94 protein-coding genes and 2 pseudogenes (2 of these 96 cut by a window edge) are annotated in these 115,343 nt (G+C 34.1%); 41 read left to right on the top strand and 55 right to left on the bottom strand.

Annotated elements, in window-relative coordinates:
* The 6 genes from GAPWK_RS14100 to GAPWK_RS04940 form a co-directional block, all read left to right on the top strand.
* Nucleotides 1-441: the 3' end of a T6SS immunity protein Tli3 family protein gene (locus GAPWK_RS14100; protein WP_025315167.1), read on the top strand. 471 nt of this gene lie to the left of the window's left edge; only the last 441 of its 912 coding nucleotides appear in the window; its start codon lies off the left edge, out of view; it ends in the stop codon at nt 439-441.
* A 127-nt stretch (nt 442-568) separates the two neighbouring features.
* Nucleotides 569-1,372, top strand: coding sequence for a T6SS immunity protein Tli3 family protein (locus GAPWK_RS04960; protein WP_025315166.1), 804 nt, complete (start codon nt 569-571; stop codon nt 1,370-1,372).
* A complete protein-coding gene (locus GAPWK_RS04955; protein ID WP_025315165.1) occupies nt 1,353-2,261 on the top strand; it encodes a T6SS immunity protein Tli3 family protein in 909 nt (302 codons plus the stop codon). Before GAPWK_RS04960 ends, GAPWK_RS04955 begins: the two co-directional genes overlap by 20 nt.
* Nucleotides 2,239-2,568: a hypothetical protein gene (locus tag GAPWK_RS04950; RefSeq protein ID WP_025315164.1), complete on the top strand. Its 330-nt coding sequence runs from the start codon at nt 2,239-2,241 to the stop codon at nt 2,566-2,568. The genes GAPWK_RS04955 and GAPWK_RS04950 overlap by 23 nt, the downstream gene beginning before the upstream one ends.
* Before the next feature lie 26 nt (nt 2,569-2,594).
* The gene (locus tag GAPWK_RS04945; protein WP_025315163.1) at nt 2,595-2,855 is read left to right on the top strand and encodes a PAAR domain-containing protein; all 261 of its coding nucleotides are present in this window, start codon (nt 2,595-2,597) and stop codon (nt 2,853-2,855) included.
* Nucleotides 2,855-4,291 carry a hypothetical protein gene (locus tag GAPWK_RS04940; RefSeq protein WP_025315162.1) on the top strand — a complete coding sequence of 479 codons (1,437 nt, stop codon included), beginning with the start codon at nt 2,855-2,857 and terminating at the stop codon, nt 4,289-4,291. The genes GAPWK_RS04945 and GAPWK_RS04940 overlap by 1 nt, the downstream gene beginning before the upstream one ends.
* Before the next feature lie 127 nt (nt 4,292-4,418).
* On the opposite strand, the gene GAPWK_RS04935 is transcribed toward GAPWK_RS04940, so the two are convergent.
* Nucleotides 4,419-4,799 carry a VOC family protein gene (locus tag GAPWK_RS04935; protein ID WP_025315161.1) on the bottom strand — a complete coding sequence of 127 codons (381 nt, stop codon included), beginning with the start codon at nt 4,797-4,799 and terminating at the stop codon, nt 4,419-4,421.
* A gap of 126 nt (nt 4,800-4,925) precedes the next feature.
* Here GAPWK_RS04935 and GAPWK_RS04930 point away from each other — a divergent pair, with 126 nt between their 5' ends.
* Entirely contained in the window at nt 4,926-5,870 is a 945-nt protein-coding gene (locus GAPWK_RS04930) for a helix-turn-helix transcriptional regulator (RefSeq protein WP_025315160.1), read from the top strand.
* A 103-nt stretch (nt 5,871-5,973) separates the two neighbouring features.
* Here the strand turns inward: GAPWK_RS04930 and rdrB are convergent, their stop codons facing one another.
* The 6 genes from rdrB to rnm form a co-directional block, all read right to left on the bottom strand.
* Nucleotides 5,974-8,565 (bottom strand): antiviral RADAR system adenosine deaminase RdrB, encoded by a 2,592-nt coding sequence (gene rdrB, locus GAPWK_RS04925; RefSeq protein WP_025315159.1) that lies wholly within the window; start codon nt 8,563-8,565, stop codon nt 5,974-5,976.
* Between the two features lie 3 nt (nt 8,566-8,568).
* Nucleotides 8,569-11,247 (bottom strand): antiviral RADAR system adenosine triphosphatase RdrA, encoded by a 2,679-nt coding sequence (gene rdrA / locus GAPWK_RS04920; protein WP_025315158.1) that lies wholly within the window; start codon nt 11,245-11,247, stop codon nt 8,569-8,571.
* 667 nt (nt 11,248-11,914) lie between these two features.
* Complete coding sequence (locus GAPWK_RS04915; protein ID WP_025315157.1) at nt 11,915-13,306, bottom strand: hypothetical protein; 1,392 nt, start codon at nt 13,304-13,306, stop codon at nt 11,915-11,917.
* A gap of 259 nt (nt 13,307-13,565) precedes the next feature.
* Nucleotides 13,566-14,456, bottom strand: a complete 891-nt coding sequence (rluB, locus tag GAPWK_RS04910; protein ID WP_025315156.1) for a 23S rRNA pseudouridine(2605) synthase RluB — start codon at nt 14,454-14,456, stop codon at nt 13,566-13,568.
* A gap of 691 nt (nt 14,457-15,147) precedes the next feature.
* The gene (locus GAPWK_RS04905) at nt 15,148-15,768 is read right to left on the bottom strand and encodes an L-threonylcarbamoyladenylate synthase (RefSeq protein WP_025315155.1); all 621 of its coding nucleotides are present in this window, start codon (nt 15,766-15,768) and stop codon (nt 15,148-15,150) included.
* A 45-nt stretch (nt 15,769-15,813) separates the two neighbouring features.
* Nucleotides 15,814-16,647, bottom strand: a complete 834-nt coding sequence (gene rnm / locus GAPWK_RS04900; protein WP_025315154.1) for an RNase RNM — start codon at nt 16,645-16,647, stop codon at nt 15,814-15,816.
* 71 nt (nt 16,648-16,718) lie between these two features.
* On the opposite strand from rnm, the gene rraB reads away from it, so the two are divergent.
* Nucleotides 16,719-17,111, top strand: a complete 393-nt coding sequence (gene rraB / locus GAPWK_RS04895) for a ribonuclease E inhibitor RraB (RefSeq protein ID WP_025315153.1) — start codon at nt 16,719-16,721, stop codon at nt 17,109-17,111.
* Between the two features lie 105 nt (nt 17,112-17,216).
* Here the strand turns inward: rraB and GAPWK_RS04890 are convergent, their stop codons facing one another.
* The 5 genes from GAPWK_RS04890 to prfA form a co-directional block, all read right to left on the bottom strand.
* Nucleotides 17,217-19,895, bottom strand: coding sequence for a beta-N-acetylhexosaminidase (locus GAPWK_RS04890; RefSeq protein WP_025315152.1), 2,679 nt, complete (start codon nt 19,893-19,895; stop codon nt 17,217-17,219).
* 9 nt (nt 19,896-19,904) lie between these two features.
* Nucleotides 19,905-21,320, bottom strand: coding sequence for an OprD family outer membrane porin (locus GAPWK_RS04885; protein ID WP_051516235.1), 1,416 nt, complete (start codon nt 21,318-21,320; stop codon nt 19,905-19,907).
* Nucleotides 21,321-21,773: 453 nt separating this feature from the next.
* On the bottom strand, nt 21,774-22,628 hold the full coding sequence (gene kdsA, locus GAPWK_RS04880) for a 3-deoxy-8-phosphooctulonate synthase (protein ID WP_025315150.1): 855 nt from the start codon (nt 22,626-22,628) through the stop codon (nt 21,774-21,776).
* A gap of 18 nt (nt 22,629-22,646) precedes the next feature.
* Nucleotides 22,647-23,483: a peptide chain release factor N(5)-glutamine methyltransferase gene (gene prmC, locus GAPWK_RS04875; protein ID WP_025315149.1), complete on the bottom strand. Its 837-nt coding sequence runs from the start codon at nt 23,481-23,483 to the stop codon at nt 22,647-22,649.
* A complete protein-coding gene (gene prfA, locus GAPWK_RS04870) occupies nt 23,480-24,565 on the bottom strand; it encodes a peptide chain release factor 1 (protein ID WP_025315148.1) in 1,086 nt (361 codons plus the stop codon). The genes prmC and prfA overlap by 4 nt, the downstream gene beginning before the upstream one ends.
* Nucleotides 24,566-24,910: 345 nt before the next feature.
* Here prfA and GAPWK_RS04865 point away from each other — a divergent pair, with 345 nt between their 5' ends.
* The 3 genes from GAPWK_RS04865 (at nt 24,911) to GAPWK_RS04855 (ending at nt 28,810) form a co-directional block, all read left to right on the top strand.
* Entirely contained in the window at nt 24,911-26,095 is a 1,185-nt protein-coding gene (locus GAPWK_RS04865; protein ID WP_025315147.1) for a carbohydrate porin, read from the top strand.
* 171 nt (nt 26,096-26,266) lie between these two features.
* The gene (gene manA / locus GAPWK_RS04860) at nt 26,267-27,454 is read left to right on the top strand and encodes a mannose-6-phosphate isomerase, class I (protein ID WP_025315146.1); all 1,188 of its coding nucleotides are present in this window, start codon (nt 26,267-26,269) and stop codon (nt 27,452-27,454) included.
* Nucleotides 27,455-28,081: 627 nt separating this feature from the next.
* Entirely contained in the window at nt 28,082-28,810 is a 729-nt protein-coding gene (locus tag GAPWK_RS04855) for a GntR family transcriptional regulator (RefSeq protein ID WP_038517221.1), read from the top strand.
* A 100-nt stretch (nt 28,811-28,910) separates the two neighbouring features.
* Here GAPWK_RS04855 and deoC read toward each other — a convergent pair whose 3' ends face one another.
* Nucleotides 28,911-29,621 carry a deoxyribose-phosphate aldolase gene (gene deoC / locus GAPWK_RS04850; RefSeq protein WP_025315144.1) on the bottom strand — a complete coding sequence of 237 codons (711 nt, stop codon included), beginning with the start codon at nt 29,619-29,621 and terminating at the stop codon, nt 28,911-28,913.
* Nucleotides 29,622-29,812: 191 nt separating this feature from the next.
* Between deoC and GAPWK_RS04845 the strand changes: the two genes are divergently transcribed.
* The 4 genes from GAPWK_RS04845 to GAPWK_RS04830 are packed head-to-tail and all read left to right on the top strand — an operon-like array spanning nt 29,813 to nt 32,456.
* The gene (locus GAPWK_RS04845) at nt 29,813-30,238 is read left to right on the top strand and encodes a PTS sugar transporter subunit IIA (protein WP_025315143.1); all 426 of its coding nucleotides are present in this window, start codon (nt 29,813-29,815) and stop codon (nt 30,236-30,238) included.
* Nucleotides 30,239-30,264: 26 nt separating this feature from the next.
* On the top strand, nt 30,265-30,756 hold the full coding sequence (locus GAPWK_RS04840) for a PTS system mannose/fructose/N-acetylgalactosamine-transporter subunit IIB (protein WP_025315142.1): 492 nt from the start codon (nt 30,265-30,267) through the stop codon (nt 30,754-30,756).
* A 24-nt stretch (nt 30,757-30,780) separates the two neighbouring features.
* Nucleotides 30,781-31,614, top strand: coding sequence for a PTS mannose/fructose/sorbose/N-acetylgalactosamine transporter subunit IIC (locus tag GAPWK_RS04835; RefSeq protein ID WP_025315141.1), 834 nt, complete (start codon nt 30,781-30,783; stop codon nt 31,612-31,614).
* Nucleotides 31,615-31,628: 14 nt separating this feature from the next.
* Complete coding sequence (locus GAPWK_RS04830) at nt 31,629-32,456, top strand: PTS system mannose/fructose/sorbose family transporter subunit IID (protein WP_025315140.1); 828 nt, start codon at nt 31,629-31,631, stop codon at nt 32,454-32,456.
* 379 nt (nt 32,457-32,835) lie between these two features.
* On the opposite strand, the gene GAPWK_RS04825 is transcribed toward GAPWK_RS04830, so the two are convergent.
* The 8 genes from GAPWK_RS04825 to aceE form a co-directional block, all read right to left on the bottom strand.
* Nucleotides 32,836-34,089 carry a type VI immunity family protein gene (locus GAPWK_RS04825; protein ID WP_025315139.1) on the bottom strand — a complete coding sequence of 418 codons (1,254 nt, stop codon included), beginning with the start codon at nt 34,087-34,089 and terminating at the stop codon, nt 32,836-32,838.
* Between the two features lie 18 nt (nt 34,090-34,107).
* A complete protein-coding gene (locus tag GAPWK_RS04820) occupies nt 34,108-35,361 on the bottom strand; it encodes a type VI immunity family protein (RefSeq protein WP_025315138.1) in 1,254 nt (417 codons plus the stop codon).
* Nucleotides 35,362-35,379: 18 nt separating this feature from the next.
* The gene (locus GAPWK_RS04815; protein WP_025315137.1) at nt 35,380-36,633 is read right to left on the bottom strand and encodes a type VI immunity family protein; all 1,254 of its coding nucleotides are present in this window, start codon (nt 36,631-36,633) and stop codon (nt 35,380-35,382) included.
* 34 nt (nt 36,634-36,667) lie between these two features.
* Complete coding sequence (locus GAPWK_RS04810; protein WP_025315136.1) at nt 36,668-38,245, bottom strand: hypothetical protein; 1,578 nt, start codon at nt 38,243-38,245, stop codon at nt 36,668-36,670.
* An 11-nt stretch (nt 38,246-38,256) separates the two neighbouring features.
* Entirely contained in the window at nt 38,257-41,292 is a 3,036-nt protein-coding gene (locus GAPWK_RS14095) for a DUF2345 domain-containing protein (RefSeq protein ID WP_080692429.1), read from the bottom strand.
* A 761-nt stretch (nt 41,293-42,053) separates the two neighbouring features.
* On the bottom strand, nt 42,054-43,478 hold the full coding sequence (gene lpdA, locus GAPWK_RS04800) for a dihydrolipoyl dehydrogenase (RefSeq protein WP_025315134.1): 1,425 nt from the start codon (nt 43,476-43,478) through the stop codon (nt 42,054-42,056).
* Nucleotides 43,479-43,494: 16 nt separating this feature from the next.
* Entirely contained in the window at nt 43,495-45,111 is a 1,617-nt protein-coding gene (aceF, locus tag GAPWK_RS04795; protein ID WP_025315133.1) for a pyruvate dehydrogenase complex dihydrolipoyllysine-residue acetyltransferase, read from the bottom strand.
* Nucleotides 45,112-45,123: 12 nt separating this feature from the next.
* Nucleotides 45,124-47,790 (bottom strand): pyruvate dehydrogenase (acetyl-transferring), homodimeric type, encoded by a 2,667-nt coding sequence (gene aceE / locus GAPWK_RS04790; protein WP_025315132.1) that lies wholly within the window; start codon nt 47,788-47,790, stop codon nt 45,124-45,126.
* 377 nt (nt 47,791-48,167) lie between these two features.
* Between aceE and lipB the strand changes: the two genes are divergently transcribed.
* Both lipB and lipA read left to right on the top strand, forming a co-directional pair.
* Complete coding sequence (gene lipB, locus GAPWK_RS04785; RefSeq protein ID WP_038517217.1) at nt 48,168-48,785, top strand: lipoyl(octanoyl) transferase LipB; 618 nt, start codon at nt 48,168-48,170, stop codon at nt 48,783-48,785.
* Between the two features lie 18 nt (nt 48,786-48,803).
* Nucleotides 48,804-49,763: a lipoyl synthase gene (gene lipA / locus GAPWK_RS04780; protein WP_025316844.1), complete on the top strand. Its 960-nt coding sequence runs from the start codon at nt 48,804-48,806 to the stop codon at nt 49,761-49,763.
* A gap of 522 nt (nt 49,764-50,285) precedes the next feature.
* Here the strand turns inward: lipA and GAPWK_RS04775 are convergent.
* Nucleotides 50,286-52,112: a DUF3413 domain-containing protein gene (locus GAPWK_RS04775; RefSeq protein ID WP_051516234.1), complete on the bottom strand. Its 1,827-nt coding sequence runs from the start codon at nt 52,110-52,112 to the stop codon at nt 50,286-50,288.
* Between the two features lie 135 nt (nt 52,113-52,247).
* Here GAPWK_RS04775 and GAPWK_RS04770 point away from each other — a divergent pair, with 135 nt between their 5' ends.
* From GAPWK_RS04770 to GAPWK_RS04760, 3 genes are all read left to right on the top strand, one after another.
* A complete protein-coding gene (locus tag GAPWK_RS04770; protein WP_025315130.1) occupies nt 52,248-54,017 on the top strand; it encodes an AAA family ATPase in 1,770 nt (589 codons plus the stop codon).
* A gap of 148 nt (nt 54,018-54,165) precedes the next feature.
* Nucleotides 54,166-54,687, top strand: a complete 522-nt coding sequence (gene fabA, locus GAPWK_RS04765; protein ID WP_025315129.1) for a bifunctional 3-hydroxydecanoyl-ACP dehydratase/trans-2-decenoyl-ACP isomerase — start codon at nt 54,166-54,168, stop codon at nt 54,685-54,687.
* Between the two features lie 287 nt (nt 54,688-54,974).
* Nucleotides 54,975-55,460, top strand: coding sequence for a thermonuclease family protein (locus GAPWK_RS04760; protein ID WP_025315128.1), 486 nt, complete (start codon nt 54,975-54,977; stop codon nt 55,458-55,460).
* Nucleotides 55,461-55,477: 17 nt separating this feature from the next.
* Here GAPWK_RS04760 and GAPWK_RS04755 read toward each other — a convergent pair whose 3' ends face one another.
* The 4 genes from GAPWK_RS04755 to GAPWK_RS04740 form a co-directional block, all read right to left on the bottom strand.
* A complete protein-coding gene (locus tag GAPWK_RS04755) occupies nt 55,478-55,741 on the bottom strand; it encodes a DUF5339 domain-containing protein (protein WP_025315127.1) in 264 nt (87 codons plus the stop codon).
* Between the two features lie 157 nt (nt 55,742-55,898).
* Nucleotides 55,899-56,108 (bottom strand): transcription antiterminator/RNA stability regulator CspE, encoded by a 210-nt coding sequence (gene cspE / locus GAPWK_RS04750; protein WP_025315126.1) that lies wholly within the window; start codon nt 56,106-56,108, stop codon nt 55,899-55,901.
* A 316-nt stretch (nt 56,109-56,424) separates the two neighbouring features.
* Entirely contained in the window at nt 56,425-57,234 is an 810-nt protein-coding gene (gene proC / locus GAPWK_RS04745; RefSeq protein WP_025315125.1) for a pyrroline-5-carboxylate reductase, read from the bottom strand.
* A 125-nt stretch (nt 57,235-57,359) separates the two neighbouring features.
* Nucleotides 57,360-58,304 (bottom strand): type IV pilus twitching motility protein PilT, encoded by a 945-nt coding sequence (locus GAPWK_RS04740; protein WP_051516233.1) that lies wholly within the window; start codon nt 58,302-58,304, stop codon nt 57,360-57,362.
* A gap of 36 nt (nt 58,305-58,340) precedes the next feature.
* Between GAPWK_RS04740 and GAPWK_RS04735 the strand changes: the two genes are divergently transcribed.
* Together GAPWK_RS04735 and GAPWK_RS04730 are read left to right on the top strand one after the other, a co-directional pair.
* Entirely contained in the window at nt 58,341-59,042 is a 702-nt protein-coding gene (locus GAPWK_RS04735) for a YggS family pyridoxal phosphate-dependent enzyme (RefSeq protein WP_025315124.1), read from the top strand.
* 37 nt (nt 59,043-59,079) lie between these two features.
* Nucleotides 59,080-59,637: a YggT family protein gene (locus GAPWK_RS04730; protein ID WP_025315123.1), complete on the top strand. Its 558-nt coding sequence runs from the start codon at nt 59,080-59,082 to the stop codon at nt 59,635-59,637.
* A gap of 40 nt (nt 59,638-59,677) precedes the next feature.
* Here GAPWK_RS04730 and GAPWK_RS04725 read toward each other — a convergent pair whose 3' ends face one another.
* From GAPWK_RS04725 to corA, 4 genes are all read right to left on the bottom strand, one after another.
* On the bottom strand, nt 59,678-60,100 hold the full coding sequence (locus GAPWK_RS04725) for a YcgN family cysteine cluster protein (RefSeq protein WP_038517215.1): 423 nt from the start codon (nt 60,098-60,100) through the stop codon (nt 59,678-59,680).
* The gene (locus GAPWK_RS04720; protein ID WP_080692428.1) at nt 60,097-60,345 is read right to left on the bottom strand and encodes a YcgL domain-containing protein; all 249 of its coding nucleotides are present in this window, start codon (nt 60,343-60,345) and stop codon (nt 60,097-60,099) included. The genes GAPWK_RS04725 and GAPWK_RS04720 overlap by 4 nt, the downstream gene beginning before the upstream one ends.
* A 19-nt stretch (nt 60,346-60,364) precedes the next feature.
* On the bottom strand, nt 60,365-61,324 hold the full coding sequence (locus GAPWK_RS04715; RefSeq protein WP_038517213.1) for a glucokinase: 960 nt from the start codon (nt 61,322-61,324) through the stop codon (nt 60,365-60,367).
* Between the two features lie 193 nt (nt 61,325-61,517).
* Complete coding sequence (gene corA / locus GAPWK_RS04710) at nt 61,518-62,459, bottom strand: magnesium/cobalt transporter CorA (RefSeq protein ID WP_025315121.1); 942 nt, start codon at nt 62,457-62,459, stop codon at nt 61,518-61,520.
* A gap of 218 nt (nt 62,460-62,677) precedes the next feature.
* Between corA and GAPWK_RS04705 the strand changes: the two genes are divergently transcribed.
* Both GAPWK_RS04705 and GAPWK_RS04700 read left to right on the top strand, forming a co-directional pair.
* On the top strand, nt 62,678-63,199 hold the full coding sequence (locus tag GAPWK_RS04705) for a single-stranded DNA-binding protein (RefSeq protein ID WP_025315120.1): 522 nt from the start codon (nt 62,678-62,680) through the stop codon (nt 63,197-63,199).
* Nucleotides 63,200-63,304: 105 nt separating this feature from the next.
* Complete coding sequence (locus GAPWK_RS04700; RefSeq protein ID WP_038517210.1) at nt 63,305-63,967, top strand: MarC family NAAT transporter; 663 nt, start codon at nt 63,305-63,307, stop codon at nt 63,965-63,967.
* An 18-nt stretch (nt 63,968-63,985) separates the two neighbouring features.
* Here the strand turns inward: GAPWK_RS04700 and GAPWK_RS04695 are convergent, their stop codons facing one another.
* The 11 genes from GAPWK_RS04695 to ptrA all read right to left on the bottom strand — a co-directional run bounded on the left by GAPWK_RS04695 (nt 63,986) and on the right by ptrA (nt 77,419).
* The gene (locus GAPWK_RS04695; protein WP_025315118.1) at nt 63,986-64,678 is read right to left on the bottom strand and encodes a DUF2461 domain-containing protein; all 693 of its coding nucleotides are present in this window, start codon (nt 64,676-64,678) and stop codon (nt 63,986-63,988) included.
* 3 nt (nt 64,679-64,681) lie between these two features.
* Nucleotides 64,682-65,446: a 3-deoxy-manno-octulosonate cytidylyltransferase gene (kdsB, locus tag GAPWK_RS04690; protein WP_025315117.1), complete on the bottom strand. Its 765-nt coding sequence runs from the start codon at nt 65,444-65,446 to the stop codon at nt 64,682-64,684.
* A 20-nt stretch (nt 65,447-65,466) separates the two neighbouring features.
* A complete protein-coding gene (locus tag GAPWK_RS04685; protein WP_025315116.1) occupies nt 65,467-65,652 on the bottom strand; it encodes a Trm112 family protein in 186 nt (61 codons plus the stop codon).
* Between the two features lie 3 nt (nt 65,653-65,655).
* Entirely contained in the window at nt 65,656-66,663 is a 1,008-nt protein-coding gene (lpxK, locus tag GAPWK_RS04680) for a tetraacyldisaccharide 4'-kinase (protein WP_025315115.1), read from the bottom strand.
* A gap of 96 nt (nt 66,664-66,759) precedes the next feature.
* Nucleotides 66,760-69,069 (bottom strand): DNA internalization-related competence protein ComEC/Rec2, encoded by a 2,310-nt coding sequence (locus GAPWK_RS04675; RefSeq protein WP_025315114.1) that lies wholly within the window; start codon nt 69,067-69,069, stop codon nt 66,760-66,762.
* 313 nt (nt 69,070-69,382) lie between these two features.
* Entirely contained in the window at nt 69,383-69,673 is a 291-nt protein-coding gene (ihfB, locus tag GAPWK_RS04670) for an integration host factor subunit beta (RefSeq protein ID WP_025315113.1), read from the bottom strand.
* 99 nt (nt 69,674-69,772) lie between these two features.
* A complete protein-coding gene (gene rpsA, locus GAPWK_RS04665; protein ID WP_025315112.1) occupies nt 69,773-71,455 on the bottom strand; it encodes a 30S ribosomal protein S1 in 1,683 nt (560 codons plus the stop codon).
* Between the two features lie 112 nt (nt 71,456-71,567).
* On the bottom strand, nt 71,568-72,248 hold the full coding sequence (gene cmk, locus GAPWK_RS04660; RefSeq protein ID WP_025315111.1) for a (d)CMP kinase: 681 nt from the start codon (nt 72,246-72,248) through the stop codon (nt 71,568-71,570).
* Nucleotide 72,249: 1 nt separating this feature from the next.
* On the bottom strand, nt 72,250-73,530 hold the full coding sequence (gene aroA, locus GAPWK_RS04655; RefSeq protein WP_025315110.1) for a 3-phosphoshikimate 1-carboxyvinyltransferase: 1,281 nt from the start codon (nt 73,528-73,530) through the stop codon (nt 72,250-72,252).
* A 28-nt stretch (nt 73,531-73,558) separates the two neighbouring features.
* Nucleotides 73,559-74,431, bottom strand: coding sequence for a helix-turn-helix domain-containing protein (locus tag GAPWK_RS04650; RefSeq protein ID WP_025315109.1), 873 nt, complete (start codon nt 74,429-74,431; stop codon nt 73,559-73,561).
* A gap of 114 nt (nt 74,432-74,545) precedes the next feature.
* Nucleotides 74,546-77,419, bottom strand: a complete 2,874-nt coding sequence (ptrA, locus tag GAPWK_RS04645) for a pitrilysin (protein ID WP_038517933.1) — start codon at nt 77,417-77,419, stop codon at nt 74,546-74,548.
* Nucleotides 77,420-77,909: 490 nt separating this feature from the next.
* Between ptrA and GAPWK_RS04640 the strand changes: the two genes are divergently transcribed.
* The 4 genes from GAPWK_RS04640 to GAPWK_RS04625 are packed head-to-tail and all read left to right on the top strand — an operon-like array spanning nt 77,910 to nt 82,744.
* Nucleotides 77,910-79,100: a YaiO family outer membrane beta-barrel protein gene (locus GAPWK_RS04640; protein ID WP_025315107.1), complete on the top strand. Its 1,191-nt coding sequence runs from the start codon at nt 77,910-77,912 to the stop codon at nt 79,098-79,100.
* Nucleotides 79,088-80,029: a hypothetical protein gene (locus GAPWK_RS04635; RefSeq protein ID WP_025315106.1), complete on the top strand. Its 942-nt coding sequence runs from the start codon at nt 79,088-79,090 to the stop codon at nt 80,027-80,029. The genes GAPWK_RS04640 and GAPWK_RS04635 overlap by 13 nt, the downstream gene beginning before the upstream one ends.
* The gene (locus GAPWK_RS04630; protein WP_025315105.1) at nt 80,026-81,453 is read left to right on the top strand and encodes a glycosyltransferase family 2 protein; all 1,428 of its coding nucleotides are present in this window, start codon (nt 80,026-80,028) and stop codon (nt 81,451-81,453) included. The genes GAPWK_RS04635 and GAPWK_RS04630 overlap by 4 nt, the downstream gene beginning before the upstream one ends.
* Before the next feature lie 40 nt (nt 81,454-81,493).
* Nucleotides 81,494-82,744: a hypothetical protein gene (locus GAPWK_RS04625; RefSeq protein ID WP_238551145.1), complete on the top strand. Its 1,251-nt coding sequence runs from the start codon at nt 81,494-81,496 to the stop codon at nt 82,742-82,744.
* A 78-nt stretch (nt 82,745-82,822) separates the two neighbouring features.
* Here GAPWK_RS04625 and prfC read toward each other — a convergent pair whose 3' ends face one another.
* Nucleotides 82,823-84,415, bottom strand: coding sequence for a peptide chain release factor 3 (gene prfC / locus GAPWK_RS04620; protein WP_025315103.1), 1,593 nt, complete (start codon nt 84,413-84,415; stop codon nt 82,823-82,825).
* Nucleotides 84,416-84,621: 206 nt separating this feature from the next.
* Here prfC and ilvY point away from each other — a divergent pair, with 206 nt between their 5' ends.
* Nucleotides 84,622-85,557, top strand: a complete 936-nt coding sequence (ilvY, locus tag GAPWK_RS04615; protein ID WP_025315102.1) for an HTH-type transcriptional activator IlvY — start codon at nt 84,622-84,624, stop codon at nt 85,555-85,557.
* A gap of 84 nt (nt 85,558-85,641) precedes the next feature.
* Complete coding sequence (locus GAPWK_RS04610) at nt 85,642-87,729, top strand: 3-hydroxybutyrate oligomer hydrolase family protein (RefSeq protein ID WP_025315101.1); 2,088 nt, start codon at nt 85,642-85,644, stop codon at nt 87,727-87,729.
* 69 nt (nt 87,730-87,798) lie between these two features.
* On the opposite strand, the gene GAPWK_RS04605 is transcribed toward GAPWK_RS04610, so the two are convergent.
* The 3 genes from GAPWK_RS04605 to fsa form a co-directional block, all read right to left on the bottom strand.
* Entirely contained in the window at nt 87,799-88,386 is a 588-nt protein-coding gene (locus GAPWK_RS04605; protein WP_025315100.1) for an acyl carrier protein phosphodiesterase, read from the bottom strand.
* Nucleotides 88,387-88,404: 18 nt separating this feature from the next.
* Nucleotides 88,405-89,202: a siderophore-interacting protein gene (locus GAPWK_RS04600; RefSeq protein ID WP_025315099.1), complete on the bottom strand. Its 798-nt coding sequence runs from the start codon at nt 89,200-89,202 to the stop codon at nt 88,405-88,407.
* A gap of 190 nt (nt 89,203-89,392) precedes the next feature.
* Complete coding sequence (gene fsa, locus GAPWK_RS04595; protein WP_025315098.1) at nt 89,393-90,055, bottom strand: fructose-6-phosphate aldolase; 663 nt, start codon at nt 90,053-90,055, stop codon at nt 89,393-89,395.
* Between the two features lie 514 nt (nt 90,056-90,569).
* Between fsa and GAPWK_RS04590 the strand changes: the two genes are divergently transcribed.
* Together GAPWK_RS04590 and GAPWK_RS15490 are read left to right on the top strand one after the other, a co-directional pair.
* Complete coding sequence (locus GAPWK_RS04590; protein WP_025315097.1) at nt 90,570-91,436, top strand: helix-turn-helix domain-containing protein; 867 nt, start codon at nt 90,570-90,572, stop codon at nt 91,434-91,436.
* 520 nt (nt 91,437-91,956) lie between these two features.
* Nucleotides 91,957-92,172: pseudogene (locus tag GAPWK_RS15490) on the top strand (DUF4865 family protein); the annotation flags it as partial.
* A gap of 284 nt (nt 92,173-92,456) precedes the next feature.
* Here the strand turns inward: GAPWK_RS15490 and GAPWK_RS04580 are convergent.
* The 6 genes from GAPWK_RS04580 to GAPWK_RS14090 all read right to left on the bottom strand — a co-directional run bounded on the left by GAPWK_RS04580 (nt 92,457) and on the right by GAPWK_RS14090 (nt 101,964).
* Entirely contained in the window at nt 92,457-93,989 is a 1,533-nt protein-coding gene (locus tag GAPWK_RS04580) for a tannase/feruloyl esterase family alpha/beta hydrolase (protein WP_025315095.1), read from the bottom strand.
* A gap of 413 nt (nt 93,990-94,402) precedes the next feature.
* Nucleotides 94,403-95,545, bottom strand: coding sequence for a hypothetical protein (locus tag GAPWK_RS04575; protein ID WP_038517205.1), 1,143 nt, complete (start codon nt 95,543-95,545; stop codon nt 94,403-94,405).
* A gap of 87 nt (nt 95,546-95,632) precedes the next feature.
* On the bottom strand, nt 95,633-96,763 hold the full coding sequence (locus tag GAPWK_RS04570; RefSeq protein WP_238551144.1) for a hypothetical protein: 1,131 nt from the start codon (nt 96,761-96,763) through the stop codon (nt 95,633-95,635).
* Nucleotides 96,764-96,862: 99 nt separating this feature from the next.
* Nucleotides 96,863-97,861, bottom strand: a complete 999-nt coding sequence (locus GAPWK_RS04565) for a hypothetical protein (protein WP_148296397.1) — start codon at nt 97,859-97,861, stop codon at nt 96,863-96,865.
* Nucleotides 97,862-98,004: 143 nt separating this feature from the next.
* The gene (locus tag GAPWK_RS04560; RefSeq protein WP_025315091.1) at nt 98,005-98,979 is read right to left on the bottom strand and encodes a hypothetical protein; all 975 of its coding nucleotides are present in this window, start codon (nt 98,977-98,979) and stop codon (nt 98,005-98,007) included.
* 15 nt (nt 98,980-98,994) lie between these two features.
* Nucleotides 98,995-101,964 (bottom strand): type VI secretion system Vgr family protein, encoded by a 2,970-nt coding sequence (locus GAPWK_RS14090; protein ID WP_080692426.1) that lies wholly within the window; start codon nt 101,962-101,964, stop codon nt 98,995-98,997.
* Between the two features lie 458 nt (nt 101,965-102,422).
* On the opposite strand from GAPWK_RS14090, the gene proP reads away from it, so the two are divergent.
* Nucleotides 102,423-103,928 carry a glycine betaine/L-proline transporter ProP gene (gene proP / locus GAPWK_RS04550; protein WP_025315089.1) on the top strand — a complete coding sequence of 502 codons (1,506 nt, stop codon included), beginning with the start codon at nt 102,423-102,425 and terminating at the stop codon, nt 103,926-103,928.
* Between the two features lie 430 nt (nt 103,929-104,358).
* Here proP and pgeF read toward each other — a convergent pair whose 3' ends face one another.
* Both pgeF and rluD read right to left on the bottom strand, forming a co-directional pair.
* The gene (gene pgeF / locus GAPWK_RS04545) at nt 104,359-105,126 is read right to left on the bottom strand and encodes a peptidoglycan editing factor PgeF (protein ID WP_025315088.1); all 768 of its coding nucleotides are present in this window, start codon (nt 105,124-105,126) and stop codon (nt 104,359-104,361) included.
* 8 nt (nt 105,127-105,134) lie between these two features.
* Nucleotides 105,135-106,109: a 23S rRNA pseudouridine(1911/1915/1917) synthase RluD gene (gene rluD / locus GAPWK_RS04540; RefSeq protein WP_038517198.1), complete on the bottom strand. Its 975-nt coding sequence runs from the start codon at nt 106,107-106,109 to the stop codon at nt 105,135-105,137.
* A 92-nt stretch (nt 106,110-106,201) separates the two neighbouring features.
* Between rluD and bamD the strand changes: the two are divergent.
* The 6 genes and pseudogenes from bamD to infA all read left to right on the top strand — a co-directional run.
* A pseudogene (gene bamD, locus GAPWK_RS04535) lies at nt 106,202-106,924 on the top strand (outer membrane protein assembly factor BamD); the annotation flags it as partial.
* Nucleotides 106,925-107,226: 302 nt separating this feature from the next.
* The gene (gene leuS, locus GAPWK_RS04530; protein ID WP_025315085.1) at nt 107,227-109,809 is read left to right on the top strand and encodes a leucine--tRNA ligase; all 2,583 of its coding nucleotides are present in this window, start codon (nt 107,227-107,229) and stop codon (nt 109,807-109,809) included.
* Between the two features lie 34 nt (nt 109,810-109,843).
* Nucleotides 109,844-110,338, top strand: a complete 495-nt coding sequence (lptE, locus tag GAPWK_RS04525; protein WP_025315084.1) for an LPS assembly lipoprotein LptE — start codon at nt 109,844-109,846, stop codon at nt 110,336-110,338.
* Nucleotides 110,339-110,346: 8 nt separating this feature from the next.
* Nucleotides 110,347-111,345, top strand: a complete 999-nt coding sequence (holA, locus tag GAPWK_RS04520; protein WP_038517195.1) for a DNA polymerase III subunit delta — start codon at nt 110,347-110,349, stop codon at nt 111,343-111,345.
* Nucleotides 111,346-112,002 carry a nicotinate-nucleotide adenylyltransferase gene (nadD, locus tag GAPWK_RS04515; protein ID WP_038517193.1) on the top strand — a complete coding sequence of 219 codons (657 nt, stop codon included), beginning with the start codon at nt 111,346-111,348 and terminating at the stop codon, nt 112,000-112,002.
* 226 nt (nt 112,003-112,228) lie between these two features.
* Nucleotides 112,229-112,447 (top strand): translation initiation factor IF-1, encoded by a 219-nt coding sequence (gene infA / locus GAPWK_RS04510; protein ID WP_025315083.1) that lies wholly within the window; start codon nt 112,229-112,231, stop codon nt 112,445-112,447.
* Between the two features lie 106 nt (nt 112,448-112,553).
* Here infA and GAPWK_RS04505 read toward each other — a convergent pair whose 3' ends face one another.
* Nucleotides 112,554-114,020 (bottom strand): amino acid permease, encoded by a 1,467-nt coding sequence (locus GAPWK_RS04505; RefSeq protein WP_025315082.1) that lies wholly within the window; start codon nt 114,018-114,020, stop codon nt 112,554-112,556.
* Between the two features lie 186 nt (nt 114,021-114,206).
* Entirely contained in the window at nt 114,207-114,473 is a 267-nt protein-coding gene (locus GAPWK_RS14730) for a YkgJ family cysteine cluster protein (protein WP_025315081.1), read from the bottom strand.
* Nucleotides 114,474-114,602: 129 nt separating this feature from the next.
* Here GAPWK_RS14730 and yeiP point away from each other — a divergent pair, with 129 nt between their 5' ends.
* Complete coding sequence (gene yeiP, locus GAPWK_RS04495; protein ID WP_025315080.1) at nt 114,603-115,175, top strand: elongation factor P-like protein YeiP; 573 nt, start codon at nt 114,603-114,605, stop codon at nt 115,173-115,175.
* Between the two features lie 14 nt (nt 115,176-115,189).
* Nucleotides 115,190-115,343, top strand: partial view of a tRNA 2-thiocytidine(32) synthetase TtcA gene (ttcA, locus tag GAPWK_RS04490; RefSeq protein ID WP_025315079.1) — the start only. 743 nt of this gene lie beyond the right edge of the window; 154 of the gene's 897 nt are visible here — the first part of the coding sequence; the start codon lies at nt 115,190-115,192; the stop codon falls past the right edge of the window.

Genomic DNA, 115,343 nt, shown 5'->3' with positions numbered 1-115,343 from the left:
GTTGGCGATGTAACCGATTTTGCAGCTAACCCAAGTGAGCAAGTCGAGCGTTTTATAGGTGTTGATGATAACCCATTAACCCTACAATTTACCGATGTTAAAAAATCGACAATGGAAGGCTTTATTAATACCATTACCGTTTCTGGCAATACAGGCTATTTTATTCTAAAAAATGATGTACTGTTTGGCGATACTGTCTTTTGGCAAATGTTTAAATACCCTCAACAGACTTTTCATTCATTAAATGGTATAAACACCAAAGCAGATATTAATTTATATCATAAAGGTAAAAACAGAGAAGAGATTCAAAGATTTGGGCGATATTGGGAAATTTATTATAAACCTGCTTATATAGAGCGCATTACTGGCGCGCGTAATATTAAACTTGAACCCTATCAAGGTTGGGACAAAATTCGCTGTGAAATTGGGGCAGAAAAATAATTCTAATATTGACACACAAGCCGATAAAAGTGTCAGGTTAACTATTGTTGATGTATTAGCAAGATAAACCATATTGGAATGCAACAAAATGACAATATTGCGTCATTTGCTATAGAAGGAATATTAGTTGTTGATTATAAATTATTTACTACTGAGTTTAGCATTATTTCTATTTTGTTTTTTTAAACGTTGGCATCTTTTTTGTTGGTTAAGTTACAGCGTTTTTTTGGTCTGTTTTTTGGCAATCATCCCTTTACCGGGTGAAGATAAAGTTAAATATAGAGCCCCTACTCAAGTTGTGTTTCGGTTTGATGAGCACCGGTTTATTCAACTTACTGGCTATGGTTGCCAAGGGCGAATGTACTATGTTGATGATCAAAAGCAGATCTATTACGAATTAGCTCGGCACTTGGCAAAGGTTTTAACCGAGCCTTTTGCCCATATGCCTGAAGATTATATTTTCATTCCAAGTACCGACTATTCTGACATAGATTTTTCCCAAGACGGCGGGCGTTCTTTCAGTTCCTTTCATATTGAAACGATTGAGAATATGGGAAGTTATCATCCTAATTATAATACGGTAGAAAACATTGTGGTTATGAACAATCAATTTTTCTTAAAAGATAAAAATAGAGACATTTACCGTTCACCTAAACCTTACGGTACACGTCCAGCCATAATTTCAGCTACTAGTGAAAAATTTTTTGAAGACAGCATACAATATATGGGACTTCGCTGGGCGGATCGACCTCAAACCATGCCTACCATACCAGCCAATTATACTGGTTGGCGGCGATGGCAGTGTGATCCTAGCTTAAAAATACCAATTACCGTCTATAACCGTTATGCGCCGCTCATTAAATTACAAACTCAATTACGCCATCTATTAGGCGTCGCAGAGGAGGTAACGCATGAAAAAGAGACTGATTAAACTGTTAATCTGTTGCATTGTCATTCCTGGTGGTTTATGGGTTTTTATCATTAACTTTGGTTCAAATTTACCGCAAAGATATGAAGAAACAACGGGACTCGATATTCCAATGCCTGAGCCAAGAGAAGGTTACGAAATTATTTACCCTGATGTGATTCGGACTAATGACCGCCACGATACAGCCTCGTTTTACTATTTAAGTGAAAAACGTCAGGTTATTTACCGTTATGATGCAGATCGTTATTTAGAGCTGCAAGGTGAAAACTGTGAAGGATTAATTTGGTACCACGATCAGGCCAAAAATATTCATACGCGCATCAATAAAGTCTTTTTTACTCATGATAGATTACCAAAATTTAACTATTATAACCCGGGCAAGGACTATATTGGCATTCCAACCGATGATATGTCAGCAATACCGTTTTCAATTGATGGCGGTAAGACTTTTTTTGTTGGCGATGTAACCGATTTTGCAGCTAACCCAAGTGAGCAAGTCGAGCGTTTTATTGGGGTAGATGATAGCCCATTAACCCTGCAATTTAGGGATGTCGATGAATATATGAGAGGGTTTATTAATACTATTACCGTTTCTGGTAATACAGGCTATTTTATTCTAAAAAATGATGTACTGTTTGGCGATACTGTCTTTTTGCGAATGTTTAAATACCCTCAACAGACTTTTCATTCATTAAATGGTATCAACACCAAAGCAGATATTAATTTATATCTTAAAGGTAAAAACAGGACAGAAGTCCAACAATTTGGTTCATATTGGGAAATTTATTATAAACCTGCTTATATAGAGCGCATAACTGGCGCGCGTAATATTAAACTTGAGCCGTATCAAGGTTGGGACAAAATTCGCTGTGAAATTGGGGCAGAAAAATAATTCTAATATTGACACACAAGCCGATGAAAGTGTCAAGTTAACTATTGTCGATGTGATGACAAGAATAGAGCGAATAATTGACGCACGTAATCCAAACTTGAACCATAGCAAGGTTGGGACAAAATTCGATGTGAAGTTGGGGCAGAAAAATAATTCTAATATTGACACTCAAGCCGATAAAAGTGTCAGGTTAACCATTGTTGATGTGATGACAAGAATAGAGCGAATAATTGACGCACGTAATCCAAACTTGAACCATAGCAAGGTTGGGACAAAATTCATTGTGAAATTAGGGCAGAAAAAGTAAATAAACTATAAGTAAGGAATTTATTTATGAAAGGTGTAATACGGTTAGGTGATCCACATTCGCACGGCGGAAATGTTATTAGTGCTTCTGGCGCTGATTTTGATGGTAAACCTGTTGCTTTAGTGGGAGATAGTGTATCTTGCCCGAAAAAAGGACATGGTATAAATCCCATTATTGAAGGGCATCCGACTTGGGTAATGCATGAACGCCAAGTTGCAATTGAAGGATGTCATGCCGCATGTGGCTGTGTATTAATATCAACATTAACACAAGTAGGGTGTGACTAATGAAATGGCAATTACCAAATATTAAAGAAAAAACCATACCAAAGAATTTTTCGAAATGGATTTATTTATTGATTTTTGTGATTAGCTTTTTATCTTATGTCTTTTTTATTTTTATTGTTCATAATGATAACGATGCCGTATTTTCACAATTTAATCTAATCATCATTTTTTTTATTATTACGCCAATATTATTTGGTTTGTCTGTAATGGGCTTTTTATACAGCTTCTTTTTTTATGACAAAGTTGATGCGTTAATATTTAATTATTATTTAAAAAATATGCGTATAAATTGGCAAATTTGGGGCCAAAATTCAATTAATTTGATTGATTACCATTATATTACTGGTATTGATAATGTTTCTTTAAAAATAATGAGAATTGAAGGACACTCTCCAACAAATCCCGATAAAGTAATACCCATTTCAGCTATAAGAGAAACTGACAGTTCAGCTTTGTTTTATTTGTTTGATAAGATTTTATTACCAATGAAATCCAAATTAAACATGCTTCCAAGTATGACAATTCTTTTAAACACTAATCAAGAACAAGAAGTTATAAACAATGCATTAATGAGTTATAGTCATCTCAATGAATTAAACATTCATCAATCTAATATTACCTTTTCCAACATAATACCTTCAATCGATAAGATTAATGATTGGATTGATGATAACTCAATTCAAAATATACTATTAATTAATCTATTATTTGATACTGAAAATCAATTACAGGTGACTGAATATTGTTGTGCACTTTTGTTTTCAAATGATGAAGAAATATTAAATCAATCCCCTTTGAAAATAAATTTATTCCGCTCTATCAATACAAATTTACATAATTTAAATAAAGATCTAGAGTATTTTTTGGATGCAGAACAAGTACAAAGAGAAAAGATCAACCAAGCATGGACTCTATATTTACCGTCTCCTGCTTTGCACAATTTTAAAGCTACATTATTTGACCCAAATAGCAGAATAAAACTTGAACCAAATAAATTTTACCAATTGGAGATAAATTTAGGGAAGTTAGATTATAGTCATGCATGGCTTGCATTATCACTCGCAGCAGAAGGTATAGTCAAAGAGCAAAAAGGACAAATCATTGCTACACAAAATAATGATTCAATTAATATCATGCAATTATCCGATGAAACTGCTTATGCACCAACAAAAGAAGATAACTTAAAAGGTTACTATCCAATTATAACTTGTTTAAGCAGTCTATTACTCTTGTTTTGTATTTGTTTAACAATGATATTTTCACTTGAAGAAACAGATTCTGAATTTTTGATGCAAATAGGCGTTTTTTCTTTTATTGCAGGACTTTTTATTATCGGGGCAATTATTGTCGGTACCCTTTATCAAAGGTCTTCAAAAGAAGATGATTTCATTGAAATGTGGTTTGAAGAACAAGATAAAATATCAAATAGCATTTAATTAAGGATATCATAGTTATATAGGAGCGAGTTTCGCGCTCCTATTTATCTTTATCGAAAATTAGGTTAAATGTAAATCCTTCATAAAAAAAGATAATCATTGCTTTTATAATTTTATTTAATCACTTCTATTCAAACTTTGAAGTATCAGTTGCACAAACTCTAAGGCGATGGCCATCTGGATCATTGCCAACACATGTATATCCAAAATCAAGCATTTGAGGTTCAAGTTCTATTTTTACGTTCAACTTTTTCCATAATGAATAAATTTCGTCTACCTTATCTTTTGTTACATCACTAAAAGAGAGCTCAAAACCGCCATAATAATTCGGTGCTCTAGGTGTGATTTGATCGGCTTGTTGTAATCCTAAAATAAAATCGTCTTTCAATAAAAAGACTGTAAATCCTGGATAGGTTTCAATAGGATTTTGTTTAAGTATTTTTGTGTAAAAATCGGTACTAATATCGATGTTTTTAACATAGATAATAACGCTATTTGGTTTAAACATTTTGGTTACCTTTTTGTAGTATATATAAAAAAATTAATATATTTAAATTATGTTATCTATATTATGATGAGGTAACCCTGACAACCGTATGTCATATTTAAAATCAATTATTTCAAAACTTAAAATATGAAAATTAACCGTATAATTACTATCATTATGATACTACTTCAGAAAGATAGAATAAGCGCTAAAGTATTATCGGAAAGATTAGATGTATCATTGCGAACCATTTATCGAGATATACAAGTTATTGAGCGTGCTGGAATTCCGATCATCACATATGCAGGAAGTCAGGGCGGTATCAGTATTTTAAAAGATTATAAAATCAGTAAAGGTTTATTTACTAAAGACGATGTGACTGTTCTTTTAAAAGGTCTGAATTTATTATCCTCTCCAATTTTAAGTGATAATGAAAAATATCTTACTCAAGAAAAAATTAAAAGCTTTTTAACTCAGCAAGAACTTAATGATTTAGGCAATGAGCTGAACCAACTTGCTGTGGATTTATCTCCATGGTTTTTAAAACAAAACAATAATAATAAAATAGCGATTATTAAAGTGGCGTTGAGTCAGCAATTACTTTTATCATTTGATTATGTAAAAATTAAACATGATGCGATTTCTCGATTAATTGAACCTTACCAACTACTATTTAAAGAAAAAGAGTGGTACTTACAAGGTTATTGTTTAAATAGAAATGATTTTCGCATATTCAAATTATCTAAAATGTCTAATGTCCATAAAACAGACATTAATTTTATTAAAAGATCGAATCCTGACATGGTTTCTTTATTTAAACGAAATATGAAAAAAAAGGTCTTTAAAATAAAATTATTAATTGATAGCTCTATCTTAGAACGTATTTTAGATTATTGTGATGAGAAAGATATAAATCCATTCGATGATAATAAATATCTAGTCGATTTTGATTTTATTGAGGATGATTATAGTTACGGTATATTAATGAGTTTTGGACATCAGTGTATCTGCTTAGAGCCCGAACACGTCCGTCACCAACTAATCCAACGAACCGAACAACTTAGGCGATTATATGACGAAAAAGAAATTTGAAATAATTCCAACTTCGTTTAACCGATCTGTCAATTAATTTAGAAACTTTTGTTGCCATATCAACTTTATTGAAAATTAACGTTATTCGCTATATTAACGATACTTAATATGGCTCAAATATATTATTCCAATCAATATGATTTGAATCAAAAATATCTACACCCTTTTGACGAATCCGTTCAATCCACTCTTCTGCTTGGCAATGACCAATATCGAAATGTTTGATTGCCGTTTTCATCATCACATCGTGTTCATTAGCAATGGTTGTAGGCATTAATGCACAATCATCGGTATTGATACATACCGAGATAGGTCCCGTTCTGATACCGAAAAGATTATATCTTTCACCTTTTTTCAACCATTTACCACTTGGTGGGTGCCAACGAAATAAAGGATGTTCATGATAGTGACTGATTCGACCAATATAAAGATTGGATGTCGGACAAGCTTCAAGGATAATTCCTTGCTTACTGTACCGTTCAATCAATAAATCTTGAATTGCTGTATAGAGTTTTAGCTCTTCTTTCGAGATTGAATCTGTTAGCGGTTCATTAATAAATTGAGGAATGCTATTGCTGTCTATTTGTAAATCAACTGAAATAGTTTTAAACCGTCTTTTGTTGTCTGATGGATAGTTTGAATAAAGGTAGTTCAACCATAATTTTTTAGGTTTACTTTCAGGATGATTCATTAAAAATTCATAATCAGGTAAACGTACTTTTCGCTTAATTTCACTTATACCTTGATTGTTATTTAATCGACGCGGGCAATTGCGTCGAAGTAGCCAAGCTTGGTATAAATCATTAATTGAATAGTGTTCATCATTATATAGATAATTAGACCAATGCTTAATTTTGTATTCCAAAATTGGTAAAATTGGTTGAATTTCAGGTAAGATTCCACAAAGTTTTAGTGCTTGATGATAACACCATACTAAATTATCTAGATGGTCACCAACCGTCAGATAGGCCCGTTTTTGTTGTTTTGCCCATTGCTCAATATCTATTCCTAAGGCTAAAGCATGTCCAATACGATCCCCTTCATCAAACTGACAAAATTTAACCGCTTCATCAATAGCTCTTAAACCTGAAAGAACATGACTAAAGTCTTCGCCAGCATGAACCGTTAAAAATGGCTTTTTGAAAGGTAGATATAAATTACTATTTACTTGATAACATGCTGATCGAAGTACTCGAAGAGTTGGCGCGAATATTTCAATTGGTAATTGATTTTCATTACCTGCAATATCATATCCACGTATTAACTTTCTAAGATCAACTTTAGCATTTTTTGGGGAAAGTTCAGTTCCAGTCTTAATTTCTGATTTTTGATATTCAACTGAATTCATTAGATCATGTAGTTTATTTACCTGTAAATTCAATTTATCACGAAAATCTTTTAATAACCTATCGTTTCTATTTTTTTTGTTAGGAAAACCACGCGTAAAATGAACCACAAAATGATGGTTTTCAGGTTTGCTCCATTGGAAGAAATAACTTGAAAATCTTTTTAAGTAGTCAAGCGATAAACTGCGCTTATCATTTTCCTCTATTAAAGCATTAGGAGATATTCTATACTCTCTTTTAATATTACTTGCCGCGTCATGCCTTACCGCAAAATCATCAAATTTATAACCACTTTTATAGATTTTTTCAGGTTTTCTTAGCGAAAATCCAAAAAAACTAACAAACTGACTAAGTCCAACCCCTGATACTGTCATATAGTTTCTTAAAATATGACTACTTTTGATAAAGATCGATAAGATTTTTCTATAATCGCAGTTTTGGTTATTATTTGCATGAATTAAAAAGCCTAAACATAATAATAACCAACCATTTTTCGGGCATTGTTTAGGATCATTCGCTATCTTAAAAATTTCTTGTGTATTGGATATGTTGGCACTATTGTAAAATTCAATAATTGAAGCTTTTTTAAATATAATAGTTTTTAAATTTATTATGTTAAAATTGACGAATTCATTTTCACTCTTGGAATTATTTGTCCCAGTATTAAAAAATATTTGTTGTAACAATAGGATACTACATACTCTCACTAACATTGGTATATGCTGTTTATCTAATTTATTACTTTCATATAGTGTAAACTCAGTGCGATTAGGCCACTTAATATTTTCAGGCTCTTTTTCTAAATAAAGCGCAATACTTTGCATTGAAAGTGATGAGGTTCCATGCCCGTTTAAATGGACATGATTATCCGCATAAATTTTATTGCCAAGTGGTTTTACCAATGCAATCGGACATTGATCTGATAAAATATTGGCAATGGCATGGTTAGGTTGCAAAATTCTGTTTTCTATACGCTTTTTATAAGCTGAAGCAATTATCCAATTAGGATCAATTAAGGACACTAATGCTAACCACAAATTCAATAGCGGTTTTTTTACTTCAAAACTCACACCAGTCCACTCTAAAAAATAGTCTGCCAATTTATCCAAACAACTTATAGGATCTATAGCTTTATCATGGTTAAGCCACTCTTCAATAGCATAATCAATATCATCAGAACGCAAGCGATGACGATAATAAGGCTGATAATCATGTATTGCCTGTTTTAAAATTGTAAGAAGTTTTTCGTTTAATTTTTTACCTTGCTGTAACTCTATCTCTGAATTTAATAACCGATCCGACGTTAAAATTACAGCAGGTACAATCCATTTTAAATCAAATGTGAACATTAGTTATTTCTTTTTATTTACATCTTGAATATGGTAATAAATTATTTGGTATAGTCGTGGAAACTCTTTTTTCCTATCATTCGCTAATACATCTTTTTCATTTTTATATAATTTAAATTTTTCATCTAATTTTAAATTGTCAATAATTTGTTGTAATTCATCAATTTCTCGTTCAGCTACCCATAAAGATATGCTGTAAATACTAAAATCTTCATAATCGTTCAAAATCATCTCTTTGATGCGCTTAAACTCATCAATCTTTTGACCTGATTTGTTTTTGTTGATTTGTTGGTTATTTGCTTTACCTATTTTGAATATTGTTCCAAACTCGTCATTTTTTGTAAATAAAGGATGTTTCCATATGGCTGATAATAGTTTTGATGTAATTTTAATATCATCATTATTATTATCTTCCTCCTTTTTATGGTCATCATTATTCACCTTATCTTTATCATTATCCTTCTTTTTTATTTCATCAAAATCTACTAAACCGCTTATATTTTTCGTTAATACACGGTCACGTTTTTTAAAATTGTCTTCATTTCTAATTGTACTTACATCTGCGGTTAATGCAGGGTTTGCATGACTGATTATTCCATCTTTTATAAAACTAGCAAAAGCGTTAATTACTAAGTATTCAAAACGTTTTGCAATATCGGAAAGATGTTCATCTTCATTCAATTTGAAGCTTTTTTTGCGTATGATATGTAACTGAGTAAAAACCTTATTAAATACTGCATGCAATAAGGGAATCAGATTCTTTGTTTGTAATTCTGTTAACCTTTCTTTATTGTTTTCACACCAAACAACTATCTCATTTGCAAACTTACTAATGCTGTCATTACGTTCATTACTTTCATTACTGTCTTTACTGTCTTTACTGTCTTTACTGTCTTTACTTTCATTACTATCTTTACTTTCATTACTTTCATTACTATCTTTACTATCTTTACTTTCCTCGTCATTGGTTCTAAAGTCTTCTCCATCAGACATATCCTCATCATCTACGAATTTAGTTGGGTTCATGGCATGAATTGAATAAAATGGAGGTCGATTTAGAATAAATCGCAATTGCTCATCCCAATTGATTTTTTTCTCTTTAGAAGTGACATCTAATATAGATAAAATCAATATTTCAAAAGCACGGCTAAAATAAATATTATGAATTTGCTGACTCGATTTTCCATAATAATCACAATGTGTATAAATTCGTTTTAAAATATTATTTTGGTCAGTTTCTATAGTTCTGTTGTTTAAAAAAAGATTTCCAACCAAAAACTCTAAAGGTGGCATACTCCGCATAACTAAACTATCTTCGTTAAATACACTGTTCAAAATTTTCTTATTTTCTTCTCCTTTGCCTGATAGTTCTTTAATCGCCTCTAGCTGTTCTTTAAAAAAGTTCTTTTTACTGCCTGAAAACTTTATGTCTATCTGTTGCTTTGGGCTAAAAGCTAATAATTGTTCAATTCTAAATACGCCTTCTACATTATGATTTATTACGTGTTGATAACTAACAGCATTACTATAAGCAACACCATCTTGTTTTTGTTCTGCCCAAGATTGAAAAGTAGACCATAAGTACTCTTCTAATTTCTCTTGATAAAATATGGATGGTGGTAATGATCTTATAAGTTGAGTGACTTCTCGAGCATTTTTCGGCTTGGGCCATTTAGTACTACTAGCTTCCCCATTACATAAATAGTAGAAATAGTTTTGAAGATTTTTCTCGTATTTAAAAAATGTTATGCCATCATCCTTTTCTTTTTCAATAATTTTTAATTTAGGTAAAAGATCATCAATAGGTAATAAAGGTAACCGTTGGTGATTTGGGAACACTTTAGTTAGATAAGCCTCAGCTAATGATTGAGCGGTTTCACGTCCGTGTTTTAATGTATCATCATCAATAAATCCTATGGGCGCAGCTAGTTTTTGAAAATGGACATGCATCATATGAGAATATAAGTGAAGAGAACCACTGATAATGGTGATAATATAAGGGCAGCTAAGTAATCGACGTACATCATCCAACACTTCAAAGGCTTTGTCCAAAGCCATATCGACATCATCAATTGGAATAGCAATCGCTTTACAATGTAAAATTTCAATACATTTTTCCACAAAATCATGAAAGCGATGTTGAATTTGTACACCAGAACTATATTTGAGTATTTTATCTATTCCGGTGTAATCATTAAATTCTTTTGTTTTTCCTAGAGCATTGGCAAGTTCTTGTAGAGAAGAATAAAAATCATTACGTTGACATTGATCAGTACAAGATGATTGTAATCTTTTTTCGACCGCATTATATAATTGAGCGACAATAACATTGGCAAACTCATCATGATTGCAAAGTAAGGTGGGATCGATAATTTCTAAAAAGAAAATATCGTCTATTTCCTTATTATCTAAACTTTTTTTCCAAAAATTTTCTACATTACGTAAAAATACGGTTTTACCTGCCCCACGTTCACCACTGATGCAGATTGCGTTATGTGCAGCATAAATTGTGTTTTTACATTTATTATCAAAACGATTTCGTTCATAAGCTTTAGCTTCATCACTGGTTTTTTTTAACATTTCTACCAGTTTTTTTTGGGCTGCTTGTTGCCAAAGTTCTTCGTTCGTAAAAGAATCTAGATATTCATTGGTTGTTAGATTTAGAATTATATCATTTGCCATAAGTTGCTCTATCCATATTTTTATTTTACTTAACGTGATGTAAGGGAAGCTATTTTAGCTTAAATTGATAGTTTTTTAATCAAATATTTTCTTTCTTTACAAAAATATTTTTAACAGCGATTAACAATTTATTGTATTAACTTTAAATAAGAAACAATATTGAAGTTAAATTTAACTGATATTTTTCCAAACATTTTTTCCATTATTTAGCTTTTTTATTGGCATAAGACTCTAGATATTTTTGTAAAGGATGTTGTTTATTATTGGCTACAATAATATTTGCAGATCAGAGCTTAATTTGGAATTTTTCCTTTAAGCTGTCATTAGATTATTTTTAATAAATTTCATTAAATCAGAAGAGTTGAAACAGTAAATTGAAGGGATTTTATTTTTAACTATTTGTTTAATTTTTTTATATGCTTAACTGGTTTTAGAAATAGCAAATCCATTCTCCTTCCATATCTTTGTAACCTTATAGTAATACGATTATATATCAGTCAATTTAAATTTTTTACTTTCACGGCGAGATGTTCTTTATTTTATGATAGTTACTAGTTGGGTTGATATCTTGAGGTTTTGTGTAGTAGTACAATTTATTAAGAAAACTAGATATAAATTGTCTATTACATACCTCAAGATATTTTTTATCTATTTTTAAATCTTTCTACTAAAGGTAAGAGAGATCTTTAGCAATATCCTTAAGTCTAGACCTTAATTCGGTTAGTTGTTCTTTTTGGGCTTGCTTATAGAGTTCATCTCGTGATTTTAAACTACCTTCACTATAATTACGGTATTTTGATGGTACATCACCACTATAAATATATTTATATTTAGCGGAAGTTTCTTTAACTTTGAATGATTTAATATAGCTATACATACCGTTAACCATGATGTTGGTCGTTAATGTTAGTTGATTGCTATGAGTTTCTGTTTCTATATTGTAGCGCTGATCTTTATAGCTTTTGAGTTTAGTCATTTTTCCTTTTTTATTTGGTACTTCAACATATTTATCAAATACTTTTTCCGTTTTTGTTTCATGATTAACTGATTTGCCAAGATCATTAAAATCAATATCGTAGTCAATTCGTATATCAATATCTGCATCACTTAAGTAATTGGTAAACTCAATATAATATGAGCCTATATATTCTCTAATTTCATTCGTAAATTGAGATGGGGATGAATTATAATAGACTTTAACAATTCCCTTTTTTTGGTAGGTGTCAGCTAATGCTTTTGCATCTCGATATTGTCCATATGGTTGGTAAACTTTTACTGCTTTGTTAAAGTAATCAGCCACTTCTCGAAACTCGTGGCGCTTACTGGCATTTTGTGAAAGTTGTTGGGCTTGTTGATAAGCAGCCTCGGCTTCTTGTGTACAATATTTTTTGTCGTTTTCAATTGCTAGTTTATCACTATCTCTATATTTACCAAGTGGTTGATAAACTTGTGAAGCATTGCTAAAAGCCGTTGCAGCCTCTTTGTAGTTTCTTTCCTGTGCAAATTTTTTACCTAAATCATAGTATTCTTTGGCTGCAACCTGCATATATTTCGTTTGAGCGTTTTTATATCGTTTTTCAATATCCTTATAATTATATCGTTCTAAACCAAGTTGATATAAATTGGCTTTGTTCTTATAGCTTATACTGTCGGTGCCCGTAATTGAATTTGCATAATCGTAATATTGTTTAGCAATGGTTTGCTCCAATTGTTCCAAATCATATTTATTATTAAAAAAATCGACAGTTGAACTATAAAAACGATCCCTAAGCATCATTTTCATTTTAAGTAAGTTTTGGTAGATATCAATACGTTTTTTATAATCGGTGTCTGGAGTATTGGCTAAATTTGTTTCATAATGCTCCATAACATTAGTGACTAAAGTGCGTAACTTTTCGGCTTTATCTTTGTCATACTTTTTGAGGCCTTTTTCTTCAATATTGTTAGTTAATAAACTGATACTTTCTAGATATTTTCCCTCTTTATATGCCTCCTCACTTGTACGTGTATGGCAAGCGGTAAGAAAGAAGATGACAAAAATTGTTATTAATATTCGCATAATATTTCCTTTCAATAATTATCCATCCTTTATCAAACTAGTTAGAATATAACAAGTTTGATAAGTTACTAATTAAAATAGCCTTTAATTATTTTTGCCGATTTTATGAAAAAAAAAAGCTTAGCATTTTTCATTTAATGCTATATTTCTATACTACAATAGTGATTAAATTGGATAAAAAATAACATTTTCCACATTAATCAATTTTTTGATGGGTGTACACCTCAATACAAATTATGTATTGAGGTGATGAATAACTCTACTTTCGAGTAGGCTTTTTAGCCGTGGCACGGCGAGGTGATTTAGACGGATTATTCAACTTGATACGTTTTGGTCTAACAATTTTTTTGTCCGATGATGAAGTTGTTTTAGTAAAACTTTTAACTTCTGGTGGTAAGCCAACAAGTTCACGTAAATAGTTGACAGAATCAATTCCTAGTTCCATCCATGTACCACGTGATAATCCTTTTGGTAAGTTAATATTACCATAACGAATACGTAATAAACGGCTAACTTGTACATCAATCGCTTCCCACATTCTACGCACTTCGCGATTACGGCCTTCGGTTATAACAACATTAAACCATTGGTTAATACCATCACCACCTTGAGCTTTAATTGAATTAAATGAAGCAGGACCGTCTTCGAGTTGTACACCTTTGCGTAATTGATTAATTTGCTGATCAGTAATATTACCAAATACTCGCACAGCATATTCACGTTCAATTTCATGTCTTGGGTGCATTAAACGGTTAGCCAATTCACCATCGGTAGTAAATAATAAAAGTCCCGACGTATTGATGTCTAAACGACCAATATTGATCCAACGTGCATTTTTTAAACGTGGTAATCGTTCAAATACCGTTGCCCGACCTTGCGGATCATTACGTGAACAAATTTCACCTTCGGGTTTATAATAAGCCAGTACTCGGCAGACCTCTTTTTCTTTACTTCTTAGTTGAATTAAATGTCCATTGATGCGAATTTTTGGGTTAGCACTGACATCAACACGATCGCCTAAATTGGCAATTTTACCATCAACGCTGATCTTTCCTGCTGCAATCATAGCTTCAATCTCACGCCGTGAACCATTGCCTAAATTAGCTAGTACTTTTTGTAATTTTTCAGTATTGTCTTTTATGTTTTTCATAACCAGTTCTCGCTACCTTCACAGGTATCATATTTGTTTAACTTTAAGTGAAAACTTATATCAAAATCGATTTTATCATTCTGATATAGCTAGTAAATATTATTTGTTGAATATTGAATTACTCAATTTTCTATCAAAAAATAGGTATAAATTTGTAATGTTATTAAATAGATCATTTATAGACATTTATTCTTTCGAAATATCTTATGTTTATGTTTGTGCCGTTTATTGTTAAACGTTTAATTTTAGTTTTTTGTATATTTTTCATGTTAGTAAGAAAAACAAAATCCAATTAGCCCAAATAAAATCTACAAAAAACGTTAAAAACTATAGAAGCTCAAAGCACCATAAATTCAGATATTTTAGCATACTTGTATTATAAAGAATTCTCACTTGTTGAACTAAATAATAAACTTTAAGACTATATCCAAATGTTGAAGTAAAAACTCTCTTTTTACCTTCTATATCGGTAAAAGTAACAATAGGATAATAAATACGACACATCTAAAGTTATGTAGAGCAATGTGAAAATTCAATTTTATATTTCGTAATATAAACTATTGTAGAATCCGTTTGGTAAGTAAAATGAACTTATTTGGAAACTACAAGAACAGTTAACCAATAAAAGATCCACCAACCAAAGTCAACGAACTAATAGGTTTATATGTCATTATCTGTACTGATCTTTACTTTAAACAAATGGGCTTATATCACCACTACCTTGACGAACAATATCTGGATAGTCATTAGTTAAATCAATTACTGTTGTAGGTTGCGGACCAATGTATCCACCATGCACAATAGCATCAAGCTGATGACCAATTTTATCTTCTATCTCTTCCGGATCAGATTGGGCTTCATCCTCATTAGGTAAAATTAATGTGGTTGTCATTAATGGTTGCCCTAACAATTCAAGTAATGTTAAATCAATTTTATTATCAGGAATACGTAAACCAATGGTTTTACGTTTTTCATTCATTAATCGACGTGGAACTTCTTTGCTGGCTTGCAAAATAAAGACATATTTACCAGGTGTATTATTTTTTAATAGTCGGAAAGTTGTGTTGTCAACAAAAGCATAAGATGAAAGTTCCGAAAGATCGCGACACATTAAGGTAAAGTTGTGATATTTATCAAGCTGGCGAATTTGGCAAATACGATCAACCCCATACTTGTTATCAAGCAAGCAACCTAGTGAATAACCTGAATCTGTCGGAAAGGCGATAACGCCACCATCATTTAAAATTTTGACAACTTGATCTAATAATCTCGTTTGTGGATTATCTGGGTGAATATAAAAAGTTTGGCTCATAGTTTTCTTCTATATTAGTGTTATCGTTAAGTTCTGTTTTTAAATTTACTCATTCCAATCATGCCAGATAGGTGTCACACTGGCTGGTAAAGGTGTGGTTTTACCTAAATCAAGGTAATTAACCAAATCATGAAAATCGGAACCTTGAGATGCCAATAATCCAAATTCATTAGCTAATTTCGCCAATCGCTGTAAATCATCTTGCGTTTGTCGGCTTTGAGATACTTCTATCGCATCACCGCCATATTCTTTAAATTCACCAATTAATGTTTTTAATTTAGTTAAAGTTAAATCATAACGGCTAGGATGAGCAAGTACTGCTTGCCCGCCTGCTGCGTGAATGGCATTGACCGCATTACCAATACTACAACACTTTGCAGGCACATAAGCATAACCACTTTTGCCTAAATATTTTTTAAATGCTTGTTTAACATCTTTAACATAACCATTGGCTACTAAAAAACGTGCAAAATGGGAGCGTGATACAATATCACCTTTTGAAAATTGTTGTGCTTGTTGATACGCATTATCAATACTAACTTTCGCCAATTTTTGATCAATGCTAATTGCTCTATCTATTCGACCTTGTTCTTGGGCTGATAATAATTCAAGTAATAGTGAATTTTCAATATCGATATTTAATCCAACAATATGAATTTCATTATTCTTCCAAATTGTTGACACTTCAACGCCATAAATTAATTTAACGGGTAAATTATCACGTTCTATTGTGTTTTTGGCCTCTGGTAGACCTTTGATAGTATCGTGATCGGTAATTGCTAACATACTGATTTGATTATCAGCTGCTCTTTTGACCAGTTCACTAGGTGTCAGAATGCCATCTGACGCAGTTGTATGCGAATGTAAATCAACGATCACTTTTTTTCTCGAAAATTATTTTTAAACGTGTAATATACCACACAAATTGCATGACCACTAAAAGGTAAATTATGAAAGATCAAATTAAGCTTGCTCAACAAGATACTAACGTTATTATTGAAGAACTATTGGAAGATGGTAGTGATCCTCATGCGCTTTATATTATTGAACATCATATCTCATCACAAAACTTTGATCAGCTAGAAAAAGTAGCCGTTGAAGCTTATAAATTAGGTTATGAGGCTACCGATCCTGACGAAGATGTAGATGATAATGGAAATGTTGTTATCGGTTTTGATATTGTGGTTGAGAGTCCACTTAATGCAGAATTAATTAATGCCCAAATAGCGGAAATAATCACATTAACTAACCAATTCGGTGTCAACTATGATGGTTGGGGAACCTATTTTGAAGATGGTAGTGATGATTTTAATGAAGTTGATAATATAGAAACGCTTCATTAATAGATGTAATTACATTATTTAAGCTATTTTATTTTATAAACTACTTATTTTTTAGTTTTATTCTTATCCGTTAAATAACGGATAAGAATAGTGATTAAGATTAATTTATTTCACAATTTCAATGCGACTAGTCCTTTGTTTATTTGGCGAAACACTACGAATAAAGACATTTTCTCCTTTCTTAATGGCAGTAGGTCCTTGGTAACGTTGCCACTGATTACCTTTATCAATTGAATATTCAATACTTAAACCAGGAAAAACAATATTCGCTATCAATTTACCATTTTCAATCTTCGCACCTGGAACTGGTAGACGATAGTTAATTGAGGCAGCATCTAATTTAGCTAATTCACGTTGACCGATCAAATTGGCAAATTGATTCCAATCGTTGAAAAGTTTTTGCTGATCAACATAATGGGTTTCACCTTGTTGGAATTGGCGATCTTTTTGATAATTTGTCTCCCAATCAGCTTTATGCCATGCACGCTCTGCAACACTGAGTAATCGAGGGTAAGCCATGTAGGCCATTTTATTGTCTGTACGTATATTTTCAGTCCAGATTTGAGCGGATAATCCGTATGCACCTGGCCAATCCATTGTACCTTTAGCAGTAAAGACATCACCGTTACGATCAAACGATGTTTCTGCATTTTGTGGTAAGTTATCAGGTGCAAAACTGAATATTTTGCGTTCATCATTGAAACGAGCAGCCCAATAGTAACCACTTTCTTTTGGATTAACTTCGTAAGGCATATCTAAATAGACATAATCAGGGTTAGACACTATAACTTTATAGCCTTTATTGGCAAATTCATTTACTGAATCATACCCACCCCAATACAAATTATCCCAGAAGTTGACAATCACTTCATCGGTGGCGAAGGATTTGGCATTGGTTGCGAATTTTACGCCATCTTGCCAGACTTGCATGCGATTAATTCCATTGTTTTTAATGATTTTACTTACTTCTACAGCAAAATAACTTGGTAAATGTTCAATGTTTTTAACAACGCCTTTTTGAACAAAGGTTTGGCACGCTTGTGATTTTGCCCATGGATGATCTTCAATACTTTGATCGATTAAACCTTTACCCGCCTCTTTCTGAGCCACATTGATATCTTGGTAGCCATTACCAAAATGAATATTTTTCGCTTCATCACCACCAAAATGCCAAGTTGAAATTGGTTGTTTAGCTTCAGCATGCATTTTGGCTATTTCACTAATGACTTTATTTACAAATTTTTTCGAAGAATCTAAACATGGGTTAAGATAACTTTGTCGATTGTAAAATTGTACAGTTGTAGTATTTGATGTATCGGTTGGATCGACTAGTCGATATTCATTAGCTTGTTGTTCTTGACCGCTATTCATTAGACGTTGATATCTAACTTCCATTGACATAATAGCCGCTCTGGCGTGTGCAGGCATATCTATTTCTGGAATGACCTCAATAAATCGAGCATTTGCATACTTCACTATTTCAATATAGTCATTGCGAGTAAAGTATCCACTGCCACTATTGTTGCTATATGGACCGGATCCAAGTTGTGGTAATAAGCATTTTGTCTCACTCAAATCATGACAGCGTTTACTACCAAAATCGGTCAGTTCAGGTAAATCTGGAATTTCAATTCGCCAACCTTCATCGTCACTTAAATGGAAATGAAATTTATTCATTTTATATTTTGACATCATATCAAGTAACTGTAGTACCGCTTCTTTACTTTTAAAGTTTCGACCAGTATCTAACATCATTCCACGATATTCAAATCGAGGCGCATCCTCGGCTGAAAGTGTAGGTATAACTTGAGGTTTTTTAGCATCTATGACTGATAAAATTGATTCTACACCATAAAAAATCCCACTTTCATCAAAGGCTACAATGGTTGCCCCTTGAGGTGTTATATCTAATTTATAACTACCTTTTACACCTTTTTCAAATGCATTTTTATCAATTGAAGCGTTAATGTTAAAGCCCTTACTACTCACAGCAATCTTTAATTCTGTAAAATGCTTTTCTAATACAGATTTGCTCTCAAGTGATAAGTTATTAAGCACTAAATTAACACCATTTTCATTTAGAGTAATCGTCTCTTTACCAACAGTAAGTTTGGATGGAGTGGGTAAAATCTGTCCTTTTAACAACTCGCCATTAATCTCTTGTATATCTTTATTACGTTGATAACGATTTTCAGGCGTCATTAAAATATTATGATCATTAGGAGATATTTTCCATTGTTCGCCTAATGGTTTAACAAATGCAGAGAGATTATCAGAATCGGTATCAGTATTAGCAATCACTTTTGGTTCAGCTTTTGACGAGGTGACATACCATCTAGGCATAACATCACTTTCACTGATTTGCCAATATTCACCAATGATCGGAATGGTAACAACGGCATTGGCAGGAATATTTTTAAATTTTTCAGTAGGTTCAAGTTTGTGTAGATCACCAGTGACATGGGTAATTTTAAATTGATCATTATTGACTGCTAAAATCATTCGAATATTATGGAAATAGATTGCCCAATCATTGCTAGTAATCGCAGGTCCAGTATTTTTAAGAGTTAAGGTTACTTTATTACATGACGCCCAATCTGCACCTAATGCTGCACAATCTACCCCATGATTAGCAGCATCATTATCCACAATTTGATAATTTAGGTGTAATTGTGAACTCATGGTATCAACAACTTTTTGTGAAGCGCTAACAGATTGTACGGTTCCCATACTTAATAATGTTGCTATTGATGTAGCAATAATAGCTGATTTAAACTTTTTCATGACGATTACCTATTTTTGTTTAGCATTGAAAACGGTGAAAGGGACAATAACAATAAATTTGATATCACGTTCATCTTGGAAAATATTGCCGTATCCACCTCCCCAGCTTGGGATATTGGTATGATTGTTATATTTGGTAAAATGAAGTTGTAAAGAGGTATCTTTTATCCAACCATTTTGTACGGTATAGCCTAAATCAAAGTTATAAGCTGACTCAACTAAACGTTTTTTCTGATTAAATTGTTTGTTTGTGCTTGGTTTTGCATCCCAACCATAAGCATAAGAAGCACCTGTTCTCCACCCTGTTAAGTAATTGGATAAATCTCCTAAATCATAAGTAATTTCTGCAAATAGCGCTTTTTCACCATTGGCATTAAAGTCAGAACGAGAATTCCACCAGATATCTAATCGACCATTTGAAGAAGCATAATCAGGCGTCATACGCTGTAAAAAGAAACCTTGTTCTCCTTCTGCTTTAACAACGACCCCTTCAAGTCGTAAACCAACAGGTCCCATTTGATAACCTAAGGTAGCGGCCTGCAACCATGCTAAGCCATCATAAACATTTTTACCTTTGTGAGACTGATCTTTAGCACCATAAAATTGATAACTCATAGTAAGTGGATTATTAAATACATCCGTTTTATACGATGCTTTACCAAAAAATTGGTTCATATAATTTTGTGCTTGGCCAAAAGCACTTTCAATTACCAAATTATTTTTAAAATCATATTTCAAACCAGCAGAATGGAGGTAATCAATCTTTTTCCCTTTTCCCCATTGTTTAAATTCATAAAGTCGTTTATACCATGGAGCTTTGTATTTATCTGTCCACATATAAGACATGGATAACGCACCTGCATCATCGAAATCAAGCAAAGTGCCAAACTCCACGCCTCGATAAGTACCTGGTAATAAACTCCAATGTGGAGCTAGTAATGTTTGACCTGAAGGTTGGATATAACCTGCTCTGAGCCAAAATTTATCATCAAGTTTAAAATTAACTAGCGCTTTATAAAAACTTAGTCCACTGACATCTTTTTTCCAATCTTCTTCCCATCGGGTATTGGTACCGCTAAAGCCGATTTCATTAGGATGTCCATTGCCACCGTTACTCACTTCCCAAGCGCCATAACCACCTAATTCAATCGCAAAACGATCTGCAATATAACCAGATTTGAAATCTAAATTTGTGTTAAATGATGAGTGCCTAAGGTTCTTTTCATATTTATGTTCATCGATATTTTTTCTTTCACGATCACGATTCCAGAAAAACACATTGCCAGTGAGTGACGAATCATCTACAAAATTACTTTCATAAGCAGCATAAACGGGTGTAACACTGGTTAACACTGTCAATGAAAGGATGAGTTTTGTCAAACAACTCAAAGAACGAGGAATGTTTAGTGTATTGTAATAGTTCATAATTTATTTCCTTAAAACGATTCCGTTTGGTTTAAATAGTAATTCTTCGTTAGAAGTCCTCGTTATTTAGCTCAAAATTGAATCCATTTTCATTTTAAAAATTTCCATTAACATTTTTAAAAAGCTTAGATAAAGTAAAAAGTAAGCTAAATGTCTATTTTTATAATGCATAAACATATTTTAGTTAGCAAATTAAATAATCTAAATTCGTGATCCTAGTCACTAAAAAGATCTAATTTTCAATGATTTTAGCTGAAAAAAAGCTTACTTTTTTTATTTTGAAAAATAATAATATTTTGAAATAAAATAAGTTAAGTGAAAAATTTATACTATTATGATGGGATAAATTAGCAACACAATTTTTGTTAAGGGTTTGTTAGAATTAAAGTCAAAAAAAAAGAAATGCCTAGCATTTCTCTTATCATTAAGGTTGAATTTGATTATAGAATTAGATTAATTTTCAGTATTAATTTCTTCGAAACTTTTTACTAATTCATCAATCGCTTTCATCTGTTTTAAGAAAGGTTCAAGTTTAGCTAATGGCAATGCTGATGGACCATCACATTTTGCGTGACTTGGATCAGGGTGAGATTCTAAAAATAATCCTGCTATGCCTACCGCCATACCTGAACGAGCCAGTTCGGTTACTTGACCACGTCGACCACCCGATGCTGCGCCCATAGGGTCACGACATTGAAGAGCGTGCGTAACATCAAAAATTACAGGTGATCCTTTACTGGCTTTTTTCATAATATTAAAACCAAGCATATCAACAACCAAATTGTCATAACCAAAGCAACTACCGCGATCACAAAGAATAATTTTATTGTTACCTGCTTCTTCGAATTTTTCCACAATGTTACCCATTTGACTAGGACTGATAAATTGTGGTTTTTTAACATTAATCACTGCACCTGTTTTTGCCATAGCAACAACTAGATCCGTTTGTCTGGCTAAAAAGGCGGGTAATTGAATTACATCAACAACATCAGCGACTGGTTGACATTGCTCTTCAGTGTGAACATCAGTAATGATTTTTATACCAAACTGCTGTTTAAGTTCTTGAAAAATTTTTAGTCCTTCTTCTAAACCAAGTCCTCGAAACGAGTGGATGGATGAGCGATTGGCTTTGTCAAAAGATGCTTTGAAAATATAAGGGATATTTAGTTTATCAGTTACAGTAATGTAATGTTCGCAAATTTTCATTGCCAAATCACGCGATTCAAGAACGTTCATACCACCAAATAACACAAATGGCAGATCATTGGCTACGGTAATATCACCAACGTTTACTCTTTTTTGATTCATCATAAAAAATTATCCTTATTAAGGTTTAAACCAGCGACCAAGTGTAACCCTATCATTGCCACTGTAGTCGGTAAAAGTTTCAACTAATTGAAATCCGTGTTGTTTAAAAATAGTCTGTACCGCTTCCCCTTGTTTCCAGCCATGTTCAATGAGTAGCCAGCCATATTGAATTAGATGTTTCGTTGCACCTTGAACAATCAATTTAATATCAGCTAAACCTTCATCTTCAGAAACCAAGGCGCTTTTTGGTTCAAATCGAACATCGCCTTGCGATAAATGAATATCAGTGGGTTCAATATAAGGAGGATTACTGGTTATCATTGAAAATTTACGGTTTTTTATTGGCTTATACCAATCGCCACTTAAAAAATAGACATTGTTAACGCCAATCTGGTTAGCATTTTTCTGAGCTAAATTCAAAGCGTCATTATTTTTTTCAACGCCAGTAAATAAGCAATCTGGGCGTTCGGTTGCCATAGCAATGGCTATGGCGCCAGTACCAGTACCAAGATCTAAAACTTCACACGGAACTTTAGGTAAATAGTCTAAACCAAGCTCAACTAATTTTTCAGTATCTGGTCTTGGAATTAATGTCGCATTTGACACATTAAACTTCAAAGACCAGAATTCTTTTTCACCAGTAATATAAGCGATAGGTTCACCCGCTTGACGACGTTTCAAATGTTTGTCTAAGGCAATTAGCTCATCATCGGTTAATTTGGTTTCACTAAATGCCATTAAAAATGTGCGTGTTTTATGTGTGACAAAACTTAATAAAATTTCGGCATCACGCTTAGGGCTTTCACTATCAGTAAGTGTTTGTGAAGCGCCCTTAAGCCATTCTAAATATGTCATTCATCTTGTTCCGATAAAGCTGCAAGTTGGTCTGCTTGATATTCTTGTACAATTGGATCGATTAACATGTCTAGCTTACCTTCCATTACTTCGTCTAAGCGATAGATTGTTAGGTTAATTCGATGATCGGTCACTCGCCCTTGTGGGTAATTATAGGTTCTGATTCTATCGGAGCGATCACCTGAGCCTAAAAGATTACGCCGAGTTGATGCTTCTTCTTGTTGACGTTTACGTGTTTCAGCATCCTGAATACGAGCAGCCAATACAGACATTGCTTTAGCTTTATTTTTATGTTGTGAGCGTTCATCTTGGCACTCAACAACAATTCCTGTTGGCAAGTGAGTAATACGAATAGCAGAATCGGTAGTATTAACGTGCTGACCACCCGCACCTGATGATCGATAGGTATCGATTTTTAAATCTGCAGGATTGATTTCAGGCATTTCCGCTTCAGGGATTTCTGGTAGAACAGCAACAGTACACGCAGAAGTATGAATACGACCTTGAGACTCAGTTTCGGGTACGCGTTGAACGCGATGACCACCCGATTCAAATTTTAAGTTACCATAAACGCCATCGCCACTAATTAGCATGATCACTTCTTTATAACCACCATGCTCACCCTCATTTGAGCTCATTATTTCAACTCGCCAACGGCGTGATTCAGCATAACGGGTATACATTCTAGCTAAGTCACCAGCAAAAATTGCTGCTTCATCACCACCAGTTCCTGCACGAACTTCGACAAAACAGTTATAGTCGTCATTTGGATCTTTTGGTAATAATAATACCTGTAACTGCCTTTCTTGTTCTTCAACTTGTCCTAATGCTTCATTAAGCTCTTCTTGAGCCATTTCACTCATTTCTGGATCGGAAAGCATCATTTTAGCCGTTTCAATATTTTCTTGAGTTTGTTTCCAGCTAGCAAAACACTTCACTACTCCACCTAATTGTGCATATTCTTTAGAAAGTGTGCGAAAACGATTTTGATCGGCGATTACCGAAGGGTCAGATAACAATGCTTGAACTTCTTCATAGCGTTCTTGCAATGTTTCTAACTTACTGATAATTGAAGATTTCATAAATATATAACTTTAACTTAAATTAATTGGATATGGTCAACATTATATACTTAATCACTAGTAAAATATAGCTTCGGCTCATCTGCATATTGCTTGAACATTTTTGTTAACCACAAAATTAAGAATTCACGATAAATTAAAATTAAAAATGTTACACATGTCACATAAATAGATTTTTGAAGTTTAAAAAAAATCAATCAACCTATAACATCATAAATGTAAACGATATCATTTATTATTTTTTAAATATTTATGCAAAAAACATCTAGCTTTATTTTCAAATAAAATGTTATCGAATACATCAAAAAATACAGTAAATAATATAAATGGATGAGGGCTAGTTTTATGAAAAAAATAGTTATATTCAGTTTATTAGGGTTAAGTTCAATGGCTAATGCTGCAATTGAGTGGGATACTCCACAAGGAAAACTTAAACTCTATGGTGATGTTGAAATAAATGTTGATGCCGCGAGCAGTAAGCAACAACTGAGTTCATTAAAAGAGAGTGCAGAGAAAAAAAATAAACCTGCTGATAAAGATCGTTGGGATATTAACGGTCGAATTTTGATAGGTTTAGATGGTTATCGCGAAATAAATGATCACAATTTTGCTGGTTTTGTGGTACAACCACTGGCTGATTTAGGTGGTGATATGAATTTAGATGATGCTGCATTTTATTTTGGACAAAAACAAGAATGGAGCATTAAAGTTGGGCGTTACGAAGCCTATGATATGTTTCCTCTTGGTCAAGATACTTTTATTGAATATTCAGGCAATACGGCTAATGATATCTATGAAGATGGTTTTGGCTATATTTATATGATGAAAGAAGGTCGTGGACGCAGTAAGAATGGTGGTAGTATCCAATTAAATAAACCTTTTTTAAATAATTTCAATTTTGAAATCAATGCGTTAGTCAATAACGGCGAAAAAATGTTTAATAAATCGACCTATCACGGTTATGACATAGAGAAAAAGAAAAACGTCGTTTATGTTCGTCCAGTATTATCTTGGAAAAATGATAGTTTCTCAACTGCTATCGCGGCTGAAACCAATGTGGTAAAAAACGCTTATGGTTATTACGACAATAATGGTAAATTCCGCGATCAATCACAGCGAACTGGTTATGGTGCAACTTTTTCTTGGAACAGTGAAGGTGATTGGAGTGCTGAAAACAAAGGACTTAAAATTAATACCAGTTTTGCTTATATGAGTGCTAAAGATGAAAATGACATGACCATCGGTACAGATATCATCTGGGAAAAAGTCGGACTAGGCTACTACTATGCAAACAATAATATTAAAAAGTTTAATCCAGAGAATAAAATCAAAGATGGGCATATTAATAGCAAAGGTAAATATAAAATTCATACAGTTAATGCCTCTTATTTGATTGATAATGTATTGGATATGGATAATTTTAACATCTATTTAGGTGCTTATTGGTCATTATTAGATAGAAATAAATCTCATGGTGATAATAGTGATGATAGATATGGTGCACGTATAAGATTTAAATATTTTTATTAATTGCCAGTAATGAAAAGCAGCAGTGACATAACTTCTAAAACAGACCAATTTATTGTAATATATTGGTTTGTTTATAGGTTATTCATTTGTGATTGCCAGGAGTATGGTAGCCTATAACTTATCAAGGATAAAATAGCATGCACAGAACTGAAAAATTAGAGGATTAAATTTATGCACCAAACCATATGGAAACTTGAAAATACGGTCAAAAACTACGATTGGGGAAGCATTGATGATATTCCTAAATTGTTTGCTATCAAAAATCCAACCCAAAAACCCATTGCAGAAATCTGGATGGGTGCTCATCCAATGGGCTGTTCATTAGCTATTGATAACAACCATAAAAAAATCAGACTTGATGATCTTATTAAAAAACATCCTTTAGAAACGTTAGGTGCTAAAATTTATCGACAATATTCTGCGCTTCCCTATTTATTTAAAGTGTTATCAGCGAACAAAGCATTATCGATACAAGTACACCCAACCAAGTTTAATGCCGAACAAGGGTTTGCAAAAGAAAATCAATTAGGTATTGCTTTAGATGATCCTAAGCGCAATTATAAAGATCCTAACCACAAACCTGAATTGATTTATGCTCTAACGCCATTCAAAGCCATGCGCTCTTTTCGCCCTATTATTGAAATTTTGGAGCTGTTTAAAAAAATAAATGTTACGGCATTAAACAATGAACTTGATCAATTGCAAATTAATGCTAATGAACAACAATTAAAACTGTTTTTTCAGGCATTGTTAACTCTAGCTCCAGAAAGAAAAGAGCAAGCGATTAACCAATTGTTAACTAATATTGAACCGTTTTCTAACGAACCCTATTTAACGATTAAAACACTTGCTAAGGATTACCCAAATGATATTGGGGTATTTATGCCATTAATCTTAAATGTTATTGAACTGCAACCAACTCAAGCCATGTTTTTATCAGCTCAAACACCGCATGCTTATTTAAGTGGTACTGGACTTGAAGTAATGGCAAGTTCGGATAACGTATTACGTGCAGGTTTAACTAATAAGCATTTAGATGTCGATGAATTATTGAAAAACACCAAGTTTAATAGTCTTAATTTAAATGAGTTATTAACTTCGCCTATTATTCATCAAAATAAAATTGATTTTCCTGTTCCAGTTGATGATTTTAAATTTGAAATTATTGAAAGTGATAATCAAGCAAGAGATGAAAAGGTAACCAGTCCGCAGATACTATTTTGCATTGAGGGCAATATCACTTTAACATCAAAATCTGCAACACTGACACTCATTAAAGGTGAATCAGCTTTTGTCGCCTATAATGCAAAAAGTTATTGTTATCAAGGTCAAGGCGTATTAGCAAAAGTTTCAAATTAAAAGATATATTTCTTTTTTATACTCAAACGTATAGTTAATCTGAAACTTTTTGACAAATTTAGCGACTTAATTATCATTAAATCGTGTCATAAATTATCATGATTCAAAAAGTTTCAGATTTTGTTGCTTATGATATTTAACGCATTAGCTATCCAATCTTGAGTGTGTTAACTAACGTGTCTAATCAATAAATCGATTCTCTTTTTATACTTAAACGTATAGTTAATCTGAAACTTTTTGACAGATTTAGCGATTTTATTATCGTTAAATAGTGTCACGAATTATCATTATTCAAAAAGTTTCAGATTTTGTTGCTTATGACATTTAATGCTTTAGCCATCCAATCTTGAGTGTGTTAACTAACGTGTCTAATCAATAAATCGATTCTCTTTTTATACTTAAACGTATAGTTAATCTGAAACTTTTTGACAGAATTATCGACTTTATAATCGTTAATTAGTGTCACGGACTTTTCGTATTAGCCAAGAATAATGCTCCATTAGCATCATCAAACAATCTTTTATTACTCTTTTTCAACAATAAACGGAAGATAATTATGATAATAATTTTACATAATAAAATCTTTCGACTAATATGTAGCAACATAACAAATAATTGACTATCATCATGAATCATATTAATAAAATGCCACGTCATTTGACTATTCAACAAGATCTATTAAAAAAAATACAGTCAGGTGTTTATCCACAAGGGCAGTTAATACCGAAAGAATGTGAACTTACTGAAATCTATCAAGTCAGTAGACCAACAGTACGTCAAGCAATTCAGCAATTAGTTAATGATGGTTACCTTGAACGTCGAAAACGTCGAGGCACGATTGTTAAACAACAGAAGATCAGTCAAGAATTCACCCACATTATTGAAAGTTATGATTCCGAGATGAATCGGAAAGGACTTCATCCTAAAACTAAAGTACTTACATTTAAGCTGGATAAAGCTAATGCTGATATTGCCAATAATTTACAGATAAATGAGTATGAAGATGTCTACAAGCTCGTTCGTCTGCGCTATGCAGAAAGTAAGCCCGTGGTATTGGTTACAACTTATTTGCCCGCCAAACTTTTACCTAATTTCATCAATAATGATTTTACTCAGGAAAAACTGTATTCAGTATTACAAAAGATGGACTTTCCTATTTTACAGATTCGTCGCAAACTTGAAGTATTAAAAGCCGACGAAACCACAAGTGATCTATTGGATATAGAAGCAGGCGATCCGATTTTTTATTTCCATTCCATTGCTTTTACTAACGACCGGCTCCCCATTGAGTACTCAATTTCCAAATACCGTGGTGATATTAACTCTTTTGTATTTGAACTAAATCATGCAAGTTAAATTACATTTAAAAAATTAATGCGAAAAAAATTATCCTCGCAATTTAGTTGTTCGCGAGGATAATAGACATCTAAAAGATAGTATTTAAATAAATTGATGATTAAAGTTCGATAGTATCTTTATTACTTGCGGCTAACTCTTGTTTTAGCTCATCAATAATAGCTATTCCTGAACTAGTACCAATTCGTTGTGCACCTGCTGCAACCATTTTTTTGAAAGTATCGGCGCTACGTATTCCGCCAGCAGCTTTAACTTTAACTGCATCACCTACCTGATTTTTCATTAATTTAACATCCTCGACAGTAGCGCCTGAAGTGCCAAATCCAGTAGAAGTTTTTATAAAATCAGGTTTAACCTTAACCGCAATTTTGCACAGTGAGATCTTTTCTTCATCGGTTAAATAACAGTTTTCAAAAATAACTTTCGATACCACATTATGTTGTCGACAAATTTTAACTATTTGCGCCATTTCATCTTCAATATATTGTAAATTACCAGCTTTTAACTCGGAAATATTAATTACATAATCAATTTCGGTTGCACCATTTTCAATAGCATTTTGAGTTTCAAAACATTTCGAAGCAATGGTGGTTTGCCCTAAAGGAAAAGCGATGGCTGCTCCAATATCTACACCCGTTCCTTTCAATAACTGTGCACAAAGATGTGACTGAACCTGGTTGATTGCCACCATTTTAAAATGATAGTTTTTTGCTTCCTGACATAATTTTTCCATCATGGCTGTGGTCGCATCAGGTTTTAAGTTTGTGTGATCAATAAGTTGGCTTAACTGTATCAAAGAATATTTATTCATAATTCCACCTTGTTATTTATATATGTAAATACATATATTAAAAATAATGATAATAATGTCAATAACAATAACCCTTAAAATGTGATAAACATCTCATATCACAAAAAATAACACATAATTTATTTGTTATAAAAAATTCAATATGTAAATATATATTTAATAAAAGTAGTTTTAAGGGAGGGTAAAGAATAATGAAAATAGTGATCACTTCACATGGAGACTTATGTGAAGGCATTTTAATAAGCTATGCAATGATTGCTGGGGATACATCACATTTTACGGTAGTAAAACTTGATGAAAAAGGGATTAGTGACTTTTCAGTAAGACTAAATAACGTTCTAGATAGTTTACTAACATCAAATGAGTTTGTCATTGTGTTAAGTGACATTATGGGGGGAACGCCCTATAACGAAACATTTCGTTACCTGCTCGCTAACCCTGATAAAAAAGTATTTTTAATCTCAGGATTAAATTTACCGATGTTGATTCAAGCAGGTACCGCATCTGAAGATGAATCAGATATACACGCATTACTTGATTCAATTTTGCAAGCAGGTCAAGACGCTATTTCACTTGCACCAACAGCTACAATCAATAATGACGATTTGGATTTTTAAAAGTTAAATGATAGGAGTAAATAGTTATGGCAATCACATTAACCAGAGTGGATGATCGGGTGATTCATGGTCAAATAATGACACGTTGGACAAAAGTAAGGCCTGTCGATGGCATCTTAGTTGTTGGCGATAATATTGCCGCTGATGACTTACGAAAACGAGTACTAAAAGCAGCTGCTGGCAACTTAAAAATAGGCATTTATACCGTTGCTCAAGGAGTAGAAAAAATCCAGCAAGGCATGGAATCAGCTAAAAATTTCTTTTTAATAAGTGATTCACCTCAAACGTTTGAAAAACTTCTTAAAGCTGGAGCAAAACTTAATCCAGTACTTAATATCGGTTGTATGAATACCAGACCAGATACCAAAGTTTTAGGGCGAACGGTTGCCATTGATGATAAAGACTATCAAGCTTTTGATTATATCGAAAGTCAAGGTATCACCATTGAATTTCAGTTGCTACCCGATGATGAACCGAAAAGCTGGTCAGTTATGAAGAAAAAATATGACACCTTATAGTTTTCAATAATTGAGGAAAACATCATGGAAACACTATTTATCCCAGCCTTGCTTACAGGTATATTCTGTTACTTAGGCGCGATTGAATCACCTTGGTTATTTGGTATGTCAGGAGGATTTTATGTTGTCGGCCGTCCTTTGGTTGCAGGTCTTTTAGTTGGTTTAGCCTTTAACGACATTCAAGCGGGTGTTGCTTGTGGTTTAGCCGTTCAAGCTGTTTTTATTGCCAACTTATCAACAGGTGGCGCAACCAATAGTGAAATTACTTATGCGGCTTATGGCGGTATTGGTCTAGCATTAGCAACGACTAAAGAGCCTGCGGTAGCTGTGACCTTGTCAGTATTTTTAGGGCAAACATTTGGTTTAATCTTCTATAATACGCGAATGGCGGTCTATTCATTTTGGAATAATAGAGCACAACAAGCCGCTGAGCACAATGATACACGGGGTATCGTTCTTAATCATCTATTCTTTCCACAAATCACTACATTTTTATTAAGAGCAGTGCCAATATTTTTGGCGATCTTTTACGGTTCAGGTTTAGTTGATTGGTTATTAAATCATGTACCAGAAGTAATAACAAAAATCATCTCAGTATTAGGCGGTGTATTACCTGCATTAGGTATTGCAATGCTAATGAATATTGTCATTAAATCAAAAATTCAGCTTATCTTTTTCTTTGCAGGTTTTGTTCTGTTAGCGTTCGCTGGATTAAGTATGGTTGCGTTAGTGTTTATTTCCGCTTTAGTTGCCTATTTATACTATATGGCAATCAATAAACCCGCTACATTAGCAATCAAAGAATCGAATAATTCGACCTCAAATTCTGATGTATTTGAAGATGATGATCTATTTTGATAGGAGAATTAACAATGGATAAAGCAATTAATAACCAATCAAAATTGACTAAAAAAGAGTTACGTCAAATTTGGTATCGATGGGGTTTTACACATCTATCTTCAATGAGCTATGAAAAATTACAAGCTCACGCTTGGGCGTTTTCTTATATTCCGTTTGCCGAAAAATATTACAAACATGATCCCGAAGCAAAACGCCGTTTATTAACCAGACATTCAATGTTTTATAATACCGAACCGCAAACGGGACAAATCATCAATGGTATTGTCGCCTCAATGGAAGAAGAGATAGCTTTAGGACACAACGTTCCTGAAGAATTACCGGTTAATATCAAAGCAACATTAATGGGGCCATTAGCGGGAATTGGTGATTCATTAATTCAAGGCATCATTGTTCCTATTTTGTTATCCATCGCGATGGGTATGGCAGCAGGAGGAAATGCTATAGGTCCAATCTTCTATATTTTATCGTATGGTATTTTAGGACCATTGATTTCTTACATTAGTTTCCATTACGGTTATAAACTTGGTGTAAATGCCATTGATAATATTATTGGTGATAATGTAAAACGAATTACAGATGCCTTTAATGTTCTTGGTATTATGGTGGTAGGAGGACTTGCCGCAGGGAATATTGTGCTTAATTCAGAGCTTGAAATTCCGATGGGTGAAAGTATGCGTTCATTACAAAGTGTACTGGATGGTATATTCCCTAAAATTCTACCATTAACTATGGTATTACTGGCTTGGTGGCTAGTGTCAGCCAAACAAATGAGCGCGACCAAAGTCATTTTGATCCTAACAGCCATTACTTCAGTGGGTGTCGTGATTGGTATATTTTAGTTCAATTAATTTCAAATTGAGAGATTAATAACCGCTTTAATTACAACATCTTTTATAAATTAAGGGAATTACGACTGATTCCCTTAACTATTTCTGATTATATAAAAAATGTGTGAAAAAACGTTAGTAATCATTTTGATCGTTCATAATTGAATCGCTCAAAGCATTATAGGGATATTTAAGAAAGAATGAACTATTGGATAACTGTTTCTCAACCTTAGGGATATACTAAGGAAAGAAACTAACGCTTTAAACAACAAGGGTTAGTTAATGACACCAAGATCTATCTTCAATTTCTTTCTAGATTTTATAAAAGTCTTTTATACTCATAGGTTGTATCTCTTTTAATTTAGTATCTCCTTAACTGCTCTGTTTTGGGTTAATTACGATAGACATTTCCACCATCTTCCCGACGTAATAGTTGCCAAGTTACATCGTTATAGACTTGTTGCGTTTCACTATCAATAAATGGCTCAACTTTATGGCCTTGGATTAACTCACGATATTCAATCTTGCCATTGATCTGGGCAGAATAAACACCCGTATGTGGGCATAATTGACCGGTTTGAATGCTAATCCGAACCTTTGAATCCATATTAATAACTTTCGCTGATTGCGGCTCATGGCTTACGGTTATATCCGTTGCTTCTACATCATCAAACCGACATTGCCACTCTTTTGAGGTTCGATTATTAAAACGAATTTCACCGTTTATTGAACCAAAACCTAGTGAGGCAATTTCTGGCGCTCGTGCGGGTTTTAATAATGCATTAACATTGACATAGTGCTTAGGATAAGGGTTGCTTGCTACATCACCGAGCTCAGGCACTTCTCCTGCCCGAACAACCACACCGCCTGCGTATGGATAAAAACGGATCTGGTTATCACTATTACGCTCTTTTAACGCCTCAAGACTGCCTAATTTATCGGTTATAAGTTGGTCACTTAGTATGGTTAACCAGTTGATACATTTAAAACCCTCTCTAAAGTTCTTATCGGCTTCAACATTAGAAATATCTAAACCCAAAAACTGATGCGCCAGTTCATATTCTAAATATTGATAATCATAATACTCATGACTATGCTGAATGCCTAATCCAAAAAATCCATTCATTGGCTGTAATATTTCGCAGATTTGTTGATTTAACGCTATTAATTGCTCTACACCAAACTCTTTAAGTTCGGATATAGGTAAATAGAGTTGAACATAACTTATATACTGATGTAATTTTTCATGCCACTCTGGTTCTGAAAAGGTTTCGATAAAATATTCTGGAACAAATTCCATATTATCAACGTTACTCCAATAAAAATTCAACACATCTAATGCATAATTATTAATTAGATCTTGCTTTTTATCTATACTGAATTTTTGATAAGGATGCAGTTGATTGGGGTTTCCATCAAAAAAACCAAACTTTAGTTTATCACCCCAATATTTATCATATAGTGCCAAAACCTGACCGATTGCTTGGCGCTTTTCGGGTAGATAACCTTGGTCTAAATAATAACACCCTACCAAACCTGTTTTTATTGCATCTTCAATATTATTGGGATCTAAATAATGACCATAGGTAAATCTGTTATAGTTTTCTTGATATTCATCTAATAACTTTTGTAATTTATTTTTCATTCACTGCTCTATTTTGGGTTAATTACGATAGACATTTCCACCATCTTCCCGGCGTAACAGTTGCCAAGTTACATCGTTATAGACTTGATGCGTTTCACTATCAATAAATGGCTCAACTTTATGACCTTGAGTTAACTCCCGATACTCAATCTTGCCATTGATCTGGGCAGAATAAACTCCCGTATGTGGGCATAATTGACCAGTTTGTATGCTAATTCGAACCTTTGAATCCATATTAATAATCTGCGCTGATTGTGGCTCATGACTTACTGTAATATCCGTTGCTTCGACATCATCAAACCGACATTGCCACTCTTTTGAAGTTCGTTTGTTAAATCGAATTTCACCGTTTATTGAACCCAAACCTAGTGAAAGAATTTCTGGTGCTCGTGCGGGTTTTAATAATGCATTTACATTAACATAGTGCTTAGGATAGGGGTTGCTTGCTACATCACCCAGCTCAGGCACTTCACCTGCCCGAACAACCACACCGCCAGCGTAAGGATAAAAACGGATCTCGTTATCACTATTACGCTCTTTTAACGCCTCAAGACTGCCTAATTTATCGGCTATAAGTTGGTCACTTAGTATGGTTAACCAGTTAATACATTTAAAACCTTCTCTAAGGTGCTCATCACCTTCAACATTAGAAATATCTAAACCCAAAAACTGATGTGCCAGTTCATACTCTAGATATTGATAATCGTAATACTCATGACTATGCTGGATACCTAATCCAAAAAATCCATGCATTGGTTGTAATATTTCGCTTATCTGTTGATTTAACGCTATTAATTGCTCTACACCAAACTCTTTAAGTTCGGATATAGGTAAATAGAGTTGAACATAAGTTACGTCTGGATATAATTTTTCATACCATTCTGGTTCTGAAAAAGTTTTAATTAGATATTCTGGAACAAATTCTAAATTATCAACATTACTCCAATAAAAATTCAATACATCTAATGCATAATTATTAATAAGATCTTGTTTTTTATCTATACTGAATTTTTGATAAGGATGCAGTTGGTTAGAATTTCCATCAAAAAAACCAAACTTTAGCTTATCACCCCAATATTTATCATATAGTGCCAAAACCTGACCGATTGCTTGGCGCTTTTCGGGTAGATAACCTTGGTCTAAATAATAACACCCTACCAAGCCTGTTTTTATTGCATCTTCAATATTATTGGGATCTAAATAATGACCATAGGTAAATCTGTTATAGTTTTCCTGATATTCATCTAATAACTTTTGTAATTTATTTTTCATTCACTGCTCTGTATTGGGTTAATTTCGATAGACATTTCCACCATCTTCCCGACGTAACAGTTGCCAAGTTACATCGTTATAGACTTGTTGCGTTTCACTATCAATAAATGGCTCAACTTTATGACCTTGAGTTAACTCCCGATACTCAATCTTGCCATTGATCTGGGCAGAATAAACGCCCGTATGTGGGCATAATTGACCGGTTTGTATGCTAATTCGAACCTTTGAATCCATATTAATAACTTTCGCTGATTGTGGCTCATGACTTACTGTATTATCCGTTGCTTCTACATCATCAAACCGACATTGCCACTCTTTTGATGTTCGATTATTAAAACGAATTTCACCGTTTATTGAACCAAAACCTAATGAGCCAAGCTTTGGTGCTCGTGCGGGTTTTAATAAAGCATTAACATTAACATAGTGCTTAGGATAGGGGTTGCTTGCTACATCACCGAGTTCAGGAACCTCACCTGCCCGAACAACCACGCCTCCTGAGTAAGGATAAAACCGGATCTCGTTATCATTATTATGCTCTTTTAACGCCTCAAGACTGCCTAATTTATCGGTTATAAGTTGGTCACTTAGTATGGTTAACCAGTTGATACATTTAAAACCTTCCCTAAAGTCCTTATCGGCTTCAACATTAGAAATATCCAATCCCAAAAACTGATGAGCCAGTTCATACTCTAAATATTGATAATCGTAATACTCATGACTATGCTGGATACCTAATCCAAAAAATCCATGCATTGGCTGTAATATTTCGCTGATTTGTTGATTTAACGCTATTAATTGCTCTACGCCAAACTCTTTAAGTTCGGATATAGGTAAATAGAGTTGAACATAACTTATATACTGATGTAATTTTTCATGCCACTCTGGTTCCGAAAAAGTTTTAATTAGGTATTCGGGAACAAATTCTAAATTATCAACATTACTCCAATAAAAATTCAATACATCTAATGCATAATTATTAATAAGATCTTGCTTTTTATCTATACTGAATTGTTGATAAGGATGCAGTTGGTTAGAATCTCCATCAAAAAAACCAAACTTTAGTTTATTGCCCCAATATTTATCATATAGTGCCAAAACCTGACCTATTGCTTGGCGCTTTTCAGGTAGATACCCCTGGTCTAAGTAATAACACCCTACCAAACCTGTTTTTATGGCATCTTCAATATTATTGGGATCTAAATAATGACCATAGGTAAATCTGTTATAGTTTTCTTGATATTCATCTAATAACTTTTGTAATTTATCTTGCATGGTATATCCTATAATTAATTGTGCCTAGTGGTTATCAATTGCTTTCAAAATCTGTTGGTTCATCGCCGGGAGTAAAATAGTAATAAAACTGTTGTCGATATGGATAGTAATGAATTTTATAATTGTTTTTATCCAACCGAAATCTGTCTTTATTTTGCTTAGCTTCGGCAGAATCATCGATATATCCTATTGTTGTGTTTATTTTATCAAACTTTAAATTCTGCTGATAACGATAATCAATTTCAATAAGGCGATCATCTTCATATTTAAGCTTTTCTTGCTCATTAAATTCTGGATAATAGGTAAGCTGCCCATTGCGCTCTAATACATAATTATTAGTCATTCCCTGCTCGGCTGCTAATGGCAAAGATGCTGCTCCAACGGTTGCTACTGTGGCTTTTGTTATTGGGGTAAATTCTATGACTTTAGCGCCACTACGAACCACTGTTGTTGTAGTTGCTATTTCGGTAACGGAGGTTCCAGTGACTAAAGCACCAACCATTGCGGACATGCTTGCAATGCCAACTGAAGCTAATGGATAGTGAACAATCATCTCATGCCGTTGTTCATAACGTTGCCAAGCTTCTGCATATCTTTTTTGGTTGGAATCATCAATTGCTACTAATTGTGGGCGGCTGTACTCAATCTCTTGTTGTTTAACCCATTTAATAATATGCTTGTATATAGCATCATATTCAAGCTGCATGCGCTGTTCAATGGTAAGTACTGATCTGGGATTGGCCATAGCGGTTTCGCCAATAGTTTGATAAAGTGGATCGTCTTTAGCATTGGCAAGCATCTCTTCTTCTTTATCTTTGCGGTTACGAAATTGACATTGCTTTAATGTCATTAAACGCAATTTATTACGATTGCCTCCTGCTATTATTAAATAATCCATATACTGCTTCTCCTTAAGGCTATCTCCTGGAAATTTTATTTCAATAACAGTATTAATATTATCAGGATGATAACCTTTTTCACCGGTTAAAGTATGATCCTTTTTTTTAATTACGTCAGGAATTCTAATCATACCTCGCCCATTTGGAAACCGCTCATTTGCTTTCTCAGGATTGAGTGTTCGATATCCTTCTTCAATGTCATTATCACTACTTCTTTTTAGCGATAACTCGTTTTCAAGTGTTGTTTTATTAACCATAGAATCAACCACGTTAACGCCACCAAAATCAAATCGATAACCTCCTGTTGGGTCACCATATATATTTGCTTCGCGGTATTCACGATAGATCATTTGATATTTTGATACTGGCCAATAACTTGGTCGAGACGGTTCACTTTTACTCATTAATGGTGTAGGTGGTTCAGTGGTCATGTTGTATCCTACCTCACCGCAATAAGGGAATTGATACCCAAAACTTGCAGCATCTTGCCTAATCCACATGGTTACTTGTCGTTGATATCGTGGCGTATTATTTGTTTTACAAATATAGGGGGAATTTTTTGCTGCTTGCATTTTATTACATAAATAAAAAATATCGACAGGATTATCTACTAATAAAACTGTACCTAATGCGGATGCATCATCAAGAGTTGTGGCAGTAACACTCCCTGCGGATGTTGGTTTTGCTGATTTTTTATTACTCTTTCCATTCATTATTCTTTATCCTAACTATCATTAAAATTTAGTTTTACTCGCTTACCTGTTGCTATATGTCTTGCTTCGAACGTATTTTGTGATTTATTTTCAAGAGCCTCACCGACAATTGTTTCTGGATTCTCAGTAAATATTCGTCGGGTATGCCCTTTTGCATCTGTGATACCACTAACAATTTGTCCATTAATTTCAATTTGATAAGAATGGAAAGGTAAAGGCTTGCCAGTTTCATGATCCGTTAGAATAAAAAATTCGCTATATCCATTGACATAAGGTAAGCTAAGATAAGGAGTCGGTATTGAAGCCGGCCCCATTTTTTGCATGGCATTACTTTTTATATAAACATTATCAGCCGTGCCCAGTTCAATCCCTGCACTGCTAATTTTGATGTATGAACCTCCGCACATTAACGTCAGCTCTTCATTTGCGGTAACCGTCAGTTCACCATCTACACTGTCTATTTTAATATCTTGTTTAGCGGTCATATTCAGGTTGGCATTTTGTGCCTGCATCTCAACATCACCTTGGTTGGCAAAGACTTTCATTCCTGATTTATGGGCAAATAGACCGATGGATTCACCGGATGAGACGGTTATATTTTTTAACGCATTGATGTCAGTTTGGTTTTCACTGGTCACCGATACACTATTTGACGTTGATAGTTGGATATTTTCCGGACTGGTTAAAGCAATGCCCTCTTGTGCATAAGCAAGAATACCACTTTGGGCTAACTGGGTTAATGTTGTTTTAAGTTGTTCTTGACTGTCGGTATCCGCACCATGAGCTTCAGAGGCAGTTGCTGCATTTTGTAAGGCTTTGGCAATTGATAACGCATTTTCAAGCTGAGTAATGGCAGCTTGCATATCAAGCTGTTTACCCTGCGCTTTAGGTTCGGTCTGACTGGTCAGATATAAGCCTTTATTGGCAGCAATCGCTCCCCACTCATCGGTGCGCAGTTCAAACCCTTCACCTCGCTGGGTTTTGTTTTGGTCAACTAAATGCCCAATGTTAAGCTGGGTTTTACCATATTCGGTCGCTAACTTGATGTGCTCTTGTCCGCGTTTATCATCCATCCGTAACTTATTATTCGCCGGTGTGCGAATTACATTACGATGTTTGTTTATGGTGGTCACATGGTCAGGGTGTTGACTGTCATGCATCGCATGTGCGATATAAGGTCGGTCCGGATTACCGTTAGTAAACGCAACTGCAACTTCTGTGCCGTCAATCAGTGGAAAGTGAAAACCATAGGTACTGCCGGCATACGGTTTAGCCAGTCTTAACCATAAGCTCTCTTCACCGTTTCGCCACTCTTTTAAGTCAAAGTTAAATTTAACCCGATAGCGCCCTTGTGTATCAATATAACCATAGGTGTCATTATCCGGACTGGTTACCCGTGCCGGTAAGGTGCCATCAATGGTTGGGAAAGGGATAGGCTCCGGGCGGTAAGGTTTTAATGGCTGGTAAGGAATAGCGGTAAAAGTCAGTTCATAAGCATCACTGCGGTTTCCCTGACCTTGCACCGTTAATATCATTATGCCTTCATCTATTCCGGCAATCATGCTACCTTTGATGCGGATATGTTGACCCGGAGCTAAATTGGCCTGATTACTTTTACCTCGGATAAGGATTTGACGGCTAATTGCTCGCTCATGGCGAATGCGTGCATACCATTCACCACTTTCAACACCATTACTCGTGTTAGCTTGATTACGGTCAATATCACTGCTGTTGTTATTGCTATTGCTATTGCTACCGTTAGTGTTATCGCTATCATTGTCGATGTCATTACTATTGCCGTTACTGTCTTGACTATCGTCGGTATCGATACCACCACTGTTTTCATCATCATCGTCATCATGATTATTTGTGTCACTATCAATATCGTCATCATTATTACTGTTGTGATTATTTATATCATTGTTATTGGCATTACTACCATTACTATTTAATCCTTTATAGTGCTCATCATAACGGTAATCGGTGCCATAAGTGGTGTTATCTTTCTGTTGGCTGTTAACTTCACCCAGTAAGTTCGCCTGCGCATCTCGGTAGTTATAATCCTGTACTGTTACCGAAGCTTCCACCATTTGACTGTGCAAGGTCATATCCCAGACACTTTCAACGCCGTTATCCAGTGTGCCACTTGGTTGTTTGTAGACAATATCAGCCACCTGCTGATAACCTTGTTCATAATCACTGATGACCATCACATCACAATTGTGTTCACCATGGGTTTCAAATCGGAAATAGACGCCCACATCAGCAAGCAGTCTTTGAATAAACTCAAGGTCACTCTCTTGCCACTGGGTGATAAATTCACGCTCAGGGTATTGCTCTTTAAGTGCTAAACGATAATCAATCCCTGTATAACCATGACCGCGCAATACCTCTTCAACCACACTGATAACGCTCTGATTTTGAAAAATAGCACAGTTATGACTTAATGCCAGTTTGGCTAATTGCGAGGACAAAACCACCTGATAACGGGCTTCGTCATTACTGACTGATAATTGACTGAACTGGGTTATCACACCATAAAGAGTACGGGAGCCACCTTGAGATAATAATGAGTTTAAGGAATTAAGAGGATTGAGTTGCGTTAAAGAGTTAAGTGAATCGAGTGGATTGGATTGTGTAAACTTATCTAACTGTTTTAATGGCTCGGACTGTTTTAATGCTTGTAAAGGATTAGCAGAGGTTAAAGAATTGAGCGCATCAAGTCCTTTCGTTGCAATATCACTTAAATTGTTAAAATTCGCCGAGTTAAAACTCAAACAGGCATTTTGATTAAGAAATGACTCGACAAGAAGATGTTTATTCGAGCTGGTAAAAGTAATCGTATAGTGCCAAGGCTGGTTAAGTTGCTCATTACCTTCAACCTGTAAGATTGAAATCTCAGCAGGCAACCCATCCATATTTAATGTATAGCGATTGTGACCCGCGCCATTAACCAAACCATTCTTTAAACCATGACTTAAACCATTGCCTAATTGATTCACCAGATTGGTTAATCCTTTATCCATGTTATCCTCGATATATTTCATGTATATAGCAAATACAACTTTGCTTTATTGAACTATGTTTATTGTTATTAATAATTATTTAGTGTTATTTTTTACTAATGATTTGATTATTTTAGAATTTATTATTATAGGTAAAACGATTTAATGAATTCACGTTAAAAAACAACCTAAAAAAGAGTATAAAAATACCCTATTTTGCGTATTTTGCAACCTTTTTTTGAAATTTTCTTTAACTTAAATTAGATAGATAACTTACTGATATCATTAATTAATTATCAAAATATAATTAAAATATATTGCTTAAGAATTATCAAAAAAGGATTAACAAAATTTTGCTTTATTAGGTTTTATATTGAATGTTTTGCTCAGAACTTTTATTAAAAGTTATATCTAAAAAATTCTTTTGACTGAAACATAGCTATAACCTCAAACTTTTTGACAAAATGACTGACTGTACAACGATAAAAATTATTTTTTAAACTATCGATAAGATAGTGAATAGAATTTTGGTGTGATTAAATGATTAAATTAACTTAAGTTTAAAAAATTAATTATATTAATAAGTTATAATTTATTTTGTAAAAAATATTCAGAAGTCTATATCATTTCATTTTCATGAAATATATTCTATCAAGTAAACGTATCGTTAATTCCATAATAACTTAATAATTAACTTTAGTTTTTCTACAAATATGAAATTTAATTAAAATAACGTGCAACATAAAAAAAGCCGTCAGCGTAAACTGACGGCAAAGTATCGAAGGAAAATTAAAATGAAAATTTTATTTTTTTACTGCTTTTGCATTAGGTAAATCAGTAATAGAGCCTTCATAAATTTCAGAAGCTAAACCGATTGATTCATGCAGTGTTGGGTGAGCGTGGATGGTTAAGGCAATATCTTCTGCATCACAGCCCATTTCAACAGCTAAGGTAATTTCACCAAGCAATTCACCACCATTTGCTCCCACCACGGCACCACCGAGTAGACGATTATCCGCTTTATTAAAAATCAACTTAGTCATACCTTCTGAACAATCAGATGCAATAGCTCGTCCTGACGCTGACCAAGGGAAAATCGCAACTTCGTAATCAATGCCCTTTTCTTTTGCCTCTTTTTCGGTTAAACCAACCCAAGCAACTTCGGGTTCAGTATAGGCAATGGAAGGGATTGTTTTAGGATCGAAGAAGTGTTTTTTACCAGCAATGACTTCGGCTGCAATATGTCCTTCATGTACACCTTTGTGAGCCAACATTGGTTGACCTACAATATCACCTATAGCATATATGTGAGGAACATTGGTACGCATTTGCTTATCAACTTCGATAAATCCTCGAGCGGTAACATTTACGCCAGCTTTTTCAGCGCCGATGAGTTTACCATTAGGAGAGCGACCAATCGCCACTAATACCGCATCATAAGTGTGAGTTTCAGTGGTGCCGTCTTTCTTTTCCATAGTGACATAAATTGCATCGTGTTTTGCTTCAACTGTCGCCACTTTAGTTTCAAGTCTTAAAGTGAATTTATTTTGAATCTGCTTAGTAAAGACTTTGATCACATCTTTATCCGCAGCAGGAATAACTTGATCTAGCATTTCAACCACATCAACTTCTGAACCTAAAGCATGGTATACGGTTCCCATCTCAAGACCGATAATTCCACCGCCCATTAATAATAATTTTTTAGGAATGGTTGTTAATGCTAGTGCATCAGTTGAATCCCAAATTCGTGGATCATCATGAGGAATAAAAGGTAGTTGAATTGGGCGTGAGCCTGCGGCAATAATGGCATTATCAAAAGTAATTTTAGTAATACCTTTGGCAGAGGTCACATCCATAGTATGGCTACCGGTAAACTGAGCATCACCTTGAATGACATTTACTTTACGCATTTTAGCCATGCCAGCAAGGCCGTTTGTCAATTGATTAACAACCTTTTCTTTCCAAGCTCGTACTTTATCCAGTTCTAGTTTTGGTGTTCCAAAATGAATGCCGTGCGCAGTCAATGATTTGGCTTCATCCATAACTTTAGCAACATGCAATAATGCTTTAGATGGAATACAACCCACATTTAGACATACGCCGCCTAAAGTTGAATAGCGTTCAACTAAGGTGACATCTAACCCAAGATCGGCAGCGCGAAAGGCAGCGGAGTAACCCGCTGGACCTGCACCTAGAACGACAAGCTGTGTTTTAACTTCTTGACTCATAATCTATATTCCCCCACTACATCACTAAACGACGTAAGTCGGATAAGACGTTAACAATATGACTTAGGAAGCGTGCACCATCTGCTCCGTCGATCACGCGGTGATCGAAAGATAAAGATAATGGCAACATTAAGCGAGGTGTAAACTCTTTACCATTCCAAATTGGTTTCATGCTTGAACGAGAAACACCTAAAATGCCAACTTCTGGAGCATTTACAATTGGTGTGAATGAAGTTGTACCAATTCCCCCTAAGCTAGAAATTGTGAAGCAACCGCCTTGCATATCGCTACCCGTTAATTTGCCATCGCGTGCTTTTTTAGAAATTTCTGCAAGTTCACGAGAAAGCTCAACAATACCTTTTTTATCAACATCTTTAAATACAGGTACAACAAGTCCATTTGGTGTATCAACCGCTACACCAATATTAATGTATTTTTTGATAATTAGAGTTTGCGCATCTTCAGATAGTGAACTGTTAAAACGTGGATAAGCTTTTAACGCGCTGGCTACCGCTTTCATTATAAAGACCAGTGGTGTGATCTTAAGGTCGAGTTTTTTCTTCTCTGCTTCGGCATTTTGTTGTTTGCGGAATGCTTCAAGATCAGTAATATCTGATTCATCAAACTCGGTAACATGAGGGATCATTACCCAGTTGCGATGTAAATTTGCACCCGATACTTTTTGAATTTTGGTTAATGGTAAGCTTTCTATTTCACCAAACTTACTAAAATCAACTTTTGGCCAAGGTAATAAGCCAGGTAGAGCACCACCCGCAGCACCGCTTTCAACTTGTTTGACCGCATTTTTAACATACGCTTGGATATCTTCACGTAAAATACGATGTTTTGGCCCAGTAGGAGTGACTTTAGCCAAATTAACACCAAACTCACGCGCTAAGCGACGTACTGATGGTGTGGCATGGGCATAAGCATCATTTTCAACAAAATCATTACCTGAAGTGGCTGGTACCGTTTCTGTTGCAGCAGATGCTGCAACAGCAGTGGTTGATGCTGATGCAGTTGGTGTTGAAGCTGGAGCAGGAGCAGGAGCAGTTGTTGCACTATTAGCCGCTGGTGCCGCTGTAGTTGTTTCAAATTCCATGATTTTGGAACCCGTTTTAACTTTATCGCCAACTTTAATGATAATATTTTTAACTACACCCGCAACTGGTGCAGGGATTTCCATTGAGGCTTTATCACCCTCAACCGTTATAATATTGTCATCAATCGCAACAGTATCACCTACCTTAACTGAAATTTCAGTAACTTCAACTTCGTCGCCACCAATATCAGGAACATTGACATCGACGGTTTGGCTAACAGATGAAGTTGTAGGTGTGACTTCAACTTTTGGTGCAGTTGGTTGTGATGCTGATTGTGGTGCTGGAGCAGCTGCGCCGCCCTCTTCATCAAATACCATAATGTCTACACCGGTTTTAACTTTATCACCAACTTTAACAATGATTGATTTTACAATCCCTGCTTGTGGAGCAGGAATTTCCATTGAAGCTTTATCACCTTCTACCGTCATGATGTTATCATCAACAGCGACCTTATCACCCACTTTTACTAAAATTTCGGTAACTTCAACTTCATCATTACCAATATCAGGCAATTTAATTTCAATACTCATTCTTTTTACCTCTTATGCAATACGTGGGTTGAGTTTATCAGCATTGATCTCGAACTTTTTGATCGCTTCTTCAACGACACTTGCTTCAATGTCACCGCGTTTAGCAAGCTCACCTAATGCTGCAATGACAACATAAGAAGCATCAACTTCAAAGTGATGTCGTAAATTTTCACGGCTATCACTGCGTCCGAAACCATCAGTTCCCAATACACGATAATTTTCAGCTGGTACAAAGCCACGTATTTGTTCGGCAAATAGTTTCATATAGTCAGTTGAAACAACAGCTGGATTATTATTCATTACTTGCGCCACGTAAGGCACTTTCGGTGTTTCGCTTGGATGTAACATGTTGTAACGTTCACAATCTTGACCATCACGAGCAAGTTCAGTAAATGAAGTGACACTATAGATATCAGAACCAACACCATACTCTTTGGCTAAAATATCCGCCGCATCACGCACATGACGTAAAATCGAACCTGAACCTAATAGCTGAACGATTGGTTTACCGTTTTGACCTTGAACAGTATCAAGTTTATAGATACCACGACGGATCCCCTCTTCAGCGCCTTGTGGCATTGCAGGTTGAGCATAGTTTTCATTTAGTGTCGTAATATAGTAGTAGACGTTTTCTTGATCGCCATACATACGACGTAAACCATCTTGCATAATAACGGCAACTTCATAAGCATAAGCAGGATCGTAAGATACGCAGTTTGGAATCGTTAAAGCTTGAATATGACTGTGACCATCTTGATGTTGTAACCCTTCACCATTTAAGGTTGTTCGGCCAGAAGTACCACCAATCATAAAGCCACGCGCTTGCTGATCACCCGCTGCCCACATCAAATCACCAATACGTTGGAAACCAAACATTGAGTAATAGATGTAAAATGGAATCATTGGGTAATCATTGGTACTGTATGATGTTGCTGCTGCTATCCATGATGCAGTTGCGCCACATTCATTGATCCCCTCTTGTAGGATTTGCCCTTTTTCATCTTCACGATAATAAGCCACTTGTTCTCTATCTTGTGGCGTATATTGTTGACCATGCGGATTATAAATACCGATTTGACGGAATAGACCTTCCATACCAAAAGTACGAGCTTCATCCGCTAGAATTGGCACTAGTCGTGGCGCAAGATCTTTGTCTTTCAACATGATATTAAGCGCTCGTACAAAAGCAATAGTGGTTGAAATTTCTTTAGTTTGTGCTTCTAGTAGTGGAGCAAACTCAGTTAAAGGAGGAATTGAGACCGTTCCTGAAAAATGAGTTAATCTTGATGGTACATAACCATGTAAAGCATTACGCCGTTCATGAATGTATTTATATTCAGGTGTGTGCTCTTCAAATTTAATATATGGTAATTTTTCTAAAGCATCATCGGTAACAGGAATATTGAAGAAATCACGCACATGACGAACACCATCCATATTCATTTTTTTCACTTGGTGAGCAATATTTTTCGCTTCTGCTGCTTCCCCCATACCATAACCTTTGATAGTATGCGCTAAAATTACTGTTGGTCGGTCTTTAGTCTCTTTAGCACGCATAAAGGCAGCAAACATTTTAGATGGATCTTGACCACCACGATTAAGTCTGAATATTTCTTCATCAGACATATCTTTTACTAATTCTGCTGTTTCTGGATATTTACCAAAGAAATGCTCACGTACATAAGCACCATCTTTTGATTTAAAGGTTTGATAATCACCATCAAGCGTTTCGTTCATTAATCTTACTAACTTGCCAGATTTATCTTTTTGTAGGAGTTTATCCCAACGGTCACCCCAAATAACTTTGATAACATTCCAACCTGCACCAGCAAAAACACCTTCTAGTTCATTGATGATTTTACCATTACCGGTAACTGGACCATCTAAACGTTGTAAGTTACAGTTGATGACGAATACTAAGTTATCCAGTTTTTCACGAGTAGCAACCGTAATTGCACCTTTAGATTCTGGCTCATCCATTTCACCATCACCTAAGAAAGCATAAACAGTTTGTTCTGTGGTGTCTTTTAGACCACGATGATTTAAATATTTTAAGAATCGAGCTTGGTAAATAGCACTTACCGGTCCCAATCCCATTGAAACTGTTGGGAATTGCCAAAATTCAGGGAGTAATTTAGGGTGCGGATAAGATGGAAGTCCTTTGCCGTGTACTTCTTGGCGGAAATTATCAAGTTGTTCTTCAGTTAGTCGGCCTTCAATAAATGCTCTTGAATAGATACCCGGGGAAATATGACCTTGGAAATAAACCATGTCACCACTGTCTTTATCATTTCTAGCTCTAAAAAAGTGGTTAAAACAGACTTCGTAAAAAGTTGCTGCTGATTGGAATGATGCCATATGCCCACCAAGCTCTAAATCTTTTTTAGATGCTCTTAATACCATCATAATTGCATTCCAACGCACAATTGAACGAATCCGTCTTTCTATTTCCCAATCGCCTGGATACGCTGGCTGTTCTTCTACCGGAATGGTATTAATATAATTACTGGTTGAAGAACCAAAAAGTAAAGGAACTCCTCCTTCTTTTGCCTTATTGACTAATTGTTCAATAATATACTGCGCACGTTCAATTCCTTCTTCACGAATGATTGAATCAAGACTTTTGAGCCAATCTTGCGTTTCAACGGGATCGATATCATTCATTTGCATGTCCGACATATAAAAACCTCTTTTTTGTTTATAAAAATGCAGGATTTGCCATCCTTAGCTACAATTAAAATTATAACTAACTTTACAAACTTCAAATCTGCATTATGGAGCTTTATGAATATAAGTCTGCCATTTTCCAAAAAAAAGTAAAGCAGACAACTGGTTAGAATAGAATGTTAATTCCTATTAAATTAATCAACTATTCCAATTGCTATGTAAAGAAAAAGATAATTATTTGATATAAATCAAATTTAAGAAACATTGAATTGCCAGAACTACTAACCTCGGTTATACCGTGTTTACCTATGTGTTGTCAAGCTATAGTAAAATCTGATATATAGAAGGAAATTTACTAAAAATTAAATTTGCATAGAGCAAAAAATAATATGATCGCAAACAATATTATAATTAGAGAGTTACATACTCAACCTTACATGCAAACCTATCAAGCTATGCATGATTTTACGCTCAATCGCAATGAACAAACGCCTGATGAAATATGGCTAGTTGAGCACTATCCTGTTTTTACGCAAGGCAGAGTTGGCAAACCAGAACATTTATTACATCAAACAGATATTCCAATTGTCGCAACCGATCGTGGTGGACAAATTACCTATCATGCACCTGGTCAGCAAATTATGTACATCTTATTTGATCTAAAACGTCGTAAAATAGGTATTCGTGACATTGTTAGCTGTTTAGAAAAATGTGTCATTCAAACTTTGGCACATTATGATATTATGTCTTATGCCAAAGCAGAAGCTCCTGGTGTGTATATTGATCACAAAAAGATTTGTTCTTTAGGATTACATATCAAACGAGGATGCACATTGCACGGGCTTGCATTAAATATCGATATGGATCTGGCGCCATTTAATAACATTAATCCTTGTGGATACGCTGGATTGCAGATGACTCAATTAAAAGAATTTGTCTCACAAATTAATCGTTCTGAATTAAAACAATTGTTAACCAACAATTTTATTAATCTGTTAACAAACTAATCTAATAAGATATCTATTATGCAAAATAATGAAACTATAGTCAGAAGTTCAAAATATCGAGATGCCGATAAAACACGGCTCATTCCAATCGTTACGTTAGAAGAATCTGCACCATTAAAAAAACCCGACTGGATGAAAATTAAAATACCTGTTCATTCTACAAATATTGCACATATTAAAAATACGATGCGCAAACATGGATTACATTCCGTATGTGAAGAAGCATCTTGCCCTAACTTAGCCGAATGTTTTAATCATGGTACCGCCACTTTTATGATTTTAGGAGATATCTGCACACGTCGATGTCCATTTTGTGATGTTGCACACGGACGACCATTACCTCCAGATCGAGAAGAACCCTTTAAACTCGCTCAAACCATTCAAGAGATGAAATTGCGTTATGTCGTAATAACTTCCGTTGATCGTGATGATTTAAAAGATGGCGGAGCCAGCCATTTTGCAGATTGTACTCGCGAAATTCGCGCTTTAAGTCCAAATATTAAAGTTGAAACACTTACACCTGATTTTCGTGGTTGTATCGATGAGGCAGTCGAGGTATTAAGTGATAATCCACCTGATGTATTTAATCACAATTTAGAGAACATTCCGCGGTTATATAAAAAGATTCGCCCTGGTGCCAATTATGTAGGTTCGCTCAAGTTATTATCAGCATTTAAAGAAAAACATCCCGATATTCCAACAAAGTCAGGTTTAATGGTTGGACTTGGTGAAACCAATGCAGAATTAATTGAGGTACTGAAAGATTTACGAAGTCACGGTGTAACCATGTTAACACTTGGTCAATATCTACAACCAAGTAAATATCACTTACCTGTTGAGCGTTATGTACCGCCAGAAGAATTTGACGAACTTAAACAAATTGCTTTAGGTATGGGATTCACGCATGCTGCCTGTGGGCCATTTGTTCGATCTTCTTATCATGCTGATTTACAAGCAATGGGGAAAGAAGTGAAGTAGATAAATGAAAATATTTATTATTTAAAAATTTATATTACACATTGTTATTTATGTAATTATAGTCTGGATTAAGTAAATGAATTTGAGGTTTTAATTTATAAAATTAAAAATTAATAAAGGGTAAATCCTTATAAATAACAAGTTTTTTGATTTTGAAGATTTATAAATTTTTATCAATCAAAATTGCCGTTTAATACATGGATATTTTTTATCAACTACTGTGCATAAATTATATCTGCAATTGTAAATTGCACTCAAGTTTTGAATAAAACTTTTATTCAGGATTTTTGATTGATTTATTGTTTATTTAAGGAAAAACCGCAACTATGAAGTGACCCCATAAAGTTGGACACTTTTATTAAGCGGTTATTTATGAATGATTTATGCTGATAGATATTAATTTTTTATTCCAGATCTTGCTTTTCACAAAATCAAATCCGAAATTTGAAACACAATTTTTTAATAATAAAACTATTAACTATACTTTAATTTAAATAAATTAACTTTCTTTTATTAAAGATGTTAATTGTCTACTACCATAAAACGTCGATTTTCGGTAACAATTTGTAAAAAGATTGGTAGGCTGATTTTTTCATGTTTTAATTGTTTACCCGATAAATCATAAACTTTTGAACGCCCATATTCGTCAATTACAATAGTTTTATCTTTATAAAGTGCAGCAATTTTATTTTCATTTCCCGCAATAATCCATTGTTTCGAAGTTTGATTAAATAAATTATTACCCTGGCTGTATTGTTGTGGAGATGTTTTTACATTAAATACATCTTGCATCAATGTTGGTAGTATATCTGTTTGCGAGGTAACATGATTAAAATTAAGATTTTCTTTGCCAGGCCAAGAAACAATTAATGGGACTTTTAGATATTCTCGATTAAAGTTATTGCCATCATTACGAAGAGCTGTTTTTTTAACTTTATCAATTTTTATGTCGTTAGTTCCTGCAATGACAATAATGGTATTGTCATATAGATTTGACAGTTTTAAGTGATCAATTATCGATTTTAAATATTGATCGAGTTTTGCTGCATTGGATTCTAATTCAGATATTGGCATTTTTTTATTTTTATTACCAATAGAGTATTGGATAACAGAAAACAGTGGAGCGTGGTTATATAACTCACTTTGTGTATTATGCCATGTGATCCAATTATCCGTTGTTTGTTTGTTATTCTTTTTTATTGGATCTGGCAAAGTAAAATTAGATAATAATGCATAACGATATAGAGAGTCAGAAAATCCTTCAGTTGAAAATAAGCCTAGGTTGTAGTGCTGTTGATTAACTACCTCAATGAGAGTAGAAGTTTTATGACTGCTTAAAATACTGTTGTAATAATTTGGATCTAAACCGTAAAACAGTGAAAAGTCGTTTAAATAAGCTTGATTACTTGAAGCATAATTATTACTAAAGTAAATATTATTTTTTGCAAAATCATTTAACCACGGCATATTTTCAGATAGTAAACTATAATTCCAACCATCGATTACTATCATAAGCACATTTTTTTTCGATGTTTGTGTATCATCAAAAGTGATACGATCTAATGGATATTCAATGGCAATAGCAAACGGATTACCTTCTTGAGTAATACGGTTTCGGTAGTCATTTTCTTCAATAAAACCATAACGCTCAAGAAAATGCCGAGCGGTTAGTGGGTAAGAAAGAGGTAAGCTTGACCGTTGCATAGTTATTGGCCTATAAAAGTTAGCATCAGCCCAAATATGAATTAAATGGGAAGAGACAAAACTCAGCATAAAAAGAATGACTATAGGTCTAGCAAAGCGTTTTCGCTTACTTAAACTGCGTAATTTTTTCCAGCTCCATACTGCAAATAATATTTCAAAAAGCAAAATGAATGGGATAATAATCAAATTAGTACTTAAAAATGAGCCTTTTTGCGTTGTTAATAGTTGCCAAATCGATAAATTAAGATGCATTCGGAATTGTTTAAACACTTCAATATCAATAAGAAGTAGTGCAATACCTAATGTTGCAATGATTATGGCAATCATTCGTTGCCAACAAGCCGAACGAATAAAAAAGCTTAAAGGAAAGAGTAAGATTAAATAAGCAATAAATGTTAAAAAACTAAAGTGACCAATTGCGCTAATTATTGCATAAAATCGTCCCATAAAAGTACGAGGCCAATCTGCAATAAATAAATATTGACTCCCCAAAGCAATTACAACAAAAACATTAAATAATGTGAACCAATGACCCCAACTAACAATTTGTGTGGTCTGTTCGTCTTTGAAGTGATTACTTTTAAGTTTGAGCATATTTAATCGTTGGTAATGAAGAGATGGTAAGCACATATTAATTTGTGGCATAGTTTACCTGATTTTAAAAAATCTTTCTGTAATTTTTTTATTCGTTATCATAAAGATTCAGGTAATTTGTTGGCGTTATAATCGATACTTGTTATAATTCTCGGATCTATTTAGCTAACAATAAAGACTATAATTTTGGCAATTACACAACTCAAATCACAACAGATCCAACCTGATTTAACAAAGATTTCTGCACTTAGTACCCAAGTAGATACAAATAGATTGGTGTCAGATAAATCACTTCATTTACTTAAATGGCAACCTCGTATTGCTTCGGCTTTATCTTTGCTATGCCCGCATACAAGAGCAAATTATAGTCCACGATTTATGCTATTAAAAGCACCTGAAAGCGAGCTTTTATTTTCTTTGCTTGAGCAAGCAATTAAATCCGATTTATCATCATCAGAATTAGGCTACAACTATTTTGTCAATGAAAATAAAATCACACTGAATAAAGCAAAAAGCAAGCAAGATAATTTTGCCGTTCAAGATAGTTGTTTAGCTGTTTCCGCTGTCAATTCTGAAAAGCTTTTTGGTTGCGTCAGACAACCTGAAAATGGTCAAATTAAACTACAAGCAGGTTTAGTGCATCAAGTTAATGGTGGGATTTTAATTTTAGGGCTACGTTCATTGCTAAACCAACAAGAGCTTTGGACAAAGTTAAAACAAATGGTTATTAAACAACAATTTGAATGGTTTACGACTGATGAATCTCATCCGTTACCCTTGTCAATTCCTAAAATGCCCTTAGATTTACGTGTTATTTTGGTTGGTGATAGATTAAGTTTAGCTGAGTTGCAAGATTTTGAACCTGAGTTTTATACAACCTCAATTTATACTGAATTTGATAATGAATTACCGATAAAATCAACAGAAGATATCGAACAATGGGTTGATTATTTAAAATTTATTGCTGATAGACAACAGTTGCCTAATATTGATAATTCAGCACTTGGTAAACTTTATAAAGAAGCAACACGCTATACAGGCGATCAATATTATTTACCTCTTTCAGTGGACTGGATTAATTCTATTTTGGTAAACGCCACCCATTTTGGGCAAAATAATGCTATAGATGGATTAGCTATTACTCAAGCAATAAAACAAAAATCATGGCATGAAGCCTATTTGCAAGAAAGATTACATGATGAAATCTTTACTAATCAAATTATGATTAACACTAAAGATCAAGTTGTGGGGCAAGTTAATGGATTATCGGTGATTGAATATCCTGGATATCCAAAAGCAGTAGGCGAGCCAACACGTTTAAGCTGCCTTATTCATTTTGGGGATGGAGAATTTATTGATATTGAGCGAAAAACTGATTTAGCGGGCAGCATCCATTCTAAAGGCATGATGATTATGCAGGCATTTATAATGTCTGAATTTGCCATTAATCACCAGATCCCTTTTTCTACATCATTAGTTTTTGAGCAGTCTTATAATGAAATTGATGGAGATAGTGCATCTCTTGCTGGACTTTGTGCAATAATAAGCGCATTATCGGAGCAGGCCATCGATCAGCAACTGGCAATAACTGGGTCAGTTGATCAGTTTGGCCATGTACAATCTATTGGCGGTGTAAATGAAAAAATTGAAGGTTTTTTTGCTGTTTGTAAACATCAAGGTTTAACTGGGCAACAGGGAGTAATTATCCCTGCAAGCAATCAACGTCATTTAAGTTTAAATGATGAAGTTATTGAAGCAATTGAAAAAGAGCAGTTTTCAATTTGGACAGTCGATCATATTGCTGATGCACTTTATCTGCTTACAGGTGTACCTTATAAAGATAATAGTAGCATCAACTTGTACAAACTGATACATGCTCGTATGCAATCAGTATTGATACAAGACAAAAAGCACGATAGCTGGCTAAGTAAATGGCAAAAATATTGCAAAAAGTAGTAATACCCAATAAACTTTATTTTAACATTTCATTAATTAACAGGTTGAAATGAAGTGCATTACTCGTTTTTAGGGTTTTAAAGCATGGCTCTTAATAATTTAATTATGTTTGCCAAGCATTTTATTATATTAGATAAAAGGTTTTTCTATGACATTTGAACGTAAATCTTCGTATGATAAAGCAGATCTGATTAAATCAGGCAATTGTGAACTATTTGGTCATGATGGTCCGCCATTACCGTCTGATTTAATGCTAATGCTGGATCGTATTATCGAAATGAAGGAAGATGGTGGTAATTTTGGTAAAGGTTATATCGAGGCAGAACTTGATATTAATCCCGATTTGTGGTTTTTTAAATATCATTTCAAAAATGATCCAGTAATGCCTGGTTGTCTTGGTCTTGATGCTATGTGGCAATTGGTTGGATTTTATTTGGGATGGATTGGCGGTAAAGGTAAAGGTCGTGCTTTAGGTGTAGGCGAAGTTAAACTTAAAGGTCAAATACTTCCGACTAATAAAAAAGTTACTTACAAAATTCATTTTAAACGCCTTATTAATCGTAAACTAATTATGGGTATTGGCGATGGTGAGGTTTATGTTGATGGTAAATTAATTTACCAAGCAACTGATCTAAAAGTGGGTCTTTTTAAAGATACAAGTGAATTTTAAGTTTATTTGACTCTCTATTCTTATATTTACTTAAAATATAAGAATAGAATACCAATTATAGTTAGTTAGCTTTATAAGCTATTGTAATACCAGTTATGCTTTATTCATGTAATTTAATAGTATTTTAATAGTATTTTTTATTATGTTAGTAATTTTTTATAAAACAAAATTTAAAGATATATTCATAATAATGCAAAATGCTTTGCAATTTTCAATAAGACATATCGCTGACTCATCACTCTACCTGTCTATTTTTAATAATTAACATTTTTAATCTAGTATAATTTATGATTTTCTTAAAACGTTTTTTGATTTTTATTCTTTTATCTTTTTTCTTAAATAGCTTCGTTTACGCTGATTTTAGTGGCAAAGTAGTAAAAGTTATCGATGGTGATACAGTTGATATATTAACTGTTAAGGAGCAAAAAATTCGAGTTCGTTTGCTTGATATTGATGCCCCAGAAAGCAATCAGGCTTATGGCAATAAATCGAAACAATATTTAGCCTCACTTATTGCAGGTAAAAAAGTTTTTGTTAAATCAAGCAAGAAAGATATTTATAAAAGAACATTAGGTACTATTTTCTTAAATAAAGTAAATATAAATGCCAAAATGGTTGAAAGTGGCTATGCTTGGGCTTATCGTTATAAAGGTAAGGCTAATAATAAATTAATGGTCAAAATTGAAGCAAAGGCTAAACAAAGCAAAAAAGGACTATGGAAAGATAAGAAACCTATAGCCCCGTGGGATTTTCGACGTAATAATAAACGTTAAATATCTCAATTGAAATTCTATTTATCGATTTCTTTGAGTAACTCTAAACCTTGAGCACAAGCAGCCTTTTGCTTATCTTCTGGCAAAGTAATAATTTCTTGTTTTGCGTTTTCAAGGTTTTGCATGATTACGTCAAGTACTTCTTGGCTAAGAGTATCTTTGGGCACATTTTTATAAATATTTTCTACTTTATCAAAATATACTTTACAAGATTCTGGCAGATCTGCTGTTGCAACAGAACAAAAACTCAACATTATCACAGCAAATATTAACTTTTTCATTGTTTACCTTTGTAATCAGATAGCTATTAATATTTTTATTCAAAATAATAAGTTATGATTTTTATAGAAAAATAAGGTAAGATTTAGGATATATAGCGTTGATAGGTAGTATCTATCTTACCAGTAAGAACTTACTGATAAGATAAGCAGATGAAGACTAGATCACTGAAACGTCTGCAGCAGCAGGACCACGTGGGCTATCTTGAATAGAAAATTCTACTTTTTGACCTTCACCTAATGTTTTAAATCCGTCACCAGTAATTGCAGAGAAATGAACAAACACATCTTTGCTGCCATCAGCAGGGGAAATAAAACCAAAACCTTTACTTTCGTTAAACCATTTCACTTGACCAGTAATCTTAGACATAATAATCTTCCTATAAAATAAATTAATCTCAGCCACTTAAGGCTATACTCATAAAACATAAAACTTAGACTACTTATTAACACTGATAAGAAGAGACTGAAGAAAACCAATACCTGACTTAAAGTAAACTACAACTACATATATCTAAATGTTACAAAATAAATCCGCATGTCATATGCTGGACTCTATTTACTCATAATTAGATGACTAATGCAAGCAATCTTTTGTAATAATTGTTAATAAGTGTTAATGATAATAAAAAAAATAATTTTCAACAAAAAGCCAACATTATAATGTTATAATTTATTTAGATATATTAGTTTTCTGCCATTGATTTAGATTTCTTTATTGTTGCTTCAACCGCATCAATAATCGCCGCTCTAAAACCTTTCTCTTCCAACGCATGAACACCTTCAATAGTTGTGCCTGCGGGAGAACAAACCATATCTTTAAGCTCGCCAGGATGTTTACCTGTTTCAAGCAACAATTTTGCAGATCCCATAACAGCTTGAGCAGCAAATTTATAGGCCTGTTTTCTAGATAATCCGCCTTTAACCGCACCGTCAGCTAAAGCTTCAATGAACATAAAAACAAACGCTGGTGAAGAACCACTAGCACCAATAACTGCATCAATTAAATATTCAGGCACGACTTCAGTTTCACCGATACAATTTAATAATTCTTGTACTATTTTTAACTCTTCATCAGTAACTTCAGTGTTGGGGGTGATAGAACACATGGCAGCATTAACCAATGCTGGTGTATTTGGCATCACTCGGATAATTTTTTGCTCATAACCAATACTTTTTGCTATCGTTTTAATTGTTACGCCAGCTGCGATTGATACAACAATAGTATTCTTTTTTAATTCTTTTTGAATATCATTGAGAACATCAACGATTACATTAGGCTTTACAGCAACAAAAACGATATCTGATTCACGGGCTACGTCTCTTGCTGATGCTAAATTATTTACTCCATCAGATTTATTTAAATCTTCACCTTTTTCTGGGTGAGTATCATAAACATATATCTGCGTGCCTGGTACAACATTACTCCCTAAAATACCTTGTAATATAGCATTGCCCATATTACCTAAACCAATTAGACCAATACGCTGTTCCATTTTTATACTCCTATTAATGTAAGTTAAATTGATTATAGATTATTTTTTCAATAAAACCCAAAATTTATCTTTCCTGTAATTCAGACTTTTGAATAGGGTATTCACAGCATAACTTTTAAGCTTTATTAAAAGCTTTCTGGCATTACTTGCATGCCATATTGTTGCCCAGTTTGCATAAGCGATAAAATTTGTTTGACCTTACCTTCATTAATTAAATTACTAATTGCTGGTGTATTAATCAGTATTTCAAATATCGCTTTACGTTCATTATTATGACTTATTAGTCTTTGACTTATGATAGCTTTTAAACAATTAGAGAGTTGGCTGCGAATAAAATCACGAGAATTACCTTCAAAAACATCAATAATGCGATTAATACTTTGGACTGCAGAGTTAGTATGCAAAGTGGCAAAAACCAGATGACCTGTTTCTGCGGCAGTCAATGCGGCTTGAATTGATAGTTTATTGCGTAACTCTCCTAATAAAATTATATCTGGATCTTGTCTTAATAAACTATCAATAGCTTGACCAAAATCGGCTATTTCACGTTGTTGGATTAATGATTTATCATTTTGATAAATATATTCTATAGGGTCTTCAAGCGTAATTATATGTTTGGCTATTGTCGTATTAATATACTGAATTAATGTAGCTAAAGTAGTGGATTTACCACTACCTGTTGCACCAGTTACTAAGATGATACCTGAGTCATTTTTTACAAGATCACTAAAAATAGCAGGAGCACCAATATCAGAAAATGTAGGAATACGATGATTGATTACTCGAAACACTGCTGAAATACCACGGTGTTGATAAAAAATATTAACTCTAAATCGTCCTACTTTATCCAAATGATAAGCAAAATCTATTTGCCTATGTTGCTGAAGGATCTTTCTTTGAGATTCATTCAATAAGCTTAATAACGCCATTTCAAGGGTATTTGGTATTAGCTTATCAGCATTTAAAAGCTGTAATTGTCCATTAATACGAATAAAAGGGGCTTCACCACTTGAAAGGTGCAAATCGGACGCATTTTGCGTTACACTGAGAGCTAACATTGAGTTTAACATTAAATTCTACCTATTAATTATTCTTTGGGAATTAACATGAATACAGTACAAGACAATTTACTTAACATTAAAAATGAAATTGCAGAAATTGCTAAAAAGTGCGAAAGAGATCCCAACACAATACAACTTATTGCAGTTAGTAAAACCAAACCTGTCGAGCAAGTAATAGAAGCAATTAATGCTGGCCAATTAGCTTTTGGTGAAAATTATGTGCAAGAAGGCGTTGAAAAGATTCAATACTTCGAAAAAAACATGCCAAATAATGATTTAATATGGCATTTTATAGGTCCATTACAATCAAATAAAAGTAAATTAGTGGCTGAACACTTTGATTGGATGCACACCATTGATCGACTAAAAATAGCACAAAGATTAAATGATCAACGTCCAAACCATATGGCTAAATTGAATGTGTTGATTCAAGTTAATATTAGTCAAGAAGCCAGTAAATCTGGAGTAAAACCTGAAGAGGTTGCTGATTTGGTCAAGCAGATTGTTACCTTGCCTAATCTGAATTTACGTGGATTAATGGCAATACCTGAAATTGAAAATGACTATGATAAACAATTTAATGTATTTACTAAGATGCAACAACTTTTGCAATCATTACAAAAAGATTATCCATTTATGGATACATTATCTATGGGGATGAGTGGCGATATGCAGGCTGCAATTGTTGCTGGTAGTACTATGGTTCGCATTGGTACAGCTATCTTTGGTGCACGACAGTATTTATGATATATTGGTTAAATATCTTTATTTTGAGGAATTTTAAATGACATCGATTTTCTTTTTAGGGAAAACCGTTTTGACCATTTGTTTGTATGTTTTGATTTTAAGATTATGGATGCAGCGTGTGCGCGTAAATTTCTATAATCCTTTTACCCAATTTATCGTCAAAATAACGCAACCCATCATTGGTCCATTACGTAAAATTATTCCGTCAATTGGTCGTATTGATACTGCTACATGGATTCTTTTATATCTGTTTGCCGTTATCAAAATTATTTTTGTTTTATACTTCAACCTAACTAATGCTCCAATATTTTCACCAGAATATCTTTTATATGCTGTGGCTGCAATTGTTCATGCTGCAGGGAATCTTTTATTTTGGTTATTACTATTTCGTGCGATTATGAGTTGGGTAAGTAGAGGACAATCTGGAGTCGATGAGCTACTGGCTCAATTAACTGAGCCTCTTATAGCTCCCATCCGTCGTATTGTACCACCTATAGGTATGATTGATATCTCGTTCATGATTTTTGTGTTTATTTTGATGTTCTTAAATATGCTCGCTTTCGATCTTGTGGGCTACCTATGGATTTTACTTTAAGTTTTTATAAATTAAAAAAGGGAGCATTTACTCCCTTTTTTTAAAGAATATGATCTTCCCAACAAATCACATCTTTTTCATATACAATGCGATTTTTAACTGAAATTTTTAACTTATGCATAAGCTTTTTATTTCCTCTTATAAGAGGATGCCATTCAGGTAATAGCCCTGTTTCTGAAAAATAACGATAAGTACAGGTTAACGGTAACCATTCAATGGTTAGAAGATTTTCTCGGGTCAATTTAATGCAATCAGGCTCATAGGCAAAACGATTATGATAATGCCTGCATTGGCAAGTATTTGAATCAAGCAAATTGCATGCAACATTAGTGTATAAAATTTTGCCTGTATCTTCATCCTGCAATTTATTTAAGCAACATTGACCACAGCCGTCACAAAGTTGTTCCCACTCATCGTCACTCATTTGTTCTAAGGTTTTATGTTCCCAAAATGGCTCAATCATACTTTGAAATCGTCTTCTTTTAACATTTGTAAGAAAAATCCATCCGTTTTAATTCTTTCTTCTATTTCTTGTGCTGTACCAACAACAAATTGACGTTTACCATCAAGTAGTACCTTCATTACAAACACTGGAGCACCAAAAATAGACATTATTTTTTCAGGGATTGGAGAAAAATCATTTTGATTTTCCATATATAAATAACAATTTTCTTTTTTAGTACTTCGGTAAATATAACACCACATCATAGAATAGAACCTTACTCAATTATTTAAGACTATTTTGTAAATAAACACCAGCGCCAAATAGACCTGGATCTTTATGTGTTATCACATAAACAGGAACTTTTTTGACTAAATATGACATACGACCTTTATGTTCAAAAGCAGATCTAAATGGGGATGCTTTAAAAAATTCAATAAATCGAGGTACGATACCACCAGCAATATAAACACCACCTTGAGTGTTAAGAGTTAAAGCCAAATTACCACCAAAACGCCCCATGAAAGTACAAAAATAGGTAAGCGTCTGTAAACAAATTGGACAACTATTATCTAATGCTTTTTTAACAATAACATCAGGTGTAATATCTTCTTCTGGCAGATTATTAATTTTTAATAAAGCCTGATAAATATTAACAATGCCGTTACCTGATAAAAAGCGTTCTGATGAAACACGACCAAATTTTTTTCGAAGTTGCACTAAAATTTGATCTTCATCTTCACTGACCATCGGCAATTCAGTATGTCCGCCCTCTCCTGGCATACTGATCCAACGTTCATTTACCTTGATTATATGCGAAACGCCAAGTCCAGTACCTGCTCCATAAATTGCAATTGGATAATTTAAATCAGGTTCATCACCACCAATTTTTACTAGATCTTGTTTAGGTAATTTAGGAATTGAAGTTGATACAGCCGTAAAATCATTAATTACTTCAAGTTTAGTCAGATTTAATTCTTTAATCAGTTCTGAACGTGAAAATGACAAATCATTATTTGTCATATTGATGATATCTTCATCACCAATTGGACAAGCAATTGCGATGCAAGCCATATTAACTTTGACTGCTTGTGCTTGCAAATAATCTTTGATTAAATTTAATAAGATATCATGTTTTGAAATAAGAACTTTGGTAATTGCTGATAGTTCGTTAGTCGCTAAATTGTAGAGTGCAAATCTGGCATTGGTTCCACCGATATCCGTAACTAGTGCATGTTGATTCATTTTATATCCTTCTGTAAAAATTAATTCTTTTTTTAAATAGCAAGCATTACATTCATTTGTTGAAGAAAGCAAAACAGGCGTTGTGATTAACTAGTTACACTAAGTTAAGTCCCTTAACTGATTATTACCACAATAAACACTTCTGCTAACTTAATTAGTAGATAAATATTTTAAAATTGCAAATAAACAGTGATTATAACCACTTCTTAAGTTTAAAATAAATATAAGGTGCAACCCCTGCAAGTAACATCAACAATAACGAAAATGGATAACCATATTCCCATTTCAATTCTGGCATATTTTCAAAATTCATACCATACGCCGATGCAACTACTGTCGGTGGTAGAAATACAACAGACACAACTGAAAATATTTTAATTATTCGGCTTTGCTCAATATTGATAAAGCTGGTTGCAGCTTGCATTAAAAAATTTACTTTCTGAAATAGTGATTCATTATGTGGAACTAGTGACTCAATATCGCGAATAACTTCACGAGCTTGTTCTAATTGATCTGTTGGCATCTTAGCACGGCGTACAAGGTAATTGACTGCACGTTGACTATCCATTAAACAAAGTCTAACTTTCCATGCTGTATCTTCAAGTTCGGCTAATGATGTAATTGCTTCATCATAATGTTCTTGAGATGAGCGATCCATAATAATCAAACTTAACTCTTCAAGCTCACTATATATATTCTCGATTTGGTCAGCTAACTGTTCAACTTTAACTTCAAATAAATCAAGTAAAACTTCGTACGGGTTACCATCGTTCATCCCCTGATAACGCGATCGCATTCGATATAAACGAAAAGCGGGTAAATCACGTTCACGTAAGGTAAAAAGTCGACCATTATGTACAGTAAATGCAACAGTTGAGTTCCCAGCACGATCTTCTGCATCTTCATAAAAGAAAAATGAGTGAACATGTAAACCTTCATTGTCTTCAAAAAAACGAGCTGACGCTTCGATATCGTCTAATTCAATACTTGTAGCTAAGTTTTGTCCTAAATGTGTTAAAACAAAATCGCGATCGGCTTCTTCTGGTTCAATTAAATCAATCCATGTAGCATTATTTATATCGCTTTCATTAATTTTTACTAATTGTTTGTTTTTTAATCCAAACGCATTAATCATAAGGACTCCTGTAGTGGGGGAACGTTTTAGTACAGTACGTTAACAAATGGTAGGCATTATACTCGTAATGGCTACAAATTCCTATGTCTAAGCCAATCTTTCTACATATTTACAAAATGAGATAAAAATTCCATTATTAAATTAAATTCGCTGATATTACTACTGTCTCATGCTACAATATGCCACTTAAATACTTATGCAATTTTTAGGAGTTTATAATGGCAAACCGAGGAATAAATAAAGTCATTTTAGTTGGTAATTTAGGGCAAGATCCTGAAGTCCGTTACATGCCAAATGGAAATGCTGTAGCTAATTTTAGTGTAGCAACCTCAGAATCATGGAAAGATAAACAAACTGGTGAAACCCGTGATCGCACTGAATGGCATCGAGTTGTCGTTTTTGGTAAATTAGCCGAAATTGCAGGTGAATACATCAAAAAAGGGACTCAAGTTTATCTTGAAGGGCAACTGCAAACTCGAAAATGGCAAGACCAATCAGGACAAGATCGTTACACGACAGAAGTAGTGATTAATCCTATCGGTGGAACTTTACAAATTCTAGGTTCACGTGGAAACAGTAATGATAGTTATGATGATGGTTCTCAGAATTGGGGACAAAGTGCTAATAATATTTCATCGGCACCAGCTGCATCATCTCGTCAACCAAATAAAAATGCACCCGCACCACAACCTAAAGCACCCGAACCTCCAATGGATTTTGATGACGACATTCCTTTCTAAAACTATCACCTCTGTTATATTTGGGCGTTAATCTGCGCCCTTATATCTTTTTTTGTTTATTTCTATTATACTTAGCTATAATTTTAATGGATTCAAGATATAACTATGTTGGAACTCATACAGACTGTTGGCTTTGGTTTAATTCTCTTTCTCCCATTAACTAACCCACTAACCACCGTTGTACTTTTATTAGGTCTATCTGGCGATATGACCAATGAAGAACGTAATTATCAATCAAAGTTAACTTGTATTTATGTGTTTTTAATTATGGTTGTTTCATTTTATTGTGGGCAACTGGTGATGCATACATTTGGAATATCTATTCCTGGATTACGTATCGCGGGAGGAATGATTGTTGGCGTTATAGGCTTTAGAATGCTATTTCCTCAACAACCATCACATAAAACCGTTGAAGCTGATGCAAAAAAGAAAGAAGTTTCCAATAATATTGCCTTTGTGCCACTGGCTATGCCAAGTACCGCAGGTCCAGGTACCATAGCAATGATCATTAGTATGTCTTCAACAGTTAAAACTGGTGGCTACGATATTTCAACTTGGGTTGTTTACACCGCGTCGATTCTGGTTCCTTTATTATTATGTATTATACTTTGGTGTTGTATGCGTAGTGCTGGGAGTATCATGCGGTTTATGGGAAAAAGTGGCATTGAAGCCACCTCAAGAATTATGGGATTTTTGTTAGTTTGTGTAGGTACACAATTTATTATTAATGGCATTAAAGAATTAGTTATAAATTTCCCAAATATATAAGTTTATCGAAAAAAAAATTTATAGTTTTGGGATATTTTTAATCATTTCTACTCGCATTAAATAATCATAAAGTGGAACTAACTGTTTAAATCCTTTCGCCAATTTTTTAGGTAGTTCACCATTTAGCACATCTTCAATATGGTTGCTTGTTACCAACACTGCTAAATTTCTTCGGTTATACCATGTCGCTATCTTTTCATCTTGTTCTTTAATTAATGGACGTTTATAGCTTTCACCAACCAATTCAAATGGCTTTTTAACACAGCGTGTCATTTCAAGAAATTTACTTGTATCATTAAGAATTTCTTCTCGAAAAATATCCATTGTCTGTTTGGAAGGACAGTAATAACCAAGTCCATATTGATAACTACTTGGACTGATTTCAAAAAAGTAAGCAGGTGCTTCTTTCCAATCACGATTGGGTCGTTTAAATGTTAGCCATAAATGGCTACGATAAAGCGATTTGTCATTGGAAAACCGCGTATCACGATGAATACGTGATATCGTTTTACCAATCGCTGGACGCGTTTCAAACCATTCATCAATTTTAAGCATATCTGGTGTTAGTTGTTCGACCAATAAGCGAAAAGGTTTAACTAAATCGTTATCATAGATTGTGCGGTGCTCTTCAAACCAAGGTTTGCTATTATTGATCCAAGCATCTTGTAGAAAATTAAGCCCTGCTTGCGTAAAACCTGTAAAGTTTGCCATAGCTTACTCCTTAAATAATGCTCTTACTTTTTCTAAATCTTCTTGTGTATCTACCCCAATTGCAGGAGATTGTTTTGCAACTGCCACATGAATTTTTTCACCATACCAAAGTACCCGCAATTGTTCTAACATTTCAATCTGCTCAAGTGATGATGGCGCCCAGTTGATATATTGGCGAATAAAGCCAGCACGATAAGCATAAATACCTATATGACGAAGATAAAAATCACCAATGCTTGATTGTTTCAGTAAATCAGTTGATTTAGCAAATCGATCACGCTCCCAAGGAATCGTTGCACGAGAAAAATACAACGCATAACCATCTTTATCAGTCACAACTTTTACCGCTCCAGGATTAAACGCTTCTTCGGCTGAATCAATTGGTACGGCGAGTGTTGCCATCCCTGTTTTATACTGCACTAGGTTTTCAGCCACCTGATCAATAATAACAGGAGGAATTAAGGGTTCATCACCCTGCACATTAACAATTATTTCATCGTCAGCGAATTGATAACGATTAATCACCTCAGCTAAACGTTCTGTGCCTGAATTATGTTTATCACTAGTGAAAATAACTTCACCATTATAGGATTTGACAACATCAAATACTTGCTGATGATCAGTAGCAATAATTACACGATGGGCTGAGGATTTTTGTGCTTGTTCCATTACACGCACAATCATTGGTTTACCATGGATATCTGCCAGCGGCTTAGCGGGTAAACGGCTTGAAGCATACCTAGCAGGAATAATAACTGAAAATTTCATAACTAAAGCCTTATATCTTTTTATTCTTCAATAGATTGTGTTTGATTGATTGGTTGAGCTTCTGATTCAAGCAACACTGGAATCTTATCTTTAATTGCAAAAACCAGATTATCGGCTTGGCAGATTAATTGTTGATGTTCTGCATCATACTGCAATTGTCCATGACATTTAGGGCAAGCAAGCGCACTTAATAGAATTTGTTTCATTTTTTATTCTCTTTGAGATTTGGTTTTATCTAATAATACACAGATCTGATCAATGGCTGGTTTGGGTATCACAGCATCTATAGGCAAATACCACCAATTGGGTTGAGCAAACTGCTGACATTTTACGGCATCTTTTTCAGTCATTAAAAGTGTCTGCTCACGACTAACTACATTATTTAATAATGATAAGGTAAATTTTTGATGATCAGCAAAAGCGACGGTTTTGTTTAAATTAGCCTTCATATTAATCAGCATATCAAAAAATCTTTTCGGATTACTAATACCCGCAACGGCACAAATATTTGATAACGAAGATAACTCTTTTTTTTCTTTGGTGAGCAAATTTATCACATATTTCGGTACTAATTGCATAGTGTAAGTTTTATCAGGATATTGCTGGGTCAAATTATTTATACTATCACCATTTACAATGATTAAATCAACTGATTTCAAGCGATTTTGTCTCTCTCTCATTGGACCAGCTGGCATCCACCAACCATTACCAAATAATCGTTTACCATCCACGACAACAACTTCAATATCTCTTGCTAATGCGTAATGTTGCAAACCATCATCCGTTAAAATTACATCTAATTGATTTTGTTCTAATAATGCTTTAACAGCTTGGCATCGATTAGGCGAGACTGCTACAGGGGCATGGGTTCGTTGGTAAATAAGTACGGGTTCATCGCCTGCTTGGTCGGTTGTTGTTGTGTCATCTAAAATAAGCGGATAGTTTTCAGCTTTACCACCATATCCACGCGATACAAGACCAACTTTCAACCCTTTTGCCTGTAAAGCTTCAATCAAACCAATAGCCAATGGCGTTTTACCATTACCGCCCACTGATAAATTACCAATAATAATGATAGGTACCGGTGACCGCCAAGATTTAAAAATACCAATTTTATATAAAAAACGACGAACAAAAGCAATTAAACCATATAATAGAGAAAACGGTATTAGTAACCAAAATAACCGATTTTTACCATACCAAAGTTTTTCAATCATCACGTTAATATCACTCAATTATGTTTAGTCTTGTTTTTATACCTGTTAGATATTGCATTTACAAGATTAATTGCTTACAGCAAAAGATAAGCTATTTTACTCATAAATTGGTAAACTACCAAACCAATCATGATACCATCTTGGTTTAATTTCACTGCGCATGGTTTTTAATATCCATTTTTGATTGTCAAAAATTAGACTGATTTGCCCGGTTTTCGCGGTAATATAGTAATCTATGTCTAAATTTTTATATCTTGCTATGACTTTATCTGATGGTAACCTCCAAGGATTATATCGAGAAGTTGAGATCAATGCTTTTACTGGTTTAACATGATTTAAAAAAGCATAACTAGATGAAGTACTACTGCCATGATGAGGAATTTGCAATATGGTTGAAGCCAATTCGTTTCGAAACTTAGTGACTAATTGATATTCTTGATTGCGCTCTAAATCTCCGGTCAAAAGGACAGAAAAATGTCCATCGGTCACCTGAACCACACACGAATCTGCATTTTGTGCATACTCAACTAATTGTGTCGGCCATAGAACATTAACAGACAAATTATTCCATACAATAGTATTACCTGCTAAACATTGGTAATGGTTATCTAATGCTGAAGATGAGCTCATTAACCAGGCATTAGGATAACGACTTTGCAGTAAATCTAAACCACCTATATGGTCATTATGTTGATGGCTAATGATAATTCCTTCCAAATTTAAATTATGCCATCGTAAAAAAGGTAAAATAATCCGCTCTGCTGCGGAGCTTTTTTCCCATTTAGCCCCGGTATCAAACAAAACTGCTGATGTGCCATTATGAATAACAATTGCTAACCCATGTCCAACATCCAGCATATCTAAACGCCAATAATCCTCTTGCTGTTTAAAAAGTGGTGTGCAAAGTATCATTAAAATTATTAACAAAGTTAACCAAAAACGTCGCCATAATTCAGTACGTACAACAACAAAAGCCAACCAACCCAAAATACTTAAAAAATAAAAATCTGCGGGAATATCAAACCATAAAAAATTTAATTTATCTAAGCTAACAAATAGCAATTCAAGCGATTTATTGGCAATAAACCAGCACCATAAAGCAAGATGAAAACAATGACTAACACTAAATAACAGCGCAAAAATAATTGAAGGAAAAGTGAATAATGTAATTACAGGAATTGCAATTAAGTTTGTTAACAAGGAGACCAAACTGATACCTTGAAAAATGACCAATTGAATAGGTAACAATAATAAGGTTAAACCAAATTGTAAATGCAATAATCTGACCCAATACCAACGTTTTTTATAATTTAAAAATTTAGGTAGAGGCAACCAATCAAATAAAAAAATTAAACTCACTACCGCATAACAAGATAACCAAAAACTTTCTGATAAAATCATTAGCGGATCAAAAAGTAATAATAACGCAATGATACGGTTTAATTTTTGCCAAGCACTGATTTGACTGTTTTTAAAACGTAAATATATCCAAATAGATAATGCTAACATGGCTCGTAATGCAGGAGGATTAAGTCCTGTTAACCATGCATAAAATAGTGCAGCTAGCCATGCTATTATGATTGGGATGAAAAAGTAGATAAAACGCTGAGGAATAAAAAACATCAAAACTTTTAATAGAATACAACAAAGTCCAAAAACCAATAAAATGTGCATACCTGATATAGCCATTAGATGGGCAACACCAGTTTGCATCATAATAATTCGATGTTCATCAACCATATGACTACGATCACCAAAAGCTAATGCGATCAAAATACCTTGATAAGTGAATAGATCAATGTAAGGTAAGGTGTAATCAGCTATTAACTGCCGAATACTTAAGTTATCCTCAAGTAACTCAGCTTGAATTAATTTTGCTGATAGAAGGTTTCGATTAGCCATGGCAAAACGTTGGCTATCAAAACCACCTTCATTTAAATAGCCATGTACTACTTTTGTTTTTAAGGTTAATTGCCAGATTTGCCCTGCTTTTGGTTTAATCTGTTGGTCCCAATATACCGATATTGTTACCTTAGGATATAGCAAGGGTTGAGAATCATCATTGATTGCAAATTTTACAGGATAAGGATCGGTTGACGAAGTTGAAAATTGAGTATTTATAGTTTCAACTTCTGCTTTTACCATGATCGTTTTATCGATATATGGCTCAATTTTTGTTAAATATTGTTTAGAATACGCCACAGACCATAAAAAACTAATAGAAAATACGGTAATAATAATCACATAATTTTGAAATTTAGACGGAACAATTAGAATAATTACAATCAATATTAACACTATCACATACCATTGATAGTCACACAACAGTGAAGGTAAAAACATCAATGGCAAACAGCCAAACGAAAATATGATTGCCAATAAATCAAGTGAGAATAACTGTCGCATAAACCTAAGTAAGATTCATTTTATAGAACACTCAACTTATCATACAGGTATTAGAACAAAACAATTCATCTTGAAATTTTGGAGTTATCTCCCAATTTATTTGTGATTAGAGAATAATTTGGAAACAGTAAGTTTATTACAACACATTGTTATTTATTAATATATAAGAAAGGTTGATTTGATAATTAAATCGCTATGTGTGCAAAGATCGTATAATAGTAAAATGAATTATTGACTGTCCACAATTAAATAACAGTGAAATAAAAAGCCTTTGATCGAAATCAAAGGCTTTAAGAACGCTAATGCCTAAATATTATGCTTTAGCAGCATTATTAACTCTTTCACGTAACTCTTTACCTGGTTTAAAGTGTGGAATATATTTGTGTTTAACTTCAACATTACCACCAGTTCTAGGATTTCTTGCTTTACGTGGGGCTCGGTAATTTAAACTGAAACTACCAAAACCTCTAATTTCAACACGATCATTACTTTCCATAGCTAACGCGATCTGCTCGATGATATCTCTCACAGCATCATCAACTAGCTGCACGGGAAGATGAGCCCGCCAGTTGGCTATTTTTTCTGCTAAATCTGATCTGTTCATGGTCACTCCTAATTAATTTTGCGCGGCATAAAATTAGTTCATTTTATACTACAAAAGAAAAAGAGGGCAAGCCCTCTTTACTCTTTACATAAACATTTTTTACTCAGTTTTTGATGCTGCTTTAAATGCTTCCGCCATTGCGTTAGTAAATGATGCATCTTCTTGAGTAGTTGTGTTATTTACAGCTGCAAGTGCTTCTTTTTCATCAGCTTCATCTTTAGCACGAATTGATAAAGAAATAGCACGAGCTTTACGATCGATATTAACAATCTTAGCTTCAACTTCATCACCAGCTTTTAATGCAGTAGTTGCATCTTCAATACGTTCACGAGCGATATCTTGTGCTTTTAAGTAGCCTTCAATACCTTCTGCGATTTCGATAGTTGCACCTTTAGCATCAACTGCAGTAACAGTACCTTTAACGATTGTACCTTTTTTGTAGTTAGCTGCAAAGCTACTGAATGGGTCATCTTCAAGTTGTTTAATACCTAAAGAGATACGTTCACGTTCTGCGTCAACTTGTAACACAACAGCTTCGATATCATCACCTTTCTTGTAAGATTTAACTGCTTCTTCACCAGGCATATTCCAAGAAATATCTGAAAGATGAACTAAACCATCAATACCACCATCTAAACCAATGAAGATACCAAAATCAGTGATTGATTTGATCTTACCGCTAACTTTATCACCTTTGTTGTGTGATTCAGCAAATTGTAACCATGGATTTGGTTTACATTGTTTAAGACCTAGAGAGATACGACGACGTTCTTCATCAATTTCAAGAACAACAACTTCAACCACGTCACCTAAGCTGACAACTTTAGAAGGGTGAATATTTTTGTTTGTCCAATCCATTTCAGAAACGTGAACTAAACCTTCAACACCTGTTTCAATTTCAACAAAACAACCGTAATCAGTTAAGTTAGTTACTTTACCAGTTACTTTAGTACCTTCTGGATAACGTTTAGCAATTGATACCCATGGATCTTCGCCTAATTGTTTTAAGCCTAGAGATACACGTGAACGGTCTTTGTCAAATTTAAGTACTTTAACAAGTAATTCTTGACCCACTTCAACCACTTCACTTGGATGTTTAACACGTTTCCAAGCCATATCAGTGATATGAAGTAAACCATCAACACCGCCAAGATCAACGAATGCACCATAGTCAGTAAGGTTTTTAATAATACCTTTAACTTCTGAACCTTCTTGTAGATTTTCAAGAAGTTGTTCTCTTTCTGCACTGTTTTCAGATTCAATAACAGCACGACGTGAAACAACTACGTTGTTACGTTTTTGGTCTAATTTGATAACTTTTAATTCGATTTCTCTGTTTTCAATGTGAGAAGTATCGCGTAATGGACGAACATCAACAAGCGAACCAGGAAGGAACGCGCGAACGCCATTAAGATCAACCGTAAAGCCACCTTTAACTTTACCATTGATAACACCTAAAACTGTTGCAGCATCTTCAACTGCTTTTTCTAGTGTTAGCCACGCTTCGTGACGTTTAGCTTTTTCACGAGATAAGATTGTTTCGCCAAAGCCATCTTCAATTGAGTCAAGAACGACATCAACTACGTCGCCAACTTGAACTTCTAATTCGCCTTGGGCATTTTTAAACTGCTCTACTGGAATTGCTGATTCAGATTTTAAACCAGCATCAACTAAAACAACATCTTTGTCGATTGCAACGACAGTACCGCGGATCATATTACCAGAACGAGTGTCTAGTTGATTTAAAGACTCTTCAAAGAGTTGAGCAAAAGATTCAGTCATATTTATATACTTTAAGTTAAAATTAACGTCCACATTACATCCTGTCTTGTGGGGTTGTTGGTGATACTCCATACATCCTTATATTGGAGCGAGTTCCACGCTGTAAACAAACTTACAACGCAAGTTCTTTATTTATATACTTAATAGATTGATTGAAAACATCTTGAATAGATAGGGATGTGGTATCAATTATTAAAGCATCATCCGCAGGTTTAAGTGGCGCAACGGTTCGATTTCGATCGCGCTCATCACGCGCAGTTATCTCCTGCAAAATTTCGGCGAATTTAACATGATTTTGCTTATCTTGCAACTGTTTCATTCTTCTTTCTGCTCGGGATTCTGCACTCGCATCAAGAAATATCTTAACTGGCGCATCTTTAAACACAACACTGCCCATATCTCGACCGTCCGCAATCAGTCCTGGAGCTTGCCTAAAGTCTCGTTGGCGTTGTAACAAAGCAGTTCGAACACTAGTAATTGCAGCAACTTTGGATGCAGCCCCGCCTGTTTGTTCTGTGCGGATATCTTTTGACACATCAATATTATTTAATAAAGCTTTTACTTCACTGCCACTGGTATCAAATGTCAATGGTAAATTAAGCGCTAAATTGGCAAGTTTTTGTTCGTCATCAAGAGCAATATTTTGCTTAAGCGCCGAAAGCGCAAGCACTCGATAAATTGCGCCAGAATCTAAAAGATGCCATTTAAAATGATTTGCCAACGCTTGACATAATGTGCCCTTACCAACACCACTTGGCCCATCAACTGCAATAACAGGAACAGATTGATTCATTTTATTCTTCACTTAGTCGTTTAAATTGTTCAAAATAATCAGGAAAAGTCTTCATTGTACATTTAGGATCTAATATAGTTACTGGCGTATCAGATAATGCAACTAATGAAAAACACATCGCAATACGGTGATCATTATAAGTTTTTATCTCAGCATGGGTTAATTTAGCGGGTGGTACGATAGTAATATAGTCTTCACCCTCATCAACCGTAGCACCAACTTTTCTTAATTCTGTTGCCATCGCATATAAACGGTCAGTTTCTTTAACTCGCCAATTATAAATATTGCGAATCGTTGTTGGTCCTTTCGCAAAAAGTGCCGTTGTTGCAATAGTCATCGCTGCATCAGGGATATGATTCATATCCATATCAATGCCATTTAACTCACAGCAAGTACACTCAATATAGTCATCTGCCCACGTAATTTTAGCGCCCATTTTTTCAAGCACATGGGCAAATTGAATATCGCCTTGTAAACTTTTTTTACCAATACCTGTAACACGCACTGTACCGCCTTTAATTGCAGCAGCGGCTAAAAAATAAGAAGCAGACGAAGCATCACCTTCAACTAAATAACTACCTGGGGATTGATAACTTTGATTGCCTCTAATTGTAAATTTTTGATAATGATGATTGGTCACTGTAACACCAAAAATCGCCATCATCTTAATCGTAATATCAATATAGGGCTTAGAAACTAAATCTCCAATTATCGTGATTTCAGTATCATTTGGCGCTAAAGGTGAAGCCATTAATAATGCGGTTAAAAATTGGCTAGAAACTGAACCATTAACTTGAATATTACCGCCAATAAAACCACCGTGAATATGAAGTGGCGGGTAACCTTCATTTTCAAGATAATCAATTTTAGCACCGCCTTGACGTAACGAATCAACTAAATGACCTATTGGACGCTCTTTCATGCGCGGCTCACCAGTTAGTACAATATTATTATTGCCTAAAGATAAAGCAGCAGTAAGTGGTCGCATTGCGGTACCTGCATTCCCCAAAAAAAGCTCTAAGGCATGCGTTGAATGTAACATACCGCCTACACCTTCGACATCACAAATAGTTCGGTCATGCGATAACTGATAATTTACCCCCAACGCTGCCAAAGCATCGAGCATATAACGAACATCATCACTATCAAGTAAATTGGTTAAACGAGTATTACCCTTACTTAGAGCGGATAATAGTAATGCACGATTAGACACACTTTTAGAACCGGGTAAATTAATGGTGCCGTTAAATTTTTTTATTGGTTGTAATGTTAAAGATAACATAATGGCTCTCTTAAATATTTTGTATTCTTTAAAATTTATCTAGTGTTGTTTTTAGCAAATCAATTGCATGTTCATCTTTGGCACTATTTTGCCATAATTTATCAAATAAGGAACGATGATGTTTAATTGCATTATGCGAAGAAGTAATTGAAGCAATACCCGTTGTCACATTTGGTAATTCACCCAAACGAAAAGGACTCATTGCCAGTGAAATAGGCTCATCATTTTGATAAAAAATTTGGAAAGCAATTGATGGAATAGCTTCTTGAGTAATAGCAATGGTAGGCGCAGAAGATTTTTGCTCAATAAGTTCGATCAAATGATAGACTTCTTTACGAGCAAGCAGCATTCTTGCTGACTTTTTGCCTGGTGAAATGGTTAAGTTACCCACTAAACCTATATGCAAAAAACGTTCAACATTACGTAAGCTAATTAGATTAATTACCTTAGGTATTGATTGGTAAAACTGTATTTTACGATGTCTTAAAATTGACAAAATCATTGCATATTTTTGCGGTTCGATTGACTCGCTAGACTCTTCTAGCATCATAGCTAAATGGTTAAGATAGTTTGGTGAAGTTAATAAAAATGAGAATGGATCGAAATGAGAATAAATATGAGTTGATTGGTCTTCAAGTTGTCGCATTCTTTCAAAAAATCCTTCACCACTTGAATAATATTCAGTATCAATACCAAGTAAACTCGCAAAAGAAGTATTGAGTAAAGAAGCCAACCGCTCTAAAGTTTCTATTTTAATAATTTCACCTTTCTCTAACCGATAAACGGCTGCTCGTGAAATTTTAAGATTTTTTGCAACATCTTCCGCTTTTAGCGAAGCCGCAATTCGATATGCGCGCAAACGCTGACCTATAGCACAATAATCAATCGTTCCAGTAATCATAATACACTCAAAACATTAGGATTTTGGCAGTGTATCACATGGTGATAACAATGCCAATTTTTGTAAAAATCTTTCAGGTTTAACCTGTTTTTATGCTTATTTTTAAAACATAAATTAATTTAATAGAATTTTTTGTAAAGATGATACATTTTTATATTCAGTAAATTCTGAAATGGCTTCTGGTTGTTTTGCATCAGCTTCGCGTTTACCTAAAACTTGTGACGCTAACACTAAACCTTTTGGCTCCATAACTGCGCGATGATAATAATCAGTAAGATCTTGCTTGGTGATTTTCTTCACTTGCTCAATTTTTTTTCTTAATGAATCAAACATTAAACGGTTATTGCGAAAATCAGGTAAATAACGGTTTAATTCTTCATCTAAAGTTTGCGGTGGCATAGTTAATTCATCAAGTACCGCTTTTTTATATTGATTAATGTCATCTTTAGATAATGCATGCAATTTACTTGATATTACAGGATAAAATTCTTTATATCGTTTAAACAAATACGCTGGATCATATTGGTTACTTTGTACGATAAAGCTCATCCCTATGGAATCACCTATTGTCATAGGAGCCGCAAATACTGCATAACCTAATTGTTCATTAGTACGTATTTGATCATAAAACCATGGAGATACGATTTTAGTCAAGGTATAACTCAACATACCACTACTAATCCTATTATAGCCTGTTGGAATATAACCCATTATTAAAGCATTATCAGTACTCTTAGCTTGTTGAGTAATTTTGGCATCCAGTGAATTTTTGATAATAACATTTTCATTCGGTGTATATTCAACATCCCTTACTAACGTTTTTTGGATTGAGTGATAAAGATCTAAAGAGCTCTCGTTAGATAAATTGCCCAAACTAATCATGTATGGCACAGAACGAGAAAGTAAGTTATCACGATAATTGACAATATCTTCAATGGTAATATTGGCAGTAATTTGGCGTCGTTCATCTCGTTCATAATAATGTGGTAACACTGATAACGCATTAATCGGTTGAACAGCTAACCAGTAACTTTTAGCATGATCGGCATTATCAAGTTTTTGCAAATACCAAGATTTTGCCAAAGCTAAAGTTTGTTCATCAATAGTTACATTGCGATAACTATCAAGAATTGATGTAACCATTTTTGGTAAATGTTGACTAAAACCACTTGCTGAGATCATTAAACCATTATCGCCTTGAGTGGATAACGAAATCCCCGCTACTGCAGCTTGAAATTGCAAATTACTTAAACTTCGGTTTGCAATATAGTCAAGTAACTCAAATTCGACATCTGCTTTAGCTGAGTCGAAAGCTTGATTGTTACGTAATGAAACCACAATAGCTGCTTTAGGTTCATTTTTAAAATATTGGCTAACAAAATGGATATGATTCCCACGTTTACTAAATTCGATTGGTTGGGCTTGATCATAATTTTGTTTTGTTATCGAGAAATCATCAGGGATATAAGGATTTAATTCTGGCAACGTAAAAGTAAAACTTTTACCCAATGTTGACCAACTGGCTTTTTGTTCGCTGGTAATATTTTCAATTTTATAAGGTGCTTCGACAAAATAAGCAGTTTTATCAGTAGTTTGATCAGGAGAAATCACCCAAACTCGAATATTATCAGGCGTTAAACTTTTTAAGCGAGCAATTATTGCTGCTTTATCAAAATTTGTGGCAACATAATCAGAATTTAATACATTTTGCACTGGATAGAGCAACATCTGATCGGATAGCCATTCTACATACGACATATCCCGTTCTACATCTTCATACTTAAATTGTAATGCTAAAACTTTTCTAAGCTCTTCATAATAGGCTTCAGAAACACCTTGCTTTTGAATTAATTGTAAATAATTGAAAATAGCGCCAATTACTTTATCTTTCTGAGCAAGGCCTTCATCAGTTAAACTCACATTTATACTAAACGTACCACTATTACCATAACGAATAGAATCATAAGTTGAGCTTATACCTTCAATTAAACCTTGTTTTTTCAGTTGGTCTGATAAGGTATTTTGACTACTATTGCTGATCAAATAATTGATATATTCATCGGTTTTATCAGCAAATTTAGCCAAATTGCTTTCCATTGGAAATTGTAAAAACAGCAATTTTTTCGGTTGAGCCGGCACCATGGCAATTTGTTTACTTAGCAAATTTGGCGTTAATGCGGGTTTATCCACTTTAGGAGCAGTAATATTTTTGTTCGGGATTTTGCCAAAGGTTGCTTCTGCTAATTTTGCCAATTTATTGATGGATTGATTACTATAAATCACCCCTACCATAATATTGGATGAATAATAATCTTTATGAAAAGCCACTAAAGCATCTTGTAGCTTACTATTTGGTTTATCACTTAATGTTTCTAAGTTACCACCTGCAAATTGTGCTGCTGGATGATCAGGATTGATAGTTTCTGCATTAACTTGCCGGATTCTAAAACCATCAGTTGATCTGGCCATCGTCATTTCAGCATTAACCGCATTGCGTTCTTTATCTGCAAAATTAGAATCTAATTTAGGTTCTGCTATTGCATCAGCTAAATAATCTATCGCAGTATCTAACGCACTGTTTTCAACTTCAAAATAAAAAGCAGTACGATGAGCAGCAGTACTGGCATTATAGCTACCTGCATGGCGGTTTAAAAATTCAGAAAAACTTGATGGTTCAGGGTACTTTTTCGATCCCATCAGTACCATATGTTCTGTGTAGTGAGCTAATCCTTGCTGATCTTTGGGATCTTGAAGTGAACCTACGGGTAATGCTAATGATCCTAATGATTTTGCCGCTTTAGGATCAGAAACCAATAGTACGCGCATTTGATTTGCCAATTCAATTACCTCATATTGGCGATTATCGCGATCACTTTGTTGTATCTTTTCTAAAAGCACAGGGAAGGAAATTTTGTTTTCAATTGCAAAAGATGAATTAAAAATAAAAAACACTGATACTATAAAAAAAATAATTTTTATCTTATCCATATATTCTTCGCCTAGTAAAAAGATAATATTATAGTCTTTTTTTGATAAATTAGGGAGAAAAACAAACATTGTTTGAATGCTAAAATTTCTTTACAAAAAATAACTAGTTATAAATATCTTTTGCACAAAAATTATACTATAATTCAATCACTACCGTTGAAGAAGCAGTCTTACAATTATACGGTCAGTTCAGTAACTTTATAAATTGTTTACAATTTTATGTCACAAAAATGATGCTATCTTATCAGCATCAAAATCAATATCAGTACAAATTAACACAATTATGCAGTAGCCCCAATTGATTTAAAGTAGTTTAGATTTTTATCGAAAATGCATTGATTCAAAAAGGAAGGGAGTACTTCGTTCGACTATATTTCTAGCACTCCCTATATTGATTCCGCCAGCATTATGGTCGGAATAGTAGCTTTGTGATTGGTAAATTAAGTACATAAAAAATACCAAACAAAAATATAATGGATTAAGGATTTATATGTTCTATAGAATCGTCTTAATTATTAGTATTTTAACTTATAGCTCCACAGCTATAGCCGACAACAACGACTTTGATAACGCTATAAAAGCCGATCAACTGCTTAAAGAGAGTATAGAGGCTAAAAAGTTTCAGAATTTTAAACTCGCATTGTCAAAACTGCAAATTGCAAATCAACTATCACCAACTAATTCTGATGTCTTGGTTCAGTTGGGTTTCAATTATTATGCATTAGGCAAATTAGACCAAGCCAAACAATCATTTCAAAAGGCTTTATCCATTTCACCTAACTATGTTGATGCACAATATGGTTTGGTGAGCGTTATTTTAGCGCAAAATCCTGATGATCCAGATGAAGCGGAAAAATTGCTAAATCAATATATAGAACAATCACCTAATGATGTTCAATTGTTAACAATTAGCAAAACCATCGAAGCCATAAAAAATTCTATTCATAATTGGGATTTTAATTTAGGAGGTACCCATAGCCATTTATCAAAGTCTTATGCCGATTGGAACGAAATGGAAATGGCTCTATCTTATAAATTATCTAAAACAGATACGATAACGGGATATTTTGCACAATCACAACGTTTTCATATGAACGATCAAAAATATGGGGGAACACTTTGGCACACTTTTAACGACAGAGCGTACGGTTATTTAACAGGATTTATCTCCCCCCAAAATAAATTATTTGCCAAATACACGCTAATTAATGGAATCGATTACATTTTATTTGATTCAGTAAATCAAAATGTTAACTCTTTTCATGTTACTTTGGATATGAAGTTAGATCATTACGATGATGGGAACATTAAAAGTATCGATCCAGGTATAATCCAATATTTTTTTGGTGAACGACTGTCTTTATCAGGAAAATGGAATAATACCTTTGATCAAGATAATAAACATATGAGCGGTTTTTTACTTAAAATAACCGATTCGCCTACCGAAAAACTACACTTATTTGCTGGTTATTCTAATTCTCAAGAAACATCGGATCGGTCAAGTAATTTTACCCGTTCATTAATTAAAGTGTCTGCTCGTTTTGTTGGGTTTTCTTATGACATATCTGAAATCGTTACCATAAATATCAACTATACGAACGAAGATCGTAAAGAAACAACCCATAACCATAAGTTGTATAACAAAAATACTATAGGGTGCGGAATAAAATGGAAATTCTAATACGTTATATCAATATCTATAATGGTAGTTTTGTGCTGTTTGGTTTCATTGTAATAATCATAACCTCGATAATTTACTTTAAAAGAAGAAACCAACGGCGACACTTCAATAAGTTAAAAGTAACCTTAATTACGGCCTACAACCAAAGCATTAAACAAAACAATAAAATTATTTTTAAAAATGCCATTGATAAAACATTATCATCGGGATCACTAATACTGATTGTCGCTTTTTTTGCCAAAAAGCAACGCTATGAAGTGCAAGAATTTCTACCTTTTTTTGCAGAAGAAACATTCCAAACAAAATTACGTGCACTCTTACATAAAGGAACTGTTCAACAACGAGTTGATGCTGCTAATATGTTGTCTTACTACCCATGCCAAAAATCATTTATAGCTTTAGAAAAAGCTTGTTTAGACCCTAGGCAAGAAGTTGCTATCGCTGCTGCATTAAGCTTAGTAATCAGTAATCCCAATGTATCCTTAATCGACCTCATTACTAAGTTGTTCAATACAATACCACAAAAAGGATTATTTTGCTTTTTACGTCTTATTCCATCGTATAACTTATTACAATTTGAATCACAAGTAATTGACGAAGAATCAAGTAATTTCAATAGTACGTTACTTACCATGTTAAGAGAAATTTCCAATAACTACATAACGCCTTATGTTATGTTTGCCAGAGAAGATCAACGAGATTACATGCAACAATTATTTGAAACTTTACTTGGTTTGCAATGTAAAGCATCAGGAATCATTCACAGTTGTTATATTTTAAATTTCATTAATGAACTTTGTTATCAAGATAGGATATGTAATATTCAGGAGCTTATAACAAAAAACTTTAATTTTGATACAAAATTATTTGTTTATTGGGATGATATCAATAACAGTTTTTATAAAAATAAAGTATGGGCAACATTATGAATAGTTATATATACAACTCTTTAGTTGTTTCAATGCAAGCGACAGTTTTTATTATTATGTTTATTGGACTGTTACAAATTTTCATTTACTTTATACAACTTATCATAGCGTTATATGTGTTTTTTGATAATCCACATAAAGAAAGAAAAATACAAAGTATACAAAAAAATGACGGTATGTTACATCCAATTACAATTATTATGCCTGCTTATAATGAAAGTGTAACCATAATTGAAAGTATCAAGTCTATTCTTGCTACTGATTATCCTAATGCAGATGTGATAGTTGTCAATGATGGCTCAACTGATGATACTTTTGAATTAATTAATCAATTTTTTAATTTAGAAAAAACTTTACACAATCTCAATACTAATAATCCAAATCATCTTTCACATGCTCAAATAAAAGGTGTTTATGTTTCGCGTAAAGATAGCCGATTACGTGTTATCGATAAAGTCAATGGTGGCAAAGCTGATGCACATAACGCTGCGATTAATTTAAGTCGTTCACCGATTATTTGTCTTTTAGATGCTGATTCAATTTTAGCACCCGATGCTCTTACAAATGCTATGGTTCCCTTCATTGACGATCCAAAAACGATTGCAGTTGGCGGAACAGTACGCGTTGCCAATAGTTGTTTGATCAAAAATGGGGTAGTGAAAAAAATCAAGTTATCTAAAAAATACATTGTTCAATTACAAATTGTCGAATATATGCGTTCTTTTTTAATGGCAAAAGTTGCTTGGAATCATATTAGCGCGTTACCAATTATATCAGGGGCTTTTGGCTTGTTTCGTCGTGATTTTGCCATTCGCATTGGTGGATTTTCCGTTGGTTCGGTAGGTGAAGATTATGACTTTACAGTTAAATTACATAAATATATTTATGATTCAAAGGTTGATTATAAAATTAAATATGTCCCAACAGCCATTTGCTGGACACAGGTTCCTGAAAAATGGAGTGTTTTACGAAATCAACGTATTCGCTGGCATATTGGCGCATTACAAACATTTTTTCATTTCCAAAATTTAACTTTTGATATAAAATACCGCAGAATTAGTTTTTTAATTTTACCCTTTTCAATATTAACCGATATTATAGGGCCATTGTCTGAATTTTTAGGTTACATATTACTACCGCTCTTTTGGTATCTTGAGATTGTGAATGGTAATCTAGTCTTATCCTATTTTTTGCTAGTCATTTGTTACAATATATTAATTACTTCAGTAGCCATTGCCATAGATGGATTATTGCTAAAGGGACTTGATAAAGTAAAATATTTATTATCACTTTTTTTAATATCTTTGTTGGAAAATTTTGGTTATCGGCAAATTTGTTTGTTCTGGAAACTTAAAGGTTTTCTTCGATTGAAAAAAGGTAAAATATCTTGGGGAAAAATGGAGAGAGTCAAATTTGACAAATAATGTGATTACAATACGATTTATCCTATTACTTATACTAGCTTTGACTATAACTCCTTCTTTTGCTGTCGATCTTTTTTTATGTAAAACTCCAAACGGTACTTATAATGTGTTAGAGGAGCAATCAAATGAAGATTCATATCAGTATAAAAAAAAAGCATTTTCAAGTAAAACCCAAAACCTGATCTTTACCTCAATTTCCTCGGAAAAAGAACAAAATAACAATTTAATTTCATCTAGCTACGTTGACAACGATAAAGTTAAATCCACCACCACGACTGAAATGGTTGCTTCGATACAAAATGATAATACTATCTCCGAGAATCAAACAATTACTACCCAACCTCCTGTCATTAATAATCAACAAGTTACAAAAAAATCAATTAATCTTGGAATGTGGAATTGGGAAACTCGTACTTGGGATACTTCTCCAGAACAATTTATAATAAAAATTAAGTCTAAAGGCATCAATCAGATATATCTACAATTAGCAATTGAAAATGAAACAATAAAATTTAAAGAACAGTTAAATCAACTCCTTGATATTGCCTATGAAAATCAAATAAAAATCATTGCGGTAGAAGGTTCACCGTATATGGTCATAGACTCTGGCTTAAAAAATGCCATTAGGCGCAATAAAATAATTAAACAGTTTTGTTCTATGCGTGAAGACAAGCCTTGTCTTGCTGGTATTCAGTATGATATCGAACCTTATGTATTAAAAGAATATAATCAAGATGCCAACCATTTTTGGCAACTTTGGAATAATGCCATAGAAATGCTCAGTCAGTCATGGGGTGATAAAATCGAGGTTGTCATCCCTTTTTGGTTACTCAATAAAGATATTGACGAGCGAATTGTAAAAAACATTCAATCCTCCTATATCTCAAAATATATTATTATGGCTTACCGTACTAATTACCCAGATATTTATAATATTAGTAAGGATTGGTTAACTTGGGGTGTTCAAAACGAAAAAAAAATTATTATTGCGCTCGAAAATAGTCTACTTTTTGAAGAAGTTCAGAGTTTTTACATTCCGATTATAACTAATAACGAGATTGAAAAATTTGCATCCAATGATAGCAATGTTATTTTACGCCAAAAAGATAATCCTAGTGGTGATAATGATGTTTATACTGACTCTTCGCACTTATCTGCAAGAATAGGAAATAATGAAATTAGTTTTATGGGGGATGAGGAAAAGTTATTTGAAACGGTAAGGTTACTGGAAAATGACTTAGCTCAATGGCGATCTTTTGACGGCATTGCCCTACATGGTCTTGCTTTATAACTATAAACGCCTTTTAAATATAGCAAAAGAGCTGGCAAACCAGCTCTTTAATTATTAGCACATGTGCTCCAAAAAAGATTAATGTTCACGTGTCTTTCTAAATTCAACATCAGGATACCTCTCTTGGGTTAAATTCAAATTAACCATACTTGGCGCAATATAAGATAAGTTATCACCGCCATCTAATGCTAAATTTTGCTCACATTTGCGTTTAAACTCTTCAAGTTTCTTCACATCGCTACACTCAACCCAACGCGCTGTTGTGACATTAACTGGTTCATAAATTGCCTCAACATTATATTCAGATTTCAAGCGTGCAACCACCACATCAAACTGAAGTACACCAACAGCACCGACAATTAAATCATTGTTAGTGATTGGACGAAATACTTGCACAGCACCCTCTTCTGACAGTTGTACCAATCCTTTTAATAGCTGTTTTTGCTTAAGCGGATCTTTTAAGCGGATGCGACGGAACAGTTCTGGTGCAAAGTTAGGAATACCAGTAAATTTGAAATCTTCACCTTGGGTGAAAGTATCACCAATTTGAATTGTGCCATGATTGTGTAAACCAATAATATCGCCAGCGTAAGCTTCTTCAACATGCTCACGATCGCCAGCCATAAAGGTTAATGCATCAGAAATATTAACATCTTTAGCCAATCGAACATGACGCAACTTCATCCCTTTTTCGTATCTACCCGATACAATGCGCATAAATGCCACACGGTCACGATGTTTTGGATCCATATTGGCTTGAATTTTAAATACAAAACCGCTAAATTTTTCTTCTGATGATTCAACTTCACGTTTATCAGTTTGACGAGGTTGCGGTGTCGGTGCCCAAGCCGTTAAACCATCCAACATATGATCGACACCAAAATTACCTAATGCGGTACCAAAAAAGACTGGCGTTAAATCGCCTGATAAGAAAGCTTCTAGATCAAATTCATTTGATGCGCCTTGCACTAATTCTAACTCTTCTCGCAATTGCTTAGCTAAGTCATCGCCTACAGCAACATCTAAATCAGGATTTGTTAAACCTTTAATAATTCGAACTTCTTGAATGGTATGACCTTGACCAGATTGATACAGGTACGTTTCATCCTTAGCTAAATGATAAACACCTTTAAATAGCTTACCACACCCAATTGGCCATGTGATTGGTGCACACATGATATTGAGTTCATTTTCAACTTCATCAAGCAATTCCATCGGATCACGAATATCACGGTCAAGCTTATTCATAAAGGTTAAAATTGGCGTGGTACGCAAACGAGTAACTTCCATCAATTTGCGAGTACGATCTTCGACCCCTTTTGCCGCATCAATAACCATTAAGCAACTATCAACCGCTGTTAAAGTACGGTAAGTATCTTCTGAGAAGTCTTCATGCCCTGGAGTATCTAATAAGTTAACTAAACAATTGTTATAAGGAAACTGCATAACCGATGTGGTAATTGAAATACCACGCTGTTTTTCCATCTCCATCCAGTCAGACTTGGCATGTTGAGCATTCGCACCTCGACCTTTAACCGTACCCGCTGTTTGAATCGCCTGTCCAAATAATAGCACTTTTTCCGTAATGGTTGTTTTACCTGCATCAGGATGCGAGATGATAGCAAAAGTGCGACGTGCATTCACCTCATCTAAATAAGCTTGTTCTGTCATAAAATTAACTGTTTTAATCAACACAAAATAATCGCGTATTTTAACAGGTCTGTAACTGTTTTGCCATTGATGTTATAAATGATGTCATTTGCCTTATTTGTGTATCTATGCATAATGTTTAACTTAAATGTTGTTAGCTGTTATTTGTCTTTTTGACAAGAAGTTTCAGATTACACTAACGTTTCAGTATAAAAATGGAACTTGTTATGAATATCCGTGATCTAAAATTGTACTTACATTTATGTGAAACTTGTCATTTTGGTATGACTGCCGATGCTATGCACGTAAGTCCATCAACGCTATCAAGACAGATCCAACGTATGGAAGAGCATTTTGGTCATACCTTATTTATTCGAGATAATCGCCAAGTACAAATTACATCTGAAGGTGAAAAAGTAAAACGCTTTGCTCAACAAGTTGTGAATCTACATCAACAAGTAAGGCAAGATTTAGATCAATCAGATCAGCAATTAGTCGGAGAACTTACCCTTTTTTGTTCAGTTACAGCTGCTTATAGCCATTTACCTGAAATACTTGATAGATTCCGTATTCATTATCCTCAGGTTGAAATTAAGTTATCGACAGGCGATGCGGCCGATGCCGTTGAGAAAGTTCAATCAAACCTTGCTGACTTAGCGATCGCTGGTAAACCCAAACAATTACCTGCTGGTGTTGAATTCTTAAAATTTGGTGAAATTGAAATGGTACTGTTGATACCAAAGCTGAACAGTTCATTTAGTGATAAACTTCATCAAAAACAGCCTGATTGGCATAATATTCCTTTTATTTTACCTGAACATGGACCAAGTCGACACCGAATTGATCTTTGGTTTAAACAACAAAAAATAATCAGCCCCAAAATTTATGCCACTGTTGCTGGACACGAAGCAATTGTATCAATGGTCGCATTGGGATGTGGCGTAGCATTGTTGCCTAAAGTGGTAATGGAAAACAGTCCTGAAAGAATTAGAGAGCGAATAACCGAATGGTCAACCAATTTAATGGAACCATTTGATGTGGGCATTTGCGTGCAAAAAAGACGATTGTCCGAAAGAATCATTGCGGCATTTTGGACACTTTGTGTTCTTAATTTACCCAATAATCAAAAAAATAAAATATTTAATCATCAAGTTAAAAATTAAGATTATTTTGTTTAAAATAAGCAAAATAATATCTTGATAGTTCTATCTAAAATAATTTGGTTGTTAAGAAAGGAAATATGTACAATGAGAATTAAAAATATAAAAATAAAAATATTGGTATCGTTAATATGTTTTACCTCAACTATTATTCCTTTTGTAGCTCAAGCTAAAAGTGATTCACGGTTAAATATATCTCGTGAAGAGATGAACCTCATCGATTATCCAACCGGGATAACAATTGAAAGTTCGACTAACTATGACGGTGAGACCGATGACTTAGTGACAGCAGGTTTAGGATTCACGGCTTTATCAACACTCATAATTAAACCAACCATTGCAGATCCAGAGCGACCAACCACACAAGAACTTAGAAAACTAAAATTGAATCGTTTTATTGATACCAAAACAGGAGAAGGAACACTTTTTGGTTTTCAAAGAAAAAATCTTACACCTTTATTTGATGGCAGAATAGCGGGCACTGAGGTATTAGCAACTTTCGAAAATAACAAGGAACGTATAGGGTTATTAGTACAAATCCCATTGGATTTTGATAAAAATAAACCATGTATTGTTGCAGTACCATCAACTAATTCTGATGGGTTATTTAATGCATATGATATACAAATTAGAGGGCTATGGGGACTTCGTCATAACTGTGCAGTTGTTTATAATGATAAGGGGTTAGGGAATGGTATTTATGATATAACTAATCAATATGGTTTTACGATTGATGGAAAAATAAAATCAGATAATTTGCTGTTTGAACCAAAAATAAAAAATAGGGAGCAGTATGTAAAAACCTATCCTGATCGCTATGCAATAAAACAACTGCATTCAAAACAAAATTCTGAAGAACGTTGGGGAGAATATGTCTTAAAATCAATTGAGTTTGCTTTTCACCAAATCAACACTCACTTTTCAGAAACTCAAAAAGTCATATTTGATAAAGATAATACGTTAGTATTAGTTTATGGTGCATCTGATGGCGCAGGGGCAGCTTTAAAAGCTGGAGAGCTAGATAAAAATAATACGATAAAAGGTATTGTGGCAGTTAACCCACAAATTACTCCTTATTCTGAAACAATACCTGTAACTGTAAAAGTCGGTGAAAAACCACCTACAAAAATTGAATATCTTTCAATAGCTGAATATAGTACTTATGCATCATTATATATTCCTTGCGCCGTTCCAGCGATTATTAGTAGTAATAAAGATATCAATTTGCCTTTTGCAGATAATTATACCTATGCGCAAAATCGTTGTGATGCGTTAAAAAAGGCACAATTATTAATTCATGGGACTCCAAAAGAAGCACTTGAAAAATTACGTCAATATGGTTGGACACCAGAAATGGATAGACAACTTCCATATTTTTATTTCAAAGAAACAGTAGCTTTACCTTATCAATATATTAGTGCCTATGGCCGTTATGACGTTATAGAAGATATGTGTAATTATTCAGTCGCGAGCACCCAAAAAAATCCAATTCTTTATGTAGGTAAAGTTGAACCTTTATCCGAAATAGAATTCCAGCAATTATGGGGATTGGCAAATGGACAACTTCCGGTATGGCTAGGAGATGAATCTACCATGTTGGCTCTTGTCAATAATCAAGACATGCATTCACCAAGAAGAGATTTCTATTCAAGTTCCGATAGTAAAGATGAAATTGACTACAATAGTAAAGGAGCAATTTGTTTATATAATAAATTAAAAGATACTCGAGTTAAAAATGGTATGAAACAAGTTTCTGCTTCTGCTAATTTAAATGGAATTAAGACATTTATCATCCATGGTCGCAACAATGTAAAACAACTACCAAATTATACATCTCGCGCTTACGTAGCTTTAAACAGTAAAGTGGAAGGTAACAATTCACAATTACGTTACATTGAGGTAAAAAATAGTAGTTATTTAGAAGGCAAACCACCATTTGATAATTCACTTGTCTCTATTGATTATTATGGTGAGGATGCGATGGAGTGGTTGTGGGCTAATTTAACAAATAATGCAACATTACCAGACAGTCAAGTGATTCATGCTAAGCCTCGCGTAGGAAAAGTTACATTAACACCTGATGCTACTGCCCAAAATTTAGTACCTATATTACAATCACCTAACAGGAACGATATCATCAAGAAACAAAATGGTGAACTAATTATTCCTAATTGATTATCAAGAAATGTTCTTTAACTATCGGTTTATGTTACTAAGCTAATTTTATACCGATAGTTAAAATCTTTATAAAATAAATTTGGACGAGACCACTGCAGTGCTTATCTTAGGATATAAAATAGCAAATAATGCTTTTAACTCAGAATAATTTTGCTGAATATCAATGATGTTTTCTTTCAATAAAAAGAGTTTGGGTCTTCTCTTTGCCATACCACTTAATACCTTTTCAATAAAATCAATTGAGGCATAGTTTTCTAGCCATTCACCTTGCCACATAGCTTGCATAAAATTCTGATAATCAATTGGATATTGAGTAATAAAAGGTTGGATTTGCTGTTTAGTATATTGATTAAATTCCCTAACAGTTCCCATAATGCCAAAGGTCAACCACTGTTTTGATAAAAAGTGATCCCACACGATATCCAATGCAATTGACGCCACCCGCCGATGTGTTTGGCGAAACAATAATTTTGCTTGCTTCACTTCTAGCAAACTATCGGTCATGTTATCGATTTTGCGATGTAACATAATCCCATCGGCAATATCGTTAGCATAAGTTATATAAGGATCACCTTTAACAAAATCTGCTACTGTATTGCCAATTAATGAACTACTAACTAATGAAGCTAAATGCAAATGCGCTAAAATATTCATAATATCTATTATGATTAATTAGTCACGATGCTTAAACTCACCTTCAGCATAACCCTTACGCCAATAGCTCGTGATATGAATTTTTTCTGGTGCGAGCTGAGTATATTTATCTTTTAGTGCTCGCCGTAATTGCTGTGCTAATGAACTTTCCATTCCGCCCCAAAACATAACTTCATCTTGTTCGTCAAATTCAGTATTTATTACTGCATCGACTAGTTGATCTGGGTTAATATTATCTAAAATTAACCATCTAACTTGCACATTTTCATTATCTGGTAGTGGCACAATATCATTAGCATGATTAACCTGAATAAATGCATAAACTTTTTGCTTTTCAGGTAAATGTTCTAGTGTATAACAGATTGCTGGTGCGGCTGAAATATCTCCCATCAAAACCAAACAATCATCATTAAACGACAGTTTACCGGCAGAACCGACCAAACCGATCTGATCTCCAACTTTAGCTTGTCTTGACCAAACAGTAGCCAAACCACCTTCATGAATCGCAAAATCAACAAATAACTGATTAGTCACATCATCAAATTCACGTACACTATAACTGCGCGCCAATTGTCGAACTTTATCACTTACCACAATCTTATTATCTTCATCTAGTTTAGGAAATAAAATTTCGCCTGAGACTGGTTCAGGAAAAAGCAATTTAACATGAGGACAAACCCACGCAGGATCAACTGTAAACGGTTTATTACTACTAAACTGTACACGTATAAAGCTCGGTGAAATGGTTTCAACTTTTAATACCGTTAATAACGCATTAACAATGAATTTTTTTGATTTTTGATGAGTATCTGCCATTAGTTAAATCCTTATATTTTTTATGGATATTGTTGCTTTTGAATATTGAATTATCATACAGCAAAATATCAAAAAAAACGCTATCTTTCAGTTTAAAAATAAAACTCATTTGTTCCACTTAAATTTAATAAAATAAGATTTATACAAATAAAGAATATTACTAACCTAAAAAATAGCTTACAAGATAGAATTAATATTCTAATGCACCAAATGCGCTACACCAATCTTGATCAAACTTAGCCACTGCCGCTTCAACTGCAGGATCAGAGATAAATAATTCTGCCACATTTACAGGTAAGGTAATAGCTTTACAACCCGCTAACATGCAGTCTAATGCTTGTCTTGGTGTTCTAAAACTTGCTGCTAACACCACTGATTCAGGGCAATGCAAATCAAGCAACTTTTGTAATTCTAAAACCGTATCTTTACTGTTGCCACCTTGAGCATCAATGCGATTCACATAGGGAGCTATGTATTTCGCACCGGCAAGTGCCGCCAAAAATCCTTGCACAGCACCATAGACTGCTGTTCCTAACGTTGTAATTCCCTGTTGAGTTAACTCCTTAATAGCAATTAAACCTTGTGCATTAACGGGAATTTTAATCACAATGGACGGTACGACTTCTCTAAGTTGTTTGGCTTCTTTAATCATCCCTTTTGCATCACTTGCTAGCACTTGTGCAAATAGCAACTTATCGTAACCTAATACATCTTGCAACTCATCTAACAACGCAAAAATGGCTTTACCTGACTTTGCCACAATACTCGGGTTTGTTGTTACCCCATTAATTGGTAACACGGGTGCTAAACGCTTAATTGCCTCAATATCGGCTGTATCTAAATATAGTTCCATATTGAACTCCTAACTTGGATAATTAATCTTTACATAAAAAAAGTAGTACATGAATAATATTATGATAGTAAAGAATATTTATTCAAAAACCTAGAAGACGAATCTGTCATTTACTGGATTTTTGTATGCTATAAATAAAAATGAGACTCTGATCACATAATCAAAAAATAATAGAATTAATTACTATAAATATTGAAACAATGCTATGTTTATATTTTTAAATGTCATAAATTGCAATGTTGTGTATATTAAAGATTAAAAAGTGAAAATAGTGTCACTACAAAATAGAAATAAAACATGATAAATTATGGTTTTATTTCATCTATAAAATTAATGGTAAAACAGCAATTGAATCAGGATAATTTTTCCATTATTAATCAAAAATATTGTTGCCCTTTCCTACTATGCACCTACTTTATGTCGCACATCATGTGTTCACCTCAGATTATGCTGTCTAACCAATTGTTATATAAAAAATTTGGCTAGTATAAATTAATTTAGCTGGAGTGTTTTTATGGATTTATCTATTGAACAAATACTGAAACAATTTGCAAACAAAATTATCAATATCAATAAGATATATTTTGCCAATAATTCTTCATTAGCTCCTGTTCTTTCTTACCAAGTTAATTTTCCTCGTATAGAGATCATTATCAAAGGTCAACAAAAAATATTATGGGCAAATGATAGAGGTGAACAAATCAGTAATACTTTGTATCCCAATGATATTCTCTATGTGACCTCTAATAGTTGGAATAAACCTCTGTGGCAAAAGCCTGTTACCATTTTAAGTATTTTATTTGGTAAACAACAAATTGGTCTGAGTTTATTACATTGGGATGGCGCGCAGATAATTCCTAAAGGTCAACTCAATATTGCAAGACGCGGGCCACGTGTTGGTACCTTTATTATTCAAGCGATTGCGGAACTTACTTGGCATAACCAACCGTCAGAACAGAATCAAACCGCTTATTTTCTTATTCAAAGCTTACTTAGTAATACGCTTGATTTGCTCAACGCCGATATTGAAACCGCCTCAAAAACCACCAGTTTATTTGAAGCGATTCGCCAGTATATTGATACGCATTTTCGAGAAGATGTGACACGCGACTTTTTAGCGAAAATGTTCTATATCTCTCCTAATTACTTATCACATTTATTCCAACGTGAAGGAAAGATTGGACTGAATGAATATTTAAATCAAATCCGTTTAGAATATGCCAAATCATTGCTTAAAAACTATGATTTAAATATAAAAGAGATTGCCCATGCTTCAGGTTTTAAAGATAGTAACTATTTTTGTCGAATTTTTAGAAAAAAAACCGAACGTTCACCAACCGAATACCGTCGACAATATCACAGTAAGTTATCTCAAAAATAATACGATTTTAGTAAAAATTAAACGCCATTATGTTGATAACCATAATATTTAACAAAGTCGCAATGATTATTAATGGTTTTGAATTTATCTTTCATTAAAAAAATTGGCAACAATGCTATACCTTGTCCTTTTTCGACAAGATTTAATATTTGGCTTAAAGAATCAACCGTAATAAGATTTTCGGATGGATAATTTAAAGTAAGCGTTTTGGTTCTTAATGGGCAATGTTCATCATTATTGATAAATATTGGTAAAAGATCGGGCGTCTCAATTGATTGACTTTGTAAAAAAGCAATCGGTAAATTTTCAGTTTTTGTTAAAAGATAATCAGGATGTTTAAATTTTTCAAAAGTAATTACTTCATCATAATAATGATGATGAATTGCATTAGATATATCACAGGTTCGTTTAATAATAATTTCTGTGGATTCAAGGCAATATTTTTTCGTTTCAATAACCAGAAACTGAAATAAAAGTTCCGAAATTAATAATGTAAGTTTACCTTTAAAAGTATGTATTAGAAGAACATCATGCTATACCTGTGCAAGCTAAACTGAAAAATTTTAGTTTCAAAATAACTAAACACCAAGATCAGGTAGGCAATGTCGTCATCTATAATCCCGACAAATGGCAATATACTTTGTTTACTTTTTTCAAGGAAAAACCAGCTAGCCAACAAAAAAATATCTATCAAATTTTGTATCTAGCAAATGGGATTGTACCAGCGATTTATTGAAAATTTTTTAGAGCTAATTTTATAGATTGATTTTGTCTTAAAGTACTTCAGAAATTTTTAGATTATATGCATTTTTAAATTTATAACGGCTATATCATGTAAAAAATATTCAGGAGTCTATATCATTTCATTGTAAACTCAATGGTTAAAATAAAAGATAGATGATGCCAAAAACTCTTATTTGCGCACACATAAAAGGCTAATTTCAACATAAAAGAAACTAATGTGCGCTTTAAGCATTAAAAAGCTAGCTAACCCAATATTTAGGTTAGCTAGTTACTGAATTATTTACATACAAAATTTTCAGGGTTATTGGTATCACCGTTACCTGTATATATTGTTTGTTGAGGATATTGACATAAAGGTCGTTGCATGGTGACTTGACCATTTTTTATTTTTTTAGCTATTAGAGTCGTTGGTGTTTGTTTTTTCTCAACCCAATTAACTAATGTTTCAAAACCATTAATTTTATCTGGGCCATCACCACCATTACAATGATCAACACCAGGTGCTAAATAAAGTTTCGCAAAATTATCTACATTCTCTTTGCCGCCCATGGTTTTCAATACATCGTTATAGTATTGAATTGATCCTTTTGGAGCTATAAGACGATCATCCAATCCATGCCAAATAATCATTTTTCCACCTAATTTTTTAAACTGACTTAAATCTGTATCATCAGTTCCCATTATTGGAGCAAACATTTTAACTGATTGATTGAAATATTTTTCATAGCCTTTATATCCTAAACCTTTCCAATCAAAATTAGGATCTTGTTTAATCCAATACTTCAAATAATCAACTGGTATAGGAAAAGGTCCTTCATTACCCGCTAATACATCAAGTGGCGCGGTGGGTTCAATACTAAACCATAAAGACTTTCCATTTTGATCTGTTGGACCTTGCCAAATTTTTCTTAATGTTCGAATTTCATCTTTATTTAGACCTGCTTGATTAAGAAGATCATCACTAATCTCTAATGCTGTTGGATCATTAATTATTCCATCTTTAATGCCATCTTTTTCATCCGCAAATTCAATGATCGCTTTTCTAACTTTATCTAGCTTATCACTTCCGATAGGTCTACCTAACTCTTGTTGCATTACAACTTGTGGCCATATTTCTGCAGGTATAAATTTATCCCAATAGATTGCTGGTGCTGCAATATATAAACCATCATAATCAGTTGGGTACCATTGCGCTTCCATTAGTCCTTGCCGCCCACCGGTAGAACAACCATTCCAATATGAATAATCTGCAGCTTGACCGTAATATGATTCAATAACTTGTTTAGTTTTTATCGTCATTTCATGCACACTACGATGTGCAAAATCTCTTACCGCATCAGTTTGTAATTTGCCATCTTTAAAGACAAATTTACCATCAACCAGATTCCCTACATGTCCAGTATCGGTCGCCGCTGTGACATAACCATTTTTAGCCGCTACAGCTAACTTATCAAATGGTATAAACCCTGCATATCCTCCACCACCAATTGATTGTAAACGATGATTCCATTGGCTTGGCAACCATACTTCAACATTAATAGCAGGATCAATAGTTAATTCAACTCGGCAAATCTGTGGTAACCCAACGATTTCTTTAGCTTTCGCTCCTCGTAATGTATCTGCTAATTTGGACGGTGGCGTGAAATTTCCTTCAATTAACTCAGTATTTACTACTTTTGCATTATCTAATTTCAAATCACGTAATCTTTTACAACTTTCGGTTGAATCCCATATTGAAGGTGGTTTTGCATAAGCAGAAGCTCCCAAACAACTTAAAACCGATAAAAACAATAAACTATATTTCATCATATCTCTATTCCTATCATCAAAAAATATCTTTTCTAAAACTACTTAAGATTGATTTTATGCATTACCTGTATAAATAACAACATTAATAATAATTAATTTTTATCAGCAAATGTCACTCTGTTGTATTTTTTTACATTGAAATCTTAAGAAATAAAAAATGACCATGTCCATAAACGATAATTACAATAAAAACATAAGATTGAATGTCTAAATCACTGTAAAAATTTATAAATATTTCCTAGTATGCAAATTGTAACGATCTTTAATAGAATTGTAATAAAAATTTATTTGACAAGATTATTTGGGAAGAAAAGTAAACTATTTCAATCTGACCATCAGATAAAAAATAGATGACAGTCAGATCTGGCTTACATTAGTACGAATTATAATGTTCCATAAAAAATTTCCCAAAATTAAGGTTTAGGATGAAAATCATCAATTTGCTCTTGCCAACGATTATAATTCCAATCAATAATTTTGGTTTTTAACTCAGCTAACTCATTTTGAGCGGCTTGTTTTTGTTCTGGGGTAAGAATTTGTTCTAAACGAGTTTGAATTTGCTTATTATATTCCCAAACAGGAGGGAGCTGATGACGATACCAAGCTAAATTATTATCGATTTCAATAATTTTTTGTTTTGCATAATCACTTAATAGTGACCATGCATAGGCCTTTACAGGATCTTGCTCACGCCCTAAACCATATAAATAGGCTTCAGTCACCCTTAATATACCAATAATTGAGCTGTGCTCAGCCATTATTTCGGCATAATCAATTGCCAGTTTTAATCTTTCTGGTATTAATGATTTACGGTATTCGGTTAATTTATTAATTTTTTTGAATTCGTTATCTTTATAATGAGCACCTTGTTGAAACAGCATTCGTGCTGCTAAATCCTCATAACAGTGATAACCTCCGTCCAGAGCATAATTGAAATATTTAATACTCTCTTCTAATTGTTCATCAGAGCATGGAATATATTCCTCATTATTACCGCCTTTACACGGACTAAATCTCCATCCCTTTTGGAAAGCAAATTTTGGGTATTTTAAATCAGCAAATTTATCCCATAAATAACTAAGCATTTTACGATCTTTAAATACCACAGGTTCAACTAACGGTTTGCCACCATTATCAACTAACTGATCGCGATATTTTTTCATAAATTCAGTAAATGACATATTACCTTCTTTTTTGTCATATACGTCATGCCAAAGAAGAAGATCATAATAATAGGGCATTGCATTTTTATCCCACAGCCAAGCATGTTTAATAAGTTTTACTAACTCATCAGGATCTCCGACAGCATAATATACCTGATTGTCAAATGCACGACGATATAGCCTCTCAGCTTCTTCTATACGTAATAATTGGTTTTCAGGAATGGTTGAAGGATAAATAGTATAGTCCATAGTTATATTTTCTGTATCAACAAAACCAAAATCTCTGTCTTGCTTAAATAAATGATGAAAATATAAAAAATAACCACCAATAGCCATAATAATGCTGATTACCAATAATCTTTTGAACTTTGATTGTTTCACTTTATTATTCACGCTCAATTCCATTCACTTAAATTTGCAATATCCTAATAGGCTATAATTAGCTAGCTTTAAGTTTATTACCTAGCATATTTCAAAAAATTAAGGTTTAGGATGAAAATCATCAATTTGCCTTTTCCAACGATTATAATTCCAATCAATAATTTTGGTTTTTAACTCAGCTAACTCATTTTGAGCAGCTTGTTTTTGTTCTGGGGTAAGAATTTGTTCTAAACGAGTTTGAATTTGCTTATTATATTCCCAAACAGGAGAAAGCTGATAATAATCCCATGCTAAATTATTATCGATTTCAATAATTTTTTGTTTTGTATAATCGCTTAGTAGTGACCATGCATAGGCCTTTACTGGATCTTGTTCACGCCCTAAACCATATAAATAGGCTTCGGTCACCCTTAATATACCAATAATTGAGCTGTGCTCAGCCATTATTTCGGCATAATCAATTGCCAGTTTTAATCTTTCTGGTATTAATGATTTACGATATTCCATTAATTTATTAATTTTTTTAAATTCTTTATCTTTATAATGAGCACCTTGTTGAAACAGTATTCGTGCAGTCAAATGCTCATAACAGTGATAACCTCCTTCTAAAGCATAATTGAAATATTTAATACTCTCTTCTAATTGTTCATCAGAGCATGAAATATATTCCTCATTATTACCGCCTTTACACGGACTAAATCTCCATCCCTTTTGGAAAGCAAATTTTGGGTATTTTAAATCAGCAAATTTATTCGACAAATAACTAAGCATTTTACGATCTTTAAATACCACAGGTTCAACTAACGGTTTGCCACTATTATCAACTAACTGATCGCGATATTTTTTCATAAATTCAGTAAATGACATATTACCTTCTTTTTTGTCATATACGTCATGCCAAAGAAGAAGATCATAATAATAGGGCATTGCATTTTTATCCCACTGCCAAGCATGTTTAATAAGTTTTACTAACTCATCAGGATCTCCGACAGCATAATATACCTGATTGTCAAATGCACGACGATATAGCTCTTTAGCCTCTTCTATACGTAATAATTGGTTTTCAGGAATGGTAGAAAGGTAAATAGTATAGTCCATGGTTATATTTTCTGTATCAACAAAACCAAAATCTCTGTCTTGCTTAAATAAATGATGAAAATATAAAAAATAACCACCAATAGCCATAATAATGCTGATTACCAATAATCTTTTGAACTTTGATTGTTTCACTTTATTATTCACCCTCAATTCCATTCACTTAAATTTGCAATATCCTAATAGGCTATAATTAGCTAGCTTTAAGTTTATTACCTAGCATATTTCAAAAAATTAAGGTTTAGGATGAAAATCATCAATTTGCCTTTTCCAACGATTATAATTCCAATCAATAATTTTGGTTTTTAATTCGGCTAACTCATTTTGAGCAGCTTGTTTTTGTTCTGGGGTAAGAATTTGTTCTAAACGAGTTTGAATTTGCTTATTATATTCCCAAACAGGAGAAAGTTGATAATAATCCCATGCTAAATTATTATCGATTTCAATAATTTTTTGTTTTGTATAATCGCTTAATAGTGACCATGCATAGGCTTTTACAGGATCTTGCTCACGCCCTAAACCATATAAATAGGCTTCAGTCACCCTTAATATACCAATAATTGAGCTGTGCTCAGCCATTATTTCGGCATAATCGATTGCCAGTTTTAAATCTTCTGGTGTTAATGATTTACGATATTCGATTAATTTATTAATTTTTTTGAATTCTTTATCTTTATAATGATCGCCTTGTTGAAACAGCATTCTTGCAGTTAAATGCTCATAACAGTGATAACCTCCTTCCAGTGCATAATTGAAATATTTAATACTCTCTTCTAATTGTTCATCAGAGCATGGAATATATTCCTCATTATTACCATATTCACAAGGACTAAATTCCCACCCCTTTTGGAAAGCAAATTTTGGGTATTTTAAGTCAGCAAATTTATCCCATAAATAACTAAGCATTTTACGATCTTTAAATACCACCGGTTCAACTAGCGGTTTGCCGGTGCTATCAACTAACTGATCGCGATATTTTTTCATAAATTCAGTAAATGACATATTACCTTCTTTTTTGTCATATACGTCATGCCAAAGAAGAAGATCATAATAATAGGGCATTGCATTTTTATCCCACTGCCAAGCATGTTTAATAAGTTTTACTAACTCATCAGGATCTCCGACAGCATAATATACCTGATTGTCAAATGCACGACGATATAGCTCTTTAGCCTCTTCTATACGTAATAATTGGTTTTCAGGAATGGTTGAAGGATAAATAGTATAGTCCATAATTATATTGTCCTGTTGAATTGAGTTATTATCTGAATTTATTAAATTATAAAAATAACAGAGCAAAATGCAGATAATCAAACAAATACTAAAAGCTTTTGATTTTTTATGTATTGTCTTTGCTATTTTTGTAGAGTTATTCATTAGATATACTCCATATCATTGTGATTAAAAACATCTACTTCTACAATGCGTTCTTCTAATTCACCTCTATTAAATACTCGACAGGGAAGGATCTGATTTTTTGGACTTAATTTTTTTATTTCTTCGTAAATAGGATAAGGTTTTTTAAGAGCTTCTTCATAATTTTTTTTATTTTTCATCATTTTTATTTTTGTTTGACCAGTCAATAAAGCATATCCCCACAAAACTCGATCTATTGGGGTATTAGAATAAAAACTACTAATATAGCGATCGGGTCGGTATTTAAATCTTTCCGCATCTTCTTCTGCAGTTGTTTCTGACCCAAATACAAAAGAATAAAGATTTGCATCTGGTGAATAATTATCAATTTGCATCACATCAATAGCAAAATTAGCATAGATAGTTTGTCCTAAGCAACGGGTTTTTTGTAGCTTAGAGATTGTCTTTGCTAGACAAATTTTTTCTTTAATCATATCGCTATTACATGAATCTTCATATGCTCCACCTCGACAAGAGTGTAAAACAAAAATACCCTCATGCGGATGCCAAGGTAAGCGCTCCATATTATCCTTATCATTAAAAAAAATTTCACTATTATCATTTTGTTTTTTTAGATAAAGCGAGTTATTTCCCCCATGACCAAAATAGTGAATTTGCCATAAAGCATATTTACTAGCCGTTTCAGGATTGGTTAACTCATTATATAATTTAGTCCATTCTACTTTAAACTCAGAGGGATATTTAAACCCTTTTATAATTCGAATTTCGGCCTCTGGATATTTTTTTTGTAATCGACTTTTTTTATAATAAGCAGCTAATTCAAATGAGAGCCACCCACCTCCTCCAAATGCAAATAATACAAATAAAGGTTTGGGCGGTATTTTTATTATGGCTTCTTGAAGGGCAACCTGACCTTTTTCAATTATAGTTGTTAGTCCTGAATAGATTGTGTTTATTTTAGTTTTATTCGGCATAATTTTATCTTACCTTTAAATAAACTCTAATGTTACTGTTTCATTTTCATTTTGTGTATAAAACGCTTTTGTATATCCATTTTTATCGGTTCGACCTTGCACCTTTCTGCCATCTGGCAATGTTGCAATATAAGGTCCATTAGCATAAATTTTTCCTGTTTCATCTTTACATATAAATTTAATTGCATAATTGCCTATAAGATAAGGTAATGCTAATGGAGTAACTTGCATCGCTTTCGGACCCATTTTCTGCAATGCATTACTTTTTATATAAACATTATCAGCCGTGCCCAGTTCAATCCCTGTACTGCTAAGTTTGATGTATGAACCACCACACATTAACGTCAGTTCTTTACTTGCGGTAACCGTCAGTTTTCCATCGACACTGTCTATTTTAATATCTTGCTTAGCGGCCATATTCAGGTTGGCATTTTGCGCTTGTACCTCAACATCGCCTTGGTTGGCAAAGACTTTCATTCCCGATTTATGGGCAAATAGACCGATGGATTCACCGGATGAGACGGTAATGTTTTTTAACGCATTGATGTCAGTTTGGTTTTCACTGGTTACTGAAACGCTATTTGACGTTGACAGTTGGATATTTTCAGGACTGGTTAAAGCAATGCCTTCTTGTGCATAAGCAAGAATACCACTTTGGGCTAACTGGGTTAATGTTGTTTTAAGTTGTTCTTGACTGTCGGTATCCGCACAATTAGCTTCAGAGGCGGTTGCCGCATTTTGTAAGGCTTTGGCAATTGATAGTGCATTTTCAAGCTGGGTAATGGCAGCTTGCATATCAAGTTGTTTACCCTGTGCTTTAGGCTCGGTCTGACTGGTTAGGTATAAGCCTTTATTGGCAGCAATCGCACCCCACTCATCGGTGCGCAGTTCAAACCCTTCACCTCGCTGGGTTTTATTTTGGTCAACTAAATGCCCAATGTTAAGCTGGGTTTTACCATATTCGGTCGCTAACTTGATGTGCTCTTGTCCGCGCTTATCATCCATCCGTAACTTATTGTTCGCTGGTGTGCGAATCACATTACGGTGTTTGTTTATGGTGGTCACATGGTCAGGGTGTTGACTATCATGCATCGCATGTGCGATATAAGGTCGGTCCGGATTACCGTTAGTAAATGCAACCGCAACTTCTGTGCCGTCAATCAGTGGGAAGTGAAAACCATAGGTACTGCCTGCATACGGTTTAGCCAGTCTTAACCATAAACTCTCTTCACCGTTTCGCCACTCTTTTAAATCAAAGTTAAATTTAACCCGATAGCGCCCTTGTGTATCAATATAACCATAGGTGTCATTATCCGGACTAGTTACCCGTGCCGGTAAGGTGCCATCAATGGTTGGGAAAGGAATAGGTTCCGGGCGGTAAGGTTTTAATGGCTGGTAAGGTATCGCGGTAAAACTCAGTTCATAAGCATCACTGCGATTTCCCTGACCTTGCACCGTTAATATCATTATGCCTTCATCTATTCCGGTAATCGCACTGCCTTTGATGCGGATATGTTGACCTGGGGCTAAATTGGCTTGATTGCTTTTACCGCGGATAAGAATTTGACGACTAATGGCTCGTTCATGACGAATGCGGGCATACCATTCACCACTTTCAACACCATTACCCATGTTAGCTTGATTACTGTTAATATCACTGCTGTTGTTATTGTTATTGTTATTGCTATTGCTATTACTACCATTAGTGTTATCGCTATTATTGTCGATGTCATTACTATTGCCGTTACTGCCTTGACTATCGTCGGTATCGATATCGTCACCATTGCCATCATGATTATTTGTGTCACTATCAATATCGTCATCATTATTACTGTTGTGATTGTTTATATCATTGTTATTGGCATTACTACCATTACCATTGCTATTTAACCCTTTATAGTGCTCATCATAACGGTAATCAGTGCCATAAGTGGTGTTATCTTTCTGTTGGCTGTTAACTTCACCCAGTAAATTCGCCTGCGCATCTCGGTAGTTATAATCCTGTACTTTTACTGAAGCTTCCACCATTTGACTGTGCAAGGTCATATCCCAGACACTTTCAACGCCGTTATCCAGTGTGCCACTTGGTTGTTTGTAGAAAATATCAGCCACCTGATGATAACCTTGTTCATAATCACTGATGACCATCACATCACAATTGTGTTCACCATGCGTTTCAAACCGGAAATAGACGCCCACATCAGCAAGCAGTCTTTGAATAAACTCAAGGTCACTCTCTTGCCACTGGGTGATAAATTCACGTTCAGGATATTGCTCTTTAAGTGCTAAACGATAATCAATCCCTGTATAACCATGACCACGCAAGACCTCTTCAACCACAGTGATAACGCTCTGATTTTGAAAAATAGCACAGTTATGACTTAATGCCAGTTTGGCTAATTGCGAGGACAAAACCACCTGATAACGGGCTTCGTCATTACTGACTGATAATTGACTGAACTGGGTTATCACACCATGAAGAGTGCGTGAACCGCCTTGAGATAATAATGAGTTTAAGGAATTAAGTGGATTGAGTTGCGTTAAAGAGTTAAGTGAATCGAGTGAATTGGATTGTGTAAACTTACCTAACTGTTTTAATGGCTCGGACTGTTTTAATGCTTGTAAAGGATTGGCGGAGGTTAAAGAATTGAGCGCATCAAGTCCTTTCGTTGCAATATCACTTAAATGGTTAGAATTCGCCGAGTTAAAACTCAAACAGGCATTTTGATTAAGAAATGACTCGACAAGAAGATGTTTATTTGAGCTGGTAAAAGTAATAGTGTAATACCAAGGCTGGTTAAGTTGTTCATTACCTTCAACCTGTAAGATTGAAACCTCAGCAGGTAAATCTTCGATATTTAATGTATAACGATTGTGACCCGCTCCATTAACCAAACCATTCTTTAAACCACGACTTAAACCATTGCCTAATTGATTCACCAAATTGGTTAATCCTTTATCCATGTTATCCTCGATATATTTCATGTATATAGCAAATACAACTTTGCTTTATTGAACTGTTTATTTCTAATATAAACTATATTTGTTAAACCGGTCACAAAATACCTGTTTTTAGATCATATATCAACCTTTAAATGACTGCCCGTTATACGATTGCTAATTATGTCATAACACTTATGAACAGGAACTGACTGATGATTTGAAAAAATTAGACGGTTTATTTACCTTATTTTACATAATTAGATATTTTGCTATAATTAGTCACTAATTTTCATTAAAAGAACAGTTTTGTCGATATTAAGTTATATTAGAATGCATCTACAAAACATCGTTTTTTGCTTTTTTATTGCCCTCTTTTATCTTTACTTAAATTTTCATCAATAAAATTAACTGAATAACACATTGTAAATGTGTCGTTTGAATTGTATTCATCTTGTTGCACTATTTCTTTTCATTTATAACATGAAAATAGGCGGTATTTTATGAAGAAAACAATAAAACCGAAGAATCACCCATTAAATATAAATGACATAACGATTATTGATGATAGCAAATTAAAAAAAGCCATTATCGCAGCAGCACTTGGTAACGCAATGGAATGGTTTGATTTTGGCGTATATGGTTTTTTAGCTTATGTATTAGGACAAGTATTTTTCCCTAATGCTTCACCAAATGTACAAGTAGTTGCTGCATTGGCAACTTTCTCGGTGCCTTTTTTAGTTCGACCATTAGGTGGATTAGTGTTTGGTATATTAGGCGATAAATTTGGTCGGCAAAAAGTACTTTCTGTCACCATCATTATCATGTCATTAAGTACATTTTGTATTGGACTAATTCCTTCCTATGCATCAATTGGCATTACCGCCCCTGTACTATTATTGTTGGCTAAATTAGCGCAAGGCTTTTCGATTGGTGGTGAATATTCTGGCGCAGCAATTTTTGTAGCCGAATACTCGCCAGACCGTAAACGTGGTTTTATGGGAAGTTGGTTAGACTTTGGCTCCATTGCTGGTTTTCTAGTGGGCGCTGGCTTAGTTGTGCTATTATCAACTATCCTTGGTGATGCTAGATTCCAAAATTGGGGATGGCGAATTCCATTTTTATTTGCACTGCCATTAGGACTAGTCGGTCTTTATTTACGTCATGCATTAGAAGAGACTCCTGCATTTATGCAACATACTGATTCAATGGATAAAAATGAACAAGCCAATATTGCAAATCCATCTAAAATGACTTTCAAAGAAATCATCACCAAGTATTGGAAAAGCTTATTTGTTTGTGTTGGATTAGTCATTGTTACTAATGTCACCTATTATATGCTACTTACCTATATGCCAAGTTACTTATCTCACAATTTAAATTATCATACTGATCATGGTGTATTAATTATTATTGCTATCATGATTGGTATGTTATTTGTGCAACCTATGATAGGGTTAATTAGTGACAAAATAGGACGTAGACCCTTTATAATAGGAGGAAGTCTAGGATTACTAATCCTTTCCTATCCTGCTTTTGTTATGATTAATAGTGATGTTATTGGTCTTATTTTTTTAGGATTATTGATATTAGCAGTTTTACTAAACTGTTTTACGGGAGTAATGGCATCAATATTACCGGCCATTTTTCCAACCAACATCCGTTACAGTGCATTGGCTATCTCGTTTAATATTTCAGTGTTAATTGCTGGTGCAACACCAACTTTTGCCGCTTGGTTAGTAGAAGAAACTAATAACTTATACATGCCAGCTTACTACTTGATGATTGTTGCATTAGTAGGATTACTTACTGGTGTAAAAATGAGAGAAACCGCCAATCAGCCATTAAGAGGTGCAACACCAGCAGCATCAGATCGTTCAGAAGCAAAAGAGATCTTATCGGATCACTTTGATTCCATCGAGCAAAAAGTAGAAGATATCGACGAACAGATAGAAAACCTACAAGAACAACGTCAAGATTTAGTTAATCAACATCCGAAATTAGATTGAGTTTTGGTAATTTTGTTTCAATTCGTTTTTTATTATATAGATATTTCTCATAATTAAGGCTTTTGTTACAAAAGCCTTAATAAACTAAAACAGATAACCTGTAAAAAATATTCAGATGTCTATACCGTTTCGTTTTATTTTTGCCACAGCTCATATTAGAAACAAGAATTATGTTATTACACTAGCTTCGTATTTATAAATCAGTTCGTTCAAATTGTGATAAATTTTATGAATAAACATAATCGAGCTTCCATAAACTATCTATACTCGAAAATAAATCAAAATTCACTTAATAAATCATTCAAGATATAACAAAAATAGAATGCACAGTATTAAATAGGTAAATATTTTTATTTATTTAATTCAAAATTAAATGGTAAACAAATAAACAATATACAGGTATTTTTATTCCAACTTAATACTTTGCGGTTTAATCAAACCAAATCATTGATGCCATTCGACCTGTCTTATTTTCACGGCGATATGAGAAGAATTTATCTTGTTCGGTACAAGTACAGTAGTCCCCACCAAACACATTAACAATCCCCATAGCTTGCAAACGTTGTTTGGCAATTAAATACAAGTCAGCCAGATATTTTTGCTCGGTCGGGTTAATTAAAGTAAAAGCCAATTTAGCGTTAGAATCGACTTTTTCAAATTGATGTTTAACTTCAACTCCTACCTCAAATTTTTTTGCACTAATAGCGGGCCCCATCCAAGCTAATATTTCATCGGTTGGGCAGGCAAATTTTTTAACTGTTTCTTCTAAAATACCATGACATAACCCTCGCCAACCGGCATGGGCAGCAGCGACTTCATCGCCTTTTCTTGAACAAAATAACACAGGCAGACAGTCTGCTGTTAGCACAACACTAACTTGCTTGGGTTGATTTGTATAAGAAGCATCGGCTTCAAATGATTGATGAGTATTTATCTTTCCTGTTGGCGCTTGTAGAGCAATTTGTGAAATATCTAGCGCGATAGTACTATGCGTTTGATTAAGCCAATAAGGTTCACTGGGTATCTGCTGAGCATTAATGATACGCTTACGGTTTTCGGCAACATGATCTAAATTATCATCAGTTCGATTACCCAAATTTAAACTGGCAAATGGCGCTAAACTAACACCACCTGTTCTGGTTGTAGTAAACGCATGAATATTTTTAGGTGCAGTCCAATAAGGGTAAATCGATTTAATCATATTTGTTACCAATCCAGTTCATCTTTATGAAGTTCGGTATCTTCCTGTAATGCTTGAATTAATTTTTGCATATCATCAGGAATCGGTGCATGCCACTCCATCTGCTCACCCGTAACAGGATGGAATAGGCGTAACATAGTAGCATGCAATGCTTGCCTGTCAAAATCTCGTAAGGTTTGAATAAATGATTCACTAGCACCTTTTGGCGGTCTTGGACGTCCTCCATATAATGGATCACCAACCAATGGATGCGCTATATGCGACATATGTACACGGATTTGGTGAGTTCGTCCTGTTTCTAAACGTAAGCGTAATCGAGTATGTAACCGATATTTTTCCATTACGCGATAATGGGTAACCGCAGGTTTACCTGTTGGGAATACCGCCATATGCGTTCGTTTGGTAGGGTGACGTGTGATAGGTTGATTAACTGTACCTCCAGCGGTAATAATTCCCATTGCGACAGCTTCGTATTCACGGGTAATTTCACGCAGTTGCAATGATTCAACTAGATGAGTTTGGGCAACGATTGTTTTAGCCACAACCATTAAACCAGTAGTATCTTTGTCTAATCGATGCACAATACCAGCCCGTGGTACACGCGATATTTCTGGATAATAATGTAATAAGGCATTTAATACTGTGCCATTGGGATTACCCGCACCGGGATGCACAACTAAATCGCGAGGTTTGTTAATCACTAAAATATCATCATCTTCATAAACAATATTAAGTTTAATATCTTCGGGTTGATGATAGTTTTCTTCTTCTATTTCAGCGGTTATACTTATTTTTTCACCACCAAGCACACGTTCTTTGGGTTTATTGACAATTATATTATTGACGGTAACTTTATTATTAACGATCCAATCTTTAATTCTTGATCTTGAGTAATCAGGAAAAAGCTCTGATAATGCTTGATCTAAGCGCATTCCAAGCTGGGTTTGTTCTATTTCGGTCGATAATTTTAACTCATGCATGTGTAATTTATCTATTTTAAGCTGTTAGGTTTTAGAGTATTATATACTAATCATTGCCTTTAATGTTTAATTAAATTTGGACTGAAAAACGAATGAAACTACGTTTACACACTTTACTAGCAATCACTTTAGCTGGCATGCTAATTGGCTGTACATCTTCCAAACCAGATGTTGAAAATGTATCAGAATTAGATCTTCACAACAAAGCTCGAAGTGAACTCGAAAGTGGCAACATAAAATCCAGTATTTCCATATTAGAAACAATCGATAAGAACTTTCCATTTGGTCCTTATTCACAACAAGTACAGTTTGATTTAATTTATGCTTATTACAAATCAGGTGATTATCCATTGACTATTGCGTCAATTGACCGTTTTTTAAAATTGAATCCAACGCACCCTAATATAGATTGGATTATCTATATGCGCGGAATTACTAACATGGTACAAGATGATAATACCATCCAAGGTTGGTTTAATGTCGATCGTTCCGATAGAGATCCAGATTTTGCTATGGCCGCTTTCAAAGACTTTACCTATCTGGTTTCAAGCTTTCCAGACAGCTCTTATGCGGCTGATGCACAAAAACGTTTGATCTATCTGAAAAACAGATTATCCCGATATCAATTAAAAATTGCAGAATATTATACCAAACGTGGAGCCTATGTTGCTGTAATTAATCGGGTAAGCCGAATGATTTCGTTATTTCCTGACACAGACTCAACAAAAACTGCACTTTTGTTGATGCGTAATGCTTATAATGAATTAGGTTTAGATAACGAAACTAAAAAAGTCGATGAGTTAATTCAAGCCAACCTTGAAAATATACCTAAAAAAGAAGAAAAATCATTTTTATCACGATTTACCAGTATATTTAATGGTGGTTAAAATTTTACGAGCGGAGTTCAACTCCGCTTATTATTCTCGTCATAGCCGAAATAAACAATTAATTTTGGATTGTTTACTTCTATAAGTCTATACTTTTAGTCATTTGCTACCTTCCTTTTTGCTTAAAAATTCAGACTGACCACGCATATAACGTTTGTAAAACACCACAATAACCAATACAATTAGCAAAATATTTTTATTAGCAATAATAGATAGGACATTAATTCGTCATGCAAGAACAATATCGCCCCGATGAAATAGAAGCCACAGTACAAAAACATTGGCTAGAAAATAAAACTTTCCACGTTACAGAAGATCCATCAAAAGAAAAATACTACTGTTTATCGATGCTACCTTACCCTTCTGGGCGCTTACATCTTGGTCATGTTCGTAACTACACAATCGGCGATACCATCTCGCGTTATCAACGCTTAAATGGCAAAAATGTATTGCAACCCATCGGCTGGGATGCATTTGGTTTACCAGCTGAAGGCGCTGCAGTTAAAAACAATACTGCTCCTGCAAAATGGACCTATGAAAATATTGCTTATATGAAAAAGCAATTGCAATTGTTAGGTTTTGGTTATGATTGGGATCGTGAAGTTACTACTTGCCGTCCTGAATATTACAAATGGGAACAATGGTTTTTTACTAAACTGTATGAAAAAGGTTTAGTTTATAAAAAAACGTCCGCCGTTAACTGGTGTCCAAATGATCAAACTGTACTTGCTAACGAACAAGTAGTCGAAGGTTGCTGCTGGCGTTGTAATACCCCTGTTGAACGTAAAGAAATCCCACAATGGTTTATCAAAATTACTGCATACGCAGAAGAGTTACTCAATGATTTAGACACATTAGAAAGTTGGCCTGAACAAGTTAAAATCATGCAACGTAACTGGATTGGGCGTTCAGAGGGCGTTGAATTTGATTTTGCCGTTGAAAACTATACTGATAAATTACGTGTTTATACAACACGCCCAGATACTTTAATGGGTGTAAGCTTTGTGTCAGTTGCAGCCGAACACCCTCTTGCACAATTAGCAGCACAAAATGACCCTAAAATTGCTGAATTTATTGCCGAATGCAAAAACACTAAAACAGCTGAAGCCGATATGGCGACGATGGAAAAGAAAGGCATGCCAACTGGCTATTATGCCATTCATCCATTAACTGGTGATAAAGTGCCTGTTTGGATCGCTAATTTTGTGCTAATCGAATATGGGACTGGTGCAGTTATGGCCGTACCTGGTCACGATGAACGTGATTATGAATTTGCTTCTAAATATAACTTAACAATAAAACCCGTTATTTTAAACCAAGAAGGTAATGCTCCGGATCTTTCCGAGCAAGCTTATACCGAACATGGCAAATTATTCAATTCTGGCGAATTTGATGGACTTGATTTTGAACAAGCATTCAATGCTATTGCTGATAAATTAACTGCGCTTGGTATTGGTACTCGCAAAGTCAATTATCGCTTACGTGATTGGGGCGTTTCACGCCAACGTTACTGGGGCGCACCAATTCCAATGGTTACCCTTGAAGATGGCACCACAATTCCAACACCAGAAGATCAATTACCAGTTATTTTACCAGAAGATGTTGAAATGAATGGTATCACAAGCCCAATCAAAGCAGATCCTAACTGGGCTAAAACTACGGTTAATGGTCAACCTGCATTACGCGAAACCGACACTTTCGACACGTTTATGGAATCATCTTGGTATTACGCACGTTATACTTGCCCTCATTATGACAAAGGTATGTTAGACGAAAATGCGGCTAACTATTGGTTGCCAGTTGACCAGTATGTGGGCGGTATTGAACATGCAATTATGCATCTACTCTATTTTAGATTCTTCCATAAATTAATGCGCGATTTTGGTTTAGTTACATCTGATGAACCTGCCAAACGCTTACTTTGCCAAGGTATGGTTTTAGCTGATGCATTTTACTATACCAGCCCTACTAACGAACGTATTTGGGTATCACCAACTGAGGTGACCATTGAGCGCGATGAAAAAGGTCGCATTGCTAAAGCGGTTGATAGTAAAGGTAATGAACTTGTGCATGCTGGTATGACGAAGATGTCAAAATCCAAAAATAACGGCATTGATCCACAAGAGATGGTCGAAAAATACGGTGCCGATACAGTACGTTTATTTATGATGTTTGCCTCACCTGCTGATATGACCCTTGAATGGCAAGAATCTGGAGTTGAAGGAGCCAATCGCTTTATTAAACGTGTATGGCGTTTAGTGTACGAGCATGCGCAAAAAGGTCAAACAGCAGAGCTTGATGTTTCAGCGTTAAACAACGATCAGAAATCATTACGTCGTGAATTACATAAAACGATTGCAAAAGTAACTGATGATATTGGGCGTCGTCAAACATTTAATACGGCAATTGCGGCTGTAATGGAATTAATGAATCGCTTACAAAAAGCACCGCAAGAATCTGAACAAGACCGTGCATTAATGGACGAAGCGTTAAATGCCATTGTTCGTTTACTTTATCCTATGATGCCTCACGCTTGTTTTGTGATGTGGCAAGCATTAGGTCATAGTGAATCGATTGATGATAGCCAATGGCCAGTTGCAGATGAATCGGCTATGGTTGAAGATGAAAAACTTATTGTGGTACAAATCAATGGCAAAGTACGTGGCAAATTTACCGTGCCAGCAAATGCTGATCAAGAATCGGTCATAGCTCAAGCTAAACAAGAACCAAATATTCAAAAATATTTAGTCGATGTTACGATTCGTAAAGTTATTTATGTACCTGGTAAATTATTAAATCTTGTTGTTGGTTAATATTGTTTATAACTAAATATAGGCGGTAGTAGATATGAAAAAATATTTAGCTTCTCTCATGTTATTAACAATATCCTTGACTGGATGCGGATTTCATTTACAGCATGACACAGAAGTACCAACGCGTTTTAAAAAGATGTCTTATATGAGCTATGATCCTTATGGACGACTTTCACGAGACATTAAAGAATTATTACGCGACAATCATGTTACGTTAACCAATAATGAAAGTTCTCAAAATCTTCCTATATTAAAGGTTGTAAGAGACTCACTAGATCGTAGCACAATATCAATTTATAAAGATGGTAAAGCAGCTGAATATCAGTTAGTTTTGACTGTTGAGACACAAATCATTATTGAAAAAGAAAAAATCTATCCTATCAATGTCCGTGTATTCCGGACATTTTTCGATAATCCGTCAGCCGCACTTGCCAAAACGACTGAACAAGATTTAATTGAAGATGAAATGTATATGGAAGCTGCAAAACAAATTATACGGAAATTAAAATCTGTTAATGCCGTAAATTAAAAATTGATATGATTAAAATCAGTGCCGATCAAATCACAACTAAATTAGGATCACCTTATTATTTGATAATAGGAAATGATCCTTATTTACAACATTATGCGCAAACTCAATTAAAAACCTCCTTTAAACAATTAGGTTTCAATGAACAACTAACATTTAATATAGATAATCAAACCGATTGGTCAACTATCTTTGATAGTTGCCAAGAAATGAATTTGTTCTCTGATAATACACTTATTTTCTTAGATTTTGGTGAAGGTTCAATAAATGCCAATATTACCACAAAGCTTAATACATTAAGTGAAATGTTAACGGCTGAGATAGTCTTAATCATCAGTTTAAATAAAATCACTAAAGCGAATGAAAATGCTCAATGGTATAAAAGATTATCTGATAAATTAGTTGTTGTGAGTTGTAATACTCCCGATGAAATGCAATTACCTAAGTGGGTTACCAATCACCTGCAACAAAAACAGATGCAGATTGAACCACAGGCAATTGAGTTACTCTGTTACTATTATGAGGGTAATTTACTTGCATTAACCCAAATTATTGAACAATTAAAATTGCTGTTCCCAAATCAGACTATTACCTATGATCAAATCGAAAATAATATAAATGATTCAGCAATATTTACGCCTTATCATTGGATTGATGCAATGGTGTCACACAAAACTAAGCGCGCGACACATATAATGCAACAGTTAAAGATGAATGAGTTTGAACCATTAATTTTATTGCGTGTTATACAACGAGAACTTATTTTACTTATCAATCTAAAAAAAGGATTATCAACTAAATCTTTTAAACAGATTTTTGACGAATATAAAATTTGGCAAAATAAAAGATCCATGTATACCACTTATTTGAATCGCTTTGATATTAAAGATCTATTTAATACACTAAAACAACTAACTGAAATAGAAATTAGTTTTAAACATGATAGTCAATTACAAATTTGGGATGCTTTATCTGCATTAACCCTGCAATTTATGGGGATTAAATAGATGTTAACAGCATTGTTTGGCGGTACATTTGATCCGGTACACTATGGACATATACATCCAGCTATAGCCTTAGCAAAAGAGATTGGCTTAACGCAAATCAGCTTATTGCCTAACCAAATTCCTCCACATAAACCACAGCCAGAAGCAACAACAGAGCAACGTTTGGAAATGCTAAATTTGGCGATAGAAGATTTACCACTATTTTCGATTGATACTCGGGAAATATCATCAGAAAAATTGATGAGACCATCCTTTACAATTGAAACGTTAGAAAAATGGCGCAAGGAAAATGGTTATCAAAAAGGATTAGCCTTTATTATGGGTCAAGATTCATTGCTAAGCCTACCTACTTGGCATAAATGGCAAACACTTCTTGATTACTGTCATTTGTTAATTTGTCGTAGACCTGGTTATGCAGAAAAAACCGATAATATCGAGTTACAAAATTGGATAGACACGCATCAGACAACGAATATTAAAGATTTACATGATTATCCATTTGGGTACATTTTTTTTGCTCATACGCCACTTGAAAATATATCGGCAACCGAAATAAGACAAAATATCAACAATGAACAAAACTATGAAAATCTGTTGCCAACCAAAGTTTGGCATTATATTCATCAACATGCACTTTATAACGCAAAGAAAAAGTAGAAAGGACTTTACATCTGACAGTTTTTTCGGCATTATTTTGCCGCTAAGTTTATATATTCTAAATTCAGTTTTTTTATGTTTATACTTTAATTTGCTAAATCTTATCATAAACAACCAATATGGTAATGAAAAAGCTTATAGCTTTTTTCATGCACATGTTAAATGTGTGAAATACGACTAGCAATTTAAGTATATTTGATTTGTATTTATTATTTAAGAGGCCCCAATGGCAAAAGAAGATAACATTGAAATGCAAGGTACAATACTTGATACTCTACCGAACACGATGTTTCGTGTTGAACTTGAAAATGGTCATGTTGTTACTGCACATATTTCTGGTAAGATGCGAAAAAATTACATTCGTATTTTAACAGGAGATAAAGTGACTGTTGAAATGACGCCTTACGATCTATCCAAAGCACGTATCATATTCCGTAGTCGCTAATATCGTTATCAAACTAAATAATACAACAGATTATTTATCTCTTTCTTAATAAAAGTCCGTCGACAAATGTCGACGGAAATTAGAAAGTTTTGGAAAATCTGGGATATTAATCTGCTTTGGAAAAATCCATATCTTCGTATTTTACCCATTTGGTCTTTTTGATTATTTTGTAAGTAAAATAAATCAAAAAGAATAATGGAATACCAACGTATGTTGCGATCACACCATTCCAATCAATAGTATCTTGTAAGAAAGCTTCATAATTTTGCCCTAACGTAATGATTAAGCATAATACAAACGCAAAAATAGGACCAAATGGGAAGCAACTTGAACGGTAAGGTAATTTACTGACATCATTACCTTGCTTGGTATACCCTTTTCTAAAGCGATAATGGCTAATAGCAATGCCAAGCCAAGCAATAAATCCTGTCATACCTGACATATTAAGTAACCACAAATAAACGGCCTGATCTTTATACATTGAAGTTAAAAAACAGAGCATCGCAACAAATGTAGTTGCTAACAATGCAGCTCGTGGTACACCTGATGATGATAATTTAGCAAAGATTTTCGGTGCTTTACCTTCTCGTGCAAGTGCGTAAAGCATACGAGTTGATGCATAAAGACCCGAATTACCTGCAGATAAAACTGAAGTTAAAATAACGGCATTCATTAGCGCTGCTGCTGACAGTAACCCTGCATGTTGAAATACCAACGTAAACGGACTGACACTTATATCCGTTTCATCATTACGTAGTAAATTAGGGTCGGTATAAGGAATAATTAAACTAATGACTAAAATCGCAAAGATATAAAATAGTAATATACGCCAAAATACCTGTCGCATAGCTCTTGGAATATTTTTTTCAGGATCCTTTGATTCACCCGCTGCAATACCGATTAATTCGGTACCTTGAAATGAAAATCCTACTACCATGGCGACGCCAATCATTGACGAAAATCCACCGACAAAAGGCGCATCACCCACTTGCCAGTTTTGCCAACCTGCACTTTCTGCACCACGTAAGATACCAATTATCATTAGCAAACCAACTACGATAAATACAATAACAGTGACAACTTTAATTAATGAAAACCAAAACTCTGCTTCACCAAAGCCTTTAACAGAAATATAATTTAAACAAAATATAATGCTTAAAAATAGTAAGCTCCATAACCAACTGTAAGCCCCTGCATCAATCCAATATGAGATAACCAGCTGTGCAGCAACTAAATCAACCGCAACAGTAATGGCCCAGTTATACCAGTAGTTCCAACCGATTGCAAAACCAAAAGCTTCATCAACATAACGTGCACCATAAGTTGCGAATGTTCCTGAAACAGGTAAATAGGCAGCGAGTTCACCAAGGCTGGTCATTAAAAAGTATACCATCACCCCAATAATGGCATATGACAGTAACGCACCACCTGGACCTGCTTGAGCAACGGTGGCACCCGATGCAACAAAAAGCCCTGTTCCGATTGAACCGCCGATAGCAATCATCGTTAAATGACGAGCTTTTAAATCTCGTTTTAATTTATTTTTCATAACAATGTTCTTCTGTTTATTGATATTAAATTTAATAGAAAAAACTACTATCAATTAAGATATTTCCTAATCTGAATATAGCCAAAATTGATTCTATAATTATTGAAATTTATTACTAGATATTGAAGTGTGGTGAAGTTTATCAAAAAAACAACTTTGCGAGATAAATAATTCTAATAATCGATCTGGTTTGTTAAATTTAAGCAATACTCAATTGCTAGTCAACTGTTCTAATTGAGTTAAATAATGCATAGCTTGTTCCCGATTATTGCCACACATTTCAAAACAAGGTTTTAATCGACCACAAACTATTGGCCTTGATGAGTGTTGAAAAAGATCACATTGATAATTATTATCTAAATGAATGCAGGCAACGCCCGCAGGTTTGCCATTAGGCATGCCGGGAATAGCAGATGAAATTGAGGGAGCAATACAGCAAGCGCCACAATTTTTGCGACATTCATATAATTCTGCCATAGTATTTCCTTTATTTTAAGGATCTGTGATAAATTTTGATGGTGACAATAGCAAGTTAGCGGTAAAATAGCGAGCTAAATTTTTACCTTATCTAACCTTTATTATCATTAATTGTGAAGAATAAATATTATGGCTAAAGCAAATGAAATAAAACGTGGCGATGCGGTCACGTACAATGGAAAACTTCTTCTTGTAAAAGATATCGATGTTCAAAGCCCGAGTGCTCGTGGTGCCAGTACACTTTATAAAATGCGTTTTACTGATGTGAAAAGCGGTGGTAAAGTGGAAGAACGTTTCAAAGGTGACGATATTATCGAAACCATTGAACTTTCTCGTCGTCCTGTTAGTTTTTCTTATATCGATGGTGATGAATATGTGTTTATGGACAATGAAGACTACACACCATTTATCTTCAAAAAAGAACAGATTGAAGAAGAGTTACTATTCATTCCTGAAGGTGGTATGAGTGGCATTCAAGTATTGATGGCTGATGGTGACGTGATTGCTTTGGAATTACCGCAAACGGTAGATTTAGAGATTATCGAAACCTCACCAAGTATCAAAGGTGCTTCGGCAAGTGCTCGCACTAAACCCGCAACCTTATCAACAGGTCTAGTTATTCAAGTCCCAGAATATATTGATAATAATGAAAAAATCAAAATTCATATCGCTGAACGTCGTTACATGAGCCGTGCTGAGTAATCTATAGAATTGTGATGAATATATATAATCAAAATAAACTACATAAACGATTGCGTCGCCTAACTGGCGAAGCAATTGCTGATTTTAATATGATCGAAGATGGCGATCGTATTATGGTTTGTTTATCAGGTGGTAAAGATAGTTATACCCTGCTTGATATCCTTATTA

This window comes from Gilliamella apicola (assembly GCF_000599985.1).
Lineage (GTDB): Bacteria > Pseudomonadota > Gammaproteobacteria > Enterobacterales > Orbaceae > Gilliamella > Gilliamella apicola.
The sequence above is the reverse complement of the archived record's forward strand: the minus strand, read 5'-3'. Positions and strand labels throughout refer to the sequence as shown.

Coding starts and splice junctions, on each gene's coding strand:
- GAPWK_RS04865 (WP_025315147.1), top strand. CDS start 24,911: ATGAAAAAAATAGTTATATTCAGTTTATTAGGGTTAAGTTCAATGGCT.
- holA (WP_038517195.1), top strand. CDS start 110,347: ATGATTAAAATCAGTGCCGATCAAATCACAACTAAATTAGGATCACCT.
- corA (WP_025315121.1), bottom strand. CDS start 62,459: ATGATTAATGCGTTTGGATTAAAAAACAAACAATTAGTAAAAATTAAT.
- aroA (WP_025315110.1), bottom strand. CDS start 73,530: ATGTTATCTTTAACATTACAACCAATAAAAAAATTTAACGGCACCATT.
- cmk (WP_025315111.1), bottom strand. CDS start 72,248: ATGAATCAATCTGTTCCTGTTATTGCAGTTGATGGGCCAAGTGGTGTT.
- GAPWK_RS04890 (WP_025315152.1), bottom strand. CDS start 19,895: ATGAAAAAGTTTAAATCAGCTATTATTGCTACATCAATAGCAACATTA.
- GAPWK_RS04825 (WP_025315139.1), bottom strand. CDS start 34,089: ATGAAAAATAAATTACAAAAGTTATTAGATGAATATCAAGAAAACTAT.
- GAPWK_RS04725 (WP_038517215.1), bottom strand. CDS start 60,100: ATGATTGAGCCATTTTGGGAACATAAAACCTTAGAACAAATGAGTGAC.
- prmC (WP_025315149.1), bottom strand. CDS start 23,483: ATGACATATTTAGAATGGCTTAAGGGCGCTTCACAAACACTTACTGAT.
- GAPWK_RS04580 (WP_025315095.1), bottom strand. CDS start 93,989: ATGATGAAATATAGTTTATTGTTTTTATCGGTTTTAAGTTGTTTGGGA.
- deoC (WP_025315144.1), bottom strand. CDS start 29,621: ATGAATAAATATTCTTTGATACAGTTAAGCCAACTTATTGATCACACA.
- GAPWK_RS04955 (WP_025315165.1), top strand. CDS start 1,353: ATGAAAAAGAGACTGATTAAACTGTTAATCTGTTGCATTGTCATTCCT.
- rpsA (WP_025315112.1), bottom strand. CDS start 71,455: ATGACTGAATCTTTTGCTCAACTCTTTGAAGAGTCTTTAAATCAACTA.
- fsa (WP_025315098.1), bottom strand. CDS start 90,055: ATGGAACTATATTTAGATACAGCCGATATTGAGGCAATTAAGCGTTTA.
- GAPWK_RS04755 (WP_025315127.1), bottom strand. CDS start 55,741: ATGAAAAAGTTAATATTTGCTGTGATAATGTTGAGTTTTTGTTCTGTT.
- GAPWK_RS04840 (WP_025315142.1), top strand. CDS start 30,265: ATGGCAATCACATTAACCAGAGTGGATGATCGGGTGATTCATGGTCAA.
- aceE (WP_025315132.1), bottom strand. CDS start 47,790: ATGTCGGACATGCAAATGAATGATATCGATCCCGTTGAAACGCAAGAT.
- GAPWK_RS04810 (WP_025315136.1), bottom strand. CDS start 38,245: ATGAATGGAAAGAGTAATAAAAAATCAGCAAAACCAACATCCGCAGGG.
- nadD (WP_038517193.1), top strand. CDS start 111,346: ATGTTAACAGCATTGTTTGGCGGTACATTTGATCCGGTACACTATGGA.
- GAPWK_RS04815 (WP_025315137.1), bottom strand. CDS start 36,633: ATGCAAGATAAATTACAAAAGTTATTAGATGAATATCAAGAAAACTAT.
- GAPWK_RS04715 (WP_038517213.1), bottom strand. CDS start 61,324: ATGAATCAACATGCACTAGTTACGGATATCGGTGGAACCAATGCCAGA.
- rdrB (WP_025315159.1), bottom strand. CDS start 8,565: ATGTTCACATTTGATTTAAAATGGATTGTACCTGCTGTAATTTTAACG.
- GAPWK_RS04945 (WP_025315163.1), top strand. CDS start 2,595: ATGAAAGGTGTAATACGGTTAGGTGATCCACATTCGCACGGCGGAAAT.
- GAPWK_RS04835 (WP_025315141.1), top strand. CDS start 30,781: ATGGAAACACTATTTATCCCAGCCTTGCTTACAGGTATATTCTGTTAC.
- GAPWK_RS04685 (WP_025315116.1), bottom strand. CDS start 65,652: ATGAAACAAATTCTATTAAGTGCGCTTGCTTGCCCTAAATGTCATGGA.
- GAPWK_RS04760 (WP_025315128.1), top strand. CDS start 54,975: ATGATTTTCTTAAAACGTTTTTTGATTTTTATTCTTTTATCTTTTTTC.
- prfA (WP_025315148.1), bottom strand. CDS start 24,565: ATGAAATCTTCAATTATCAGTAAGTTAGAAACATTGCAAGAACGCTAT.
- ihfB (WP_025315113.1), bottom strand. CDS start 69,673: ATGAACAGATCAGATTTAGCAGAAAAAATAGCCAACTGGCGGGCTCAT.
- proP (WP_025315089.1), top strand. CDS start 102,423: ATGAAGAAAACAATAAAACCGAAGAATCACCCATTAAATATAAATGAC.
- GAPWK_RS04720 (WP_080692428.1), bottom strand. CDS start 60,345: ATGATGTGGTGTTATATTTACCGAAGTACTAAAAAAGAAAATTGTTAT.
- proC (WP_025315125.1), bottom strand. CDS start 57,234: ATGGAACAGCGTATTGGTCTAATTGGTTTAGGTAATATGGGCAATGCT.
- GAPWK_RS04940 (WP_025315162.1), top strand. CDS start 2,855: ATGAAATGGCAATTACCAAATATTAAAGAAAAAACCATACCAAAGAAT.
- manA (WP_025315146.1), top strand. CDS start 26,267: ATGCACCAAACCATATGGAAACTTGAAAATACGGTCAAAAACTACGAT.
- rluB (WP_025315156.1), bottom strand. CDS start 14,456: ATGAAAAACATAAAAGACAATACTGAAAAATTACAAAAAGTACTAGCT.
- GAPWK_RS04560 (WP_025315091.1), bottom strand. CDS start 98,979: ATGCCGAATAAAACTAAAATAAACACAATCTATTCAGGACTAACAACT.
- GAPWK_RS04740 (WP_051516233.1), bottom strand. CDS start 58,304: ATGTTAAACTCAATGTTAGCTCTCAGTGTAACGCAAAATGCGTCCGAT.
- GAPWK_RS04695 (WP_025315118.1), bottom strand. CDS start 64,678: ATGGCAAACTTTACAGGTTTTACGCAAGCAGGGCTTAATTTTCTACAA.
- cspE (WP_025315126.1), bottom strand. CDS start 56,108: ATGTCTAAGATTACTGGTCAAGTGAAATGGTTTAACGAAAGTAAAGGT.
- ilvY (WP_025315102.1), top strand. CDS start 84,622: ATGAATATCCGTGATCTAAAATTGTACTTACATTTATGTGAAACTTGT.
- infA (WP_025315083.1), top strand. CDS start 112,229: ATGGCAAAAGAAGATAACATTGAAATGCAAGGTACAATACTTGATACT.
- kdsB (WP_025315117.1), bottom strand. CDS start 65,446: ATGAAATTTTCAGTTATTATTCCTGCTAGGTATGCTTCAAGCCGTTTA.
- ptrA (WP_038517933.1), bottom strand. CDS start 77,419: ATGGATAAGATAAAAATTATTTTTTTTATAGTATCAGTGTTTTTTATT.
- GAPWK_RS04930 (WP_025315160.1), top strand. CDS start 4,926: ATGAAAATTAACCGTATAATTACTATCATTATGATACTACTTCAGAAA.
- GAPWK_RS14095 (WP_080692429.1), bottom strand. CDS start 41,292: ATGAAATATATCGAGGATAACATGGATAAAGGATTAACCAATCTGGTG.
- lipB (WP_038517217.1), top strand. CDS start 48,168: ATGATCGCAAACAATATTATAATTAGAGAGTTACATACTCAACCTTAC.
- GAPWK_RS04650 (WP_025315109.1), bottom strand. CDS start 74,431: ATGATTACTGGAACGATTGATTATTGTGCTATAGGTCAGCGTTTGCGC.
- GAPWK_RS04775 (WP_051516234.1), bottom strand. CDS start 52,112: ATGCCACAAATTAATATGTGCTTACCATCTCTTCATTACCAACGATTA.
- GAPWK_RS04675 (WP_025315114.1), bottom strand. CDS start 69,069: ATGCGACAGTTATTCTCACTTGATTTATTGGCAATCATATTTTCGTTT.
- kdsA (WP_025315150.1), bottom strand. CDS start 22,628: ATGAATCAAAAAAGAGTAAACGTTGGTGATATTACCGTAGCCAATGAT.
- GAPWK_RS04820 (WP_025315138.1), bottom strand. CDS start 35,361: ATGAAAAATAAATTACAAAAGTTATTAGATGAATATCAGGAAAACTAT.
- GAPWK_RS04885 (WP_051516235.1), bottom strand. CDS start 21,320: ATGAACTATTACAATACACTAAACATTCCTCGTTCTTTGAGTTGTTTG.
- lipA (WP_025316844.1), top strand. CDS start 48,804: ATGCAAAATAATGAAACTATAGTCAGAAGTTCAAAATATCGAGATGCC.
- GAPWK_RS04700 (WP_038517210.1), top strand. CDS start 63,305: ATGTTGGAACTCATACAGACTGTTGGCTTTGGTTTAATTCTCTTTCTC.
- GAPWK_RS04640 (WP_025315107.1), top strand. CDS start 77,910: ATGTTCTATAGAATCGTCTTAATTATTAGTATTTTAACTTATAGCTCC.
- rraB (WP_025315153.1), top strand. CDS start 16,719: ATGAAAGATCAAATTAAGCTTGCTCAACAAGATACTAACGTTATTATT.
- aceF (WP_025315133.1), bottom strand. CDS start 45,111: ATGAGTATTGAAATTAAATTGCCTGATATTGGTAATGATGAAGTTGAA.
- GAPWK_RS04705 (WP_025315120.1), top strand. CDS start 62,678: ATGGCAAACCGAGGAATAAATAAAGTCATTTTAGTTGGTAATTTAGGG.
- GAPWK_RS04830 (WP_025315140.1), top strand. CDS start 31,629: ATGGATAAAGCAATTAATAACCAATCAAAATTGACTAAAAAAGAGTTA.
- prfC (WP_025315103.1), bottom strand. CDS start 84,415: ATGACAGAACAAGCTTATTTAGATGAGGTGAATGCACGTCGCACTTTT.
- lpxK (WP_025315115.1), bottom strand. CDS start 66,663: ATGATTGAAAAACTTTGGTATGGTAAAAATCGGTTATTTTGGTTACTA.
- lpdA (WP_025315134.1), bottom strand. CDS start 43,478: ATGAGTCAAGAAGTTAAAACACAGCTTGTCGTTCTAGGTGCAGGTCCA.
- GAPWK_RS14730 (WP_025315081.1), bottom strand. CDS start 114,473: ATGGCAGAATTATATGAATGTCGCAAAAATTGTGGCGCTTGCTGTATT.
- GAPWK_RS04855 (WP_038517221.1), top strand. CDS start 28,082: ATGAATCATATTAATAAAATGCCACGTCATTTGACTATTCAACAAGAT.
- GAPWK_RS04845 (WP_025315143.1), top strand. CDS start 29,813: ATGAAAATAGTGATCACTTCACATGGAGACTTATGTGAAGGCATTTTA.
- GAPWK_RS04935 (WP_025315161.1), bottom strand. CDS start 4,799: ATGTTTAAACCAAATAGCGTTATTATCTATGTTAAAAACATCGATATT.
- GAPWK_RS04735 (WP_025315124.1), top strand. CDS start 58,341: ATGAATACAGTACAAGACAATTTACTTAACATTAAAAATGAAATTGCA.
- GAPWK_RS04610 (WP_025315101.1), top strand. CDS start 85,642: ATGAGAATTAAAAATATAAAAATAAAAATATTGGTATCGTTAATATGT.
- GAPWK_RS04605 (WP_025315100.1), bottom strand. CDS start 88,386: ATGAATATTTTAGCGCATTTGCATTTAGCTTCATTAGTTAGTAGTTCA.
- GAPWK_RS04630 (WP_025315105.1), top strand. CDS start 80,026: ATGAATAGTTATATATACAACTCTTTAGTTGTTTCAATGCAAGCGACA.
- GAPWK_RS04915 (WP_025315157.1), bottom strand. CDS start 13,306: ATGCGAATATTAATAACAATTTTTGTCATCTTCTTTCTTACCGCTTGC.
- fabA (WP_025315129.1), top strand. CDS start 54,166: ATGACATTTGAACGTAAATCTTCGTATGATAAAGCAGATCTGATTAAA.
- GAPWK_RS14090 (WP_080692426.1), bottom strand. CDS start 101,964: ATGAAATATATCGAGGATAACATGGATAAAGGATTAACCAATTTGGTG.
- leuS (WP_025315085.1), top strand. CDS start 107,227: ATGCAAGAACAATATCGCCCCGATGAAATAGAAGCCACAGTACAAAAA.
- GAPWK_RS04590 (WP_025315097.1), top strand. CDS start 90,570: ATGGATTTATCTATTGAACAAATACTGAAACAATTTGCAAACAAAATT.
- GAPWK_RS04565 (WP_148296397.1), bottom strand. CDS start 97,861: ATGGACTATACTATTTATCCTTCAACCATTCCTGAAAACCAATTATTA.
- GAPWK_RS04730 (WP_025315123.1), top strand. CDS start 59,080: ATGACATCGATTTTCTTTTTAGGGAAAACCGTTTTGACCATTTGTTTG.
- GAPWK_RS04600 (WP_025315099.1), bottom strand. CDS start 89,202: ATGGCAGATACTCATCAAAAATCAAAAAAATTCATTGTTAATGCGTTA.
- yeiP (WP_025315080.1), top strand. CDS start 114,603: ATGGCTAAAGCAAATGAAATAAAACGTGGCGATGCGGTCACGTACAAT.
- GAPWK_RS04635 (WP_025315106.1), top strand. CDS start 79,088: ATGGAAATTCTAATACGTTATATCAATATCTATAATGGTAGTTTTGTG.
- rluD (WP_038517198.1), bottom strand. CDS start 106,109: ATGCATGAGTTAAAATTATCGACCGAAATAGAACAAACCCAGCTTGGA.
- rdrA (WP_025315158.1), bottom strand. CDS start 11,247: ATGGCAAATGATATAATTCTAAATCTAACAACCAATGAATATCTAGAT.
- lptE (WP_025315084.1), top strand. CDS start 109,844: ATGAAAAAATATTTAGCTTCTCTCATGTTATTAACAATATCCTTGACT.
- GAPWK_RS04905 (WP_025315155.1), bottom strand. CDS start 15,768: ATGAGCCAAACTTTTTATATTCACCCAGATAATCCACAAACGAGATTA.